Source organism: Novipirellula rosea (assembly GCF_039541335.1).
Classification (GTDB): Bacteria; Planctomycetota; Planctomycetia; order Pirellulales; family Pirellulaceae; genus Novipirellula; species Novipirellula rosea.
Genome location: NZ_BAABGA010000114.1, coordinates 1 through 90,141 on the forward strand (window position 1 = coordinate 1; position 90,141 = coordinate 90,141).

General features: G+C 54.8%; 63 protein-coding genes and 1 tRNA gene. 32 read left to right on the plus strand and 32 right to left on the minus strand.

Features of this window, described 5'->3' with window-relative positions:
- Positions 1–211: 211 nt before the first annotated feature.
- Together ABD971_RS31980 and ABD971_RS31985 are read left to right on the plus strand one after the other, a co-directional pair.
- Positions 212–3,052, plus strand: coding sequence for a COG1361 family protein (locus tag ABD971_RS31980; RefSeq protein ID WP_345327777.1), 2,841 nt, complete (start codon positions 212–214; stop codon positions 3,050–3,052).
- 635 nt (positions 3,053–3,687) lie between these two features.
- Positions 3,688–4,005 carry a hypothetical protein gene (locus ABD971_RS31985; protein ID WP_008703314.1) on the plus strand — a complete coding sequence of 106 codons (318 nt, stop codon included), beginning with the start codon at positions 3,688–3,690 and terminating at the stop codon, positions 4,003–4,005.
- Positions 4,006–4,141: 136 nt separating this feature from the next.
- Here the strand turns inward: ABD971_RS31985 and uvrA are convergent, their stop codons facing one another.
- Positions 4,142–7,003 (minus strand): excinuclease ABC subunit UvrA, encoded by a 2,862-nt coding sequence (uvrA, locus tag ABD971_RS31990; protein ID WP_345327778.1) that lies wholly within the window; start codon positions 7,001–7,003, stop codon positions 4,142–4,144.
- Between the two features lie 249 nt (positions 7,004–7,252).
- Here uvrA and pckA point away from each other — a divergent pair, with 249 nt between their 5' ends.
- Both pckA and ABD971_RS32000 read left to right on the plus strand, forming a co-directional pair.
- On the plus strand, positions 7,253–8,842 hold the full coding sequence (gene pckA / locus ABD971_RS31995) for a phosphoenolpyruvate carboxykinase (ATP) (protein ID WP_345327779.1): 1,590 nt from the start codon (positions 7,253–7,255) through the stop codon (positions 8,840–8,842).
- Between the two features lie 109 nt (positions 8,843–8,951).
- Positions 8,952–9,128 carry a hypothetical protein gene (locus ABD971_RS32000; RefSeq protein WP_339945272.1) on the plus strand — a complete coding sequence of 59 codons (177 nt, stop codon included), beginning with the start codon at positions 8,952–8,954 and terminating at the stop codon, positions 9,126–9,128.
- Positions 9,129–9,203: 75 nt separating this feature from the next.
- On the opposite strand, the gene ABD971_RS32005 is transcribed toward ABD971_RS32000, so the two are convergent.
- From ABD971_RS32005 to ABD971_RS32020, 4 genes are all read right to left on the minus strand, one after another.
- Complete coding sequence (locus tag ABD971_RS32005) at positions 9,204–10,109, minus strand: MYG1 family protein (RefSeq protein WP_345327780.1); 906 nt, start codon at positions 10,107–10,109, stop codon at positions 9,204–9,206.
- Positions 10,110–10,516: 407 nt separating this feature from the next.
- Entirely contained in the window at positions 10,517–11,470 is a 954-nt protein-coding gene (locus ABD971_RS32010; protein ID WP_345327781.1) for a hypothetical protein, read from the minus strand.
- Positions 11,471–11,738: 268 nt separating this feature from the next.
- On the minus strand, positions 11,739–13,127 hold the full coding sequence (locus ABD971_RS32015; protein ID WP_345327782.1) for a hypothetical protein: 1,389 nt from the start codon (positions 13,125–13,127) through the stop codon (positions 11,739–11,741).
- Positions 13,128–13,260: 133 nt separating this feature from the next.
- Positions 13,261–13,479: a hypothetical protein gene (locus ABD971_RS32020; RefSeq protein WP_339945267.1), complete on the minus strand. Its 219-nt coding sequence runs from the start codon at positions 13,477–13,479 to the stop codon at positions 13,261–13,263.
- Positions 13,480–13,504: 25 nt separating this feature from the next.
- On the opposite strand from ABD971_RS32020, the gene ABD971_RS32025 reads away from it, so the two are divergent.
- Together ABD971_RS32025 and ABD971_RS32030 are read left to right on the plus strand one after the other, a co-directional pair.
- Positions 13,505–15,010 carry a sulfatase gene (locus ABD971_RS32025; RefSeq protein ID WP_345327783.1) on the plus strand — a complete coding sequence of 502 codons (1,506 nt, stop codon included), beginning with the start codon at positions 13,505–13,507 and terminating at the stop codon, positions 15,008–15,010.
- Positions 15,007–16,461: a sulfatase-like hydrolase/transferase gene (locus tag ABD971_RS32030; protein ID WP_345327784.1), complete on the plus strand. Its 1,455-nt coding sequence runs from the start codon at positions 15,007–15,009 to the stop codon at positions 16,459–16,461. The genes ABD971_RS32025 and ABD971_RS32030 overlap by 4 nt, the downstream gene beginning before the upstream one ends.
- Before the next feature lie 130 nt (positions 16,462–16,591).
- On the opposite strand, the gene ABD971_RS32035 is transcribed toward ABD971_RS32030, so the two are convergent.
- The 3 genes from ABD971_RS32035 to ABD971_RS32045 form a co-directional block, all read right to left on the minus strand.
- Positions 16,592–18,595 (minus strand): vWA domain-containing protein, encoded by a 2,004-nt coding sequence (locus ABD971_RS32035; RefSeq protein WP_345327785.1) that lies wholly within the window; start codon positions 18,593–18,595, stop codon positions 16,592–16,594.
- The gene (locus tag ABD971_RS32040; RefSeq protein WP_040769351.1) at positions 18,592–19,482 is read right to left on the minus strand and encodes a DUF58 domain-containing protein; all 891 of its coding nucleotides are present in this window, start codon (positions 19,480–19,482) and stop codon (positions 18,592–18,594) included. Before ABD971_RS32040 ends, ABD971_RS32035 begins: the two co-directional genes overlap by 4 nt.
- Before the next feature lie 83 nt (positions 19,483–19,565).
- Entirely contained in the window at positions 19,566–19,991 is a 426-nt protein-coding gene (locus tag ABD971_RS32045; RefSeq protein ID WP_345327786.1) for a DUF2752 domain-containing protein, read from the minus strand.
- Positions 19,992–20,235: 244 nt separating this feature from the next.
- On the opposite strand from ABD971_RS32045, the gene ABD971_RS32050 reads away from it, so the two are divergent.
- The 4 genes from ABD971_RS32050 (at position 20,236) to ABD971_RS32065 (ending at position 23,787) form a co-directional block, all read left to right on the plus strand.
- A complete protein-coding gene (locus ABD971_RS32050) occupies positions 20,236–21,021 on the plus strand; it encodes a sugar phosphate nucleotidyltransferase (protein ID WP_345327787.1) in 786 nt (261 codons plus the stop codon).
- A 6-nt stretch (positions 21,022–21,027) separates the two neighbouring features.
- Entirely contained in the window at positions 21,028–21,978 is a 951-nt protein-coding gene (locus tag ABD971_RS32055; RefSeq protein ID WP_339945253.1) for a ribose-phosphate diphosphokinase, read from the plus strand.
- A 329-nt stretch (positions 21,979–22,307) separates the two neighbouring features.
- Positions 22,308–23,132 (plus strand): phosphatase PAP2 family protein, encoded by an 825-nt coding sequence (locus tag ABD971_RS32060; protein ID WP_345327788.1) that lies wholly within the window; start codon positions 22,308–22,310, stop codon positions 23,130–23,132.
- Between the two features lie 313 nt (positions 23,133–23,445).
- Positions 23,446–23,787, plus strand: coding sequence for a translation initiation factor (locus ABD971_RS32065; RefSeq protein WP_339945250.1), 342 nt, complete (start codon positions 23,446–23,448; stop codon positions 23,785–23,787).
- On the opposite strand, the gene ABD971_RS32070 is transcribed toward ABD971_RS32065, so the two are convergent.
- Positions 23,764–24,237, minus strand: a complete 474-nt coding sequence (locus ABD971_RS32070) for a hypothetical protein (RefSeq protein WP_345327789.1) — start codon at positions 24,235–24,237, stop codon at positions 23,764–23,766. The two genes, ABD971_RS32065 and ABD971_RS32070, sit on opposite strands and share 24 nt — an antisense overlap.
- A 186-nt stretch (positions 24,238–24,423) precedes the next feature.
- Positions 24,424–25,599 (minus strand): hypothetical protein, encoded by a 1,176-nt coding sequence (locus ABD971_RS32075; protein ID WP_339945275.1) that lies wholly within the window; start codon positions 25,597–25,599, stop codon positions 24,424–24,426.
- A gap of 281 nt (positions 25,600–25,880) precedes the next feature.
- On the opposite strand from ABD971_RS32075, the gene ABD971_RS32080 reads away from it, so the two are divergent.
- Positions 25,881–26,321, plus strand: a complete 441-nt coding sequence (locus ABD971_RS32080) for a response regulator (protein WP_345327790.1) — start codon at positions 25,881–25,883, stop codon at positions 26,319–26,321.
- A gap of 49 nt (positions 26,322–26,370) precedes the next feature.
- Here ABD971_RS32080 and ABD971_RS32085 read toward each other — a convergent pair.
- Positions 26,371–26,444: transfer RNA gene (locus tag ABD971_RS32085), tRNA-Met, on the minus strand.
- A 431-nt stretch (positions 26,445–26,875) separates the two neighbouring features.
- On the opposite strand from ABD971_RS32085, the gene ABD971_RS32090 reads away from it, so the two are divergent.
- Entirely contained in the window at positions 26,876–27,595 is a 720-nt protein-coding gene (locus ABD971_RS32090; RefSeq protein ID WP_345327791.1) for a serine/threonine-protein kinase, read from the plus strand.
- A 121-nt stretch (positions 27,596–27,716) separates the two neighbouring features.
- Complete coding sequence (locus ABD971_RS32095; RefSeq protein ID WP_345327792.1) at positions 27,717–28,280, plus strand: response regulator; 564 nt, start codon at positions 27,717–27,719, stop codon at positions 28,278–28,280.
- Between the two features lie 64 nt (positions 28,281–28,344).
- Here the strand turns inward: ABD971_RS32095 and ABD971_RS32100 are convergent, their stop codons facing one another.
- The gene (locus ABD971_RS32100; RefSeq protein ID WP_345327793.1) at positions 28,345–29,754 is read right to left on the minus strand and encodes a PDZ domain-containing protein; all 1,410 of its coding nucleotides are present in this window, start codon (positions 29,752–29,754) and stop codon (positions 28,345–28,347) included.
- 338 nt (positions 29,755–30,092) lie between these two features.
- Between ABD971_RS32100 and ABD971_RS32105 the strand changes: the two genes are divergently transcribed.
- The 3 genes from ABD971_RS32105 to ABD971_RS32115 are packed head-to-tail and all read left to right on the plus strand — an operon-like array spanning position 30,093 to position 32,400.
- Positions 30,093–31,313, plus strand: a complete 1,221-nt coding sequence (locus tag ABD971_RS32105; protein ID WP_339945239.1) for a response regulator — start codon at positions 30,093–30,095, stop codon at positions 31,311–31,313.
- Between the two features lie 30 nt (positions 31,314–31,343).
- Positions 31,344–31,892: a response regulator gene (locus ABD971_RS32110; RefSeq protein WP_345327794.1), complete on the plus strand. Its 549-nt coding sequence runs from the start codon at positions 31,344–31,346 to the stop codon at positions 31,890–31,892.
- Complete coding sequence (locus tag ABD971_RS32115) at positions 31,885–32,400, plus strand: hypothetical protein (protein WP_345327795.1); 516 nt, start codon at positions 31,885–31,887, stop codon at positions 32,398–32,400. The genes ABD971_RS32110 and ABD971_RS32115 overlap by 8 nt, the downstream gene beginning before the upstream one ends.
- Positions 32,401–32,713: 313 nt before the next feature.
- Here the strand turns inward: ABD971_RS32115 and ABD971_RS32120 are convergent, their stop codons facing one another.
- Positions 32,714–35,704 carry a PVC-type heme-binding CxxCH protein gene (locus ABD971_RS32120; RefSeq protein WP_345327796.1) on the minus strand — a complete coding sequence of 997 codons (2,991 nt, stop codon included), beginning with the start codon at positions 35,702–35,704 and terminating at the stop codon, positions 32,714–32,716.
- Between the two features lie 186 nt (positions 35,705–35,890).
- Here ABD971_RS32120 and ABD971_RS32125 point away from each other — a divergent pair, with 186 nt between their 5' ends.
- Positions 35,891–37,051 carry an SGNH/GDSL hydrolase family protein gene (locus ABD971_RS32125; protein ID WP_345327797.1) on the plus strand — a complete coding sequence of 387 codons (1,161 nt, stop codon included), beginning with the start codon at positions 35,891–35,893 and terminating at the stop codon, positions 37,049–37,051.
- Between the two features lie 459 nt (positions 37,052–37,510).
- Here ABD971_RS32125 and ABD971_RS32130 read toward each other — a convergent pair whose 3' ends face one another.
- On the minus strand, positions 37,511–37,654 hold the full coding sequence (locus ABD971_RS32130; RefSeq protein ID WP_345327798.1) for a hypothetical protein: 144 nt from the start codon (positions 37,652–37,654) through the stop codon (positions 37,511–37,513).
- Between the two features lie 612 nt (positions 37,655–38,266).
- Between ABD971_RS32130 and ABD971_RS32135 the strand changes: the two genes are divergently transcribed.
- The 7 genes from ABD971_RS32135 to ABD971_RS32165 all read left to right on the plus strand — a co-directional run bounded on the left by ABD971_RS32135 (position 38,267) and on the right by ABD971_RS32165 (position 46,692).
- A complete protein-coding gene (locus tag ABD971_RS32135; protein ID WP_345327799.1) occupies positions 38,267–39,511 on the plus strand; it encodes a DUF1559 family PulG-like putative transporter in 1,245 nt (414 codons plus the stop codon).
- A gap of 412 nt (positions 39,512–39,923) precedes the next feature.
- Positions 39,924–40,124 carry a hypothetical protein gene (locus tag ABD971_RS32140; RefSeq protein ID WP_345327800.1) on the plus strand — a complete coding sequence of 67 codons (201 nt, stop codon included), beginning with the start codon at positions 39,924–39,926 and terminating at the stop codon, positions 40,122–40,124.
- A gap of 777 nt (positions 40,125–40,901) precedes the next feature.
- Positions 40,902–41,759: a hypothetical protein gene (locus tag ABD971_RS32145; protein WP_339945228.1), complete on the plus strand. Its 858-nt coding sequence runs from the start codon at positions 40,902–40,904 to the stop codon at positions 41,757–41,759.
- A 199-nt stretch (positions 41,760–41,958) separates the two neighbouring features.
- On the plus strand, positions 41,959–42,999 hold the full coding sequence (locus ABD971_RS32150) for an NAD-dependent epimerase/dehydratase family protein (RefSeq protein ID WP_339945226.1): 1,041 nt from the start codon (positions 41,959–41,961) through the stop codon (positions 42,997–42,999).
- Between the two features lie 60 nt (positions 43,000–43,059).
- Complete coding sequence (locus ABD971_RS32155) at positions 43,060–44,124, plus strand: dihydrodipicolinate synthase family protein (RefSeq protein WP_345327801.1); 1,065 nt, start codon at positions 43,060–43,062, stop codon at positions 44,122–44,124.
- Positions 44,125–44,671: 547 nt separating this feature from the next.
- Complete coding sequence (locus ABD971_RS32160) at positions 44,672–46,060, plus strand: Gfo/Idh/MocA family oxidoreductase (protein ID WP_345327802.1); 1,389 nt, start codon at positions 44,672–44,674, stop codon at positions 46,058–46,060.
- A gap of 443 nt (positions 46,061–46,503) precedes the next feature.
- Positions 46,504–46,692: a hypothetical protein gene (locus ABD971_RS32165; protein WP_345327803.1), complete on the plus strand. Its 189-nt coding sequence runs from the start codon at positions 46,504–46,506 to the stop codon at positions 46,690–46,692.
- A gap of 136 nt (positions 46,693–46,828) precedes the next feature.
- On the opposite strand, the gene ABD971_RS32170 is transcribed toward ABD971_RS32165, so the two are convergent.
- Positions 46,829–48,052: a DUF1559 family PulG-like putative transporter gene (locus ABD971_RS32170; RefSeq protein ID WP_345327804.1), complete on the minus strand. Its 1,224-nt coding sequence runs from the start codon at positions 48,050–48,052 to the stop codon at positions 46,829–46,831.
- 216 nt (positions 48,053–48,268) lie between these two features.
- On the opposite strand from ABD971_RS32170, the gene ABD971_RS32175 reads away from it, so the two are divergent.
- The 3 genes from ABD971_RS32175 (at position 48,269) to ABD971_RS32185 (ending at position 54,334) form a co-directional block, all read left to right on the plus strand.
- Positions 48,269–51,322: a CRTAC1 family protein gene (locus ABD971_RS32175; RefSeq protein WP_345327805.1), complete on the plus strand. Its 3,054-nt coding sequence runs from the start codon at positions 48,269–48,271 to the stop codon at positions 51,320–51,322.
- Between the two features lie 103 nt (positions 51,323–51,425).
- Positions 51,426–52,958 (plus strand): FG-GAP repeat domain-containing protein, encoded by a 1,533-nt coding sequence (locus ABD971_RS32180; RefSeq protein WP_345327806.1) that lies wholly within the window; start codon positions 51,426–51,428, stop codon positions 52,956–52,958.
- The gene (locus ABD971_RS32185; RefSeq protein WP_345327807.1) at positions 52,955–54,334 is read left to right on the plus strand and encodes a tetratricopeptide repeat protein; all 1,380 of its coding nucleotides are present in this window, start codon (positions 52,955–52,957) and stop codon (positions 54,332–54,334) included. Before ABD971_RS32180 ends, ABD971_RS32185 begins: the two co-directional genes overlap by 4 nt.
- Positions 54,335–54,771: 437 nt before the next feature.
- Here ABD971_RS32185 and ABD971_RS32190 read toward each other — a convergent pair whose 3' ends face one another.
- Positions 54,772–55,416, minus strand: a complete 645-nt coding sequence (locus ABD971_RS32190; protein ID WP_345327808.1) for a YdeI/OmpD-associated family protein — start codon at positions 55,414–55,416, stop codon at positions 54,772–54,774.
- Positions 55,417–55,682: 266 nt separating this feature from the next.
- Here ABD971_RS32190 and ABD971_RS32195 point away from each other — a divergent pair, with 266 nt between their 5' ends.
- Both ABD971_RS32195 and ABD971_RS32200 read left to right on the plus strand, forming a co-directional pair.
- Positions 55,683–56,882, plus strand: a complete 1,200-nt coding sequence (locus tag ABD971_RS32195) for a winged helix-turn-helix domain-containing protein (RefSeq protein ID WP_345327809.1) — start codon at positions 55,683–55,685, stop codon at positions 56,880–56,882.
- A gap of 364 nt (positions 56,883–57,246) precedes the next feature.
- Entirely contained in the window at positions 57,247–58,287 is a 1,041-nt protein-coding gene (locus tag ABD971_RS32200; protein WP_345327810.1) for an AI-2E family transporter, read from the plus strand.
- A gap of 191 nt (positions 58,288–58,478) precedes the next feature.
- On the opposite strand, the gene ABD971_RS32205 is transcribed toward ABD971_RS32200, so the two are convergent.
- Positions 58,479–59,825, minus strand: a complete 1,347-nt coding sequence (locus ABD971_RS32205) for an acetylxylan esterase (RefSeq protein ID WP_345327811.1) — start codon at positions 59,823–59,825, stop codon at positions 58,479–58,481.
- Between the two features lie 420 nt (positions 59,826–60,245).
- On the opposite strand from ABD971_RS32205, the gene ABD971_RS32210 reads away from it, so the two are divergent.
- Both ABD971_RS32210 and ABD971_RS32215 read left to right on the plus strand, forming a co-directional pair.
- Complete coding sequence (locus ABD971_RS32210; protein ID WP_345327812.1) at positions 60,246–61,754, plus strand: sialate O-acetylesterase; 1,509 nt, start codon at positions 60,246–60,248, stop codon at positions 61,752–61,754.
- Between the two features lie 89 nt (positions 61,755–61,843).
- Positions 61,844–63,175 (plus strand): dipeptidase, encoded by a 1,332-nt coding sequence (locus ABD971_RS32215; protein WP_345327813.1) that lies wholly within the window; start codon positions 61,844–61,846, stop codon positions 63,173–63,175.
- A gap of 471 nt (positions 63,176–63,646) precedes the next feature.
- On the opposite strand, the gene ABD971_RS32220 is transcribed toward ABD971_RS32215, so the two are convergent.
- Positions 63,647–63,976 (minus strand): hypothetical protein, encoded by a 330-nt coding sequence (locus ABD971_RS32220; RefSeq protein ID WP_345327814.1) that lies wholly within the window; start codon positions 63,974–63,976, stop codon positions 63,647–63,649.
- A gap of 300 nt (positions 63,977–64,276) precedes the next feature.
- Here ABD971_RS32220 and ABD971_RS32225 point away from each other — a divergent pair, with 300 nt between their 5' ends.
- Positions 64,277–65,341 carry an alkaline phosphatase D family protein gene (locus ABD971_RS32225; protein WP_345327815.1) on the plus strand — a complete coding sequence of 355 codons (1,065 nt, stop codon included), beginning with the start codon at positions 64,277–64,279 and terminating at the stop codon, positions 65,339–65,341.
- A 105-nt stretch (positions 65,342–65,446) separates the two neighbouring features.
- Here ABD971_RS32225 and ABD971_RS32230 read toward each other — a convergent pair whose 3' ends face one another.
- From ABD971_RS32230 to ABD971_RS32295, 14 genes are all read right to left on the minus strand, one after another.
- Complete coding sequence (locus ABD971_RS32230; RefSeq protein ID WP_345327816.1) at positions 65,447–67,342, minus strand: M56 family metallopeptidase; 1,896 nt, start codon at positions 67,340–67,342, stop codon at positions 65,447–65,449.
- On the minus strand, positions 67,339–67,761 hold the full coding sequence (locus ABD971_RS32235; protein ID WP_345327817.1) for a BlaI/MecI/CopY family transcriptional regulator: 423 nt from the start codon (positions 67,759–67,761) through the stop codon (positions 67,339–67,341). Before ABD971_RS32235 ends, ABD971_RS32230 begins: the two co-directional genes overlap by 4 nt.
- Before the next feature lie 304 nt (positions 67,762–68,065).
- Positions 68,066–69,532 (minus strand): porin, encoded by a 1,467-nt coding sequence (locus ABD971_RS32240; protein ID WP_345327818.1) that lies wholly within the window; start codon positions 69,530–69,532, stop codon positions 68,066–68,068.
- A 556-nt stretch (positions 69,533–70,088) separates the two neighbouring features.
- Positions 70,089–71,528: a DUF1501 domain-containing protein gene (locus tag ABD971_RS32245; protein ID WP_345327819.1), complete on the minus strand. Its 1,440-nt coding sequence runs from the start codon at positions 71,526–71,528 to the stop codon at positions 70,089–70,091.
- Positions 71,529–71,742: 214 nt separating this feature from the next.
- Positions 71,743–74,547: a DUF1553 domain-containing protein gene (locus ABD971_RS32250; RefSeq protein ID WP_345327820.1), complete on the minus strand. Its 2,805-nt coding sequence runs from the start codon at positions 74,545–74,547 to the stop codon at positions 71,743–71,745.
- A gap of 697 nt (positions 74,548–75,244) precedes the next feature.
- Positions 75,245–76,681 (minus strand): sulfatase, encoded by a 1,437-nt coding sequence (locus tag ABD971_RS32255; RefSeq protein ID WP_345327821.1) that lies wholly within the window; start codon positions 76,679–76,681, stop codon positions 75,245–75,247.
- Positions 76,682–76,735: 54 nt separating this feature from the next.
- Positions 76,736–78,631: a CocE/NonD family hydrolase gene (locus tag ABD971_RS32260; RefSeq protein ID WP_345327822.1), complete on the minus strand. Its 1,896-nt coding sequence runs from the start codon at positions 78,629–78,631 to the stop codon at positions 76,736–76,738.
- A 526-nt stretch (positions 78,632–79,157) separates the two neighbouring features.
- On the minus strand, positions 79,158–80,012 hold the full coding sequence (locus ABD971_RS32265) for an SGNH/GDSL hydrolase family protein (protein ID WP_345327823.1): 855 nt from the start codon (positions 80,010–80,012) through the stop codon (positions 79,158–79,160).
- A 256-nt stretch (positions 80,013–80,268) separates the two neighbouring features.
- Entirely contained in the window at positions 80,269–81,717 is a 1,449-nt protein-coding gene (locus ABD971_RS32270) for a DUF1501 domain-containing protein (RefSeq protein ID WP_345327824.1), read from the minus strand.
- 19 nt (positions 81,718–81,736) lie between these two features.
- Positions 81,737–84,865 carry a PSD1 and planctomycete cytochrome C domain-containing protein gene (locus tag ABD971_RS32275; protein ID WP_345327825.1) on the minus strand — a complete coding sequence of 1,043 codons (3,129 nt, stop codon included), beginning with the start codon at positions 84,863–84,865 and terminating at the stop codon, positions 81,737–81,739.
- Between the two features lie 637 nt (positions 84,866–85,502).
- Complete coding sequence (locus ABD971_RS32280) at positions 85,503–86,510, minus strand: threonine ammonia-lyase (RefSeq protein WP_345327826.1); 1,008 nt, start codon at positions 86,508–86,510, stop codon at positions 85,503–85,505.
- 32 nt (positions 86,511–86,542) lie between these two features.
- Positions 86,543–87,505 (minus strand): amidohydrolase family protein, encoded by a 963-nt coding sequence (locus tag ABD971_RS32285; protein ID WP_345327827.1) that lies wholly within the window; start codon positions 87,503–87,505, stop codon positions 86,543–86,545.
- A 22-nt stretch (positions 87,506–87,527) separates the two neighbouring features.
- Positions 87,528–88,760 (minus strand): M20 family metallopeptidase, encoded by a 1,233-nt coding sequence (locus ABD971_RS32290; RefSeq protein ID WP_345327828.1) that lies wholly within the window; start codon positions 88,758–88,760, stop codon positions 87,528–87,530.
- Positions 88,753–90,141, minus strand: a 1,389-nt coding sequence (locus tag ABD971_RS32295) for an MFS transporter (protein ID WP_345327829.1), incomplete at its 5' end; no start/stop codon positions are given. The genes ABD971_RS32295 and ABD971_RS32290, both read right to left, overlap by 8 nt.

Below are 90,141 nucleotides of genomic sequence, written 5' to 3' on the forward strand. Positions count from 1 at the left end.
CCCTCTCCCCCTCTCCCTTCCCCTCGCTCCCCACTCCTCACTTCCTCCCCCCTCCTCCCCCTGCAAAACCTGCACTACCGTCAAACTCGGCGGCAAGATGTAGCGTTTAGGCAACAAAGTACGTTGTTTTCTTGCATCATGCCCCCATCTTGCGTGCTACGTTTCCTTGGACAAAGTGTGTCCGGAACGAATCCAAACACCACGCAGGCCGATGAACCACAACGCAGCACGAAGCGAGCAGAATCGCAACCGGAATTTGCCTTTGCGGCAAGTTCTGATCGTTGCCGTTTTGCTGATCTTCGCTGTTGCCAGCGGTTGCAGCCGATTGCGGTTGCCTGCGATCGATCCGACCGGATCCTGCCTGTTCGCTCCCCTACCGACCACCACCGAACTCGCACTGCCTGGATCCGCGGGCGAAAGCTGCCTGTGCTTCAACTGCTTGCGTGGCTTCGGTTCCTGCCTGACCAACCCCTCCTTTGCTTTCCCCACCCCCGCGTTTCCCGAGCCGGTCGAGCCACCTGCGTGTGCGGCGCCGAATACCGGTGCGTTAGGGACGGCTGCGGGACCGAAATGTTCATTGCTGGGCAAGCACTGCAAAGACGACGAAGCTTGCGTTCCAAGTGCACCGTGTAATGGTTCGTGCCAAAGCGGTCCGCCGTCGATTCTGTACGGTGACGAAATCACCAACACCAATCCACGCTGTTTGCCTGATCGCGGCGAACGCGGCTGCATCTTGTTGACCCCACAGAAGATTGTCGCTCCCGTCGGCGGCGAAGTCATTTTGTTATCCGGTATTTGTGGGGCCGATGGTTATCTGCAGATGAACCAACCGCTTGAATGGATGTTGACTCCCGACAGCGTTGGCACGTTTATTCAAGTCGGTGACGACGATCCGGGGCTTCTGCACCGGATGACGGTAAAGAAACAACGTCCTGAAAAACATGATCCCTCGTACGCTCACGGTTTGACCAGCACGAAACGGATGCTGATCACACGTGGCAACCTGGATCGCAGTGACGATGTACAACTGGAAAAAGGCCAAACTTGGATCTCGATTAGCAGTCCAAGTGAAGGCACCAGTCGTGTGACGGTCTTGGCTCCCGAAAGCGAGTGCTGGGATCAACGCAAAGCCACCGCGACGATCTACTGGATCGATGCACGCTGGCAATTTCCTGGGTCACAAATCGTGCCCGCGGGAACCCCTGTTACCTTGACCACTCGAGTGACACGTGCCGAAGGCAGTTTGCCAGCACGTGGATGGAAAGTGCGTTACGAAGTACAACAACCCGAAACCGCAACGTTTGCGGGTACCAACGGTTCGTCGGTCGCCGAGGCGGTCGTCGATGAAAACGGCAACGCAACGGTAGAACTACTGCCGGTTGCGGGTACCAGCGGCACTGTCACGGTCGATATGCAAGTCATTCGACCGGGTGGCGATTCGGATAATATGCCGACGATGACGCTCGGCCGCGGACAAACCTTTGTCACCTGGAGTTCACCCCAGTTGGCTGTCCGGGCGGGCGCTCCATCGGTGGCTAGTTTTGACGTTCCTTACGAAGTCGTCGCGAACGTCTCGAACCCAGGCGACCAGCCTGCGACGAATGTCCGCGTTTCGGTCGAGTTTCCTCCGGGAACTCGCGCCGTCAGCGCGGATTCATTCGCCCAAGTCTTGCCAGGCGGCGTGCTTTGGGAAATCGGTACGATTCCAGCCAAGACGCAGTTGGACTTGTTCATGAACGTGACGTCACAGTCGTCCGGACAATTAACATTCCAAGCTCGTGGCGATAATGGATTGTTTTCAGAAGACACCGTTCGCGTCGATGTGTTCCAGCCCTCGCTTGCGATCGTCGCGCAAGCCGAAAAAGAACGCTACGAGGCGGGGGAAGAAGTCACATTTAATATCGATGTAAAAAACACCGGCAATCGTCCATTAGAAAACGTCAAACTCAATGCGTTTGGCGATCCGAACATGCTGCATCCTGAGCGAAACTCGCGGGAACTCGGTAACGCGTTGACCGACGGACCGCTGCAACCGGGCGAGACATGGCCTACAACCATCACATTCATTCCGACCGCGTCGGGACGTCGCTGCGTCAACTTTGAAGCAACTGCCGACGGCGGACAACGTGCGGTCAGCGAAGCATGTGTGACCGTGATCAATCCGATCCCCGATGCACCCGCGTTGACCGTCTCGATTGAAAGTCGCGACCGAGTTGCCACCGGCGATGAATTTGTGATTCGCACCTACGTTAACAATTCGGGACAAACACCGATCCGCGATGCACGCGTGATGTTGCAATACGATCCACAACTACAATTGCTACAGGCCACCGAAGGTGCGTCCGAACCACGTGCGGGACAAACGGTGATCCAGTGGGACGTGCCCGTCGTGAGTCCGGGACAGCGTGCCGTATTGGAAGGACAATTCCGAGCGATGGCGACCAATCCACAATCGCTCGTGCGTGTCGAGGCGGTGGCTCGAGACGGAACATCCGCAAGTGGCGAACATGTTTTCGCAATCGTCGCGGGGGCACCTCCAGCGTCGCCACCCACAGGAACCGCACCACCGTTATTGCCACCGGCGACAACGCCACCGACAATCCCCGGTGGGCCAGGCCAACTGCCACCCACGCCCGATACGGGGCCCGTGGCTCCGGCATTACCCTCAGGGCCAGCGAAATCGGATCGAGTTCAAGTCGAGATTTTTGGTCGTGACAATCCTGTTCGCGTCGGGCAGCCGATTCGCTACACGCTGCGTGTCACAAATGATTCGGATCAAGTGGATGGCGAAGTAAGTGTGCGGTTCAACTTGCCACCGGGTGTGGCGGTCGAACGGGTTACACAGCGGCGGAGTCCTACCGGCGGCGAATTCGATGTCAAAGCGGGGGCAATCTACTTGGCTGATATCCGATCGATGCGTCCCAATGAGACGGTTGAGTACGATATCGTGATGAGTAGCAATCAACCGCAAACATTCGAGTTGAATGTGGAATCGGTCAGCCGTCGCGGACCTGGCGGCGTCGACAGCGTGCAAACCGAAGTGATTCCGTAAACAAACGTAGCGTAGGCTTCCAGCCTGTGTTCACGTGGGATAGGCTTGCAACCTGTCGTTAAACATGTAAGCAAACTCATCATTGGTTTCTCGGTTTGCGTCTATCCACCGCGGCATATGCGAAGCAAACGAGCGGCCGTAGTGGATCTTGCTAAAGATCCTGCATCTGGGATGCTTTAGCAAGATCCACTACGGTGCATGTCAAGCGATTTCTTGCAAACGGTCAAAGATTGCGTCGCAGCAGCGGACGGTTGTTGGGTTCGTGCCGTCTTGGTGCAGTGGCGCCGTCTGAAGCACATTGTGCAAGTTGCACGCGTTCGTCCTGGTGCGCGGACGCCACATTCTTTCTTCGACTTTCTCGCGTCACGCGACGATGAATACATTTAGCCTGGCAGACCTCCTCCGGTCTTCTTGCAGCATCCCGAGAACACCCTCCTCGGTTCGTTGTTTTAGACAGCGAAAAAATGTCGGCGAGTCAATGAACGTCGACGCGTACCAGTCCTGAAATGATGCACAATGCGGTGCCCTCCCTTTATCGCAGCGTGTCTCTTGGTCCGCGTCGGCGTTCCTATGGCCAAGCAACCTTGTATCTCCCATTTCAATGCGCCAAGCATCCACCCCCTCCCGGAGGCACCATGGCCAAAAAAGACACTTTCCGCGTCGTCGCACGCGGTCGCGACGGTTCGTTGTTGATCCATGACTATCCAACGAGTGATCCGCTTCTAAAGATGCACGTTCAAATCGGGACGGATGACTGCAGTACCGATTTGGAACTGCGTGGGATGCCGGTGTTTCGCGGGCTGATCGGCCCGATGCCCGAAGGCAAGACGATCGTCCGTTACGAGACGCCCGACGTCTTCGAGGCGATGACCAAAGAATGGGCCAGCGCCAAGCCGCGGCGTCGAACGCGGCGTTCGGCCAAAGAGATCGCAGCTGCCGCGGCCGCATCGTAACGCGAATCGCAATGTCGCTTCGTTGGGTGAGCCGTGACGCGTAAGCGGCCGGGTCTGCTGCGGGACCCGGTGCTTTACGGCCTACGGCTGACGGGAATCCCACGCCGTACCACAACTTTCGCAGAGCGAAAGGCGACTAGGACGATGCTTGATGCGCGGCTTTTAATACCGCGCCCGTCACGCTCTCTTTGCATTTGATGATCTCCGCGGGCGTTCCCGTGGCGACGACACGTCCACCGGCACTGGCGGCCCCAGGCCCGAGGTCGATGATGTAATCGGCCGCTTGCATCAACATCGCGTTGTGCTCGACCACGACCAAGGAATGACCGTCGGCAATCAAAGCATCAAAACAATCAACCAGCCGCACGATGTCGGCAAAATGTAGTCCCGTTGTCGGTTCATCCAAAATGAACAGCGTTCGCCGACGAGAAGCCGAAGCAAGAAACGCAGCCAGTTTCATTCGCTGACCTTCGCCGCTGGACAGCGTCGGCCCGGGTTGCCCGAGTTTGATGTAGTCGAGTCCGACATCGATCAACCGCTGCAGCCGTGTTTGTGCCTTCTCTTCACCACGAAAGAACGAGACCGCTTCACGCACACTCATCTCTAACACGTCGGCAATCGTGCGATCGCGATAACGCACTTTTAAAATGTCGTCGCGATACCGTGATCCTTGGCAGCTCGGGCATCGCATCGTCACGTCCGCCAAGAACTGCATGTCGATTTGCAGCACACCGGCCCCTTCGCATTCGGGACACTGCCCTTTGTCGCTGTTGAAACTAAAGTGACCAGCGACAAGATTTCGCGTTCTTGCATCGACCGTATCGGCAAACACTTTACGAATCGCATCAAACGCTTTGACATAAGTCACCGGGCAACTGCGAGCACTCTTGCTGATCGGAGATTGGTCAATCAACATGCACTCGTCGATTTGGCCGAGCCCTGTAATCGATGCAAACGGCAACGCCGGTGTCGAATCGGAAGCTTTGCGAGTTCGGATTGCACCATACAGCGTGTCTTGAACGAGCGAGCTTTTGCCGCTGCCTGAAACGCCGGTTACCAAACACAGCACGCCGAGTGGAAAATCGACATCGACATTTTGCAGGTTGTGGCCGCTGGCACCTTTCAGTGAAATGGTGCCTCGCGGTGTACGCACCTCGCGGTCTCGCAATGTCCATCCACGTTCGCCCGTCAAAAATTGGCCGGTCAAACTCTGTTTTGCGGCCAAGAGTTGTTTTGTGGTTCCTTGAAACATCACTTTGCCGCCGGATTTTCCAGCGGTTGGTCCGATTTCGAGCACCTCATCAGCCGTGCGAATCATCGTCTCGTCATGTTCCACCACGATCACGGTATTGCCACGATCGCGCAGCCCCAAGATCGCTCCGACCAGCGTTTCGACATCCGCCGGATGCAGTCCGGCCGTTGGTTCGTCCAGCACGTACAGCATGTTGACCAGACTGCTGCCGAGCGCCGCGGTCAAGGCAACCCGCTGTGTCTCGCCTCCCGAAAGCGTTCGCAGCGTTCGATCGAGTTGCAGATAACCGAGTCCGACGGTTTGCAAGTAACCGATACGATCGCGGATTTGGGTCAGCGGTTCGGCAGCGATTTTGGCTTCGCGTTTTTCCAGTTTCACATTCGCAAAAAACGCGTCCGCTTCGTCCGCTTGCATCGATAACACGTCGGCGACGTTTTTGTCGCCCACGTAATAGGAGAGGGCGAGCGGATTAAAACGCTTTCCGTCACAGCTGGGACAGAGGTGGTAACTGCGGTATCGCGAAGCAAAAATGCGAACATGCATCTTATACTTCTTGCGGTCCAGCCAAGCAAAGAAACCATCGAGTCCGCCAAAGTCGCGGTCGGGCACCCCGCCGATGATCCACTTCAAATGCTTTTTCTTTAGCGACGAAAAGGGGGCGTCGACTGGGATGTCGTAATCGGATGCGAGTTCGAGTAGTTCCTGCAATTCATGGTTGTACGACGGGGTGTTCCAGGACGCAATTGCTCCTTCGGCAAGCGACAGTGACTTGTCGGGCACAACCAAGTCCATATCGACATCGACGACGTCACCAAACCCTTCACAGGTCGGGCATGCGCCCAAGGGATTGTTGAAATTGAACAACCGTGGCACAGGATCGGGATAATCGATGTCACACGCGTCGCAACGACGATCTCGACTGATCGTTCGCCGCAACCAGGATCGCGAATCAATTTCGACGACGTTCGCGGATTTTGGGGAATCGGAATCGGAATCGGAAGGCGAGTCGTCGCGGACCTCCGAGAAAATCACAGCGCGACCGTGTCCTTCGCCCATCGCGTTTTCCAGCGACTCGGTCAATCGCGTCAAATCGGTGTCGGCCGAGACGCGGTCGACAATCACAAAGCACTCGATTCCTTTTTTGCCCACCTTTTTCGCGAGCGCCAATCGGTCGGAATCCGAAAGGTGAAACGTTTGCTCGCCGACAACTAATCGCACGTAGCCGTCTTGCTGCAATCCCAGCAGAATCTCGCTGGCCGCTTGTCGGTCGGGCAACCAAACAGGAAACGTGATCATGGCCCGCGAGCGATCGGCGGATTGCAGCATCTCTTCGGCAATCACCGCCGGGTCATCGCTGCGAACGGGATTGCCACAGTTGTGACAGATCAGCGTTGCCGCTTTGGCGAACAACAGCCGCAAATGGTCCGCGATCTCGGTCGTCGTTCCGACAGTGCTGCGATTGGTTTTCGATCCGCCGGCCCGTGTGACCGCGATCGCCGGAGGGATTCCGTCGATCGAGTCGCAATCGGGCTTGTCCAATCGAGCCAGGAATTGGCGAGTGTACGCCGAGAAGCTTTCGATGTAGCAACGCTGGCCCTCGGCGTACAGCGTGTCGATTGCCAGCGATGTTTTGCCGCTGCCCGAAACGCCACAGAACGCGACCAATTTCCCTCGAGGGATATCGACGTCGATGTTTTGTAGGTTGTGAACGCGGCAACCGCGAACTGAGATGAAATCCGTGTTCAAGTTGTTTTTCCGTTGGAAGTGCGGACGGGGTGCGATCGTTCAGATTCAGACCGCGAAGGGACACGGCAGACCATGGCAATCGATGCGGTTGCAATCGTTGCTGACGCAAACGTTGCTGTTGCAAACCATGCGCCCTTATTCATCGCTATGTGCCTGTTTCCAGCCGTCAAATTTGTACCGAGTTGGCGAATGATCGCGTACCCCGTACGATGTGGCCTGACGATTACCCTGTATTTGCGAGAGCTACTGATGAGTGTTAATCCAATCGATTTGCAAGAGTACGGAATCCGTGTTTCAGACGTGATTCGCAACGCGACGCCGGCTCGTTTGTACGAATACGCAATTATCGATGAACACGCTGCAATTTCGGCCTCCGGAGCCCTCGCGACTCGTAGCGGTGACAAGACCGGGCGAAGTCCCAAAGACAAGCGAATCGTCGACGAACCCGAAAGCACTGACGATATATGGTGGGGCGATGTCAATATCCGGCTGACCGACCGCTCGTTTGCAATCAATCGCCAGCGGGCGATCGATTATCTAAATACTCGCTCGCGAATTTTTGTATTCGATGGATTCGCAGGCTGGGACCCGGACCACCAGTTAAAGATTCGCGTGATTGCCGAAAGTGCGTACCATGCCCTGTTTATGCACAACATGCTGATCCGTCCCACCACCGAAGAACTGCAAACGTTTGGCGAACCCGACATCACCATTTTTAATGCCGGTTCGTTCCCCGCCAACCCCTACACCGCGCAAATGACCAGCACGACGAGCGTGGACTTGTCGTTCAGGCATGGTGAGTTCGTGATTTTGGGGACCCAGTACGCTGGCGAAATGAAGAAGGGCGTGTTCACGGTGATGAACTATCTGATGCCCAAAAAGGACGTACTCAGCATGCACTGCAGTGCGAACGAATCGGCCTCCGGCAGCGTGTCGCTGTTCTTTGGTCTATCGGGAACCGGCAAGACAACGTTGTCGACCGATCCCCACCGCCGGCTGATCGGCGACGACGAGCATTGTTGGACGTCCACCGGCGTTTTTAACATCGAAGGCGGGTGTTACGCGAAAGTCATCCACTTAAGTGAAGAGAGTGAACCGGAAATCTATCAAGCGATTCGCTATGGCAGCGTGCTCGAGAATGTCGTGTTCGACGAAACCACGCATGTGGTCAATTACGATGACGCGTCGATCACCGAGAATACTCGCGTCGCTTACCCGATCGACTATATCGAAAATGCAAAGATTCCTTGCGTCGGAGGCCATCCAGACAACATTATCTTTTTGACGTGTGATGCCTTTGGCGTCTTACCACCGGTGGCAAAGCTGACGCCCGAGCAAGCGATGTATCATTTTATCAGCGGTTATACCGCAAAAGTCGCGGGCACGGAAATGAACGTCAATGAACCGACCGCGACCTTCAGTGCCTGTTTCGGAGCCGCGTTCTTGGTCTGGCATCCGGCAAAATATGCCGAGTTGTTGGCCGACCGTATTCGTCAACACGGCAGCAACGTGTGGTTGGTCAACACCGGATGGGGTGGCGGCCCCTACGGCGTGGGCAAACGCATGAGTATCAAGCACACGCGTGGGATCATTGATGCGATTCATGACGGTTCGCTGGCAAACGCCAGCACGCGAACGGATCCCGTGTTCCGCTTTGAAGTTCCTGAAACCTGTGGCGATTTGCCGAGTGAAGTGTTGTGGCCTGCGGACGCTTGGGCCGACGCTGACGCCTATCACAGCAGTGCACGGCGGTTGGCCGATTTGTTCCACGACAACTTCAAAAAGTTCGAGTCGGGAGCGAGTGAAGCGATTCGCAACGCAGGACCGGCAACGTCGTAGTGACGAATCGTCGCGAGCTTGACCTCACGGAATAATCGCTTCGGGCGGGGCGGGGGCAGATTACAATAGGTCGGTTACGGACCGACGTCACTCGCCAGGATTGACCGCCATGAAGCCAAAGAAGAAAAAAGCGATCTGCAAATGGGATCGTCGCGAAATCGAGGATTCGCTGCCGCTGTTGTTAGCGGAAGCCCGCTCGTCGACTTACGTTTGCAAGAAATGTGGCCGCACCGCGTCCGAGAAAGCGTACCTCTGTAAACCGGTCTCCGAGAAAGACATCAAGTGAGTGGTCCCTGCATGCCCCCGGTTCCCCACCCGCCCTGGTTCCCCACCCGCCGGCGGAAATCGACGCGACTTGGTTTTAGCGAACCGCTTTGACGATCGCGTTTTCCAACAACTTCTTTAGCTGCGCCGGATCGGTCGTGTCGACTTTTGCGACAAAGCCACGTTTGTGGGCAAAGCGAACTTCGTCGTGGGATTCGATCTGCGAAAAATCCAAACGCTGGCTGTCGTTGTAACGCGTCAGTCCGAATCCGTCGCCACGCCGATCAGGATAGACCAACGCCTGAATCTCGTCTTCTTTTCCTTCGCTTTCGATGAACGCGTAGATACCAAACGAAGGATCATCTGAAATCACGTCACTTTTTTCCAAGTACAACGCTTGAATCGGCGCGTCGTCGGTTTCAATCGTCCAGTACTGAGCATGCTCTTTCAGGTAGTTCAATCGCTCACGCAACGACCGCAAGTAGGTGACAATATCCTCGCCGACCATGCACATGACTTGGTACACCGGATTGTCAGGACGGAGCTCGGTATGCTTTGCAAATCGATTGAGCAACGTCGTGTCGAGCGGCGAATTAAGCTCCGACAACGCCGTCCGCGGAATCCCCATCAAGTTGGCGGTTTCGTTGGGTCCCAAAGTATCGAGCCATTCCGCGGGACGAAGCCAGGCACAGAAGGACAGCGCGTCTTCGTACAGCCCTATGCTTTGCAGCACCAGCGATAAAGCGCAAAGTGGCGGAGCATCGCGAGCGAACTGGTGATGGTCAAAGTTGTTGTGTTCGGGGTCGTGCACCCCGCCAACGTCGACGACACAGATCGATCGATCAGCCAAATCGTCATCGGTGGGCTCACGTCGCTGGATCGGAATCCCGTGCAGATGCGCCAGCAGGCAGCAGGCCAAAAAATCGTCTTTATGGGCGCCGCCCGGATGGGTCACGATCAGCTGCATGGTCATCGAGTCGCGGTATTCAGAATGGGGAGTCAAGTTTGAAGTCCGTAGGCACAAAACATACCGACAAAATGGATGGATGGAACCTGTAGCACAAGGAGGAACAAACCGGGGCCTCTGTCTCTATTCCTGAGAACCTTAGTTTCCCCAGTGCGTCGTTACTGCATTGACCAAAATGCTCTGCACTCCAGGCCGGTCCCAGACCGGCTCAATCAAAGCGTCGGACGCAGACCGTACGGCGCGGAGGGATCATGTTTGAGCAGAATATTCTGAGGCTTGATGCCTTTGTGAATGATTCCCTTTTCATCGCCCATAATGGAACAAGTTGGGCATGATGTTCACAAGAACGATGCTGTCAGAGCTAGCCAGAGGCGAACCGGATCAAAAGACACGACGAGATTCCGGTAGCTTGCACAAACCCAGTCCGCTTTGCATCTGGCCCCTTACCGATATTGTTCGTGGCAGGCGTCACAGCTTTGGGTGACGGCGCCGACGAGCGGTCCGATCTCGTACGTGTTGGATTCAATCGCAGTGGCGATTGCCGTGGCGGCTTTCGACATGTTGTTACTGAGCATGACGTATTCGTCGTCCTCGGCGTCGTCGAGCCCTTCTTTAGTCAATACCTTGCCCACCATTGCCAACAGCTGCGCGTCGCGACGGATTTGCTCGGCATTCTCTTCGGTCGATTTTTTGTCGCGGCTCGCCTGCTTCAATTTGTCTTTCAGCAATTCCGCGTACTCCATTAACGGTGATCGGTCGACGATCATCGACCAGTCGTTGTCCGGTTCGGCGTCGCGATTGGCGAGCCCGCTACCAGCGACAAGGTCTTGCAGATCGGCCTTTCGCAATTTTGCTTCGTTATAGACCTGAGCCGAACCGGCTTTGCAATTGAACGCCGTTCGGGCAATCAGGTCGCGAGCCGCCGCCGCTTGGTCTTTCCAGCGTACCTCGCCGGAGTAGTCGTTGATGATCGCGAACAGTGTCGCCAGAATCGACAGGTCCAAGCGGGCGTCTTGGTAACCGCCTCCTTTGAACGATCCAGGGGTCGAGACCACTTCGTCATAGTGAAGCTTCAGTCGTTTAATTTCATCCTCGAGCGAAGTCGGGGCAATCAGCTTGTCCCAGTCTCCACCGGCGGACGTCGATTCTTCTTCCTCGCCTGCATCACTTGACGCCATGGCGGCAACCGCAGCGGCCGAGGATGCCTTGCGAATCGTCGCGAGCGTCGGACGTGTGTCACGGAACGCTTCGTCAAGCGAATCAAAGAAAACGCCCCGTGTATCGCCCTTGCTAAACGTCGGTTTCGGTGCCCGCCGCTCTTGCCCGTCGGTCACGGCCGATAGCGACAAAACGACGAATGTTAGCAGCGTGATGCGTATGTGCAGTGCAACGAGCATGGATGAGGTTCACTCGATTGAGAAACGACTACTTGTGACGTGCTGTATTGTAGCAGAAGCTTTTGCAAAGACCGAGCCCGTCGTCCTCCGCCTGTAGCCATCTACTATCGCACTAATCGGGTGGGATTTATGGCGGAACGTCGCCATCCGCCCGGTCTGGTTCGAACGTTTTATTCGCCGCAACCGGACGGCTCGCACCGCAAACGCTACTGAAATCAATGGCACTGGACCACCGCCCGGCAGCGTGACCCCGCCGACACAAAACCGCCTACTTGCTGCTCGGCAAAGCCGTCGATCGCTGGTCGAAATAGTCAATCAAACCGTACACCTCGTGGTTCAATTCCTTCATCCGGTCCAACAGCGGCCTATACGGTTGATAGTGATTGTCGAGAATTCCTTTGTTCGAGTTCAGATTGGAGGGGTCTTTGGTGGTGTCGGTGGGGTCATTGTCTTGGTACTTAAACCAATGCCATCCGACACAAACCTTTGATTCCATCAAGTCGAGGCAAAAATTTTGATAGAACAGCCCACGGTCGGTTTGGGTTGGGACGCACCATCCGGCACCGCTTTGGTTGGTAAGACCCACCGCGTCCATTCCTTTGGCGTAGTATTCCGTGACGATCAGCGGTTTGCCCACCTCGGCGGCAAGTGCACTGGCTTTGCTTGCCGGTGACCATTGTCCGTAAAGGTTGTAACAGAACGCATCCACATACTTGCCGATGACATCGAGCGACGCGTTGCGTGAATACAGCCTAGGACCGAGCAGCATGTGGTTGGGATCGACTTGCTTGATCGCTCTTGCCACCGTGCCGAGATACTTTTCCATCACCAGTTCGTCAAACTTCGCTCGGTCCGATGAGGTCAGGTCCTCCACCGTCGCATCGTCGCCATGTTGAGCTTTTAGAAAAATGATCGCGGCGACATAGCCAGGTTCGTTTTTGTCCAATCGAAGATAGCGGTCGATCATGTCGGGTTTCAGCGGAAGCTCGTTGTCAAAAAAATGGCCAAGCAGATTTGGGTCTTCCTTGTGTTGAGTGATTCGTTCGCGTGCATGTTTCGTGCAAAAAGCTTCCCATCCTGGATGAAAGACCAAGATGCAGTCCTCGGGATAGTTGGCATGACCCGAACCGCGACGGGTTCGCCCCTTGCTAAACGTGGTCATGAAATTCCAGTTGACGCAGTAGGAAAAGCCATCGCTATGGTCTTGGATCAGATCATCGTCCGTCCAAGCTCCGGTTCCCGTGAAACCATGATCGCGAAGTAGCGTGACTGTTCGCGTCGCCCAATCGGCTTTACTTTGGAATGTTTGAGCAAAGGCTTTCCGCTGAGCCGGCCCGGTTCCAATGCCCACCGAGACGATCCCACGGTTGATGTGACGATACCCTTCGGGATCGATGATCCACCAGCGTCCATCCTTTTGCAGAGTATAGAAAAACCCAGTACTCGGTTCTCGCTGGTCCATGCGGCTGCCGTACTTGTTGAGTGGGGGCTCAAAAGCTTGGTAGTTTTCCAGCGTATCGATCGTCCGCGTCGGGCGGTCTTTCCAGCGGTGCTGTGGTTTGGCTTTTGCTTTGACGATGATCGTTTCCGCGCCAAAAAGCAATGGCGACAACAACACCAACGACGCGGCCACGAAAACAGTTCGGAATGTAGTCATCAGAAACGGCTGACCTTGAAAATCAAATGAAAACGCCACCCGACCGGGCCGACGATCAAGGAGAACCAACCGGGAAGCTGACAGCAATCAAGGTAGTCCGCGACGAACTCGACGCAAGACTCCAAGAGCTCCGTTATAAACCTGCTGCAGACGTCGTGTTGTCCTTGGATTGATTCCAACTTTGGAAATTTGAAATGAATAATGTGAATGCCAAAGTGGATTGACCACCTTCCATGGCCGAGTAGCAGAAAATAAGCCGAGCAGCGGAAAATAAAGGGTGGTAGCTGCACTTGTCAATTGTTTCGTTCATACTATCAACCGGCATTCTCGCCGCCACTTCATTCTTCTTCACCTGCTTTATCCGTCCATGTGAACCCATGATACTTTTTACCAATGACATTCGCCGTGGTACATGCGATCGACCGCGGTTCTACGTGGCACGATTTCTGGTGGTGACGATTGCCTTGGCAAACGGCTTTTCGAGTTGGAATTCTGCTGGCTTACAAGCCGATGAACCTGAATCGCAACCGAAGCAGTCCGAGATCGCTGCCAATCAACCGCCCAATGTCCTGTTTATCGCTGTCGACGATTTGAATGATTGGGTGGGATGTCTGGGGGGAAATCCCGATGCCCAAACGCCCAACATGGACGACTTTGCCAAGCACAGTGTGCTGTTTCGCAACGCGCACTGCCAAGTCGCACTTTGCAATGCATCACGCACCTCGGTGCTGACCGGAATGTATGCATCGACGACCGGGATCTATGGAAACAGTCTGAAACGTGCCGGTTCGGTTTATCGTTCGGCAACCCAGATGCCGGCTTGGTTTCGCGACAATGGTTACCACACGATGTGCATGGGAAAAATCTATCACAACGACCATGGCAAAAAGGCTTACTGGGATTCGGTGGGGCCAAAAACACTGCGATGGGGGCCTGAGCCTCCGAACGGAAGGCAGTTTGCAGAGCGATTTGGCGATCGGGCAAAAGACACGTTGGCGTGGGCGGCGCTGGACATCGAGCCGGGCGAAATGCCCGACGAGCAAGTCGCGGCCTGGGCGAAAACGCAATTGGATCAAAAGCACGAGAAACCCTTCTTTCTTGCGATCGGGTTCTACAAGCCTCACACCCCAATGACTGCTCCGAAGCGATATTTCGACCAGTTCGATCGTGAAAAACTGACGATGCCAGCCGTGCTTGAGAACGACTTGGATGATGTTCCCGAGATTGGACGGCGATGGGTGCTCGACCGCGATGATTTGATCGCCGATGACGCCGTCGATCAGTACAGCCCGACGTATCGGCGTGAACTGGTGCATGCCTATCACGCCTGCGTGGCGTTGACCGACGATTGCATCGGGCAAGTGCTGTCGCATCTGCGAGACAGTCGCTATGCCAACAACACCGTTGTCGTGCTTTGGTCGGATCACGGTTGGCATCTCGGCGAAAAACAACACTGGCGAAAATGGATGCCATGGGAAGAGTCCACGCGTAGCTTTTTGGCGGTCCACGTGCCCGGAGTGTCCGCCGATGGAAGCATATGCGACCGCACAGTCGGGCTGATCGACATCTTTCCAACGCTCGCCGAAGTTTGCAATTTAGAGCCGCCGGCTCAACTGCAAGGCCAAAGTTTTCGTCGGCTGCTGGTGAACCCCGATGACGCATGGGATCGACCTGCATTGACCTCGACGACCGCCGGTAACCACACCGTTCGCTCAGAACGATGGCGTTACATTCGCTATCGCGACGGTTCCGAAGAACTCTATGACCACAGCAAAGATCCCAATGAGTGGACCAATCTAGCCGATCAACCTGAGTTGAAAGAAGTCAAAAAACAACATGGTCAGTGGATCGAGACATTAACCGAAGGTGAAATTATCCAATGAATAATCCCAAATCGAATCGCCGATACTTTCACGTCGTGTCGCTATCGGTGGGCCTGCTTTGCCTTGGCGTGACAAGCCAAGCCAAAGCGGATGCCGAAACACGGCCTTCCGATTCAAGCCCTCCTAATGTGATCATGCTGATGAGCGACGATCAAGGTTGGGGGGATGTCGGGTTCAACGGCAACAATGACATTCATACTCCGAACCTCGACGCGATGGCTGCCGGTGGCATGCGGATGGACCGTTTTTACGCCGCCGCGTCCCTCTGCTCGCCGACTCGCGGCAGTTGTTTAACAGGACGATATCCCTTTCGCTATGGAATCCTCGCCGCGCACACCGGTGGGATGCGCGTGGGCGAAACAACGATTCCTGAATTGTTGAAAAAGAAAGGTTACCGAAGCGGCTTTTTTGGCAAGTGGCATGTCGGCTGGGTCAAACCCGACGATGTCAGCGCTCGTGGCTTTTACTCGCCGCCATCACACCATGGGTACGATCACTACTTTGCCACCACAAGTGCGGTACCGACCTGGAACCCTACGGTGACACCCGAGCAGTGGGAGAGTTGGGGGAACGAGGAAGGCAAGCCATGGAAGGGAGGAATGCCCTATGTCCAAGATGGCAAGGAGGTGTCCGAGAATATGGCGGGCGATGATAGTCGTATCATCATGGATCGCGTGATCCCGTTTATCAAAGCCAGCAAGGATAAGCCGTTTTTGGCAACGGTTTGGTTCCACGCTCCACACGAACCGGTGGTCGCGGGCGAAGAATACAAAAAACGCTACAAGAAATTTGGCAAGTCGCGTCAAAATTACTACGGCTGTATCACGGCCATGGACGAGCAGATTGGTCGATTGCGAACCAAGCTGCGTGAACTTGGCATCGAAAAACGCACGCTTGTCTTGTTCTGCAGCGACAACGGCCCTTCCGACGGTTTGGCCAAAAAGGGTGTCGCTTCGGCAGGCCCGTTTCATGGACACAAACACACGATGTACGAGGGCGGGTTGTTGGTTCCGGCCTGTGCTGAATGGCCTGGCGTGATCCCGCCCGGTACGACAACCGATGTGCGTTGTTCGACCGTGGATTTTTTGCCCACTATCGCAAATGCCTGTCAGGTCGAGTCGGCCATCAAGTCCTCGCTGCCGATCGACGGGATCAACCTGATGCCGCTGCTGACGGAAAAGGTTAAAACGCAAGAGCGAGAGCTGTTTTTCGGCTATCGTCGCCTGCAAGGTGGGATCGATGGCAAGGCGATCATTTCGGGGAATTGGAAGTTGTTGCAAGAAGCGAAAAAAGGCGGCAAGATTCGTTTGTTCGATCTGAGCGAAGACCCGTACGAACAAAACGATCTGGCGGCAACTTCGCCCGAACGCTTGTCAGTTCTGAGTCAAAAGCTAGCCGAAATCGAAGCGAGTTGCCAGCGAAGCCGCGATGGCGCCGACTACCGTTACTAAGGAACGTTGGCACATTAAGTGGCGGGATGATGCGTAGCGAAATTCGTCAAGACTTTCGTGAATCGGCGAACAGGTCGAAACTCTTGACGAGTTCCGCTACGTCGCTAATGGTGCGAAAATAGGCGGCAAACTATCCGACTCGGCGTCCGAACACCCACCATTCGGTTGCCAGGATCGCTAACATGCCGAGCAGTAGCCACCGCCAATACTCTTGGCGTTTTTCGACTCCGGCGACTTTGCCTTCGACCGATTCGTAACCCAGTTCGATGCTTTCGGTCGCCGCGATCGTACTCTCGCTGCGGTTAAACAAGTTGATCGAAAACATGTCGACGATACGCTCGCCCGATTTTACACGGTAATTACCGGGCGAATCAGTCTCGACGATCTCAGTGACGCCCGACGGGCCAACCGGAATCGATGTCGTTTTGTCGCCCAAACGTTGTACGTCGACATTGCTGATTGCACTTTCGACTCGCAACCGCACCGTATCGCCGGGCGTGTACGAGGGAGCTCCACTGACTTCGGCGGCTCCCGCTAAATAACGCAGCACATTCAAGATAAACACAGGCCACGAGCGTTCGGCATACCAATTGGTGTTCGTTTGCGTTGCACCGTCAGCGTCGCTGCTGATCAACTCAAACCCTAACACCAGATCTTGGTAACCATCACGCGGCGCGATCGTCAGCATCGGGCCGATGTCGGCGCCGAGTAACTCGGTGCTGCCCGCGGGGCCCTCGACCGAGCGTCCTTGGAAGATCAACAGCGAAAACAATTCCAAGTACCGCATCAAGGGATGTGTGCGGTCCATGTCGATCAGTGCCACACCGGACGGTTCACTTTTCCATTTCCATGCATCATTAGAGGTGCCATCGGTGTTGGAAACTTTGTTGCTCGGAAGCGCGCCAATGAAAAAGGTGTTAGTTCGCGGCATCGTTTCAGGCGAACAGCGATCGTAGATGATCAAGTCATCGTTGCCCGCCTCGGACCGCTGTTTGTAGGAATCGGTGGCCATGAATTCGGGTGGCACAAATTCGGATTGGCAAATTTTGCCCGCCTTCGATGTCGACAGCGCCATTTCCAGAGGCGTGTTCCCCGGCGTGACCACCAACACCGAGACGTTTCGCATCGGCGTCAACGCTGCATAAGCGACGTTATCAATCGCCAGGTCGTCTTTGATGTCCAACGCCAGTTTCAACGAGATCGCTTCTTCGCTTTCGATCGAAAACGACAAACCCGCTTGTTCGCCGACCGGCAAATCGACACTCGACGCGTCTAACAGTTCGTCGTCTAGGGTTAACGTCGCGGTCGCCGATGCTTGTCCTGTGCCTAGATTTAAAACGGTGGCAAAGATCTGAACCTGTTCAGGTTTTTCGATATTTCGTTCTGCAGAAAACGCGGTGATCGCCAAATTGGTCACGTCGCCCGAGCCGATTGGGATGTAGGTAGGCGTTAAATTTCCGAGGTCAAACTCGGTTACCGTTTGGAAGCCTCCGTCGCTGTACAGCAGCAAATCGGCAGGCATCGCGTCGGCGACTTGCACATCGTTCACATCGCCTGCTTCGCTGGTCCGTCGCGGGTTCGCCAGTCCGTCGGCCGCCTTCAGCGCGCCGAGCACATCGGTCGGACGGTTGGTCACCTCGGCACGCGATAGCGCGTCACGTAATCGGTTGCGATCCGACGTGAACGATTGCAGAACCTCGGCGCGATCACTAAACGAAACCAACATTGCCGTTTCGCTGTCGGACATCGCCTCGATCCGCTCGGATACCAATCGTTTAGCCCGTTCAAAACGATTGGCGTCATCATCGACGTCGGTCGTCTGCATGCTGGCCGAAGTATCGATCAAAAACACCAAACGGCCCTGGCTCGATGTCTCGCCGCGAACGCCGGGACGCAACATCGCAAATGCCGCAAGTGCGACGATCAGCAATTGTAAAAACAGCAAAATGCTGCGGCGAAGTCGTTGCAGCAAACTATTGACGTGCAGGTCCTCGATCGTCTTTTTCCACAAAAACGTGCTCGGAACCTCGACCGCTTCACGCCGGAGTTTTAAGAAATACAGCAGGATGATGCCGATCGGGATCAGCGAAAACAGGGCCCAGTGCAGCGGCGTTAGGGTGGAAATCCAACTCATCGCACCACCCCACGCTCACGAAGATAGCGAGTCACAATCGTCTCGACCGGTGTGTCGGTGCGAACGGGAATGTAAATGATCGATCGTTTCGAACAAAAATGTTTTGCGGAATTCATGAACGCTTGAACGGTCTCTTTGTATTTGTTCAGCACATGAGCGTTGATTGTGATCTCGGCTTCGTCACGGTCTTCGACATCGATCAATTTGCGGTCGCCTCGCAGCGGCGGATCGATTTCTTCGGGCGACAGAATGTGCATTACAAACACATCCATCCGTCGTCCGATCAACATTCGCAGCGCCGATTCGTAACCCTCTTTGTCCATCAAATCGGTTAACAGCACCGCGACCCCGGTGCCGGTCGCCCGCAAAGCAAACTCTTTCACGCCATCGTGCAGTGAAACGTTGTGACCACTTTGCACTGAATCGAGATACGCCAACATTTTCCATAAACTTGCTCGCCCGCGGAGCACCGGCGCCCGCCGGCCTTCGGGACCAAGCACCGACACGCTGACGCGGTCCGCGCGACACAAGCCGACGTAACCGAGCGCGGCCGCCATCTGTTTCGCGACGCGAAGTTTGGTGGGATCGCCAAAGTTCATCGATTCGCTGGCGTCAATCAACGAAAAGAAGTGCAGGTCTTCTTCCTCGAGAAACAACTTCAAAAACAATTGGTCCAGCCGCGCGTACAGGTTCCAATCGATCAGTCGCAAATCGTCGCCGGCGACGTAGTGACGAAAATCGGCGAACTCGACGCTTTCCCCTTTGCGTCGGCTGCGGCGTTCGCCTTTCATCCGTCCACGAAAGACTTTGCGTGAGACAAGTTCCAAACGTTCGAGTCGCCCAAGCAATTCAGGGCTGAGCAGTGGATCCGTTGCAGTCGCTGGCATGAATGTTCATCGTGAGCGGTGAAGAGCGATTTTGTGTTCCTATTTATACACGAAGTGATCTGGGGGCGGTGACCGGCTGCCATCTACTTTGCTGTTGGCACCGGCGCGAACGGGCTACTTTTGGGGGAGGGGATATTTCTGGCGGCGAAAAAGAGGACAAACACGGTCACCATGATCAACACGACCCGCAGGGTGGATCGAGGATCGAAATTCGGACGTCGGTTTTGGCGGACAATGTAAATCACCAACAGCGGACCGCCGAGAATCAGCAGCGCATTGTTCCGCAGCGCTAGCAGCACGTCGCCATGCAGCAGTGCCAATACCGCTCGCGTTGCACCGCAGCCCGGGCAATGAATCCCCGTGGCCTGGTAAAATTGGCACTTGGGGAACCAGGAACTGTTTTCGGGCTGGATCGTTTGCAGCAACATGATTCCGGTGGCGGCACAGACCACCAGCGTCGCGACGATCGCGATCAGCAATAACGGCTTGGATTTTTGATTTTCGTTCATTTCGGCCCTCAGTTTACCAGAAATTTCTAGAAAACCGCGGTGGTGTGGCCGTCCAACGGGCATCGTGACCTGGGATCGACCACGAACATTTCTCAACCGGCTTGTTTGATTCGCGACGACTTGCGACCATGTGTGCCGGCGGCGGGTCGGAAACGGCATTTTGCATTTTCGCGACCCCGCGGTGGGGCAGTAGCTTCAGCTATCGAAATCTCCTTCAAACCCATCTAAAAACTCCTATTTACCCATGTCTGAATCGACAAACGCTCACGCGAACGACGCTTTTGATGAGCCCTGTGCCATCGTGTTAGCCGCGGGCAAGGGAACTCGAATGAAGAGTGACCTGCCCAAAGTGCTCTGTCCGGTGGTCGACCGCGCGATGATCCACTTTGTGCTCGATGCATTGGAAAACGCGGGTATCAAGCGACAAATCATCGTCGTTGGCTACGAAGCGGACGCGGTCAAAAAAGAGCTTTCCAGCCGCGGTGGCAATATCGAATTTGCCTACCAAAACGAACAACTCGGCACCGGTCACGCGGTCCAAATCTGTCGCCCCGCACTCGAAAAGCAGACGGGGCCGACGATCGTTGTTGCAGGCGATTCGCCACTGATTCAATCGACCAGCTTAAAAAAATGCCTCGATCATTTCCGCGAAACCAAGCCCGCCTTGTTGCTCGGAACGCTCGAAAAAGAAAATCCCGAAGGTTTGGGACGGATCGTGCGTGACGCCGCAGGCGAGTTCATCGGTATCGTCGAACATAAAGACGCCAGCGAAGAACAGCGTAAGATCACCGAAGTCAACATGAGTACTTACCTGTTCAACACCCCGGACCTGTTGGACGCATTGTCAAAATTAAGTAATGACAACGCCCAAGGCGAGTACTATCTAACCGATACCGCCAAGTTGCTTCGCGAAGCCGGGCGGCCTGTCGAAGCGATCGCAGTGCTGAAGCCTTGCGAATCGCTTTCGATCAATAATACAGATGAGTTGAAACTAGTCGACGAAACGATGCGATCGATGGGGTATGCATAAGCTGACATGCGTGAATTGAAAATCTTCAGCGGCCGAGCCAATCTCGATCTCACCACCAAGATCTGCAAGCATCTGCATCTTGAACCAGCGAAAATTACGCTGGGCAAATTTCCTGACGGCGAAAACTACTGCAAACTCGATGAAGACGTCCGCGGTCGTGACGTGTTTTTGGTCCAACCGACGTCGCCACCGGTCAACGACAACTTGTTCGAGTTGTTGGTGATGATCGATTGCTGTAAACGAGCCAGCGCGGAACGGATCACCGCCGTGATCCCCTATTTTGGCTATGCTCGGCAAGACCGCAAAGACGAAGGCCGAGTGCCGATCACCGCAAAATTGGTCGCCAACGTGATCGCGCGAGCCGGCGCGGATCGTGTGCTGACGATGGATTTGCATGCGGCTCAGATCCAAGGTTTCTTTGACGTGCCGGTCGATCACTTGTACGCCGCGCCCGTTTTGAACGACCACTTTCTCGCTCGCGGGTTGAAAGACGAAGAGATCGTCGTGGTCAGCCCCGATGAGGGCAGCATCAAACGGGCCGTCGGACACGGCAAACGACTCGGCGGCGCGCTAGCGATCGTCGACAAACGACGGACCAGTGCGACCGAGGTTCGCCAAAGTACGATCATCGGTGGCCCGGTCGAAGGCAAAGTCGCTCTGTTGTTCGACGACATGATCAGCACCGCAGGGTCGATCTGCGGTGCCGCCCGCTTGGTTCACCAAGCAGGTGCCAAAGAGATCCATATTGCTTGTACGCACGGCATTTTGTGTGGACCGGCGATCGAGCGGCTTCGCGAAGCTCCGATCGATTCGATCATCGTGACCGATTCGATCCCGTTGCCAGCGGAAAAGCAATTGCCCAACATGGTTCAATTGAGCGTCGCCCCGCTGTTGGCCGAAGCCATCAAGCGGATCCACCACGACCAATCGATCAGCGAACTGTTCCGCGAACGCTAGAGGCGCCGCGTTTCAAGTCCGGCTTTCTGGTTCCCCGGCTCTGCCTGGGAACGAGCGTTTCAGGTCCGACGGAAATTTTTTGGGTGTTTGCGCAAGCAATGGCGACGACTCGAAAAAACACCTTCGTTTTGCAGTCCATGGTTAGCGTTTTGTGAAGAAAACACCGTAAAACGCTTTGCTATCTGCCCTAATTCGCTAAGAATTCTCACGCGGCTGCTCTTTCGCGAGCCGAGCGAAATTAGCTACGGTCCCTCTTGATGTTCTTTCCGGCGTAGCGAGAGCCCCCCCTCGTGTTGCACGGATCATGTTTCACATCGAAAGTGGTACTAATGTCCCATCGTGACTACGCGAAATCTCGATCCAAGTTGTCGATGTTTGGCGGCGCCGACGCAGACGAGCTCGCTCCGTTCCGCACCACCAGTTTGATGTGGATGTCGGGCATCTCGTTGTTGATCGTTCCCATGTTGACGTTGATCGACGTTCCCGTTGGCCGTTGGCTGGCGATCAATCGGCCCTCGAAAGAGATTGCCAGCGTCTTTGAATTGACCGGCTATTTTTCGCATGCAACCGGCGTGTTTTTGATTCTGCTTTGCATTTTGCTGATGGCACCGCGTCGCCGCCGCTATGTCCCGCGACTTGCCGTGCTTGCGATGGGTGCCGGAGCGGTGTCGACAATCGCAAAAATGTTTGTCTTGCGAGAACGTCCCAGTCGCATCAATCTCGACATCGCGACCTATGACAAAGCGTGGCACTGGGTGTTCGATTGGTCGTTGGATCAAGTCGCAACGTTTGACGCCGGCACACGAGCCTTTCCCAGTTCGAACATGGCGGTCGCAGCCGCGTTCGCGATCGGGCTGGCGGCGGTCTTACCGCGAGGCCGGTGGGTGTTCGCAATGATGTTGCTCGGCACGATGCTGCAGCGAATGTACTCTGGAGCCCACTTCATCAGCGACGTGTTTGGCGGAGCATCGTTCGGTTTGATTTGGGGCTACGTTTGCTTTCACCCAAAATTGCTCGGCAGTCTGTTTGATCGAATGGAATCCGAACGACGCCCGAAGCGACCGTTGTTCGAAGAAAAGCTGCCCCGCATTGACGAAGCGACGCGAGTCGATGAGGCTAAAAGTGACGAAGACAAAGGTCGCTTTGCAGCTTAAAGTCGCCTTTCGCTCCGCGAAAGCTGCGTCAGTAGCGCAAGTCGTCAAGACTTTCGTTGCATTTGTCGGATGATCCGAAACTCTCGCGTGAATTCCGCTACGAAATGTTTCACAGAGTTGCGATTGGGCGATAGGCCTAGTTGAACGCGGGAACCGAACTAGCCGTCTGCTGATTAAATCGAAGTGGTGAGCCGCGGGCTGCAGGCAACGGGTAATGCACGGAACCCGGCCGCTTACGCGTCACGGCTCACTAAGTCAACAACCCGCGCCGCACTCTCCTCTACTGCCTCAATCAAAACCTTTTCTTGTAACAATGACACGACTATTCGCAGGCACTCCGTTTGATATCCCGCCCACGTGTGATCGTTGTGGTGAACTCGAAGAGGCGTGCAAGTGCCCGCCGCCCGCGCATGAGTATTTGCCAGCGGAAAAGCAGACGGCAAAGGTGTTCACCGAACGACGTAAAAACAAACGTGTGATGACGATCGTCAAAGACTTGAAGCCCGAAGAGACCGATCTGCCAAAATTATTGTCCGATCTGAAATCGGCAATCGGTGCTGGCGGGTCGCTGCAAGAGAATCAGATTGAAATCCAAGGCGATCATCTCGCCCGCGTTCAAGAGAAACTCAAGTCAATCGGCTACCGGGTCCGCTAAATCGTCGACGATTTGAGCTGCACGCGGCAGCGGAATCGTACCGATGATCTTTCGTTCGCGGACCTCGTCGTCAAAATCGGTGTACTGACGCAAGAAACGAACGCACAACTGACGTCCCGTGACCCCTTTTTCGATGTCGGGATAATGTCGGCAAAAGATCTCGAAAACTCGGATCACTTCTTCGCAGTTGCGGTCAACTAGATCGGGTTCGTCGGCACGCAGCGCGATAGCGGCATGCAGAAGCGTGCGGTCTTCTCGATCGACAAAAAAGACGACGCCTTCAAAAAAGAGGCACCGACCACGCAGGAATTCGAGCAGACTCGCATCGTAGCCGACTTCGTAACGCGCCCCCGTGCCGGGCTGAAACAATTTGCGAATCCGCTGCCACCACGACGGCGGAGCTTCGTCGACCGAGGGCGGAGGCTGGTATGGATTCGGCGATTCAGTCACGGGTAGCTGTCACTTGTTTCGTGTCTGCAGCGGAAACCCAGGAGCATTAGCATGAGAAGGCATTTAGTTTAGCAGTAGTCGCTGCCATTTGTTTCCTCCGCCTGGGGCAAAGCCCGGGCGGAAGGATGTCTTCGTTTCCGCCTCCGGGCTTGTCCCGGTGGGGGCAGCGAATCGGATTCGGATCGCTTAGGCGGCCGAGCGTTCTGCCTTCGTCCCGGCGTTTTCGAGCCAGTGGATGATGCCCTTCAAATCTTTGTTCCATGTGTCGCTGACACGTCGGGCACAGAACGTATGGAACATCAGGTCGATCGTTTCACTGAGCGTTCGGATGGCATCAATCCGCTCGTCGACTTCGAAATCGGCGTCCTCGTCGACATGAATTTTCGCCCCGCTGATGCCAAACGTCTCGGCTTGCAGAACGAGGTCGAATTGTTGGCCATCGCGAATCACGGTCATGCCCGATTTCCGAGGCAATTTTCCCGATCGAATCGCGTGCATCGCTTCGGGCAGTTTGATCGGACTCTCGTGCGAGATCGTCTCTTTTCCGGATTCGCCCAGCGGGCACTCCAGCGAGAGTGTCTTGGTCAACATCACGGTAACTTCCGAATTATCGGGCAGCGTGAATGTGTCGGAATCGTTTTCGAGCGTCCACCACAACCACAGCAAAAATTCGTTGCCAAGAAAGTCGGGGGCCTTGGAGTGTTGGTTGGTCCAGGCGAGGTCGCCATGAGGGACCGCTGGGACAAAGTTTGCAGGCACGAGATCGTCGACTTCGGCATACAAGTCGTTTTCGATCGCCCACGCCTGCGCGATTGAACCGGAACTAATATGACGCAGTTCGACGTTAAAGACGCGTTCGAGCAAGTCGGCGCAGTTGCCGCTGGCGGTGCCGGCGGAACCACCAAAATAGAGCGTTTCTCGCGTGTGGTCCCACAGCAGTGGGAATTGTTGCATCTTGCGATACTTGCCCGATGCCGCCTCGACTTCGCAACGCTGTTCGACCGCTTCTTTGGCTTCTTTGCGGCCCGCTTTGGACACCACGCCGCTTGGACTATCTTTCGCCAATGCCAATAATTCCATCTGCAGCCACGCTTTGCGAATGGCCGAGGGGATTTGGTTGGTGTCAATGCGGACGCTGAAATGGACTGCTTGGTCGAGCACGTTCTTGCTGACGTCAAACTCTTGGTCAAACAGGTGGGCACCCCCGAGAAAACCGATATGAACGTTCTCTGCGGATGCGGTTTGGTTATTGCCAGCAACGTTTTGGGCAAGAAGTTCGATTTGCTCGTCGCCAAATTCTGCGACTTCAAAACCACTGACACTGAATCTCTCGAATGCAAGGCTGCCGCCGAGGAATGGCATAAACGTTCCCATTATCAATTGAGGGCGTCCCTCGTCGATCGAGGGCGAACGGACAGGTTGTGTCCACCACTTATCGACCGCTGGTGGCAAAGAGTTTGCTGGTGATTCAAGAAGTCTCACGATGCGACCACGTGACACGATCGCGTCTGCTAGACTTTAAAGTGCGATACGGCACAGTTTGCCCAATCGCAAAAATTGTTCAGAGGGTGACCGGGGGCGTAGCGGTGTACCCTCTCGCGGTAATTGACCTGCATTTTGTGGACGATAGGAGCTTCCAAGTTATGACGTCTCAATCTTCATGTGAGCAGTCCACAGTTGCGTCGGTGGATGCTTATGCGGCGGAACCTGGTTTGCTGGTCGAGGACAATGTACTTGTCCAACAGTCGCTTCTGCATGCGTTGGAGATCATCGGGTTCCCGGCAAAATTTGCGGCTGACGGGGAACAGGCGATCGCAATGTTGCAACAGTCGCCGTATCGTTTTGTCTTGATGGACGTGCAGATGCCAGGGATCAGCGGCATCGATGCGCTTGCCAGAATTCGCAAACTCGATGGGCCTAATGGCGATGTGCCTGTCGCCATTATGAGCGGGAACGATTCCGAATTGGCTGCCGCAAAGGCGGCCGGAGCGGATGGGTTTATGACAAAACCGATTTCCGTTTCCGAGCTGGGGAAAACGGTCCGCGAGTTGGTTGCTCGTTCACGTCGGGAACGGGCAAAATAATTTCGCCCCAACAGAGTTCGCGAACGCGATGGGGGCAAAACAAGAAAAATAGCGATGAGCGGACTCGAACCGCTGACCTAAGCCTTATGAAGACTCCGCTCTAACCGACTGAGCTACATCGCCGTGTGGGTGAAAAGTGTACCGGATTTGCTTCGGTTGAAAAAGCCGATGTAGTGACACCTTTTTTCTCATTTAGGATCGCGCTGTCGCACCCCAGTTTGGGTGATGCGGACTAGATGGTTTAGTTCGCGACGGATCCTTGCTTCCTCACCAAAATTTCCGGAAAGCTTCACTTCCGATTTGCAGTTTTATAGTGCGATGAGGCGTCCTCGAAAAGGGCAGGTTTGACAGGAAATGAGGATCTCTGGGGGATGGCTCGCTTTTCGAGACAGTGGAAAGCATGATAGAGACGACGGCATGATCGCTGAGTTCTGTTTTTTGAGCGATTTTTCGCGAGCGGGTTGAGCAAAATCAAGGTTACATCGGCGTGGACTCACGATGACAAATAGACTGACTTTCCTTGCCGCTGATCTGGTTCAATGAAGGAATCACGCATGAATAACGATCGTCCGCCGCCCGTTTCCACGAACGACGCAGGGCAAGAAAATTTGCGTGATTGCATCTCCAACGCGGGCACCATGGCAATCGCGGATGCAATGATCGTCGTCGATCAAATCACAGTCGAGTTGGGCCGATTGCACCGCTGCGGCAAGGCTCATGGGGCGATTGGGCCGTCCAACATCGTTTTGACCGATGACGGAGTCGCCAAGATCGGCGGGGCTGCATCGGCATCGCTTGGCCCCCATCGGGACGTCGATATCGCTGACGACTTCCGCGGTTTAGGCTGGACGCTCCATTTCATGCTGACCGGATGCGATGCCGTGCCGGCAACCCGCCCACCGGAAAGTGATCCAGGGATTGCGGCGGATGCGTTCGTTCCCGACCAAAACGTTTTGGAAAATTCGCTCCGATGTTCGCCAGCCGCGGTCGGGGCCGCCGATTTAGGGGTGGCGAATCCCATATTTAGACGATTGGTTTCTCGGGATGAGACGCAGCGTTATGCTTCGGCCGAGGAACTGAGATCCGATCTAAGGCGGCTTGGGTTTGAGCAGTTCGAGGCACTTTCGGACTCCGGCGAACCGCAGGTGGCGGAGGCCGAGTCGAGCCCAATTCCCCGTTCGCAGACCTCCGGCACGCGTCGGCACTGGGCTGCGGCCTTGGTGGTCGTGGCCGTCGTTGTTGTTGCTGCCGCGAGTCGCCACTATTGGCCGTGATGATCTAAAAAGGCCACATTGGGGAGGGGCCAGCTTGGATTTTCTGCGTGGATTTCCCCATGATTCTGGCGATTTCGCTCCCCCCGTGCGTTGCGTGACCTATGTTTGCAATGGTCCGAGAATGAATCGTTTGCGTTTCCTAAGTCAGGATCGAATCGATTTCGGAGCGGCGGATCCAGCTGACGTGGCGAATGCCGCGTCGGTATTTTCTCGCAATATGGGGTTCGGTTTGATGGGGCAATCTTTTGCTGTTTTGAGTCCGGTTCCGTTGGCAACGGCTGATCCGGATAAAACGAAAACGCCGCGTTTGATGGTGGTCGATTGCGATGTGAATTTTGTCGAGTCGCAACGACGTGTCTTTCGTCCCTACGACGTCGATTTTCTAGCCGCCTTCAATGGCAAACAGGCGTCCTGGCGGATCGTCACTGAGAAACCGGACCTGATCATCAGCGATACTCACACGCTGTACGGCGATGGTCAGAATCTTGTCCAGTGGTTGCAAGACAACACCGCCTTGCGGTCGATCCCCGTGATCGTCGCCTCCAACGACTCCGATGGGCATGATATCCGGTGTCAACGGATGCAGCCCGCTGCGGACGAATTCGTAGCCAAGCCAATCGCAAGTGATCAAATGCGGCAAGTCGTCAGTCGTTATATTCCGCTGACGCTTAAGAAGCCGCTGTAACTGCCTTCCGCCGAGACAAGCTCGGGCGGAATTCGAATCATAATCGGCGTCGGCGATAAACGTCTTACCAGTAGATCCCAAAGTTGGGGCCGATCTGTACACCGCCTCGGTATCCGTACGGATAATTGCCACCGTAGTAATAGGGGCGACCTCCGTATTGGTAGTAGCGATACGGATAATACGATGGATAGCGATACACTGGGGGATAAGGCACTCGGTAGCGATAGCTACGATTGTCTTGATAGCGATAACGTTCGCCAGTCCAATCGTTGCTCAGGTGTGGCAGGTTGTAGGGGCGTTGGAAGTTGCCTTGGTTTCCACGGCCGTGATCGCCGTGGTCATGGCCGCCGTGGTCATGGCCGCCGTGGTCACCTCGGCCTTGCCCTCTGCCGTCCCGCTGAACCACCAACTGGACAAAATCGGCAGGATTGAAATCATCGCTCGACAAGTTGTCATCGGGATTGTTCTTTGCGTCGCGGTCACGGTTTTTCCGCTGGTCGCCACGGGGTTGGGGAGCCACTTGACTTTTTAGCTCGTCCATCTCCTTCTGCAGCGAACGTATTTGTGCGCGCATGTCGTCAATCATTTCTTCCATCACGTCGGGAGCACCTTGATGCATCAGCGGCGGCATGCCCAGATCCAGCGGTTGACCATCAAACGCCTGACTACCAAATGGCTGGCCTGCGGAACCACCGAAAGGTCGGCGGAACCAACGCAACGGTGCGTTGCCGACCTGCCCAAGCGTCACTGCAATCTGCTGCTCTTCGTCGTCACGTTGTACCGTCAAGTTGACTTTTGCACCTGGTTCAAGGTCGCGAACCTTTTCCACAAATTCGTCAATCGAAGTGACTTTGTTGTTGTCGATTTGGATCACCACATCGCCGGGGCTGAGGCCGGCCTTTTGAGCCGGGCTATTCGGGTGAACTTGCTCGATTGCGACGCCTGATTCACCGTTGTCGCGGTCCGACAATGCTACCCCCAGCCACGCTTGACGACTGTTGGGCAACGTCTTCGCTTCCGCAGCCAAGGCGACCTGCTTGGTCATTTTTTGACCACGACGCCACACGCTGACGTTGACGGTGTCTTCGGCGCTGAGTCCCTCGATGACCTGTTTCAACTCTTTCGGGGTCGATACGGTTTTGTCATTGATAGCCAGGATATAGTCGCCTCGCTCGATCCCGACTCGCTCGGCGGGACTGCCCATGACGATGTCATGGACGCACACGCCTTGGCCAGGGCATGATCCGACAAGCACGCCAAGTGCGGGAGAATCGCGGTCGATATGCTCTTCCGGATCGACTTGCGACGAGGTCGCGGAGGAGGCTTCGGAGGAGGCTTCGGGGGCGGTGGCATTTGCTGCGGCGTTTTCCTGTGTTTCTGCGGTCTCTTGTGAAAACGCAGTCGTGCCCGCTAGAGGCACCGTCACTGCACCGGCGATCAACCACGCGAGTGTTGATTTCTGGTAGGTTTTCATGGTCTTGAAATCCGTCAATGAAGAGTGAGTGGGCGAGAACAAACGATGATTTTGATCATGCAAATCACGTTCCTGATGATGGGAATCCGAAACGCAAGCGATGCGTCTTGCAACTCGCAAGCGATGGCGCTGCGTTTCCGAGCCCGCCGATCGGCTGAGCGTCACATTGGCCGCGTTTTTTCGCTCGTTGATTCCCACTTGCGCATCCCAACGTCCGCTCTGGGATTAACTATAATGTGGAGGCATCGACGTATTGAACAATTGGAATCGGGTTTGGCGGAATCGGGTTTGGCAGAATCGCTCGTGGGCGGCGTTTCGTCGATTGGATCATTTTCAGCATGAAGGTTCTCGTTGCGGAAGACAGTTCGGTGTCCCGGATGCTGTTGGTCAGTCACCTGCGGCGATGGAACTACACGGTCGTCGAGGCCGTCGACGGCGAACAGGCGTGGAATTTGTTCCAAGAGCAATCCTTCTCGCTAGTATTGACCGATTGGATCATGCCAAACATGGACGGTCTCGATCTGATCCGTCGCATCCGTAGCTCGAAACATGCCGGGTACTGCTACCTGATTTTGCTGACCTCCAAGTCTGAAAAAGAGGATTTGGTAACGGCGATGGAGTCGGGGGCAGATGATTTTCTCGTCAAACCCTGCGACCAAGAAGAGTTGCGAGTCCGGCTTCGCGAAGGGGAGCGGATCATCCGGCTGGAACAGGAATTGGCGGAGCAGAATCGGCAATTGCGAGAGACGCAGGCGGCGTTGGTCGAGAGCGAAAAACTAGCCAGCCTTGGTCATCTCGCCGCCGGAATGGCACACGAAATCAACAATCCGATCGCCTTTGTCACTAACAATCTTGCCGTGCTTCGACGCGACCTCAGTGACATCGTTCAACTGGTCGACAAGTACGAAGAAATACGCCCGTTCATTCAAGGGGCGCCCACGGCACTGCTCGAAGAACTGTCACGGCTGCAAGAGGACTGTGACATTGGGTGGTTGAGAGAACATTTGCCACAGCTGTTACACTCTTCGACCGAAGGTTTGTCACGTGTTCGCGATATCATCATGAATTTACGTGATTTTGCGAGGTTGGATCAGGCGTCGGAAGACCAATTGGAACTTCGTCTCGCCATCGAATCGACGCTGCAGGTGCTGAATCTTCAGATCCAAGAAAAGCAGATTCAGGTCCAAACACAACTCGATTCGGACGCCACGGTGCAGTGTCGACCTGATAAAATCCATCAAGTCATTTACAATATTGTGCTCAATGCGATCCAAGCGAGTGAGGCGGGATCGGTCGTGAAAGTTCGCTTGGCGAGCGATCCCGATTGGATTCGTATCGAAGTTCAAGATTACGGATGCGGGATGGATGCGCAAACCAAAAACTCCGTCTTCGAGCCGTTCTTTACAACGAAACCGGTTGGCACGGGAACGGGGCTTGGTATGGCGGTTAGCTACGCGGTGGTCCGTGACCACGGTGGCTCGATTGCCATCGAAAGTGAGTTGGGGCAGGGAACGACGGTACAAGTTAAATTGCCTCGAGTGAATCAAGGTACCGGTTAACGATATACATAGAAGCAGGCGGAACAACGAATGGCTAAGTCGCACTCGATTTTGATTGTCGATGATGAACCCGATGTACTTTTCTCGTTGACGGGGCTGTTGCGACGTGATTTCACCGTCCATACGGCCACCAGTGGGACGGAGGCGCTTCAGATCATGGAAGAGCACCCTGTGCACGTGATCATGACGGACCAGCGGATGCCGTCGATGACTGGATCCGAATTGATGCAGAAGGTGCGGAATGCTCACCCCGAAGCCATTCGAATTATCTTTACCGGGTATGCGGACACGCGAGCGGTTGTCGATGCGATCAACCAAGGCGAATTGTACCGCTATATCACCAAACCATGGGATCCCGATGATTTGCTTGAAATGCTAAAAGAAGCGGCTCTGCGGCACGACGCCATCGACGCCCAGGCGGAACTGATGCACAGTTTAAGCGACTATTTTGATGATGCCGACAGCGTCGCGGGCGCCGTCGATGACGCCAAACTTGACGACGATACGCTCGATCGTTTCAAGTCTCAAACGACGAACCTTCGTCAATCCCTGCAACGTGCAAAGGTTGATGATGAGTGATCGGCAACTAGCACCCTTGGTCGTTTTGATTGATACAGCTGCCTGTTGTTGGCATGCGGCGACTTTCGACTTGTCCGGCAATCCCATTCCGTTACTACGCAGTGACGAAGGGAATTTGGATCCGTATCTCGGACAACCGTTTGACGAGCAGATTTCGTTTTTGCGTCACCGTATCGCAGGAGTGCTGCAGCGCGGGTGCGATCGTCTGTTCGCACGCCATATGAAGGCGAGTCATTTTGTCTTGATCGCCGATGGCAACTTTCCCGAAGCCGACGAAAGTGTCACGCCACGGTTGGCCGAGCACTTTGTCCAGTGGATGATGAATCCGCCGGTGGTGTACCTGCGTGCTCCCCAAGGGTTCAACGTGCAGGACGCCGGAGATCTCGAAGTCATTGCCGGAGACTTTCCCGCAGAGATCGCGTCAATCGTCCAGCCGGGGCTATCGCAATTGGTGGCACTTCAAAACGATGCCGAATGTTGGGAGCGGATCGCCGCACCACAGCGATAAACGGTTTTTCTGTTGTGTGGTGGCCGCCCCGTGAGCCGACGGCACGTCGACGTTGTCAGCGGCACACCGCAAACCGTCCGGGCGAAGTGAGTAAAACGTTTAATTCAAACCGTGCGGCTTGCGCAAACCGCTAAAACTTTGGGCTTGTTGTGCTTTTTTGTTTCGCAACTTTTCAGTCACCTCTCTACCAACTTCGTCGGGGGAGAGGTAACTGCTGAATAGACCGGAAGAAAAACTCACTCCCAATATCCGATGTCAACACCAAAGTCTTAGCAGTCCAGGCTTGCGCCGCATCGCTACAATTGCCACGCGTTTATTGCCCAAGCGGGCCATTGGAATTATGCAGCACAACCCCTGCCGGCGATTGCAGGTACGCAATCAAATCGCGTCGCTCTGACGCAGTCAAGTGCTCCAGCATTCCTTCGGGCATCATCGACAAACTCGATCCCTTTCGCTGTTCGATACTTTCCAGAGGGACGACGACTTCATCGGTCGCGGTCCGTAGCGTCAATTGCAGTTGGTTTTCCTCGGCGATTACACCCTGCAGAATACGGCCGTCATCCAATAGTAACATCGTGACGCGATAGTTCGCGGGAACGATCGCACTCGGGTCGAGGATATTGTCCAGTAAATAGTCCAGATTCGCTCGCTGAGATCCTGTCAATTCGGGTGCCAAACCGCCTCCTTCGCCAAACAGTTTGTGGCACGATGCGCACGTCTTGGCATATACCTTTCGGCCATTGACGAGATCCGCCGCCGCCAACGATTCGGGATTGAATTCGACTCGGTACTGTTCAATCAGTTCGCGTTTGGTTTCCGAAACAGGCCTGACTTCGCCCCAGACTTCGCTCAGCCGGCGGGTGAGTTCCTTGTCATTGATCGCTTGCAATTGGCGGACAATCAATGCCGAAACATCCGTTCGTGGAATGCTGCCCTTGTCGATCGCTTCCAACAGCGGATACGCATATTCTGGCCGCATCGTCAGACTTTGAATGATCTCTTGTCGTTGTTCCGCAGTGACGTTCGGATAACGAGTGAGCAGCAACTTGGGAACGTCTTTGCCGCCAATCGATACCAATCCGCGAATCGCGGCGGTTCGTAAGTCCGCGTCGTCGAGCAGCCGTTGCAGAAGTGGAGCCATTCGCTCGGCCTTGCGAGTCAACAGGACCTGCAGGGCATCCAATCGTTGTTTCGGATCCTGGTTTGGGTCGCTCGCGATATTGCGGAAGTCCTCGATTGCGGTCGCGTCACCAAAGATCGTGCCTAGCAATTTTGCCGCGTGCCGTACTTCAACGTTTGGATGCGTTTGTAAGCGTGTGTAGGTCTCGGGCCAAGCCTCGGGCATCGTGATGTTTTTGACGCCCGCATACGCCTGAAGTGCTCCGGCTAATGTATCCAATTGCCAATCGGCCGGAACGGCGGTGCGCCACAAGGTTGCCAGACGGTCAAAGCCATCGTCCAGTGCCATCATTCGCCGAGCGATATGGCTGCGAACCAGCGGCATCGTGATCTCCGGCATCCACTGCAGCACCAATTCAGGGTGGGATGCCACCACCGGTTCGATCGCGTACCAGTTCAATGCTTCGAGCGTGGTGTCCCCTGCGTCGTTTCGGTTGGATATCAGTTGTTTCAGAATGTCACGCACCTCGTCGAAATGGCCGAGACGGATTCGCCGTTGGCATGTCGAGGCGAGCGAACGCCGGATCAGTGGAGTGGATTCTTCAAGTTCAGCGGCGATCATGTTGCGTAATTCCGCCGACCACGCGGTGGCTTCGTCCGCAGCCAATTGGATCATCCAGAAACGAACCCACTCGGGTGATTCGTTGCGAACCATTCCTGAGGCACAAATCGCATCCATTCCACCGACCGCGTACATCGCCCACAATTGGCGGACCGCTTGCTGGTCGTTTGTTGGTTTTAGCTCGGTCAGCAGACCTGCGATCTCGCTTCTCGCCTCGGGATCCGCCGCTCGTTCTTGCAAAATTCGCCGTGATTGGCGGACATTCCACTCATTCGTGTCAAACTGCATGGCAACCAGATCAGCATGCGACGCGGTCGCCAGATTAAGTTGGTTTCGTTTTGCTTCTCCATAGACCACGCGATAAATGCGGCCATTGGATTGGTCGACCACTTGGTAGTTATGGCACTCGCCGGTGTCACTCCAATCGGTAAAGTACAATCCGCCATCGGGACCACACTTGACCGAGATCCCGCGAAACCAGGGATCATTGGCGAGTGCAAAATCGCGTGCGTGATGGGCTACGTAGCCAGCTCCTTCACGCTCCAAAATGTCTCGATTCAACCGACTGCCGTGAATGTTGCACATGAAAACGTTGTTGCGATATTCCGCTGGGAAATTGTCTCCCAGATAGATCGCACAACCCGAGTGAGCGTGCCCACCGCCAGCGTCGTCGTGAGCTTCACCGGACCGCGATTCGGTCCAGTGACCTCCGCCCCAGTGGATATGGTCAGCACAGCTTGGCAGCAACGTGTAGGCATAGGGATTCAAATCCTGGCCAAACATTCGGTCATAGTGGGCGCCGGGAACAACGTGAAACAGATGCTTGATCACACAATTCGTGATAAAAGCTTGGCCGAAATCGTCGAAATCGAGTCCCCACGGATTCGTGGTGCCACTGGCGACAACATCGAACGTTTTGCGAGTTGGATGGTATCGCCACACGCCACAATTCATGCGTGTACGTTTCTCGTCTGGCGTTCCCGGGGCTCCGATCTTCGAGTTCGATAAGATGCCGTTGCAGCCGTACAGCCAGCCGTCGGGGCCCCAAATCAACCCGTTAAACACGTTGTGTTTCGCGTTCAGATCCCAACCATCTAACAGTACTTCCGCAGGCCCGTCGGGGCGATCATCGCCATCGTGGTCCGGAACGAAAATCAGGTTCGGAGTGGCCGTTAACCAAACGCCGCCAAACCCCAGCTCGATTCCCGTCAGATTGGCTCCATTGTCAAGAAACACGCTCCGCTTGTCGTGCACGCCGTCGCCGTCGGTGTCTTCGTAAATCGCGACGCGGTCATTCCCGGTGCCATCAGTGCTCCAACCGGGATAGGACAAACATTCCACCACCCACATCCGTCCTCGCGCATCGAAGGTCATCGCGATCGGTTGCACGACATCGGGTTCCCCCGCAAACAGCGTGACTTCGAAGCCGGGCGGAAGCGTCATCTGCTGTGCCGCCAACGATGCGGGCACCGGAGCGGCGGTGGGTTCGCTCGCGAAAGTGAGTCCCGACCAAAAAACGAACGCTATCGAGACAAAATTGCGGATCACGCCACGACGTTTCATACTCTCGCCCACATTCCTAAAGCGTTTATAGTACAACTAGAAGTCTATAGTGTATCTCCGCTCTCGCTACCTGCCTCCCCCATAGCGAACAATTGGGGAAATCGCTGTCGTTTTCCGCTCTCTTTGGAATTCGCGGGAAACATGACGCTTCTCAATGTCATTGAATTATGAATCGGAATTTTTCGCATGAGACATGGCCTACTGCTTGGAATCCTTGTCGGTTTGACGATGTTTATTGGCGCTGCGGTCAACGCGCAAGAGACTGCGTCATGGCGTTACGCGCCTGAGTTGCTGAAACCGTTTTGGAACAGCGGTGTCGTCGAAGACGAGTCGGTACTATTCCTTCGCGAAAACCCGACCGAGGTTGCCGTTGGTAAGGTGTTGTTTCCGATCAAAGAGATCGTTTCAGTTCAAGGTTCGTCCGGCGAGATCACCTACGAAGCGGGAGTCGACTATCGCTTTGAACCTGGATCTCGCGAGTTGATCATTCCGGTGGGATCGCGAATTGTGACAAGCACTCCGTCGGATCTGCGGCGTCCCGCCAATTCTCAGCGGCATCGATTGACGCACCGTGACGGCAACGGAGAAATCCTGTTTGGCGCTACGCTCGAGTATCATCAATTGCAGACGCTTGTGACCTATGAAAAGATGAGTGACGATTGGCCGATACAGATGCCTACGTTTGATTCCGCCGTCCTGCCCAGCACGCTAAGAAAACTTCATGACCGCGAACCGCTCTCGGTCGTGTTGCTGGGCGACAGCATTTCGACCGGCTGCAATGCGTCAGGTTGGGGCAATGGGGCTCCCTATCAACCGGCATACCAAGACCTGTTGGTGCAACATCTGCGTGCTCATTACCAGACCGAGGTGACGTTGAACAACTTGTCCGTCGGAGGCACCTCGACTCCTTGGGGGATCACGATGATCGACAAGGTCGCCGAACATCAGCCGGACCTCGTGATCCTGGCCTTCGGCATGAACGATTCTGCGGGCCGCACTGCCAAGGACTATGGCCAGAACGTGGCCACCATGATTGCCAGCACGCGTGCCGAGTTGCCCAAGGCTGAGTTCATTCTGGTCGCATCGATGCTGGGGAACCGAGACTGGGTCACACTGAAGCATGAGGTGTTTCCCGAGTATCGCGACGAACTAGCGGCACTTCGCCAGCCCGGCGTCGCGCTAGCGGATATGACCAGTGTCTGGGATGAGTTTTTCAAACGGAAGAAGGATGCCGATCTGACCGGCAACGGTGTCAATCATCCCAACGATTTTGGCCACCGCGTCTACGCCCAAATCCTTTCCGCCCTGTTGATCGATCCCGGTTTTGTTACAGCAAAAACGAAATAACAGCACGGTCGAGATGGTTCGTGTCGAAATCATTCCCGATTATCCAATCCTTGATTCTCGAAGTGCAGGAAAAAGCGTCGGTGCAGGAAAAAGTGTCGGGACGCATTTTACATCTTCTGCTCAGCGCGTAACTTCGTTGGAGTGCGTTTTCCGGGGCCGCATAGAGTGGACGCAGGGTCTGGACGCGTGGCGATGGACTCGATTGAAGTGGCATGACCATGGCGCGAGCCTCGTTTGTCACTCCAGCGAACCATTTGCAGTTCGTTGACATTTTGCAGTGCGTTGTCGTTGAGTGGATCGTTGCGGCGCTGAGACCGCTTCGGCAACCAGGGGGCGGCAAGGGGAAAGGAGCTTTGATTCGGGGACTGGTTTACCACTCTATCGGGAAAACGATCCCCAATCCAATTGTTCGGCACGTCTGATGTAGCTTGCCCAAAAAGCAATTCGCTTAACATACCGTCACACGTTCATAATGCGTTGATCGTTATGGATCGGGAAGCTTTTGAAGCGACGTTGATAAATGTGCCATTCGCCAGCACTGCCGTAATTTGCATGCAGGCACATGGTATGCGTCAGCGAGACCCAGCGTAAAGGATTGCTCATTCCGCCGTGCTCCTTCGGCCAGAGTGCAGAGATAACGGGCCCGTGAGTCGGCGGTTTCTCTGATCCATGGCAGTAGCCACAGGCCCGTTTTAGTTCCCCGCTCCCTGTTTCTTCTCAGGGGGCATCGCCAAACCGATGCATCAGACTGCCGGCTGCGCAACGAGAGTATCACAATCTGCGACAAGGGTACCGGTCGGGTGCCGCTCACGAAAAAAATGGAGATATCTCGAGTGTGATCGTCGTGTTTGGCACGCTTTTTTGTTTCCCTCAAAACCGAATTGTCCTCTCAATCGGCATCAATTCTCACTGTCGCAACTGGCCGTTTGATTCATCAGAGTAGGGGCGTCGAGTTGTTCATCCCGAGCTGCAAGCTGCGAGGCAGCGTTTCCAACTGGTGTTTTCAGTTGTCGCTAAAGTGCACTTGCAATTTTTACCGAACAAATCCTTAAATTGACGGGAGATTGCCCCCCGTTGTTTGTTGACAATGGCTTGGCATCCCGCGATAGTGTCAAGTTACCTATGGATTGTTGTGAGTGAATTTGATGTTTTTTGTCATGCTTCCTTCTCACTCACCTTTTCTCTTTTTTTAGTTCTCAGTTGGAGATTTGTATCATGAGTTCAGTGGTTGAGAGAGCTGCGCGGCGACGCGGTTTTACGCTCGTTGAGCTGCTCGTCGTAATTGCGATTATTGGTGTATTGGTCGGGTTATTGTTACCTGCGGTGCAAGCGGCTCGAGAAGCTGCACGTCGTATGAGTTGCAGTAACAATATGAAGCAGCTGGGGTTGGCGATTCATAACTACCACAGTGCGTTCAACGGAATGCCTGTGAATGGGGGCGGGACGGATAACACTGCGGGCAGTAGCACGACCCAGAATGGCAATGCGGGCAATGGACGCCGGATTAGCTGGTTGATTCCGATTTTGCCTTACATTGAGCAGCAGTCACTGTGGGAACAGATTTCTAACCCCATGGATTCCGATGGTGACGGAACCATCAATTATCCCGCAATGGGGCCTCGTGCATGGGACAGAAACTACACTCCATGGATGACCAATGTGGGCTCCTACCGCTGTCCTAGCGATCCTGGCACAGGGGCGCCTGCGATGGGACGCACGAACTACGCCTGCTGTTATGGCGATGGGATGCACTTTGCCGATGTCGGCCCCCTGAATGCATCCAACGGCTTTTACTATGAAGATGGCGGTCGGGCCAATCATGTCAATCAGTCGCTGCGAGGTGCCTTCGTTTTCCGCTGGACTGTCAATGGGATTAGAGGGCTTGGTGAAGGCCGTTCACGAGGTCCGATGCAGTTTCGCGATATTACTGATGGTTTGAGTAACACGATCATCATGGGTGAAATTGCTACCCATGTTGACCCCAAGCGGGTTTCTACCGATGCGGCCGTCGGACCAGGGTTTCGACCATTGGGTGAAGATCCCGGCTGGGCAGATACCACCGGTGCGAAAGACCCCGCCCGACCTATGTTCTGGGCATCAGGTGTTGACACGATCGTCCAGAACTTACATTCAAGTTATGGCCGAGGGTTTCGTTGGGCCGACGCAGCGACAGTCTATACGGCTTTCAATACGATTCTGCCGCCGAACCGCGAAATGGTGATGCCAAACCGTTCCGATTCTGCTTGGGCGCTCGCTCCACCTAGCAGTAACCACCAAGGAGGCGTCCACGTGGTGTTCGGAGACGGGGCAGTCAAATTCATTACCGATAGTATCGAAGCCGGTAATTCACACGCCGAGGTTATCTGGGCCAGTAACAGGCCTGGCGAAAAATCTCCCTATGGACTTTGGGGAGCGCTCGGCACGCGAAACGGCAAAGAAACCGTGCAAATGGATTTCTAATCCGTTTGACACGCTCTCTTTGACAGCCTTTGCCGATAGTGCTCAAACGCTTGCCCGTTGGGCACTGTCGGCCCTTTTTAGCCGTGATCACGATCCTGGTGATCACGATGACTCGATGCAACGTGCGTTATCCATCAGTGCGAACGTTGCAGATCCGTGTCTTTCACTGCTTCGCCAGCAAAGCTTCTAGCGGTGCGGTGAAGTGGCGTAGAGTGCATACCCAAGCAACGGGTTTGTGCTTTCATTTTCAAAGAAGGTATACGAAAAAAGAGATCGGTCCATCGTGATCTGGATCTGTGTGGTCCGCTGTCGAATGGTAACGTCCACCTATGGTTGCATTCAACAGACGGCGGTCTATCGGTTGTTCGGATACCTTCCACCTTTCCCTTCTTTTTTCAGTATGGTAATCATCATGAAACAATTGACTAACCTGTTGCGTCAAGTTCCTGTCGCACTTCTTTTGACTCTCGTGATCGTTTCGTTCGCGGGTTGTGGTTCGTCGGGCAATACCGTTGTCGAGTCCAACGAAGGGGCGATGACCGAGCAAGAACTCGAAGACTACGAACAACAAATCAACCAACAAGAGCAGAACTATCAAGACCGATATCGATAGTTTGCGTTGGTTACGGACCAGTGCATCCAGAGCAGTCGCGGCGTCTTGAGTGCCGTCGTCGGCGAACTGGGGTGTATTGCTCCACTTAATTGCATTGGAAATGTCTAGCACGCCAGCGGTGGCGCAATAGATCGCGCCACCGCTAGGCTGCTTACGCTTTCATTGAGGCCCCTTAGCAGAACTGCTTGACGGCTTGTTGATTTAGTCCAAATACGAATTGCAATGGTGAGCCGTGGGCCGTAAGGCACCGGGTACCGCGTGGGACCCGGCCGCTGACGCGTCACGGCTCAATAAATCAACAAGTCGTTGAGGAGCTCCGGAATGAGCCGAATCGATCCGAGCCGCGAAACGACTTCCCAATGGCGAGTAAATCAGCGAACCGCCGCTTACACTCCACGCTATCTACGACCGTTTACGCCAGATTCGTGAAGTGGTTGCCAACCTCGCCCGAGATCCCGAACCACTGCGAGCAGCAAACTTGGACACGCCCCTGCCTCGTCCGACCTTTGGTCGCAGGTGTAAGGCGTTGTGTCTGTTAGCCCCCGTCGTTTTGGTGAGCCGAACACGCGTGTGCGGTCGCGGGCCGGCTGAGCCATTGCCATCACGCTCCGACGCGTTCGTTTTGATTTTGCGCTTTTGTGTTTAGGGGCAATGCCCCAGAAGTTTACCTAGACAAGCCCAACGGGCTGGGGCCAAGAAAATCAATGAATTGTAGGGCGACGGCCCGGCTGTTTGCTCTTCTGCTTACCTGCTCATACTCAAAGGAGAGAGGATTCAATGCGAAATTGGCTTGCGATGCTCTGGCTTTCGGTTCTTCTTGTTTTTCAAATTCTCTTTGGCGTTCCTGCCGCCGCGCAGCGGACCACGCAGGATGACTCGGCATCGACGGCGTCTTCTGTTTCCAAACAATTGCTTGCCTCGCAGACCTGGCCCGTGTTTCGCTCCAAATCAGCTCCCTCGCGTGAATTAAATGTTTCAACAATTCTTCGATACACTAATGCGACGCGAATTCTAAACCCAGATGAAGCTGTCGCCGGTTTGGTCATGTTGTGTACGGATCAAGGACGCCCCGTGGCAGCCATTCAGGTTTATGCATGGGATGGTAAGGTCTGCCACGAACTCGATTTATTGGCTCGTCAACCCAGCTATACCGCATCCTACGAAAAACGGGTTGGTTGGGAACCGAAGCAGATCGCCGTCGCTTATCGCAGGCTGCCGGGTGTGTCCTCTCCGAGCACCGAGGCTAATCGTCGCTTGAGTGAAATGAAGAGTTACGCTCGCCGTTTTGTTTGCACCTTGACGGGGTGGGAACCGGATGACTCAGACCGCCAGACACTGCGTTTGTTGCCTCGTCCACTCTATCGTTATGAAATCTCCGATTCGAGTATGGCTCTGGGAAGCTTCGACGGTTGCGTCTTTGCCTTTGCCCAGGGTACCGACCCCGAAGCGTTGCTGTTGATCGAAGCCGTACGCGATTCAGAGGGAGAACACTGGGAATATGGCTTTTCTCGTGCTACATCCGGAGGACTTGAGGCAACTCTAGGCGGTGCTCAAGTTTGGCACGCAGAAAAGTATCCGGCTATGCATCCGCAGTTGCCCCATTTCAATTACGAGCGGCCGCTTCAAGCAGAATAAAAGCGATCGGACCCGTCGTTCTTGTAAGCGTTCTGTCCCACTGAAATTGCAAGATCTGCGTTCACTTCGCCTTTCCTGTCCGCTGTGGGGGTGGCCATTCCGCGATCACGCCGTTTGTCGAGGAAACGCATTTGTATCGGTCAATAGGTTATCCTGTTTGCCGTTCAAAAACTTTTGCAAACACGAGATGGAATCGGCGATGAGTTCGAAGCAACATGTTCCCGCGACCGACATCACCCAGCTCGAAGAACTGATCAGCCGTCCGACGGAGGCGGTGATCTCGACGATGTTGCATTTGTCGGGCGATATCATCGTGCTCGGTGCCGGTGGAAAAATCGGGCCGTCGCTTGCCCGCATGGCCAAGCGGGCTTCGGATCAAGCCGAGACGACACGACGTATCATTGCGGTCTCTCGCTTCTCGGATTCTGCGAGCCGGAAGCGGCTGGAAGAATTTGGAGTCGAAACGGTCCAGGCGGATTTGCTCGATGCGGATCAGTTGAATGGACTGCCGGACGCAGAAAACATCCTTTACCTGGCGGGGCACAAGTTCGGAGTGACCGATAATCCGTCGCTCACTTGGGCGATGAATAGCTATTTGCCGGGAACCGTGATGCAGCGTTATCGCGATAGCCGCGTCGTTGCCTACTCGACCGGTTGCGTCTATGGACTGTCCGATTTGGTTCACGGTGGTGCGGTCGAAACCGATCCACTTAATCCAACGGACGAATACAGCATGAGCTGCGTGGGACGCGAACGGATGATTGAATATTTCAGTAGAACCAACAGCACGCCCACGTCGATTTTGCGGCTGAATTATGCGGTGGAGCCTCGCTATGGCGTCTTGGTCGATATCGCCAAGATGGTGCTTGCCGAGCAGCCGATCGATGTCACCATGGGGCATTGCAATGTGATCTGGCAGGGTGACGCCAATGCGATGGCGTTATCATCACTGGCCAATGTCAGCAGCCCGCCTTTTGTGGTGAACCTTGTTGGCCCCGAACTGCTGAGTGTCCGCGGGATCGCAGAATCATTCGGAGAATTGTTCGACAAACCAGTGCGTTTCGTTGGCACAGAGTCATCCTCCTGTCTGCTCACCAATGGGCAACGCTGTCACGAGATTTTCGGATATCCCGAGGTGCCAGTGCAAAAGGTGATCCAGTGGACGGCGGATTGGATATCACGCGGTGAACCCACGCATAACAAACCGACGGGGTTTCAAGTTCGCGACGGCCAATATTGACTCGCAACTCAGTGTTCACCCGAGTACCCGTCCCGCAATTCCACAGCACCGATAGAACCGATGGCTCAAACACTGGCACCTGCGATCCGCCAATTGCTTCTCGATGGAATCGCGATTCCAGCCTGCCCGCTGGCGTTGACGTCGGATCGGCGTTTCGATCCGCGTCGTCAACGAGCCCTGCTTCGCTATTACGCCAGCGCGGGGGCCGGCGGCGTTGCCGTCGCAGTCCATACGACTCAGTTTGAAATCCGCGATCCGCAACACGGATTGCTGCGGCCGGTACTCGAATTGACCGCCGAAGAATTGCAAAACACGCAGCAACTTCATGGCCGACCCATCGTGCGGATCGGGGGCATCGTCGGGCAAACCGAGCAAGCGATCGAGGAGGCTCAGTGGCTGCATGATTTGCAGTACCACGTGGGGCTACTCAGTTTGGCGGGGCATGCCGGTCGCAATCTCGACGAACTGATTTCGCACTGCCAGCGTGTTGCCGAAGTCATTCCGTTGATGGGGTTCTATTTGCAGCCTGCCGTGGGCGGTGTGGAGTTGCCGTACGCGTTCTGGCGACGCTTCGCTGAAATCGAAAACGTGGTCGCAATCAAAATCGCTCCTTTCAGCCGTTACCAGACGCTTGACGTGGTCAGCGCGGTGATCGATTCCGGACGCGAGGATATCGCGTTGTACACCGGAAACGATGACAACATTGTGTGCGATTTGTTGACCGAGTTTGTATTGCCGACGGCGCAGGGAGAGAAGCGGATCGCATTCTCCGGCGGGTTGCTTGGTCACTGGGCGTGCGGGACCCAGCAAGCGGTTATGCTGTTGGAGCGTTGCAAGCAGATCCGCAGGTCGGGGGCCATTCCCGCAGAAATGATGACCGAGGCGGCTCAAATCACGGATTGCAATGCAGCATTATTTGATGCCGCCAACGGATTCCGAGGCTGCATCGCGGGGATTCACGAGGTGTTGCGGCGACAGGGATTGCTCGAAGGAACGTGGTGTTTGAATCCCAACGAAACCTTAAGTCCTGGACAAGCCGACCAGATAGACCGAGTCTATCAAGCGTATCCCCACATGAATGACGACGCGTTCGTCGCCGAGCATCTCGATGTGTGGCTCAGCTAGCCCTGGCCAACCGGATCCCCCGTAGTGGATTTTGCTAAAAATCCTTCGATCGTGGGCTTCCGAAGTCGTCTCCAAAGTCAGTCTTTGATGACGGTTGACGGTTCAATCTGGGCCGCCAAAATATTGCTTCCACGTCCCCTTCGCAGGCTTTCTCTGCTGCCTTTACTCATCGTAAAACAGCTTTCCTGGTTCCCATTCTTCTCTACCATCGACACGGATCAAGACCGATAACGGCGGCATGGATGTGACTGCAACAATCTGTGTTCATCAGCGTTCATCTGTGGTTCAAAAAAATGAGGTGTGCAAGGCTCCGATTCCCAGTTCTTACTTAAAGACGAAACCGCAGATGGACACCGAGTAATTCTTTGACGCGCCGCGATCCATTTAACAACCTTGGAAACGGCTATAGCAATGAAAGCGGTTTGATAATTGATTCACTTGCATGAATTGCCCATTTGTAATGGGCACAAACACTCAGCGGTCGCGTGGTTGGGGTATAATTTGGCGATCAAAATTATCACGCAGTATCGTTTTCTCGGAATGCAACATGAAGAATCTTACAAAATCGAAGTCAAACGCCTCCAGCATCCACCGTCCGGCGCTCACCCGGCGACAGCTTCTAAAATGCGGCACCGCAGCGACGGTGGGAGTCATCGGTTGTCCCGCAATCGTTCGCAGCGCGTCCCTCAATTCGAAGTTGCAAGTGGCATGCATCGGCGTTGGTGGCATGGGCGCGCGGACGATGGAGAGTGTCGCGTCCCATCCCAAGGTTCAGATTACAGCACTGTGTGATGTCGACTCGAATTACCTGGATGCGGCCTCACGCAAACACCCCGATGCCTCTCGACATCAAGATTGGCGAGAATTGTTGGCTGACCATGCTGACAAATTTGATGCCGTTACGATTGGCACACCCGACCACATGCATGCCGCGCCCGCCGTTACCGCCATCCGTGCAAAAAAGCATATGTACTTGCAAAAACCGATGGCGAGTACACTGCATGAATGCCGCGTGATCACGACAGAGGCGGCTGCGGCTGGCGTTGTCACGCAGTTGGGAAATCAAGGTCGCTCGAGTATCGAGAGTCGGCACACGGTCGAACTGATTCGCAGTGGCGTCGTCGGCAAGATCAAGGAGGTGATCTTGTGGGAGAACAAGAAACTTAGCTGGTGGCCCAAGAATACCGACATCAGCGGCCGTGCTGACGCGGTCCCCGCCAGCTTGAATTGGGATCTTTGGTTAGGCGTGCAAACGCCTCGACCTTACTTCGCGAACACCTACCATCCGCAAACGTGGCGTGCTTGGTATGGGTTTGGTGTCGGCGAAATGGGCGACATGGGCTGCCACCATTTCGACATCAGTTTTGATGCGTTGAAGTTGACTGCACCACTTCGCGTGCGTCAGTTGACTCCGATTACGACCGGACCTCTTTGGGGAAAGCAGCGGCAGGTGGAACTCGTCTTTCCGGGCAGCGATATCACCGCCAGCGACACCGTCAAGGTGACGTGGCATGACGGCGAAAAACGACCTGATGCGAGCCGGATTCCATTGCCATCGGGAATCGACACGTTGCCGGAATCGGGCGCATGCTGGATTGGCGAAACAGGCACGATATTTAAGAACTATCGCCGAGGAATGCCGGTTGTCTTGCCCGAAGCGAAGTTTGCCGCCGACAAGAATCCGACTCATTTGACCAAGCAAGATCACTACCATGATTGGGTCGATGCCGTCATCGAAGGCCGCAAGGCGTGTGGCGACTTTAGCCATGGAGGCCCGCTGACGGAGGCCGTCTTGGTCGGCGCGATGGCCGATCGAGTCAGCACGGATTGGCTTCACTGGGACCGCGACAGCCAAACGTTCACCAATAGCCCGGAAGCCACTTCACTCGTCTCGCGAGCCTATCGAGATGGATGGAGCATCCCAGGTCTCGGCTAACCCGCCGGGCGGCGAAGCAAGAGATTGCAGGTGCGATTGTTTTTGACAAGGACTGTCGTTCGCAGTCCTTCTAGAAACGGAGTGTTTCTAGAAACAAGGCGTTGTCCAGCAGATGACACGGATCCGGTGAAGGCAGGGTGCGATAAATCGATTCGCACAACGGCTCCGTCTGACTCACTACGTGTTGACTTGACTTGAATGTGAGAAGGCGTCCATTTGGAGGACTGAAAGTAAGTCTTCTTCGTGAAACAACGTTACTGGTCTCCTTTCTGTAGTGCCAATCGCATCACAAAAAATTTGCCAGAGTCGAATTAGATTGCGTTCGCGTCAAATGGTTGCGTAACGATGTGTTGGTTCGTATCCTAATCAAAGCGTTTGGCTCGATATTCATCACTTTGAGGTGGTCAAGGCCAGACGCCCCCAATTTTGATAGGTCAATTTAAATGAAGTTTTTGCTTAGCACTTTGTTATTGTCTTCCGTGTTTGCGGTCGTTGGTTGCGATAGCGGTTCGTCGAGCAGTGTGGTTGTAGATAAGGATGCCCAAGCGATCGCTGACTATGAGGCGGCACAAGCACAGTCGCAGAAAGAAATCGAAGAGGCCGAAAAAGCCGCAAAGAAACCTGCTAATTAATTAAGCCAGCACGTTTCATCGTATTCTTGCAGCAACAAAAAACCTCAGCTCCCATAAAGGGGACTGAGGTTTTTTAATTTGTTCTTCTTTAGCTGGGCAGCGAGTCACACGCGACTTCGTGTTGACTCCTGTTCAGCTAAAACTCGCTGCTGATGACTTCTTTGGAAGCTCGCGTGCCGAGTGCGCCCCACAATCCATAAGGACTCTTCGAGCCTGGTGCCCGCGCGCCAGTTCCGCCGTCAACAACATTTCCGATTGTTTGATCGCCTGATTCGATCGAATCGGTGATGAACTTCACAGCGCCATCGCCCATTAGCACGTGAGTACCACCTTGGTGACGGCTCGATGTCGATGCCGACATGTTTCGATCCCATGAACTCATCCCACAGATTTCGGAGTTGGGTGGACGAATCGTTGTGAATTGCCCAAAGACAGGGAACGCGTCTGCCCAATGAAATCCACGACCATCTCCCGAGCCATCGGTGCCCACTGCCCAGAACTGTGGGCGGTTTGGATCAATACCCGGTTGGGTGTTGCGGCAATACAATGGGTCGGCGATGAAAGGCGATGCGTTGCTGTTGCCCGCAAGACGTCCACCGATGGTACGAACGTCCTTGTCGCCTAAGTCGGTGGCGATTTCGCCCATCGCAATGGTGTTCGCCGTGCCATCGAGAATGTCACGGAATCCCAGTTGCAAACCGAGGTGGAAAACCCCACGACCGCTCGCTCGGCTCCGCTGTGCAGTACCGCTAGAGGGCTGGTAAGGCAAAACACTGCCCGGCTTGTTCAAATATCCGTCACGGTTGTTTTGCGCAGAATCCCCCGTGCAAACAACATAATTCGTACGCCCCAAGGCCGGCAAACCGGTTCCGGGATCGCTCGGGCAACGCAATCCTGCGATTTCGGTCACCCAAGGGATATACTGAATTTGCCCCGGTGTCGGACCCATGGCCGGCCAAGGAATCGTGCCCCCAGGGTTGGTCGTCGTGGAACCATCGGTACGCCCCAACATTGGATTGCTGATCTGCTCCCACAAGGCTTGTTGCTCCATGAAAGGAGTCAGGCCCACGAGTGCACTTAACCGCATGTTGGTCGCATTATCCATGTTGATCCATGCGTTTTGCGGGGTCGGGGGGTGAGTTCCCGTACCGTGCATGGGCAATTTGTTATAAGCAGCGTGGTAGTTGTGCATTGCCAACCCCAACTGCTTAAAGTTATTACTGCAGCTCATTCGGCGCGCTGCTTCACGTGCCGCCTGAACGGCTGGCAACAAGAGTCCAACCAGGACTCCAATAATAGCGATAACAACAAGGAGTTCGACGAGCGTGAATGCCGCTCGCCGAGAAATTCGCTGAACCATCTACCTACCTTTTCACGTATGGGACAATTAAAAAATACAAAACCGAAGTTGGAATGCGTAAACCGCAAGAACAATCCGTGCTCAAATCGGCAATACAATTTGCTATTTGTGCGATTGTATGTCTGCCTAAATTATCTTCTATACAGACGTATCCCACAATACCTAGTTTCTTGTGGGAAGTTTTTTCCCTTTACTCGAGTCGACGATCGGTTGTGTGTGAACACCTCTGTTGCTGGTAAGTTTCGGTACGTCAAGGTTTCACATGGATGGTTTCTTCGACTCGCCTTTCTGCTTGGTGGTGTTGTCACACTCACTGTAGGGTGTGCAGACCCGAGTGCCGTCCCTTCGCAAGAACCGCAAGAGACTGTCTCTGGGGGGGAGGCGTCGTTAGCTCAGATGCAGGTTGCCTCGCAGCAACAACGCTGGAACGATGCCTGGAAGCATGCAGATGAGGTTTTGATCGCCCATCGGAACGATCCCGAAAAGATCGAGTTCGTTGCCCAGGTGGCGTTCAATTCAGGACGGCACTCCGAGGCGGCGGACTTGCTCGTCGAGGCCGCAAGGGTGGATCGTTGGGCGTCCGATGGACGGACTCAGCACGCGTTGACGGCACTGCTTAGTGTTGGACGGTTGTTTGAGGGGGTTGATCTGTTGCGGACTGCGGTCAAGCAGTCACCCGAGAAAAACGTGCTCAGGCGAACGTTATTTGATCTTCTGATCGCCACCGAACAGCATAGCGAAGCGGCGGTGCATCGCCGCCATTTGATCCGTTCACGGGACTTTGATTTGGATCTCTTGCTCGCCGCCTCTTCTTACGAGCGGCGGACCGAAGAGATCGCCTCGCTCGATCAAATGGTGTTGCGAAATCCAGGGGACTTGCGTCCGAAAATAGGAGCCGCGAAACAGCATCTTGACCAGGGACGGAACGATCAGGCCATCGCTTTGCTTCGCTCGATTACACAGAAGCACGCCGACTTCGTTGCCGCTCACGTTTTGCTAGGGAGGGCGCTCGTGCGGGTGGGGCGTTACGACGATCTAATCACTTGGTCAGAGTCGATCCCGGATGCGGCACATGCCGATTCTGACTTTTGGTTGACGATGGGCGATTGGGCAAGTCAAGAAGGCGACACGAGAACGGCACTCGCAGCGTATGGTCAGGCCGCGAAGATCGGCGGTGATCGCGTGGGCCCCTGGCAAAAACTCGCATCCCTGGTCGCAGGCGAATCGGGGCTCAGCAGAGATGTCTCCTTGATTAAAAATCGAGCGGATTTACTAATGCAATTGCGGCAGGATTATGCCGAAGGCAACACACGAGGAATCGACTCGCCCGAGACTGCACTTGCGATCGCAAAGACGACTCAGGATTTGGGATGGTTGTGGGAAGCCGAGGCGTGGACGGCGGTCGGGTTGACGATGAACGCTGTGACCGGTGAGCAAAAAGCAAAATTGGAACAACGGCGAGGTTCCATCATCGCTCAACTGCGGAACCAGTCGCCTTGGGACACCGAAATCGAAAACGTGACTTGGGATTGGTTGCCAGCGATCAGTGCTGGCGACGCGCTCGCGAAACTTGGCGGTCGTCGGACCTCGATCGAGTCAGCAGAGACGGCTTCACTTGGTGGCGGAACTGAGACGACTGGCATGCGGTTGCAATTCGCAAATGAAGCCGATCAGCGAGGTTTATCGTTCTTCGGACGCGCCGCAGATGACTTGAGTGAGCCGGGGGTACTGAATTCGCAGATGCTCGGGTGTGGTGGCGGTACAATCGATTACGATCTCGACGGATGGCCGGACGTGTACTTAGCCAACGCCGGTGGGACGCCGAAGCAAGAGGACTCCGCTGCAGGTGCAATGTTTCGCAATCGTGACGGATTTTTCCATGATGTCTCACGCAGCGGTGGCTTGATCGATCGTGGCTTTGGAACTGGTGTTTGTGTGGGGGATGTGAACGAAGATGGTTTTGACGATCTGTTGGTATTGAACTACGGTCGCAATCGGATCTGGATTAACAACGGGGACGGCACCTTCAACGATCATTCCGAGCGACTGCTGCCTGACGATGCTGTCTGGTCGACGAGCAGCGCGATTGCCGACATCAATGCGGATGGGCTGTGCGACATTGTGATCGCTAATTACTGTGCTGGGTTAGAGCCAGCAACATTGCACTGCCGCGTCGCCAATACCGACTTTATCCGCTCCTGTTCCCCAAACCAATTTCCGAGCGAACCTGATCATTTTTATGCGGGAACACCCGAGGGGCGGTTCATTGACGCGAGCGAGTCATGGAATGCCAAACCGGCGATTCTCGGTCGCGGTCTCGGGGTGGTTGCTGGCAGCTTTGACAACGTCCAGGGAATCGACGTCTTGATTGCCAACGACATGACGACCAATCACTACTGGAGTGCCACGACCAAGGGAGAATCGTTTCAGTTCAATGAGTCGGGATCGATTCGCGGCGTCGCGGCGGACGGGCAATCCCGATCTCAAGGTTCGATGGGCATCGCGGTTGCCGACTTTAATGATGACCAGATCGCAGACTTCTACGTCAGTAATTATGAGCACGAATACAACCTTCTTTCACTCTCGCAAGACGCCATTGGTTGGCGTGACCAGACGTCGATCATGCAGCTGGCCACGCCGACGATGCCATTGGTAGGTTTCGGCACTCAAGCGATCGACTTTGGCAACGATGGTAGCCGTGAATTGATTGTGACCAACGGGCACGTCGATGATTACCAGGCTGTTGTGCCTGCGTCGCGTTACGCTCAACCGATCGAGTTGTTCTCCCAGGATTCCAGCGGGCGATTTCATTCGGTGCGGGAGTCGATCGAGTGTGAATATTTCCAGTCGCCGCACATTGGACGTGCCTTGTGGACAATCGATGCGAACCGCGACGGCAAGACGGATGTCTTGGTGACTCACCAATCTGAACCCACCGCGTTGTTGGTCAATCGTACCGAATCGAAGCACGCCTACGTTTGCTTTCGCTTGGTTGCGAAACAGGATAGCCGAGCGGCGGTCGGAAGCGTCATTAAAATAAAAACGCAGAATGGGAAAGCTCAAGAGACCGCATTTTTGACCAGCGGCGATGGTTATCTGTGCAGCAACGAACGATGCGTTCGATTCGGACTTGGCGACGATCATGCCGATGTTCGTGCGGAGGTACGATGGCCAAGTGGCAAAATACAGGTGTGGTCCTCGTTGGCGGTTGATCGAGAATGGTTATTGATCGAGGATGAGGAAGCGTTTCCATTGGATCATAAACGGTGATTGCTCCCGATTTCGCCTGCCCCCGATTTCGTCTGGCCCCAATTTCGCCTGCACAACGACGCCGAATGAATTGTTCGCCTGCATTCATTCCTTAGGATCAAACATGGCTGTGATTAAATCATTCAGAAGCACGAACGGTACTGGGATCGCAACTGCAATTGCTTTGCTGATTTTGTTCGGTGGAATTGCTTTGACGACATTGGGATGTCGTCGTGAAGAACAAGAGACGCTCGCTGCCTCGGCACCCACAAGCACCAACGCGATTACCGCTTTCTGCTCGGATTGTCATGCTTTCCCCAACCCGAAAAGTTTTGACAAGGAACGCTGGCAGGAGGAAGTCGAACAAGGCATTCGGATCTATCGGCAATCGGGACGTACCGATCTGGTGATACCTGACCTTGCATCCACGGTTGAATTCTTCCGTGTCGATGCACCCGATGAAATTACCATTCCGATGCCCAGTCGCGTCGCGGACGAGCGTTTTATCGAGCGTGAGATCACATGGGAGGGTGCAGTGAAACCCACGTCGATATCAAGCGTCCGCGTGCTCAATGAACATGGGCAACGGCCGCGCATGTTACTGACCGACATGTGGACCGGGGCTCTGTCGCTCGGCGAGGCGGCCGAGGGATCAATACAAATCACTTCGCTCGGAGAGGTTTCCCATCCCGCTCATATCGAACCCGTTGATTTCGACAACGATCCGTTTGCGGACTATTTGGTTGCGGACTTAGGGACGCTGAACCCCCAGTCGGAAAAGCAGGGAAGCGTGTGGTTAATGCAAGGACAATCTAGTGGAGTCCCCAGACGACATCCCTTGAAGCTTGGCCTTTCACGCGTTGCCGATGTGCAAACGATGGACTACGACAGCGACGGCGATCTCGATCTGCTCGTGGCTGATTTCGGATTGCATTTTGTTGGCTCAATCTACTTGGCAACGAATCAAGGATCTTCGAGTGGCATTCCCAAATTTGAATGGCGAGTGATCGATCCTCGCCCTGGTGCAATTTTTCTACCAACGATTGATTTTGACCAGGATGGGCGAACCGATTTTGTGGCCGTGATGACTCAGCAATTTGAATCGATTGAACTGAAGCGAAATCTGGGCAACGGCGAGTTTGAAACGAATGTCATCTTCCAGGCGAATGACCCTTCCTCCGGAACCAGCGGCATCGAACTGGTAGACTTCGACATGGACGGCGATATCGATGTGCTCTACACCAATGGTGACACCTTCGATGACAATCTCGCCAAACCCAATCATGGAATCAAATGGCTCGAAAACGAAGGTGAGTTTCCATTCACGGTACACGACGTTGCGGCAATGCCTGGTTGCTACCGCGCCGTCAGCGGCGACTTAGATGGTGATGGCGATAACGATATTGCCGCAGTGGCCTATTTATCGAAGTACGAGGTTGCCAAATTCCCTCAGGATACTTTTGATGGGGTTGCTTGGTTCGAGCAGACCGAAGACGGAACTTTTCTGCGGCATTCTCTGCGGAAGAACGTCTGCCAAGCGGCTACCTGCGTACTGGTCGATTGGGACGTTGACGGTGACTTGGACCTGCTCGTGCCGCCGAGTTCTGCAGAACACGAAACGCAAGATTCGTTACTCCTTTTTGTGAATGAAAAATGAGCGAACGAAAACGCGAACGAAAACGGCGGGCCAGGCCGCAGACGTCCCATTCGCGCGAGCGGAAATCGGCGTCGGCTGCCAACGAGGACTCGAATCGAATTGACAAGATCAGCGAAAATGCAACGGACACTCATTCCTCCACACGCCGCTGGCGATTTAGAGGGATGTTTCTATCCTTGGTTGTTCTGATCGGAATCGGAGCCTATTGGGGCATTCCGACGTATCTGCTGCATCGTGGCGAGAATGCGCTGCAGGCGGGGCATTATGATGACGCCGAGCGTTATTTTGAACTGTCTCAGTCGTGGCCGTCGCAACGCAGCGCTGCGATACTCGGTCGAATCAAAGTCGCCCGTTTCACCGGCGAGACTTCGCGGGCGCTGGCGATGTTGGCAACGGCTCGAGCACAAGGAGTGAGCGAATCTCAGTCGAAGTTGGAGCGATCGCTCCTGCAAATTCAATGCGGACATTCCGAATCGATTGTCGACGAAGTCCCCTCGTTACTCGTGCAATTTCCTGAGCGAGGATCGGAGATACTCGAAGCCGTCGTCACACGATTTGCCACCCGAGGTGATCCTGAACGCGCACTTCAACATGTCAATGATTGGATCGAAGCCGATCCTGGGAACGCTCGCGCGTTAGCGCTTAAAGGAGAGATTCTCGCGACGCTTGGTAAGACAACGGAGGCGGAATCGTTTTTTCGACAAGCAATCCGGCTTAACCCAGCATTGCAGAAGGCTCGCTACTCTCTGGCCCGCCTTCTGAAACTCCTGGGCAGGTATGACGAGGCGATCGAATTGTTCGATGCTGAATTGCAGCACACTCCTCAGGACGTGCGTTTGCGTTTGCTTCGATGCGACACGTTGTTACAAGCACGGCGAAACCAGGAAGCGATTGAGGGACTCCGGGAGGTCATCAAGCTTGATGACCTCAATTTTCCCGCCCGTCATTCGCTGGCATCGGAACTTGCCGAACAAGGCGAATACGCGGAAGTCATTGAGACGCTGCAGCCATTGGTGAATGAGTTCAGCAACGATACCTCGATCAACTATTTACTCGCGACCGCTTACGACGATCAAGGCAACAGAGAGCGAGCGGAGCAGTATATGCAGCGATATCTAGACGGGCGGAAACACCTCGATGAACTCGCGTTGCAAACTCAGGGAGATGACATTGATTCGGCTGGCAGTCGTGTGTTGATCGAGATCGCCAAAGGCTATTTAAAATATCAGTGGGATCAGTCCGAAGTGTGGATTGTCAAAGCGATTCAGCGTTCATCCGGATCGCCCGAATCGTTTTTGTTGATGGCGGAGTTCCAACGCAAGAAAGGTGACAAAGAACGAGAGGCTGAGTACCGTCGCGCGGCTCGCAACGATTGACAATTAAACCCCGCATCGCTGTTCTGGCATGCTGAAGAATGGAGGGGCGGCGCTGATTTTTCACGTAGTCGATCTTGTGTGCTCGTTTCTAGAAACGGGGAGGTGTTTAACGCGATGGTGCTAGCCCCGAAGGACAACGCTGCGAAGCATTTTTTCTTAAAGAGATTGTGCTGATTAAGCGTAGCGGAAGTCGTCGAGACTTTCGTTACATGACGTATGCCCTCCGAACCTTTTGACGAGTTTCGCTACGAAATGCTTCACAGCGATACCCGAAGAGGATGGTGAGATAAATCGATTCGCACAACGGCTCGGTCTGACTCACTACGTGTCGACTTGACTTGGATGTGAGAAGGCGTCGAGTTGATTGAGCTAAAAAGTCCCCGTCTCAATACAATGCTGCTGACTGCCTTGCGGCTTTATTTTTCTCCGCTATCTACTCAGCGAATGGACTTGTGCGACCCATCGCAAGCAGGCATCTTCTTCGATAAGCCACAAGTGCAATCATTGATTCCCTTTCCTTCGAGAATTTTCTGCACGCACGATTCAATTCTCGACACCCGAGTTTTGGATTGCTTGGCGCTCGAGAAATGCAGTATGTATCCTCGTTGCCGTCCCGGCGTCAACGCATCAAACGCGGATTTAAGGGCAGGGCTTTCTTCAAGCTTTGACTGCAGTTCGTCGGGGATATTGATTACTCGGTCCGCTTGCAAATCGACCTTCGCACCCGCTTTCTCCAGTCCAATCGCTTCGTGAACATAAGATTTCAAGACAGTTTTTAGGCTGACAATTTCGCTCACGTTGGTGAACCGAATTAAACGCGCCGCCCGCGTGTTCTCGCCCGCTTTGCTGAGAATGTTTTTGGCATCTTCAAGCAAGGCACCTTTCATGAAGCTGATCGCACAATACTCCTTCAGGCCGCTGATGAGTATCACGTTTTTTCCCTGAAACGTATAACAAGGAACTCGCCACTTCATCACTTCGGTCAATTGGCAATCAAGAGCGATTGTTCTCAATGCCTGCAGTTCTTTTTGCCACTTTGGGTTTTCATGTAGGTATTCATCAACATTTTGACTTCGGTTCATAGTCAACTTTCGCTTACGGGATTAGTCATTTCGTTCGCTCATTTCGAGGGTAGAGTAATTGTTCGACGACATGCGTGACAATGATTGTAGAAAACTTCTTCGAGGCTGTCGATTTTGAGTGATCGGTGGCCGACGCACTGGTGGGGGTGACGACTTGGCTTGCTTGGTGAACGTGGTCGTTGTGTTACAGTTTGCATCGCACCTGATAAATCCGAAACCATGACTAGGCTGATCAGCCGGTACGATCCGCTGGATACTGCTCTCTTATGAAAGAATCACTCTCAACGGAACAAGCCAGAAAGCTGGTGTTGCAATCACAAAGGATTCCACCGACGCATCATACCGGTCGTGCTACGGAAGCGACGTTGGCGGCGATTGAACACCTGGGCTATATCCAGATTGACACCATCTCCGTCGTTCAGCGCGCCCATCACCATACATTGTGGAATCGCAATCCTCGTTACAAAGCGTCGCAACTCGATCAGCTGCTTTCCGATAAACAGGTCTTTGAATACTGGTCGCATGCGGCCGCCTACCTGCCGTTTCGTGACTACCGGTTCAGCCTGCCTCGCAAACATGCACTCGCAAGGGGGGATCAGAGTCATTGGTACAAACGGGATGAGAGGCTGATGAAATTGGTGCTTAAACGGATTGCCAGCGAAGGCCCATTGATGGCCAAAGATTTTGAGTATACGGGTAAGAAGATCGGTGAATGGCAAACCAAGCCCGCCAAACGCGCCTTGGAGTATCTGTTTATGCAGGGGGATTTGATGGTGCCGTACCGTGTGAACTTTCACAAAGTTTACGAGCTTACCGAGCGGGTTTTGCCGGAAGGCACCGACACCACGCTTCCTGATCCGCAGGAATATGCCCGGTTTCTAATTACACGCTTTTTGAGAGCAAATGGGTTGGGGCAGTCTACAGAAATAGCGTATCTGCTCAGCGGCACAAAGCGGCTCGTTTCCGCGACCTTGCAGGACATGGTCTTTAGCGGCGAGTTACTACAGATTCGTGTGGCAGATAAACTCTATTATGCGCTACCCTCCTCGCTGGAGCTGCTAGGCAAACCGTTGGCCCGCAGCAAGCTGAAGATACTCTCGCCGTTTGACAATCTTCTCATCCAACGCAATCGCATGAAGTCGCTGTTCGGATTTGACTATCTAATTGAGTGCTATGTTCCTGAGCCCAAACGCCGATACGGCTACTTTTCTCTACCCGTGCTGTGGGATGGGAAATTGGTCGCGAGAATGGACTGCAAAACCGAGAGGAAAGCGTCACGGATGCATATTTATCATCTCGCACTAGAGCCCATTGTCCAGAAAATCGATGCGTTGCTCCTTGCGCTGCGAAATGAATTGGAATCATTCCTGCAGTTCAACGGCTGCAACAAGCTCCAGTTGCACCGAACCTCTCCAGCAAGCGTTAAGCCAGAGTTGCAAATACTGATCAAAGATTTGACGCGATAGAGCCACTGTTCGGCCGTGATCGGCGCGATGCTCAATGACGTAATGAACACGAATCTACGTCGGCCCGTTAGTTAACTGCAAGCACGTAAAGCTCGAGCCCAAAGGTGTCGTCCGCTCAGTTATCAACGACAGCAAGTCGTCGCAATGCTGCCCGATGGGCGAAGAACCTTGGGCAACGTCGATAGCTCGACGACTGGTTCTTAAGTCGACCAAGTGCTCCTTCGTACGAAGCCGAATGCGGTCTCCCCCCTCATCGCGGCACCGTAGTCGAGGCAATCGCGTCGTTTTTTTGGCTCGCTATTTGCATTGACCGTGTTCATTGTCGTATGTCTTCGCGATTTCACGGTTTACGGATTTCAGCTCGATGAATTTTCGATCTCTGCTTTGGCCGCTTCTGATCGCTGCACTGATCTTTTCAGTGTCGGGGTTATTGGTGCCCTCGCTGAGTGTCCTGCTGCTGGTGTTCGCAGGACTGTTGTTCGGTGTCTTCATCAATGGGCTGGCCGATTTTGCGACGCGACATACGCCCCTCTCCTACCGCACTGCATTTTTGTTGGTGGTGACGGTGCTGTTGCTGATGATCGGTGGCGGCGTCTATTACTTGGGGGCGCAAATGGTTCAGCACGTCGATGAGCTCTGGAGTCAATTACAGACCTCACTGCAGGATGCGACCGAGCGATTGCGGCAGTATCAGTTTTCGAAGCAGTATCTGCCCGATTCCGAACAAGTGCAGTCGATGATGAGCCAGCAAGGAGATTCTGCATTTTCGAGTTTGCTGGGCGGTTTGCGATCAATCGGCTGGGCAATGACCGGAGCCATCGTGATCTTTTTCATAGGTGCGTATGCCGCTTATGAACCCCGGCTTTACTGTAATGGACTGATCAAGCTGTTTCCGAAGGAGCGACGGGGCCGTGTGTCGGATGTCTTGGATCAATTGCGTTCCGCACTGGGACGCTGGATCATCGGCCGCGTGATGTCCATGACACTCGTTGGTATCCTGACCGCGATTGGGCTGTGGTTTTTGAATGTTCCGCTGCCGATCACGTTGGGCGTTGTCGCTGCACTGTTGACGTTTATCCCCAATATCGGACCGCTGTTGGCAGCGGTCCCCCAAGTCCTATTGGCCTTGAATGTGGGAACTGAGACCGCAATCTATGTGATTGTTTTCAATCTCGCTCTGCAAGGTATCGAAAGCTATTTGATCACGCCGATGATCCAGCGACACGAGGTGACACTGCCTCCGATTTTGACCATTGCCGCACAGCTATGGATGGGCATCATTGTGGGAGTGATCGGAATCATGATGGCCGCGCCGCTGGTAGTCGTGCTGATGGTGCTGATTCAGATGTTGTACATCCGCGATCGCCTAGGCGATCCGAATCCCGGTGAGTTAACGTCGGACTAGGCAGTGGTGCTGTCATGATGCCCGCTTTCACCGCGACAGCGGTAGCTGTAGCGAGTCACCTCTCCCGGCGAAGCTGGGAGAGGTGACTGAAGGATGAAGCCGGAAGAAAAAACGGTGCTTTAAATCCAATTGTCAACATCAAACGTTTAGCAGCCCAGACTTGAGCCGCGTCTCATAAATGCAAACCGTATTTACTGCGCCGATGCCGTCACGGTTTGATTGACATGCGCGAGCACTTGGTCAAAGAAGGCTTTCTGAATATGCGATGGAGCTGCGTGCCCCATGTGCGGTTCATTGATCATTTGTTTCTCGCCTTGCAATGCGTTGTAGGCGGCGTAACAGCTTGACGGCGGACATACCCCGTCAATGAAGCCGACACTCATGATCGCTGCGGCGCGACATCGGGATGCAAAGTTCACTGCGTCCACGTACCGCGATGCTTCCAATACCTTTGCGTCGGGTTTGCCATCCTCGGTGTTGGGAACCAACTTGGGCCAACCGTTGACTCGGCCTACGACGATGCCGGTGTGATCGCAAATTGCGGGAACCCCCGGAGCGATCATCGTCACGCGTGGATCCAAACCGCCGGCGACAAGCGATTGTCCTCCTCCTTGGCTGTGTCCGATCACGACGACATCGCGACCATTCCACTGCGGTTGCGAAGTTAGGAAATCGATCGCACGCACAAGACGCAAATACATACCACGAAAATAACTGGTGTCGCGATCCTCGCGTCCGTCATAACGATAGCTCTTCAGCGGCCCGCCACTCATCTCGGCGTAAAACGCGTCGGGCTTTCCGTTGGGAATGCCATGCGCGTTGATGTCCATCGACAACATGCCTGCGTTCGCGCCCTTGACCGCGTTTCCTAAACTCGAGCTGCGGACGCCGGCGCCGTGTACCCACAGAATCGCCGGCAAACTTTTGGGCTTGGACTGTTTCGGTTTGGCAAAGTATCCCGACACGGGGGCACCGCCGAGACACGGCACTTGAACGTCAAAGCACTCAATCGATTCATCTTTGTGCTCGATTGCGGTTAGGGTTGCATCGGCCGGAATCTCAGCAAGCAGCCGCTTCTGTTCGTCCCAGTAAGCGTCAAAATCATCCGGCACCGGCATGCTCGGCTCGATCTCGAGCACCGAGAATCCTGCTCCCACAGCCGTCTTGATCGATTTTCCTTCGTTCGGTTTGTAAGTCACGGTGCAACGCAGAAATCCAGGCTTCACGCCCGTCACCACAACGCGAACGGGTGAGTCGCCGAGTGACAACTCGCCTTCGGGCAATCCAGCTGCTTTCCCGCTTTTGAGAAAATCATCGACGACGTAACTCACCGAGCCTTGTTCGACTGGTTGACCGTCCTTTTCCAGCGTGACAACGAAGCCGGCCTCGTCGCGGACGTCGTAGAGTGCGTCATCGCGGTCGGTAACCACGGTGAGTGAGAGTGTGTCGGCCGCGGCAGCGACTCCGCCAAGTAAAGACAGCGGGACACAGGCGAGGAGGAAAAGGTTGCGGCAGACGCCGATCGAGAGTGGACGCATCGTGATTTTCTTTCGTGGTAGGAAGCGAAGGAGGTGCTTTGCCAGGGCTGGAAATCAGAGGTTGTTGTAGCGGAAGTCGTCAAGACTTTCGTTGTATTTACCAAACGATCCGAATCTCCTGACGAGTTCCGTTAGCCTGGAATTTAACTTTGACAAAGCAATAGCAATGTTGGAGGGGGGAGGGAGGCTAGCCGATTTCGGTGCCCTAGGGCGTGTCGTCATGGCGTATCGCCCCACGGCATTGGGGATGGCGTTAAAGTATAGTGGAGTTCGCTGCGGCCTGCTGCTCGCAGCGATACGGAATCGAACTTCGCTCGACAAAATTGTTTGGTCGATCGACGCACGACGCCTGAAAGTTGCCACGGCGTTCTGTATTCTATAGACCCCCTCGATCTACTTACCCATTGGAATAAAACTGCCATGATTCGACGAACACATCTTGGGCTGGTGCTCGCATTTTCGATGCTTCCACTTTCGCTCGGCTACGCGGATGTCTCGCTGCCAGCAATTTTTTCGGACCATATGGTTTTGCAGCAAGATGCGAAGGTTCCTGTTTGGGGATGGGCCGACCCGGGTGAGGAAGTGCGTGTTGAGATCGGAGATCAGACGAAGACAGCGAAAGCGGGTGAAAACGGAAGTTGGTCGCTAAAACTCGATTCGCTGAAGCCGGGCAAACCCACCACGATGAAGGTCGCTGGGAAGAACGAGATCACGATCAACGATGTCTTGGTGGGCGAAGTTTGGCTAGGGTCGGGCCAGTCGAATATGGCAATGACGGTCAAGCGAGCGAATGACTATGCCGGTGAACAGAAGAAAGCGGACCTTCCATCCATTCGCATGTTCAAAGAAACCTCAGGCAGCTCGCCCACGCCGGCAAAAGCAGGCAACGGGGAATGGCAAGTTTGTTCGGCGGATACGGTTGGCGGTTTCTCTGCAACGCTGTTTTTCTTTGGTCGCGAAATTCACGCCGAAGCGAACGTGCCCGTCGGTTTGATCAATTCCTCAGTCGGCGGCACACCGATCGAAGCGTGGATCGATGCCGACGCGCAGCGTGCTGACCAAAATTTGCAACCGTTCATTGCCGCATCGCAAGGACGAAAACCAGTGGATGTGGCGACTCTAAAAGCGAATTACGAACGGGCGCTCGAGCGTTATCAAGCCGCAGCGAAAAAGGCAAAGGCCGAAGGAAAGCCGCTTCCCCGAAAGCCTCGTGATCCTGTTGCGGCACAATCTCGCAAAGGCAACGTGGGCGGATTGTTCAACGGTAAAATTGCTCCGTTGATCCCGTATGCGATTCGTGGTGCGATTTGGTATCAAGGCGAAGCGAACTCAACCCCCGAAAAGGCAAAGTATTATCAGTATCAATTGCCTTTGTTGATTCAAGATTGGCGGAAACGCTGGGGCTATGATTTTCCGTTCGCTTGGGCTCAGTTGCCGAATTACTCCGGCAATGGGCGTGATTGGCCGACTGTTCGCGAAGCGATGCTGAAGACGTTGTCGGTTCCCAAAACGGGGATGGGAATCAATATCGATATCGGTGACACGAAAGACATTCATCCCAAAAACAAGCAAGAAGTCGGGCGTCGACTTGCTCTGTGGGCACTCGGTACGGTTTATGAAGCCGAGGTAGCGGCCGTCTCGGGCCCGCTGCCAAATGGTCATGAGGTCCAGGGTGATAAGATCGTCGTTCGCTTTAAACATGCCGAAGGACTCGAGTCGAGCGGCGGACCGCTGGTCGGATTCGAGATCACCGGCGACGGCGAAAATTGGCACCCCGCCGAAGCAGAGATCGATGGTGAAAGCGTCGTCGTTTCGAGCAAAAAGGTCGACCAACCGACTGCGGTTCGCTACGCCTGGACCAACGACCCTAAAACGAATTTGTTCAACGGAGCCGGATTGCCCGCAACTCCCTTCCGAACGAATCCGTAGTTCGACAACCGCAGTGTGCCTCCACTCTCCACCGTCCTCACTCCACCCTCCTCACTTTCCCCTCCCCATCCCGCCGCAGGTTATTCGCGATGTTTGATCGACGCCAGTTTATTGGTTCGCTTGCCGGAACAGCGGCACTCACGGTTTCTTCTCGTTTGGTGGGGGCAGCGGAGTCGGTAACGCGTGATCCCGTAAGCGACTTGACCACGCGATTGAATCCCAAAATCGACAAGTCGCGTGAGGTGGCACTCGGTCTGTTGAAACCGTCGGCGGCCGAGCTGGAGCGTGGATTGAAATTGCATGCCGAATCAATCGTGTTTGATGCGTATGGCTTTGGCCCACGTGCAGCGATCGACGGAGCGGAATTTGCTGCTCAGGCGGAAGCGGGCGCATCAGTGGAGGAATTGAAGGATTTGCGTGAAGAGATGACGATGACGCGGTTCGTGACCGATCCGGTTGAGCAACAAGAATTCCGGGACGCGTGGCGAGCATCCGGAGTGACTTGCGTGTTCAACAATGCAGGCGAGGAAGGCCAGGATCCGCTACGGTTGATCAAGCGATTGGCGCGTCACACTTACGCGACCGATCTGATGCGAGGTTTCGTGTCCAAGGCGGCGGTGCCAAGCGACGTTACCACGGCGAAGCAGGAAGGACGGCATTGTTACTACTTCACCGGCAACGGCGTCCCGTTGGCACAGCAGTGGTTGTCGGTCGAAGATGAATTGCGTTACGTCCGCATCTTCCACCAGCTGGGGATTCGGATGATGCATTTGACCTACCAGCGTCGTAACATGATTGGCGACGGTTGTGGTGAAAAGAGTAACGCGGGGCTGAGTGATTTCGGGCACAGTGCGATCGCGGAGATGAATCGCGTGGGGGTGATTCCCGATTGTGCTCATAGTGGATGGCAAACGAGTCTCGAAGCGGCGCAGTCGTCGTCGCGTCCCGTGGTGGCAAGCCATTCAACATGCGAAACGCTCTATTCACATTTCCGCAGCAAACCGGACAATGTGATCAAGGCGATTGTGGATTCGGGCGGCTACATTGGGATGTGCTGCATCCCTCGCTACCTTGGAGGAGATGGGAACATCAACGCCCTGTTGGATCACATCGACTATGTGATCAAAAAGTTTGGTCCAGACGCGGTCGCGATCGGCACCGATGTTTCTTACACGTCGCAAGCGTCGGTTGCCGAGCAGGCAAAAGTGCCTAAGCGATCACGTCAACGCGAAGAATTCAGAATGCTGTGGCCGAAAGATAATTTCAAAACCACGGCAGCCATGAACGAAAGCGTCGCGTGGACGAATTGGCCGTTGTATACAGTTGGACTCGTCCAGCGTGGCCACAGCGACGAAGTGATTCGTAAAGTCATTGGCGGAAACGTAATGCGGGTGCTCGAACAATCGATGGAAAGTCGTTGATCGCTTAGCAATCAGAACGATGAATCGGGGAATGAACCACGACATCAAAGGATCCGACGTCCCTTGGCCGAACGCGGTGAAGCATTTCGTAGCGGAACTCGTCAAGAGTTTCGGGGAGCCACTCGCAGTGAATCGAAAGTCTTGACGACTTCCACTACGCTAAAAATGCACAAACCTTATAAGGGAAAATGCTTCACAGCGTTGCCTTTAAGAACTGTTCGGAAATAACTTCGTCAATCGAGTTTTGTTACAAATCACGCTGGTGAAGTGTTTTCTCTGTAGTGGACGAGGCTACGAGTCCCGTCGTGCCACTAAGTCGCTGGGACTCGTAGCCTCGTCCACTACCTCCAAAGCTGGCAGTTGACCTACGCCACTTCCAGTAAAGCTCAAGCGAAACGACCTAAACGCTACCGGAGGGTTCGTGTCATTCGGGAAACATTTGAATTGACGAAGTTATTTCCGAACGTTTGCTTAGCCGAGATCGCGTTCGTCAATACCGTCCTGTTCACTCAATTCCTGTTTCGTGATTGACATTCCTACGTGTCGTAACATCCAACGCAGCATCAGGAATGAACAGGTAGTGACCGCGATCATGGAAAAGCAAAACACTAACCCGGCAGCTTTGTCCCAGCCATTGCGTTGCACCATCAGATAGCAAGCGGCGTAAGCAGCGCCGCCGCCAATGCCCAGCGACATCAGACTGACCATCCATCCCAACAAAGTGAAGTTGCTGAAGTCGATGTCGAGCTCATTGATCGCTCCGCCAATGCGGTCAGCGATCTCATCGGATTTGTTTGTCATGGATCCATTGCCAAAGGAAAAGTGAACATCGGCGACACGTCTATCCAGATCGTCATTTGCGTTTCGTAGCTACGCTCGCCAGAGCGTGGATTGTTGGCATCCCGTGCGAATGACCACCTGCTTGAAGAAAGAAAGCAACCCGAAAATCGTTCACGGCGTTGGGCAGAGCCTTGGAGCCAGAATGCGGGAAAAAATCACCATCGCCGAACGACTTTCACGTGGCGTGCGTCGGACGATTATACTTATTCCCCTGGCTGATCCCTCCGAAAAAATCTTCCCACCTGCCCTGATAGGTTTTCAATGTTGCGACCACTGCGGATTCCCCTATTCGCCATCTTGTTCATGCTCGTTCCAGTTGTTGCATCAACGGCGGAACCAATGGGCGATTCCACGTCCGAGTCGATGATTTCGCGGGTGGTGTTTGGGTCTTGTATCCAACAGGATCGTCCGACACCCATTTTTCCGATGATGTTGCAAGCCGAGCCACAATTGTTGTTGTTCCTCGGTGACAATATTTACGCCGACACATCGGACATCAACGTAATGCGGGCAAAGTACGGCGTGCTGGCTGAAAACAAAGGATTTCAAGCGTTGCGATCGTGTTGTCCGGTCATGGCGACTTGGGATGATCATGATTATGGGCTGAATGATGGCGGCGCGTCTTACCCCGAACGCGACGCGGCTCAACAAGCGTTTCTGGATTTCTGGGGAGTTCCAGCGGACTCACCCAAGCGTCAACAAGCGGGAGTTTATGATGCCAAGGTCTTTGGGCCCCCGGGAAAACGCATCCAAGTAATCATGCTCGACACCCGCTACTTTCGTTCGCCACTAAAGACGGGGCCTCGGCAGGTCGGTGGCCCATATTTGCCGGACGAAGATCCTGAGAAAACGATGCTGGGCGAAGCTCAATGGCGGTGGCTCGAGGAGCAGCTTCGATTGCCAGCGGAGGTGCGGGTGATTGCCTCAGGAATCCAGGTGGTCGCGGAGGCTGCAGGTCAAGAAACATGGGCCAATTTGCCGCACGAACGGCAGCGACTTTTCGATCTGGTGAAAAGCACTGATGCGGGTGGCGTGGTGATCGTCAGTGGAGACCGACATTGGGCCGAGGTGTCCGTCGCCAACGACGATGTGGATTATCCGTTGATCGATGCCACTTCGAGCAGTTTGAACCAGAAGCATCCGCGAGGAACACCGACACGCAACCAATTTCGCGCCGTCGAGCAAACCTATCACGAAGAGAATTTTGGCGTGATTTCGGTAGATTGGAACGTGGTCGATCCCAAGGTAACGATCGACATTGTCGATATCGCCGGCAAACCGCAGATCAAGAAATCGATCCGGCTCAGTGAATTGCAGCCAAGGTAAGTGTCTTTCAGCATACCTTTCTCGTAGCGAAACTCGCCAAGAGTTTCGGCCGTCCTTGGATCGACGAAAGTCTTCGCGACTTTCGCTACCGAAGGATTGCCGGCGCTAGTTTTTATCAAGGCTATCGAGCGTTTTCCGGATCATTTTTTGCATCTCGGGATTATCGGGATGTTGCTCCAGCATATCGCGCAATTGAGCCTTCATCATTTCCTTGGCATCAAGCTGGACGACATCGACGTCGTGCGAGAAGGCGTCGGCGATGGAAGATGCCGTTGCTACGCCGCCGCGAACGTCCGTCGCCGCGGTCACGTTGCCCGCGATTTTCTCGTACCGTTTGATCTTTCGAACGAGGTCCGGAGCTTGCTGTTGTAGCTCGTCCCACGACTTCGCGGTGTAAACCTTTTCATTGACACTGCCATCGGCGTTTTTGTCGCGGTCACGCACACGCACTTCGATTCCCTCGTCACTGCTCTCGCGAACCGCAATCTTTTGGTTCTTGTCGATCACATCCATTTTCGTCGACGTGACGCCGCCTTCGGAGTGGACCGATCGCGAAATTTTGATGTCGTTGACTTGGATGCTCGACGTGGACGAAGCTTGATTGGATGTCGTTGTGCTCTTATTTATCTTGTCGTATCGACGATCGGGCTTGTTTTGGCCAGCGACTTTGGCCGCGCCGGAACTTGAAGCCTCGTTCGACTTTACCTCTTTGCCATTCCGCATTTTAAGCGATGTTGTTTTGCCATTGGCGGCACCTGAACCGGCGGCGTTTCCGTTGGCCGTTCCTGTCACGGTGCTGGTGCTACGCGTATCACCATCGCCCGAGCTTTGCGACGAAGACGAGCTGGTGACCGTGGCCGACGATGTTTGTGTGTCTTTCTTGTACTTGTTATCGGCCTTGTACTTGTCATCAGCATGAGTCCAGGGGGTCAGGACGCACAACATCAGCAGCGAAACCACCGTGTGAATGACGCGAGTACGACGCGACGGACCATTAAAGCGTTTCATGGTTTTTAGCCTTTCCGAGAGGGAGCGAAATGGTTCACTGCCGGCCATCGATAGGATGGCCGGGGATGGTGATGTGCGAGGGGGCGGTTCCAGCAGTTCAATCAGCAATCGAGCGTAAGTGGCTAGGTCAACGCGAGCGTAACCAATCGCGTCCCAATCGCATGCGGATTCAACCGCAACGCGGTACCGCCGACGAGCGAGCCATAGTGGAGGGAAGAAAAACAAGACGGCACACACCAACGTGACCAGGGCATTCCAGTGCAGGTCCGATCGTCGGTGGTGGGCGAGTTCGTGAGCGATCGCGGCGCGGCAAGCTTCGTCGCCATGTCGTTGCTGAAAATCCGCAGGCAGCACCAGTAACACGCGTCCGCTGAACACGAGTGCCGGACTGGTAAATCGATCGTTGAGCTGCAACACCGGAGGATGCCGAACTCCCATTCGATCTGCGGTTTCACGATACATCGTTCGCAGCGATTTCGGAATGTTTCCTGCTTTCCCACGACGCAATTGTGTTCGTAGTGCGGCGTGGTGATGAAGCAAAAGAACCAATTGCAAGACGAGACCTGTCGCCCAAAGCAGAAAAAGCCACAAAGTCGTATTGGCAACGGGGAAAAACGCTGGTGTCTCAGTCGTTGACTCTTGTGATGAAGCGATTTGTGCGACGGAGCTGAACTGAGGCGACGTTTCGATGCCAGTGTTGCTGGTCAAACGATCCGGTGACGGAGTGACCGCTTCGAGTGGCGCAGCCTGGATCACGGTTGGAAATGATACGAGGTGCAACGAATTGCCCACAATGCTGGGTAGCGGCAAGGCAATCGGCAAACAGAAAACGAAAAGGCACTTGATAAATGTCAACCGCCACAGCCACGAACGATGCTTTGGCGTCAGCCACGTTGTCAACGATTCGATGCACCACAATACAACGACTGCAATGGTCATCGGCAGCAGAGTTCGCTGCATCGCATCGGACCAAACCGTCAACCAATCGTTCATGATGGCTCCTTCGCGTTGGTCTTTGCACTGGCTTCCAACTCGTTAACGATTTGCTTCAATTGAGCTAATTCGTCGGGAGGGATCGACTTGGCGTCGTTCAGGTAGGCAACAAACGGAGCAACGGATCCGCCGAGAACTCCTTGGACAAAGTCCGAGACCAAATGTTGCAAGACAGACGATCCCGATCGCTTGGGGCTGTAGTGATAGACGTTGCTAATCTTTTTGCGAGTCAGGAACCCCTTCTGCTTTAATCGGTCCATCACCGTCAGCACGGTTGTCCTCGCCTGGCCCGTTTTTTCAAACCAATACGTTGCTACTTCACGCACCGTGACGGGATGATTCGCATCGATAAACTGCAGGATTTCAAGCTCGACACGCCCAAGTGTTGGAGCGCGTCCCTTGGAGGGCGATTGGGACATACACAGCATTCCGAACGAAAAACGCATTGGACTACATCTGTCGTCAGGTTATCGCTGACTACAGGTGAAGTCAAGCGAAAAGCTGCGTAAAAATAGTGGTTTCGCGGATACCGCTCTTTTAGCGAAGAAGCGTCGGAACAAGAGTGTCGTGGATCGCTTGGGACGCATTCGGTCGTAGCGGAAGTCGTCAAGACTTTCGTTTTCTGGGATGACCGAAACTCACGCACCAGTTCCGCGACCTCGGAAAAAGATTCGCCCGACCTCCGAGATCCATCGTTTTGATCTCCGAGCGTTAGCGACGTTGTTAAAAAAAGGTCCAAAGCTGCATGCGGACCAGGGTACCAGTTTCGCCCGCGACATAGCCCGTGCGAGATTGTTCGGCGGGTGAGTCGCGGACGTCGGTCACGTCGAGAGTCAGCCGGGCGGATCGCTTTTCAAAGAGATGCCAATTCAAACCGGCTGCGACTTCGCTGCCGGTACCGAAGTTTCCGGTCACGGCCGAGCCTCTTGCAAACAGTTCCAGTTTCTTGGGGATCACAAACGCTCCCCCTTGGACATAGAATCCGTTGTCAAAGAGGGAGTCCAATTCCGCACCACCAGTGCCTTCGATGTTTCGCAGCCATCGCATAAAGACCTCGCTGCTGAGACTGTAGCCTTGTTTCTTTAGTCCGAGGTGGACGGTGTATAGCCACACGTCAAACGCGTTGACGGTGACACCGGGGGCCAGTGCATTGGGCTCAATCAGTCGCGTGCCGTCACTCAAACGCACCACGGTTTGTTCGGCGCCCGATTGGTCACTCGAAGTGCTGTCGTTTCGAGTTTGCGTTAATCCGTGACCGATGCGGATGGCCAAGTCTTGGTGGTATTCTTGGTCCGAGAAACCGACGCCAAAATCGCCCAGTGGTTCCCACCAAGCGAGACCGGAATAGACAAAGTTCGTATCGAGATCCGCCGACCGCAATGTCAACGTGTTCAGGCCGTTGCCCACAAAAACCGTATACGAAAGCGAATCGCCTAGCTTGCCGATTCCCCACATTCCGGCACTAATCGAAGGCCGGAAAAATGTGGTCGCCAACGTCCGGTCCGCCCCCAGTGTGTAGCGCGACGTTTGCTGCCACTCCCAGGTGCCGGGAACCTTTCCCAATCCCATGTAGAGCGTAAACGTGTCACTATGGCGGAACGAAATCCATGTCAACAACGGCTGAATGGAACTCGAGGCGACGGTGCTGTAATCAATGTTGGCGTAGAACCCCAAGTCCTTGTCCAGTGCGTACCCGGAAAAGACCAAGCGACCGCGGTTGACATTAAAGTCGTTGCGGTTGGGGATTGTGCGAACGTTTCCCGCAGCGTCGATCGAGGTGTCGTTGTCGCGACTGAATCCAGTGTAGCGGAACTGGTTGTGTAAACCGATTGTCAATTCAAACGGCGTCTTCTCGGAGTCATACGGTCGCAACGTCCATCCGGTATCGTAGATGGGATAATGGGACGGATGCTCGGTTACTGGTGCATCAAAACAGATCGTATCGTCGTCTTCGATCAAGCCAGCGGGTTGGCGTTGCTGGAGCTCGAACACGGTTTGCTCAAGCTGCGCGATTCGACGCATTGCGCCCGAAAGCGGCGGATCAGAAGCATGGTCGCTAGCAATGATCGGAGTTAACGAAACTTGCTGTGACTGGGCAGGCGACGCGTAAGTCCATAGAGCGACAAGGGCGAGCATGAGGCTCGGCCAGCGGTGACCGCGAATTGCAAAATGGCCGTACAGACGCCGCATTGCAATGGTTTCCAGGAACCCGTATCGAAAACAGCAGATCACCGGATTGGTCTGCATGTGGTGGGCGCCGGATCGCACGCGCCAGACATGCCGCACCGATTCCGTCCGCCACTCGAGATCGCGTTCTGCAGTCCTCCTTTCTATTTTTCGGCGAAAAAGTCAGCATGATCCGTTAAAACCGGAAAAAAACTCTCGTTCGCAGGCTCCTGACTGGGAACGCACTGCTTCGGAGGCTCCCGCCTCCCTTTTTTCGGCCTCGGTTTTACGTGCTCGGCATACGGAAGCCCATTGCCATCTACTTTGACACCAACCGGGTGGCTCTTATAGCGGACCGGCGCAAGCGGGCTGTTGATTTAGTGAGCCGTGACGCGTGAGCGGCCGGGTTCCACGCATTACCCGGTGCCTTACGGCCCACTTATGCGATTTACATTTCGATTAAATTAACAGCCCGCGAGCCGCCGGTTAAATTTCGATCGTTTCAGTCGCTACAACCGGGCGGCATTAATCGGGAGCCTGCAGTGCATTGGGTTCCAAGGCAAGAACACTGGAACCAAGGTCACGCTAGCAATCCCTCGATCACTTTGGCGGGTTGGCCGTCGATCAGAGTTTGCTCGCGGCCGTTCTGTTCGTAAGTCAGTTGCTCAGCATCGATACCAAACAGATGCAACAACGTGGCGTGATAGTCAAAATGGTTGACGGTATCGCTCACCGCGTGATGGCCAAATTCGTCGGTCGCTCCGTAGATACCGGCGCGGAAACCACCGCCAGCGACCCACATTGAAAAACCATCGGTGTTGTGATCGCGACCGATGTTGGCCTCGTTTTGGATCACCGGCAAGCGTCCCATTTCACCACCCCAGTGAACAACGGTGGTGTCTAGTAGTCCGCGCTGTTTTAGGTCTTTCACCAGCGCGGCCGCGGGCTTGTCGATTTTGCGGCACGATGCGGGCAACCCTTTTGCGATCGCGCCGTGATGGTCCCAGTATTGGTTTTTGGTGAACAGCTGCACAAAGCGAACGCCACGCTCGATCAAGCGGCGAGCGATCAAGCACCGCTCTCCAAACTCTTTCGTTTCGGGCTCGTTAATTCCGTACATCTCGTGCATCGTTTTGGATTCACGACTGAGATCGGTTGCTTCGTCGGCAGCAAACTGCATCCGTTCCGCCAATTCATAGTTGGCGATGCGTGCTTGCAATTCATGTTCACCGGTTCGCCGCTGAGCATGTCGCTTGTTCAGCGACGCCAGCAGACCCAAATAGTTTTCTTGAATCTCGCCATCCAAATGCGGCGGAGGCTGCAGATTCAAAATTCGCGGCTCGACCGGCCGAATCACCGTGCCTTGAAACAGTGACGGCAGCCAGCCGTTGGACCAGTTCAAGACGCCTTCGACTGGCAGCCCTTGTGGATCGGTCATGGCGATGTAGGCCGGCAAACTTTGACTCTCGGCGCCCAAGGCGTACGTCAACCAGCTGCCCAGTGCGGGCCGCCCCTTCAGCGGCCGTCCCCCGTTCATCGCATGGATCGATTGCCCATGGTTGTTGACGCCGGTATGCATTGACCGGATCACCAACGCGTCGTCGGTGATCGTGGAGAAGTGCGGCAGCAGTTCAGACACATCCGTGCCATGCTCACCGTACTTTTTGAATTTCCAGGGCGAGCCAAAAATTTTCGAGCTTGCCTGAGCCGCATTGTCGTACTTGATTTTTCCCGGGAACTTTTGCAGGTGCATCTTGTTGAGTAGCGGTTTCGGGTCAAGCAGATCGATCTGGCTCGGCCCGCCCTGCATGAACATCGAAATCATCGCCGTGGCGCGAGGGGCAATCGGCGGCGTCTTAGGCTTCAAATCAAATCCATGCGTTCCCATTTGCGGTTTCTTAGGCTCGGCACTCGCGTGTTCGGCCATCATGCACGCCAGAGCGAGTGGGCCGCCACGCATCATCGAGGATGCCAGGAAGTGTCGCCGAGTCGAACGTCTTTGCGAGTCGTATGAGGTCATGGCATTTCGATGAATGTGGGAAGTCGGTTAGCGATTTGTGCTCAAATTTGCGTCGCGGTAGTCGTCAAGACTTTCGAGAAGTGCTAAGGACGTTCAGAACAATAAATGGCGGGCGGTAGTGGACGAGGCTACGAGTCCTGCAGCTGCACTGAGCCAAAAGGACTCGTTGCCTCGTCCACTACGGAAGACGCCGCCAGTTATTCTTCCGACGGTCCTAATCGACGTATAAAAACTCATTCGTACTAAACATGGCTTGGCAGGCACTCGCCAGCGCCAATCGGTGGGCGGCAGCAGGAGTCAGTTTTGAGTTGCGAGCTCGAAACGCGGCAGTTTGCTTCTCGACAAACTCCATCATCTCGACCAGGACGGTATTTTCGATCGAGTTGCCGAAGCATTGTTTCCAAGCTTGCGATATCTGCTGCGCTGGATCGTCGTCCGCGCGAATCATTTGATCGGCGAGTCGCTCGGCATGGTCAATCGCAAATTGGCTGTTCATCATCAGCAGCGATTGAGGGGCGACATTCGAAAAATTACGTTCGGTGCAGTTAGGGGACACGGTCGCAATGTCGAATGTTTCCAAGACCGCCAAGGGACGGCTGCGGCGGACTTGAACATAGACACTTCGTCGTGACACTCCCTCGAAATCGTTGTCTTCACCCGTCGGTTTGCGTTCGCCGTCAAGCTTTTCTTTGCCCAGCACGATTTGCCCTACCGCGTCCTCTTTGACGGGCACAGGTGGACCATGCATCTCGCTTGTCATGACGCCGGTTGCGGCAATCATCGCGTCGCGGATCGCTTCGGACTCCAATCGGCGAATTGACATTCTCGCATACAGCCGATTGTCGGGATCGATGCGATCAAGCTTTTCGGTGCGATGTGATCCTTGGGTGTAGGTGGTCGATAACATCATCATGCGGTGCATCCGTTTCATTTTCCAACCGCCACGCATCAAGTCATCCGCAAGCCAATCGAGTAATTCGGGATGCGTCGGCTCCGAGCCCAATCGTCCAAAATCACCAGGCGAGTCGACGATGCCGCGACCAAAATGGTGGAGCCACATACGATTGATTAACACCCGAGCCAACAACGGATGTTTGCCGCTGGTTAGATGCCGTGCGTAGGCGAGTCGTCGTCCTGTGGTCGAACGATCGGGATCATTGGCTTCGATCTGCACCGGCGTAAACGATTGCAGAACTGTCAGTTCACCGGGGCCGACGGTTTGACCTAACTGGTTGTGATCGCCACGAATGAATAGGTGGGACTCGGGCGTATGATTGACGGGTTCGGTCAACACACGCAAAAAGTTTTCTTTGGGAGCGGTGCTGCGGATTTCGGCGATTTCACTCTGCAGGTCGGCGAGTTCTTTTTTCGAATCGAGTTTTCGACAAATCGCCGCAGCTTCGCGATACCGCTGGATTTCGGCAAAGCCCGTGGGATGATGCTGTTCGAGCGATATCGCAGTGACAACAACGTCGGGGGACTCGGCCGCGATTTTTTTCTGTGCTTCGGCGATGTAACGGGCTTCGCGTTCGGCCGCCGCTTTTTCGATATCATTGGCTCGGCGCGCTCGCTGTTGCGAGTACAGGTACAGTGATCCAGCCGAGATGCTGGCGACGCTTGGGTACTCGGCCAGCAACGCGACCTGCTCAGCAGTCCGTTTTGCTTTCTCGGTTTGGTAGGCTGCTTTTAACGGCTCTCGTTTTTCATCGGGAACAACCAGCAGTTCTTCGTACAGCGTTCGATCGAGATGCTCTTGTTGGCGCCGCGTGCGTGCTGCTGTCGCTTCGTTGGCTCGTGCTTCGACTGCGGCACGGGCTTGCTTGTCCGCCTCGGTGTAGAGTGAGATCCGTCGTTGCAGCGGAGTTTTCCATTTCTTCCAATCCAGCGCAGGTTCGAAGATGGCTCGCAGACGATGGTAGTCCGCTTGGCTGATCGGATCGTAACGATGGTCGTGGCAACGGGCACAGCCGACCGTCAGCCCCAACAGTGATGTCGAAACAATGTCGATGGTGTCCGCGATCGTCGAGTTGATAGCGAGGTCCCGTTCCGGTCCCCCGGCGGCTGTCCCATCAGGTGCCATCCTGAGGAACCCGGTCGCCGCGAGTTGGGCAATCCGCTGCGGTGTTAACTCGCCTGATCCGCCTGCCTCATCAACCAACTCGTCGCCCGCCAACTGCTCGACAACGAATTGGTCTAGCGGTTTGTCATCGTTGAAACTGTCGATCACGTAGTCGCGATAGAAGTAGGCGAACTCTCGCTCGACGTCGGTGTTGGTGTAACCGTCGGAGTCGGCGTAGCCCGCGACGTCCAACCAATGCCGGCCCCAGCGTTCGCCATATCGAGGCGAAGCTAACAATCGGTCGATCAGATTTTCGTAGGCGTTAGGACTAGGGTCATGAACAAATGCTTCGACGCTTTCGGGATCCGGCGGCAATCCCCATAGATCAAATGTCGCTCGGCGAATCAGCGTGTAGCGGTCCGCCGCCTCCGAGAAAGCGAGGCCTTGTGACTCGAGCCGATGCAAGACAAACGCATCGATCGGCGTGGCAACGCGCGAGGAAGCGACCGCGGGAAGTTGCGGACGGGATATCGGCTGGAACGACCAGAAGGCCCGTTCCTCTTCGGTGATGTAGTCGCCTGCGTCGAGCGATTCAGGTTCTTCGCGAGCGGTTTTGGCTCCTTGCTGAATCCATTCACGCAGCGTCGCGATATCGCCGTCGGATAGGTTTTTGTCACCCGGGGGCATATCGCCTGAGGTGACTCGGTCTAGCAGTAGCGATTCGTCTGGGTTGCCCGCCACAATCGCTTCGCCTGAATCGCCGCCCGCGACAATCCAGTGCCGAAGTCGCACGTCGAGTTCCGCCTCTTTGACGCCACTTTCACCGTGGCAGTGAAAACAGTGTGCCTTCAAGATTGGCCGAACATCTTTTTCGAACGTCAGCGGCGATGCCGAGTAGCCTAGCGTAGGACCGATGCCCGTGAGGACGACGAACAGCGCAAGCGAGCGAATGGCGTTCATAGTATGGCGCGGGGGTGGGATGTAGCGGCAGGAGGCAGGTGGGAACCCCAATCATAAACGAAATCACCGCGTCGCAGGACAGGAATCTAAGTCTATGGATTGAGGAAAATCCAAGAAATCCGCGTACCGCCGCTTACGCAACAGGCCATTCGGCCTGCCAAATTGATATTCGGCATGTATCTGCAGTTACCTCTCCACCGACGAAGGAGCATGCTGAAGTAGTCTATTTCAAATGCCTGTCATGATGCCCGCTTTCACCGTGACAGCGGTAGCGAGTCACCTCTCCCGGCGAAGCTGGGAGAGGTCCAGCGGGCCCCTTAGGCCTTGTTCGGGTGAGGGCCGACCGCGCAACTTAGCGTGAAGTGGAACTCAACTTGCTCGGACGCCCTCACCCGAGCATCGCTGTGGGCTCTGCTCGACCTCTCCCCTGTCAGTCACCTCTCCCGAGCGTTAGCTTGGGAGAGGTCCAGCGGGCCCTTTAGGCCTCGTTCGGGTGAGGGCCGACCGCGCAACTTAGCGTGAAGTGGAACTCAACTTGCTCGGACGCCCTCACCCGAGCATCGCTGAAGGCTCTGCTCGACCTCTCCCAAACTGCGTTCGGGAGAGGTGACAGGAAAACGGCGCAACCAAAAATCCCAACAAGCCCAACGTTTTAGTCGTTCAGGCTGACAAACTCAAAAGACACCTGCCTACCTGTTTATTCGCTGCCGGATGGCTCAAATCCCATGCGATACAGTCGCTGGGATGCTTTGATCGCGTCTGCGTTGGCGGGGTCTGCTACGACGTTGACCATTTCAAGTGGATCGACTTCGTGATCGTACAATTCCGAAGCGACGATGTTATTGGTTTCCCAATCACGCCACTCGGTGTAGCGGTATCGCGCGGTCCGCACCGACCGGCCCATGACCGCGGGGGCGTCTTTATAATACGCCGGACGCGGATGCTGAGTGTAAGCGGCTTGTTTCACCGTGGCGGCGGGATCCTCGAGAATGGGAACCAGACTGACGCCTTCGACGCCATCGAGCTTGGGAAGTCCGGCCAATTCGGTCAGCGTCGGAGCCATATCGATCAACTCGGCCAGCGAGTCCGTCTTGGTACCGCGATTCTGCATTTCGGGAGCCGAAAAGATCATTGGCACGGCGGCATCGAGTTCGAAATTCGACGTCTTGGCCCACAACGTTTGCTCGCCCAGATGGAAACCATGGTCGGACCAGAACACGACGATCGTATTGTCACGCATTTTCAGTGCATCCAATTCGTCGAGCACGCGCCCCACTTGCGCGTCCAGATAGCTGATCGCAGCCAAGTAGCCATGTCGCATCTCCATCACTGCGTCATCGGTGAGCTTGCGAGGGTTCTTCCCCCCCACGATTTCTTGGCTGTTGTGCCATGCAATCCGCGGAGCGTCTTTGGGCCACGCTGGATTCGGGGGCGGCGACAAGGCGTCGCGGTCATACATGTCCCAGTATTTTTTGGGCGCATTAAAGGGCGAGTGCGGCTTCCAAAAACCGACCGCGAGAAAGAACGGTTTGTCACTCGTTTTGCGTTCTCGCAACGCGTCAATCGCCATCGACGCAATGCGGCCGTCGAAGTAGGCGTCGTCGGGAACGTCGCGGCATTCGCACTTAATGTCTTTGGCTAGATTCGGGGGAAGCTCGCCATCGACAATCGGTTTGTCCGAACTGTGCGTGGCAAAGTGCATCACGGCAGGGACGCTCCACGATGCGGGATCCCCTTTCAGATCGTGAACCCAATTGTGATAGATCTTGCCAATGTTTTGCGTGAAGTAGCCATGGCTCATAAAGTGTTGCGGCAGCGTCACAACATCGGGCATTTGATCACGAAAGTGCGTCCCCAAGTTCCATATTTGAAGGGTGTCCGGACGCAGTCCGGTCATCAGTGATGCACGCGACGGATTACACAACGCTTGTTGACAATAGGCGTGAGTGAATAGTCGTCCTTGCTCGGCCAACGCATCGATGTTCGGCGTCAGCACTTCGGGATTGCCCAAGCATCGCAAATCGTTGCGAAGGTCGTCGGCAGCGATAAACAGCACATTGGGACGCTCTGCCGCACGAGCCACCAACGCTGGAAATGACAGACATGCGACCAGAAAGAAAACATAGTATTTCATCAACAATTACCTAACCTAACCTAACCTAACCTTTGTATTTATTTGCTACTGTCTTTACTCATCAGACGGTGAAGCGGGGATCACAGGCAACACAATCCGGCTCGGCCGTGAAGCATCGTGGTAAATGGTTTGCGTGGCAACCTTGGTCGTTCGATGTCGGTTGAGCGGTTCACCCGTGTTGGGATTCACGTCGAAACGAGGAAAGTTGGAACTCGAAATGTCGACCCGAATTCGATGTCCTTTTTTGAACACGTTCGATGTCGGGTACAGCTTGATAGTGAACTCATACGTTTCTCCCGGAGTCATCATCACTTCCTTGGTCAGCGACTCACGAAAACGGGCTCGCACAATGCCGTCACCAATATTCAAATCAAAACCGCCTGGCCAATCCGCTGACGGAGGATAGACGTCGATCAACTTGGCAGTGAAGTCGGTGTCGATGGCCGAGCTCGAGGCGAACAATCGCACTTCGATTTCTCCGGTGACCTCGACATCCTGTTCAAGGGGTTCGCTCTGAAACACAAGCACATCAGCACGAGCGGACAGCGGGATGGGGTCTTTGAAATTCCAAAGATGGGGTCCCCCTTTCTGGTTCCAAGCTCCTTGCAACATGATGTCGTCACTGGAGGAGAGATTGCCACCAATATTCGGAACCGGATTCTTCGGGTCAAAGTCATATTGTGTGGTTGCCTGCTCGATTTTTGGCATTGTCGTTGACAATCCACCGCCAGACTGCAGATAGAATTCGGTGTACTCGGTTCTCGCCAGCGGCCATTCCAGTTCGTTGCGCCAAAATCCACCGTGTTGCAAACGGCCTTGCTCATCTTTGCTGCCGTCACCGGTTCCCATCACAAAGATGCGTACGGGAGTCTTGAATGGATCCGCCTTGCCAACCGAATTATCGATCCCTTTCATCCAGTGGTCATACCACTCTTTGCGCCACGCCCATTGATCGCTGATGGCGGCGTCTTTGCCAAAGTTGACTTGCCCGTGAGCGTGACCGGTTTGCTTGCCATGGATCCACGGTCCCATGATCATATAGACCGGACCTTTGATCGCCGAATTCAGAGCCATAAAGGTGGCGGTGTTATTCCCGCCCCATGAATCGTACCAACCCGACACCAGATAAACGGGAATGTCTTTGTATTTTTCAGGTGCATCGACGATGTTGTTTTGAGCCCAAAATTCGTCGTTGGGGCCATGTTCCATCGCTGAGATTAGCCAATCTTCGTATTCAGGGGAAAGCCGTAGGGGCGTCATCCCACGTCGCGTGGGCAGATTCTCGAGGTAGGCAAATCTCTGGTCCGCCATCTCACGCAGTACCTCGGCGGTAGCAGGATTCTTACCCGCGCGACTACCTCGACCGGCATTCAGAAATATCCAGTTCCAAAACCGCAGTTCAAAGGCACCGGCATTGCGGATACTTTGACGGCCCATGTTTGCCATCGCATCGACGGGGATCACGGTCGTTAATTCCGGGGCTCCGGCAATCGCCATCGCGTGCTGAGTACCGCCAAAGTACGAAGTGCCGATCATGCCGATCTTTCCGTTGGACCAGGGTTGTTGACCTATCCATGCGGCACAATCCACTCCGTCGGGTCCGTCGTCGGTAAGCATGTGCCAGACGCCTTCGGAGTTATAACGCCCACGCGTGTCCTGGGCGACAAACACGTAGCCATGGGTGGCATAGTAGGCGCCCATCGACTTGGAACCGGCTTTGTTGTAGGGCAACCGTGACAAGATGACCGGTAACGCCTCGTCCAGCGGTTGGTCCCCAACAGCGGGCCGGTAGACGTCAGTTGCCAATCGCACTCCGTCACGCATCGGAACCATCACGTCACGTTGGACAACATAGTCGGCCGCAGCACTGAAGGATCCGCTGGCGATCACCAGCACGATCAAAAATGCCCAGCGAGATTGTCTTCGTACTACCGCATTGTATGGAGTCATGTCTTGCTTCTGTTGTTGAGTACCCAACAGCGGGCGTGCATTTTGTTTTGAATCGGAGTGCCCGGCATCGGTTGCTCCCCAACCAACCAGGGAATCACGCGGCCAACCACGGAATCACCGGGCGACTAATTCTATAGAGTATAGTCGATCGTGAACGACCGGTGTCCCGGCACGTGTCTATTGAGGTTGGTGCTTTTTCACAACCCGACGCGTAAGTTTTGAAGTTGCGTTTTTCAGCCACGGTAGTGGCGGCAGCATGTAGCCTGGGGCGTAAGCCCCAGGAAAACGAAGAAAACAATGATCCGAAGCCCCGGAGGGGCGACAGAAAGCGAAATGATCGATCGCTGCCGCCCCTCCGGGGCTATAATAACGTTTGGCTCCGGAAATCCTGGGGCTTACGCCCCAGGCTAAATGCTGTCGTGCCTCCGGCACTTTAAAATATTCGCAACTTCAAAACGCGGAAGCGAGGGTATATCGATCTTGATACGGTCCCTCGCTCACGCTTCGGGTTGTGATTTGTGTATGTTCACTGACTCACATTGGCCGTTTCGGCTTGGCGTTGTCGCAATCGCTTGCCAAGGTATTTCGCCGTTTCGTCGGCAATCACGTTGTATCCCGCCAGATTGGGGTGACGGTCGGAATACCACCCAGGCAAATCGCCGAGAATGGGATCGAGCTCGTTGTCCATCACTTCCACGCTGGGGCCGTGAATAAACGGCTGGACCAATGGATGATATTGAGCGGGAACTTTGGCGAGCGGGTAACGGCGATAATTCAGCGAGTTCACGCCCTTGCTCAACTCTGCAGCGTAACGCGGGTAGATATCGAAGACTTCCAGATTCTCTGCCGCGGCGGCTTGACGAACCAAGTCGTTGATCTGATCGCTCGCCTCTTCACTGGAAAACGGAATCACGGTCATCGGAATCAGTTCGGCAGACGGATGATCGTGGCGTAACCGATCGCACAATTCGGCAAAGTGTTTGGGGAAATTCTCGACAAAGTTCTCAATCTTTGCACGGTCATTCAAGCCATACCGAATGAAGATGTAATCGATTCCAGGCAATTTTGAGGCGTCGCGATCATAGCGGCCTGAATCGAGCAGTCGGCGAATCGTTTCACCGCTCTGGCTTGAATTGATAACATGACATGCGGGCAGGTCTGCATCCGCCGCCAACAATTGTTCCAGGACCGTTTCTAAATGAGGGCCTTCCGGCTTTAGTCGCCGCGGCACACTGCCCTCGGTGGTGCTGTCGCCGAGCAACAAAATTTGCAGCTTGCCCTCATGCTCGGCTTGAACACGAGACGGGGACGCGATGATCGCTATGACGAGGGCAAGGGTACCAAGACGAGCGACGAGCGGCTTCAGTCGGAATTGATTCATCGGTGGTTATCCTGTGTTAGACCTATCTATTTGCGTAGCGAAACTCGTCAAACGGCTTGTTGATTTAGTGAGCCGTGACGCGTCAGCGGCGGGGTCCCACGCGCTACCCGGTACCTTACGGCCCACGGCTCACCGTTGCGATTTGCATTTGGATTAAATCAACAAGCCGTCAAGAGTTTCGACCTGTTCAGCGATTGACGAAAGTCTTGACGACTTCCGCTACGGGGCATCCCGACACTTACTGTTCCGGCGTTGCTTAGCTGATAATTTCGCGGACGACGCGTGCCGGTCGGCCTGCGGTGATGATTTGTTGTTGGTTGCGGTGAGGAAAGGCGACTTGCTCGTAATCCAAACCAAACAAATGCATCACGGTCGCTTGGAAATCGTTCGGAGTGACAATGTTTTCAACCGCATGGTGCCCAAAAACGTCAGTTTTACCGAACGTCATGCCGCCACGAACGCCGCCGCCCGCCATCCAAATGCTGAATCCCTGACCATTGTGGTCGCGTCCCGCCTTTTCCGGCGAGCCCTGTTCTTGCGTGACTGGCAGCCGGCCGATTTCGCCGCCCCAGTGAACGAGCGTTTCGTCCAGCATGCCACGTTGCCGCAGATCCGCGACCAAGGCCGCGACCGGCTGGTCGGTCTTTCGGCAAATCGACGCGAGCCCCGATTTCAGATTGCTGTGGTTGTCCCAAGGCTGATTGTGGTGAAACAGTTGCACAAAGCGAACGCCTCGCTCGACCAATCGCCGTGCCAATAAACAGCGGGTGCCGTATTCACGTGTCTCGGGTTGATCCAACCCGTACATCTTGTGTGTCGCCGCGGTCTCTTGTGAAATGTCTAACGCATCACTGGCTGCGGTTTGCATCCGAGCCGCTAACTCGTAGCTGGCGATCCTTGCCTCGAGGTCCGATTCGCCCGGATGTGACTGCAAGTGTTGGCGGTTGAGTGTTTGCAAGAAGTCCAGGTTTTGACGTTGGAATTCGCCCGACAGATGCGTTGGGGGTTGCAGATTGAAGATTCGCGGCTCTTTCGGACGCAGCACCGTTCCTTGGAACAGCGAAGGCATAAATCCATTGCTCCAATTGGTCGCTCCATCAACAGGATGACCGCCGGGATCGGCTAACACCATAAACGCGGGCAAATCCTGTGATTCGCTGCCGAGTGCATACGTCAACCACGATCCGAACGTCGGACGACCTAACACCGCGGGAATGCCGCTGTGAAAATAGCGGATGTTGACTTCATGCCCATTCGCCCCGGTACGCATGCTGCGAATCAAGCAGATATCGTCGACAACCTCCGCAGTGTGCGGTAGCAATTCGGACAACTCCGTTCCGCATTGGCCATGAGGCTGAAACCGGTACGGACTGCCGAGCAGTTTTTTGCTGGCTTCATTGACAAACGAAAACTGAATGTCGCCTGAATAATCGGTCCCGTCATATTTGCTAAGCTCGGGCTTCGGATCGGTCAAATCCATATGCGATGGCCCGCCGTGCTGGAACAGCGAGATCATCGCCTTGGCTCGCGGCGTGAAGTGAGGCGAGCGAGGAAGCATGTCGTTGTGCTGTACCTCCTTTAACACCGGAGGTTTTGCTGACGCATCTTCCTGAGTCAACATCCATTGCAATGCCAATGCTCCTACACCCATGCCGGTGTTCTGCAAGAATTGACGCCGCGAATTGGTGGGAGGGTGGGGATTCATGATGGGCCGATATTCGTAATCATTCGATGTAAATGAATTCGTTGGAATTGAGCAGCATTTGACAGAGATTGACGAGCACTTGTTTCGCAGGGGTGCTTCCCTGCATGACACCTTGGCGATCTTTTGCCATCTGTGCGAGTTGGGTGCCGGCAAATGCGAGCGTCATGCGAAGTTCATCCTCGCTCGGCGAACGCGATAATATGAGTTCCCAGGCCGCGATGATCTGTGCGGGTAAACGTGATAAGTCGTCGGCGGGACCGTGGAAATCAGCGATCGAATCATTGACGACCGCCGCTCCGTCCCGCGGCGTGAATGTCACTTTTGCCCCCCAGCTGAACGAGTCCGACGTTTCATGTGCGATGCAGTCGACGACGAGATCGATAGCGTCGCCCGCCTCCACGGAAAACGCCGCGACGGAGGTAGCGGTCGAACTGTGAAAAGCGTTCCAAGTACCCAGTTGTCCGGTTTTGGCGAAGACGCGTCCGCGAACTCCATCGCCGTTCTGGCTGCTATGTTGCAGTGTTCCCGAAATACTGACCTGCCCATCGGCCGGTGCAATCCAGCGGCGAATCGCCGGGTGTTTCGGATTGCCTGGATGGCCACCTTGCGCGGTCAAAAGCACCCAGCCGATCGTCGGGTCGGGGACGTTCACACCGCCTTGCCACTGTGTACCCGTGAAATGAGCGAGCGGATGAAAATCACGAAGCATCCCCGCGGCGTCATCGACCACCCCGGTGCCGTACGTCCACGTCGGTGGCGGCAATTCGGGCAACCATGAAGCGAGTGCCGGGATGTCGGCTTCTCGCGCGGGCTTCCCTTCCGATTGGTTCGCCTGATCGTCGGCAATCGTTCGCTCGGCAACCTTGTTTGCTTGTTCTAAAATAAATTCGCCGTTTAACATCATCAACGATTGCGGGGCCGCAGTTGATACGGTTCTCGCATCACAGTTGACGCTCATCACTGGGGCGTCAAATGTTTGTAGCATGCCCACCGGTTGGCTCCGTCGGACTTGTACATAGACACTGCGCCGCGGTTGCTGTGCGTTGACACGAACCTGGCCGGTTTCATCCTCAGCGATAGCGACCGGGGGACCAAACGGTTTGGTGTCGAGCATGCCAGACACGGCTAGAATCGAATCACGAAGGATCTCGGCGTCGACACGTTGCAGTGATTTACGCCAATAGAAATGGTTTTCGGCGTCGATTGCTTCGCGGGCTGGATCACGGAAAGAGGATTGACGCCAAGCGGTGGACGTCAAAATTTGGCGGTGCAAATGTTTCAGACTCCAACCGTGCTCGACAAAGTCGCTGGCTAACCAATCAAGCAACTGCAGGTTCGACGGATCGTCACCGAGACGTCCAAAATCGCCGGGAGTCGAAACGATGCCGCGACCAAAGTGGTGCATCCAAATTCGATTGACGATCGCGCGTGCGGTCAACGGATTGCTGCGGTCCGTCAACCATTGCGAGAATGCAAGTCGACGTCCGGTGGTGGGCAAATTCGGATCGTCGATGGGGAACTCGACTCGCGTTCCTTCGGATGCCGTAACCGTCAGCGCCGCAGGACGAATTTCTTGTTTCGGTTGGTTGAAGTCGCCACGATGAAACAGATGCGTCACCGGAACATGATTCGCGGGTTCGACTAACGCATGAATGAATTCCTCTTTGGGCTTCTTGGCACGCATTTCGGCGATCTTGGCATCGTAGCCTTTCAGTTCTTCGGCGGCTTTCGGACGGTATTGGTACAGCACCCCGGGGGTGACGTTGATCTGCGGATGGCGGGCGAGCAATTTGGTTTGTTCCGCAGTCCGCTGGGCGGCCGTTGTTTCATACGCCGTCCGCAACTCGGTGCGTAACGGTTCTGCGAACTTCAATAGTTCTTCGTCGAATACCTGTTTGATAAATGCCGTCTGTTTCTCTTTCTTCTCAGCCGCTACCGCCTGGACCTCGACTTCGATTGCTGCGGCTTTGGCACGATCTTGTTCGGTCGAGAGCGAGACCAAGCGTTGGGCGGGCGGCTTCCAAGCTTGCCAATCCAAGGCCGGTTCAAAGACGGCCCGCAGTGCAAAGTAGTCGGCGTGCGAAATCGGATCGTAGCGGTGGTCGTGGCACTGGGCACACTGCACGCTCGACCCGAGTAGCGTGCTGCTAATGATTTGCAACGTGTCGGCAATGGTTTTGTTGCGAGCTTCAGGGCTGTTGTCGCCACTTCCCGTGCCATCTGCTGCCATTCGCAAAAAGCCGGTGGCCGTCAGCAACTCAATTTGATCTTCCGTCCAATCGCCATCGGCTGGCCCGGCCAGTTCATCTCCGGCGATTTGTTCTGTAATAAATTGATCAAACGGTTTATCGTCGTTCAAAGATCGGATCACGTAATCACGATAGCGCCACGCCCAATCACGGCCGCTGTCACCGACCGTGTAACCGTCGCTGTCGGCGTACCCGGCGGCGTCCAACCAATGCCGTGCCCACCGCTCGCCGTAGTGAGGTGATCGCAGCAATTCATCGACCAATTGTTCGTACCAATCCACATCAGGGCAATGCGTCCATCGATCGACTTGAGACTTCGTCGCTGGCAATCCGATCAAGTCGTTATACAGACGCTGGATGAGCGTGAATCGATCGGCATCGGGTGAAAGCGTGAGACCCGACGGCATGGCCGCAACGAGCAATGCGTCGATCGGCGTGCGGACGCTGCCGCTTGTTGGAATGACCGGAATCGGCGGCTGCTTGATCGGTTGATAAGCCCAATAGTTTCGTTCTTCTTCGGTGATCGGGATGCCCGGTTCGAGTTGCTCGGGTTCCGTGCGCCGCGTCGCTGCTCCTTGGCGAATCCATTTCTCGAGGACCGCAATCTTGTCGTCCGATACACGCGCTTCGCCTGGTGGCATATCGCCATCGATGATTCGCTCTAGCAGCAAACTTGAGTCGGGATCGCCCGGTACCAAAGCAGTACCCGAGTCGCCACCGGATGCAATGAAGTGGACAAGTCTCAAGTCCAATCCACCTTCGAGCTCTTCGGTCGCTCCGTGGCAATCGAAACAATATTCACGCAGGATTGGGCGAATTTCAGTTTCGAAGTAAATCTTCTCTTCGGCTTTTGTCGATCCGCCCGAGACCAGTAAGCCAATCACGAGCAGAAGTGACATTCGAGCGACTACCGAACGATTCGGCAGCCAAGACGCCAGCCATGGAAACATGGTGAGATACCGATTCGATAAAGGTGGGATGATCGAGGTGGGGCTGGCCGCTGTGCCGATGCCAGTGATTGCTATTGTGACGCGTTCCGCGGTGAATAGCAACAACATATCGCCTGCCGACGCGAACGCGACTAAGAATCGAAGCGAAACTTGCGCAGTGTTAGATTCTACGTAATGGTAGCGATTTAGCAGGCAATGCTAACGCTAGGCGGCTAAGACGTTGGGCTTGTTGTGAGTTTTGGCTGCGCAAGTTTTCTGCCGGTCTATAGTGCAGTTACCTCTCCACCGACGAAGTTGGGGGAGAGGTCGAGCACGCCCTTTAGGCGTTGCTCGGGTGAGGGGGCGACCGCGCTATCGGCGAGCAGTTCCGGTGCAAACGGCGTTATCGTCGGCGAGTGGCTTGCTCGGTCAGCCCCCTCACCCGAACGTCGCTGAAGGCTCCGTTCGACCTCTCCCCCAACGAAGTTGGTGGAGAGGTGGCAGAAAATCAACGCAACAAAATTCACGACAACACGCAAATTTAGCAGCCAAAGCTAATCCCCAAACGCCTTATATGATTCAGCCCGATGATTTCTGCCTACCTGTTCTAGGCGACGTGACTGATCCACTTTTGAAAGTCCTCGGGATCGACATTGCGGCCGCTCAGCACGACGACAATGTCTACATCACCGCTGATATCGATTTTTCCGGACAACAAAGCGGCGATGGTGCTTGCACCGGATGGTTCGCTGCGGAGTCCATGCTGGGTGTCAATCCACTTCATTGCTTGACACGTTTCGGGGTCGGTTACGCACACCGACGCGGTGACGTGCTCGCGAAGGATAGGCCAATTGTGCTCACCCACATCGTAGGACAACAATCCATCACAGATGCTGTCGGGATGATCCACTCGAACGCGTTTTCCGGCAGCCAGTGACTGAGCAAAGTCGTCGGCTCCGGACGGTTCAACGCCAATGATCTTTGCAGTGGGGAACCCGTCGGCGATCGCCAACGCATGACCCGCCATCAACCCGCCACCGCTGACCGCACAAACGAAATGAGAAACCTCGCGTCCTTGTCGTTTCAGTTCGTCGACGATTTCCAGGCCGCCGACTCCGTTGCCTGAGATCACGTCATTGTCATCGTAAGGCGAAGCCTGGATCGCTTGTTCGTTCTCGGCAATTTCACGTGTCATACGGTCACGTTGGCCGGTTTGATGATCGGTCGACTTGTCGTACGTTCGCACCTCGGCACCAAACGAACGGGTGCGAGCGAACTTGATTTTCGGTGCGTCTTCGGGCATCACGATGATCACTCGCTTGCCGAACGTCATCCCCGCAAACGCCAATCCCGATGCGAAATTGCCGGAGGAGTGGGCTGCGACGGGACGATCACCGATCTGATCCAAATGCTGAGCCATCCAGTTGATTGCGCCTAGCAATTTGAACGATCCGACCGGCGTCCATCCATAATCCTTGATCCAAACCCGGCGACCGGATGCCAATCCGAGTTCCTTTTCCAATGCGTATGAACGAATTAGCGGAGCAGGGGAAAGGTGTTGGCGGATGACTTTTTCAGCGGCGCGTACGTCGGCGATTGTGGCTACGGAAGGCATGGGTGGGGAGCAGTGTGGAGGGAGGAGGCAGGTTAGGCGAAGAAGACTTTTTCAGCAGTTCCTTTCAGTAGCCACTGCTTGTCACTTGCGGACAGGAAATCGATGCGATCGCGTATCAGTGCGATCGAGGCTTCGTAGGTGTGGCCGTCTTCGACTTGAAAGGGACAATCGCTGGCCCACATCAAACGCTCGGGACCAAAGTGCTCGGTGACCTGTTTGATCATCGGTATTAAATCGACATAGGGAGGTTGCTTCTTGCCCAGCGCATAAAAGGCGGACGTTTTGACGTGGGTGTTGGGGAAACGTGCAAGTCGACAGAGTTGGTCAAGCGAGTCTTGCTCGATCTTGCCACTGACTCCGATCCGAGCAAAGTGGTCGACGACAACGGTTGTCTTAGGAAATCGTTTGCACAGCGCATCGACGTACTGAATGTCGTCGGGATTGATTAGCGGACAGACGGCTAAACCTTCGTCCGCAGCAGTCCGCCACAGTTTCTGCATGCCGGGATCGTCCACCCAGTCCTTGGCATCGCCTCTGGAATGCAAGCGGAATCCTCGCATGCCCTTTTGGGCTAGCGACTTCATTTGCTGGACAAGGTCGGGTCGGTGATGATCGATCAGTGCGACTCCGGAAAACACACCAGGATTCGCTTTCATCACGTCCAACATGTAGGAATGGTCGTATTGATAGAAGCTCATTTGAATCAAGACGACCCGCTCGACTCCCGCCGGTCGGCAATGGCTGAATAGTTGCTCGTCGGTAAAGCTTTTGGGAAGCATGTCCGATTTGGAAAAATCTGGACTGATCGGATATTTGTCGGTGTCGGGTGTCCAGACATGAACGTGGGCGTCGATCCATCCCGGCGATGATTTGGGCGAGGTCGCCTCGGCGGGTGAGGCACCGCAGGTTTGCATCGCGGTTGCGGTCGCCGCAGAGGCAATCACGCCACCGACGAAGGTACGTCGAGACAATTTGATGGATGGATCGTTTTTCAATTTCGTATCCTGCGTTTGCGTATTACTTGAATTCGGTTACGAACCGTCGATAGATCTCTGCGGCCTGAACGACTTGGCTGCACTCAATGTACTCGACTGCCGCATGGGCCTGGTCGATGCTTCCGGGGCCCAAAATCATGCTGGGGATGCCAATCGCCCCAAACTTGCTGGCGTCGCTGCAAAACGGCACTCCGATCAAGGCCGCGTCCAATCCCATGTCGCGAAGGACATTTGCCATCGTTTGCACCGCAGGCGAACCAGCATCGGTTTCTAGCGGTCGGTCGCTCAGCATCGGTGGGTGCATGACCACATCCATGCCAGGATGTCCGGCCGCAACCGAATCGATCAGCTGTTGATAATGAGCCAGTACCGTTTCGCGTGTCTCACCAGGCAGCAGTCGGCGATCAATCTCGATTTCGCAGCGGTCGGGTACAAAATTGATTTGCACGCCACCACGAACGATGCCGATATTGCACGTTGCCGGTCCGAGCAGCGGATGAGTGGCCTCAGACAACCGAAGCGTGTCTTTTTGAATCGCGGTGATCACGTGAGCCATGTGCTCGATCGCGTTGACGCCCAGATGCGTCTTTGCCGAGTGTGCTGCCTTGCCGCGAGTTTCGATCTTCCAGCGAACGAGTCCCTTGCTGGCGATCACCGGCATCAAATCCGTTGGCTCGGCGATGATGGCGGCTTCGGCCGTCCAAGGATTTCGAGGTGATGTTTCTTGCTTCAAAATTTGCGGGTCGACTGGACCGGCATCAAGCGAGTCGCACAGCGCAACGACACCTCGGTACGAGAACTCTTCGTCGATGGTGGCAGCGAACAGCACATCGCACTCCGGCGTGATTCCGTCGGCCGCGACGCTGGCGACGGCGTGCATCATCGCCGCCATCCCGCCTTTGGTGTCACATGCGCCCCGGCCGTACATCTTGCCGTCTCGGATTTCCGGGTTCCATGGATCAATCGTCATCCCGATCGTCGAGACGGTGTCCATGTGAGCTTCGAGCACAATTCGCCGCTGCGGATCGCGACCGGGGACGCGAGCGATGACGTTGGGTCGGTCAGGGTAAACGAGTTGCCGCCATGTTTCGATGCCTCGTGTAGCAAAAAACTGCTCCACAAAATCAGCCATCTCGGCCTCGGGAACCCCCGCTTCGTAATTGGGATTGACGCTGTTGATCCGCACCAAATCCGCGAGCGTCTCGAGCACCGGGTGAGTCTCCCGCTCATTCTCACACATGTTTCCTTCACTCATGGTTGTCTCCGGCGAGGTTTGTGATCTTGGGACTCTCCTGTCGCCACTGGATTTCTTCGATCGGGCCGACGATAAACAGATACGCGGCGATACCGAATGCCATCACGATCGCGGCCACGTAAAAGGCCGTTTGATACGATCCCGTTTGCTCGACCGACCAACCCGCGACTAACGGTGAAACCACACCGCCCATGTTGCCAACGCAGTTTTGTATTCCTGTCCAGCTTCCCGCGGCAGGGCCGGCCAATGTTTGTGTCATCGCCCAGACGTTGGCGGTAAACATTCCGAGTGCACAACAACCGCCGGTAATCAACGCGATGCAAACGGTGGCTGAAGATGTTCGTGACGCGGCGATCAATAGTACCGCTGCGATGGCAAGCCCACCAAGGGAGATCGATTTTCGAGCGAACGTGGCCGAGTTGCCTCGTTGAATCAAGCGATCGGCTGCCCAGCCCCAGAACACCGAAGACGCTGCCATTGCCAAGAACGGAAGTGCTGCCGAAACTGCGGTCTCTTTCAAATTCAGATGATGGACGTCCATCAAATAGGATGGCAGCCATGTCAGTAAAAAGTACCAAACGTAGCCTAGCGAAAACATGCCCAGCGAGGTTCCCCAAACAGCACGATGCAGTCCTACTTGTACCAGCGAAGGACGATTCGTTTTCGGTGTTGGCTTGTCAACGTGGTGGTCGTGCCGCGGGCGTGACGGAACATATTTGATCCAAGGCAGCAACCAAAAAATGCTGCCGATGCCGAGGGCGATGAACAGCGCACGCCAACCAAATTGATCGACTAACAGACCGCCAGCCAGAATGCTCAGTGCGGGACCGATTTTGGTGCCCGCGTCGATCAAGGCGTTGGCGGTGCCACGTTTGTGCTCGGGGAAGTTTTCGACGATCAGTCGGGAAATCGCGGGATATGCGGCACTTTCGCCCAGTCCCAATAGTAAGCGGGCCGCCAGTAGTGCGGTGAAACCGCCGACAAATCCGGTCAAGGCGGTTGCGATTGTCCAAATCAAATAGCCGCCCGCGTACACCCATTTCACATCGTATCGATCGACCAACCATCCGGCCGGCAACTGCAATAACGCGTATGACCAGAAGAACACTGACAGCAGCAGTCCCTTCTGAGTCGGCGTCAACGAGAACTCAAGTTCAATCGCCGGAATCGCAACCGATAACGCTCCGCGATCAATGTAGTTGACCAAGATCGAGACGACTAACAACGTTAACAGCACCCAGCGACTGCGGCTGAGCACGGCGGATGGATCGATGCGATTAATGTGAGTGTCGATAGGGATTTCCGATTCGGGATGGGGTGTGGGATAGGCTTCCAGCCCAGGGCTGTAAGGGTATGTTGCTAGGTTAATCCTAGCAGCTTC

What these genes read in the sequence shown, in the direction of transcription:
- ABD971_RS31980 (WP_345327777.1), top strand. Translation starts at nt 212, where the DNA reads ATGAACCACAACGCAGCACGAAGCGAGCAGAATCGCAACCGGAATTTG.
- ABD971_RS31985 (WP_008703314.1), top strand. Translation starts at nt 3,688, where the DNA reads ATGGCCAAAAAAGACACTTTCCGCGTCGTCGCACGCGGTCGCGACGGT.
- pckA (WP_345327779.1), top strand. Translation starts at nt 7,253, where the DNA reads ATGAGTGTTAATCCAATCGATTTGCAAGAGTACGGAATCCGTGTTTCA.
- ABD971_RS32000 (WP_339945272.1), top strand. Translation starts at nt 8,952, where the DNA reads ATGAAGCCAAAGAAGAAAAAAGCGATCTGCAAATGGGATCGTCGCGAA.
- ABD971_RS32010 (WP_345327781.1), bottom strand. Translation starts at nt 11,470, where the DNA reads ATGCTCGTTGCACTGCACATACGCATCACGCTGCTAACATTCGTCGTT.
- ABD971_RS32015 (WP_345327782.1), bottom strand. Translation starts at nt 13,127, where the DNA reads ATGACTACATTCCGAACTGTTTTCGTGGCCGCGTCGTTGGTGTTGTTG.
- ABD971_RS32025 (WP_345327783.1), top strand. Translation starts at nt 13,505, where the DNA reads ATGATACTTTTTACCAATGACATTCGCCGTGGTACATGCGATCGACCG.
- ABD971_RS32030 (WP_345327784.1), top strand. Translation starts at nt 15,007, where the DNA reads ATGAATAATCCCAAATCGAATCGCCGATACTTTCACGTCGTGTCGCTA.
- ABD971_RS32035 (WP_345327785.1), bottom strand. Translation starts at nt 18,595, where the DNA reads ATGAGTTGGATTTCCACCCTAACGCCGCTGCACTGGGCCCTGTTTTCG.
- ABD971_RS32040 (WP_040769351.1), bottom strand. Translation starts at nt 19,482, where the DNA reads ATGCCAGCGACTGCAACGGATCCACTGCTCAGCCCTGAATTGCTTGGG.
- ABD971_RS32045 (WP_345327786.1), bottom strand. Translation starts at nt 19,991, where the DNA reads ATGAACGAAAATCAAAAATCCAAGCCGTTATTGCTGATCGCGATCGTC.
- ABD971_RS32050 (WP_345327787.1), top strand. Translation starts at nt 20,236, where the DNA reads ATGTCTGAATCGACAAACGCTCACGCGAACGACGCTTTTGATGAGCCC.
- ABD971_RS32055 (WP_339945253.1), top strand. Translation starts at nt 21,028, where the DNA reads ATGCGTGAATTGAAAATCTTCAGCGGCCGAGCCAATCTCGATCTCACC.
- ABD971_RS32060 (WP_345327788.1), top strand. Translation starts at nt 22,308, where the DNA reads ATGTCCCATCGTGACTACGCGAAATCTCGATCCAAGTTGTCGATGTTT.
- ABD971_RS32065 (WP_339945250.1), top strand. Translation starts at nt 23,446, where the DNA reads ATGACACGACTATTCGCAGGCACTCCGTTTGATATCCCGCCCACGTGT.
- ABD971_RS32075 (WP_339945275.1), bottom strand. Translation starts at nt 25,599, where the DNA reads ATGCCATTCCTCGGCGGCAGCCTTGCATTCGAGAGATTCAGTGTCAGT.
- ABD971_RS32080 (WP_345327790.1), top strand. Translation starts at nt 25,881, where the DNA reads ATGACGTCTCAATCTTCATGTGAGCAGTCCACAGTTGCGTCGGTGGAT.
- ABD971_RS32090 (WP_345327791.1), top strand. Translation starts at nt 26,876, where the DNA reads ATGAATAACGATCGTCCGCCGCCCGTTTCCACGAACGACGCAGGGCAA.
- ABD971_RS32095 (WP_345327792.1), top strand. Translation starts at nt 27,717, where the DNA reads ATGAATCGTTTGCGTTTCCTAAGTCAGGATCGAATCGATTTCGGAGCG.
- ABD971_RS32100 (WP_345327793.1), bottom strand. Translation starts at nt 29,754, where the DNA reads ATGAAAACCTACCAGAAATCAACACTCGCGTGGTTGATCGCCGGTGCA.
- ABD971_RS32105 (WP_339945239.1), top strand. Translation starts at nt 30,093, where the DNA reads ATGAAGGTTCTCGTTGCGGAAGACAGTTCGGTGTCCCGGATGCTGTTG.
- ABD971_RS32110 (WP_345327794.1), top strand. Translation starts at nt 31,344, where the DNA reads ATGGCTAAGTCGCACTCGATTTTGATTGTCGATGATGAACCCGATGTA.
- ABD971_RS32115 (WP_345327795.1), top strand. Translation starts at nt 31,885, where the DNA reads ATGAGTGATCGGCAACTAGCACCCTTGGTCGTTTTGATTGATACAGCT.
- ABD971_RS32120 (WP_345327796.1), bottom strand. Translation starts at nt 35,704, where the DNA reads ATGAAACGTCGTGGCGTGATCCGCAATTTTGTCTCGATAGCGTTCGTT.
- ABD971_RS32125 (WP_345327797.1), top strand. Translation starts at nt 35,891, where the DNA reads ATGAGACATGGCCTACTGCTTGGAATCCTTGTCGGTTTGACGATGTTT.
- ABD971_RS32130 (WP_345327798.1), bottom strand. Translation starts at nt 37,654, where the DNA reads ATGAGCAATCCTTTACGCTGGGTCTCGCTGACGCATACCATGTGCCTG.
- ABD971_RS32135 (WP_345327799.1), top strand. Translation starts at nt 38,267, where the DNA reads ATGAGTTCAGTGGTTGAGAGAGCTGCGCGGCGACGCGGTTTTACGCTC.
- ABD971_RS32140 (WP_345327800.1), top strand. Translation starts at nt 39,924, where the DNA reads ATGAAACAATTGACTAACCTGTTGCGTCAAGTTCCTGTCGCACTTCTT.
- ABD971_RS32145 (WP_339945228.1), top strand. Translation starts at nt 40,902, where the DNA reads ATGCGAAATTGGCTTGCGATGCTCTGGCTTTCGGTTCTTCTTGTTTTT.
- ABD971_RS32150 (WP_339945226.1), top strand. Translation starts at nt 41,959, where the DNA reads ATGAGTTCGAAGCAACATGTTCCCGCGACCGACATCACCCAGCTCGAA.
- ABD971_RS32155 (WP_345327801.1), top strand. Translation starts at nt 43,060, where the DNA reads ATGGCTCAAACACTGGCACCTGCGATCCGCCAATTGCTTCTCGATGGA.
- ABD971_RS32160 (WP_345327802.1), top strand. Translation starts at nt 44,672, where the DNA reads ATGAAGAATCTTACAAAATCGAAGTCAAACGCCTCCAGCATCCACCGT.
- ABD971_RS32165 (WP_345327803.1), top strand. Translation starts at nt 46,504, where the DNA reads ATGAAGTTTTTGCTTAGCACTTTGTTATTGTCTTCCGTGTTTGCGGTC.
- ABD971_RS32170 (WP_345327804.1), bottom strand. Translation starts at nt 48,052, where the DNA reads ATGGTTCAGCGAATTTCTCGGCGAGCGGCATTCACGCTCGTCGAACTC.
- ABD971_RS32180 (WP_345327806.1), top strand. Translation starts at nt 51,426, where the DNA reads ATGGCTGTGATTAAATCATTCAGAAGCACGAACGGTACTGGGATCGCA.
- ABD971_RS32185 (WP_345327807.1), top strand. Translation starts at nt 52,955, where the DNA reads ATGAGCGAACGAAAACGCGAACGAAAACGGCGGGCCAGGCCGCAGACG.
- ABD971_RS32190 (WP_345327808.1), bottom strand. Translation starts at nt 55,416, where the DNA reads ATGAACCGAAGTCAAAATGTTGATGAATACCTACATGAAAACCCAAAG.
- ABD971_RS32195 (WP_345327809.1), top strand. Translation starts at nt 55,683, where the DNA reads ATGAAAGAATCACTCTCAACGGAACAAGCCAGAAAGCTGGTGTTGCAA.
- ABD971_RS32200 (WP_345327810.1), top strand. Translation starts at nt 57,247, where the DNA reads ATGAATTTTCGATCTCTGCTTTGGCCGCTTCTGATCGCTGCACTGATC.
- ABD971_RS32205 (WP_345327811.1), bottom strand. Translation starts at nt 59,825, where the DNA reads ATGCGTCCACTCTCGATCGGCGTCTGCCGCAACCTTTTCCTCCTCGCC.
- ABD971_RS32210 (WP_345327812.1), top strand. Translation starts at nt 60,246, where the DNA reads ATGATTCGACGAACACATCTTGGGCTGGTGCTCGCATTTTCGATGCTT.
- ABD971_RS32215 (WP_345327813.1), top strand. Translation starts at nt 61,844, where the DNA reads ATGTTTGATCGACGCCAGTTTATTGGTTCGCTTGCCGGAACAGCGGCA.
- ABD971_RS32220 (WP_345327814.1), bottom strand. Translation starts at nt 63,976, where the DNA reads ATGACAAACAAATCCGATGAGATCGCTGACCGCATTGGCGGAGCGATC.
- ABD971_RS32225 (WP_345327815.1), top strand. Translation starts at nt 64,277, where the DNA reads ATGTTGCGACCACTGCGGATTCCCCTATTCGCCATCTTGTTCATGCTC.
- ABD971_RS32230 (WP_345327816.1), bottom strand. Translation starts at nt 67,342, where the DNA reads ATGAACGATTGGTTGACGGTTTGGTCCGATGCGATGCAGCGAACTCTG.
- ABD971_RS32235 (WP_345327817.1), bottom strand. Translation starts at nt 67,761, where the DNA reads ATGTCCCAATCGCCCTCCAAGGGACGCGCTCCAACACTTGGGCGTGTC.
- ABD971_RS32240 (WP_345327818.1), bottom strand. Translation starts at nt 69,532, where the DNA reads ATGCGGCGTCTGTACGGCCATTTTGCAATTCGCGGTCACCGCTGGCCG.
- ABD971_RS32245 (WP_345327819.1), bottom strand. Translation starts at nt 71,528, where the DNA reads ATGACCTCATACGACTCGCAAAGACGTTCGACTCGGCGACACTTCCTG.
- ABD971_RS32250 (WP_345327820.1), bottom strand. Translation starts at nt 74,547, where the DNA reads ATGAACGCCATTCGCTCGCTTGCGCTGTTCGTCGTCCTCACGGGCATC.
- ABD971_RS32255 (WP_345327821.1), bottom strand. Translation starts at nt 76,681, where the DNA reads ATGAAATACTATGTTTTCTTTCTGGTCGCATGTCTGTCATTTCCAGCG.
- ABD971_RS32260 (WP_345327822.1), bottom strand. Translation starts at nt 78,631, where the DNA reads ATGACTCCATACAATGCGGTAGTACGAAGACAATCTCGCTGGGCATTT.
- ABD971_RS32265 (WP_345327823.1), bottom strand. Translation starts at nt 80,012, where the DNA reads ATGAATCAATTCCGACTGAAGCCGCTCGTCGCTCGTCTTGGTACCCTT.
- ABD971_RS32270 (WP_345327824.1), bottom strand. Translation starts at nt 81,717, where the DNA reads ATGAATCCCCACCCTCCCACCAATTCGCGGCGTCAATTCTTGCAGAAC.
- ABD971_RS32275 (WP_345327825.1), bottom strand. Translation starts at nt 84,865, where the DNA reads ATGTCACTTCTGCTCGTGATTGGCTTACTGGTCTCGGGCGGATCGACA.
- ABD971_RS32280 (WP_345327826.1), bottom strand. Translation starts at nt 86,510, where the DNA reads ATGCCTTCCGTAGCCACAATCGCCGACGTACGCGCCGCTGAAAAAGTC.
- ABD971_RS32290 (WP_345327828.1), bottom strand. Translation starts at nt 88,760, where the DNA reads ATGAGTGAAGGAAACATGTGTGAGAATGAGCGGGAGACTCACCCGGTG.